Below are 115343 nucleotides of genomic sequence, written 5' to 3' on the forward strand. Positions count from 1 at the left end.
GTCATGCTGAAGGAAAAGGATTTAGCCAACTTGAACTGGATGCAGCAAGTTTTAATTTAGTACCGGACATTTCAATTGACTATGCTTTGATGGAAAAATCGTCAGAAATCTCTGTAGTTCCCTGTGATATCAACTGGACAGATGTAGGTTCATGGGCCACATTAGGTGATCTGGTTGAAGCAGATAATCAAGGGAACCGAATTGAAGGTGAAGCTTTTTTGCATGATGTTGCTAACTGTTATATTCAAAGTGATGAGCGCCTTGTAGGTGCGGTTGGAGTTGAAAACCTCATTATCATTGATACACCCGATGCATTGTTGGTGGCTGATAAATCCCGCGCACAGGATGTCAAACACATTTATACACAACTCAAAATGCAAGGACATGAAGCACATAAGTTGCATCGTACTGTTCATCGCCCATGGGGTACTTACACGGTGTTGGAAGAAAGCCATCGTTTCAAAATTAAACGTATTGAAGTCAAACCAGGAGCGAGTCTAAGCCTGCAAATGCATCATCACCGCAACGAACATTGGGTAGTGGTAAGTGGTATGGCCAAGGTAATAAATGGTGAGGAGACTTTTTTTGTCAATACCAACGAATCTACTTACATTCCAGCAGGTCATCAACATCGTTTAGAAAATCCAGGTGTGATTGATTTAGTAATGATTGAAATACAAAGCGGTGAATATCTAGGGGAAGATGATATTGTTCGCTTTCAAGATAATTATGGACGTGCTTAAAATTACAAAAGGCAATGGAATATAACTTACTTTAAGAAAAGTATTTCGTAAGGGAAAAAATGAAAAAAGCATTAATTACTGGAATTACAGGACAAGATGGAACCTACTTGGCAGAGCTTTTACTTCATAAAGGCTACGAAGTTCATGGAATAAAACGTCGCTCCTCTTTATTCAATACCGATAGGATTGATCATCTCTACCAAGATGTTCATCTAGAGAATCGAAGATTTATTTTGCATCATGGGGATCTCACCGATTCTACGAATTTGATTCGCATTATTCAGGAGATTCAGCCAGATGAAATTTATAATCTTGCTGCAATGAGTCATGTTGCGGTCAGTTTTGAAACACCAGAATACACAGCTAATGCGGATGGTATTGGCACATTAAGAATCCTAGAGGCCATTCGTTTGCTTAAACTGAATGACAAAACTCGTTTCTATCAAGCATCTACATCAGAACTTTATGGTTTGGTGCAAGAAGTGCCACAAAAAGAAAGCACCCCCTTTTATCCGCGCAGCCCCTATGCTGTTGCCAAACTTTATGCTTATTGGATCACTGTTAATTACCGGGAAGCCTACGGTATCTATGCGTGCAATGGAATTTTATTTAATCATGAAAGTCCAATCCGCGGCGAAACTTTTGTAACTCGCAAAATTACACGGGCTCTGGCAAGAATTAAGCTGGGTTTACAAAAATGTCTCTATTTAGGAAATTTAGATGCCATGCGGGATTGGGGACATGCACGGGATTATGTGGAAATGCAATGGCTCATGCTGCAGCAAGAACAACCGGAAGATTTCGTAATTGCTACGGGCCAACAATTTAGTGTCAGAGAGTTTGTAGAGGCAGCCGCACAAGTAGTCAATATTAACATTACTTGGCACGGTGAAAATGATAAAGAAATTGGTTGTGACGAAAATGGTAACAAGATTATATGCGTTGATCCGCGTTATTTCCGTCCTTCAGAAGTAGATAATTTGTTAGGCGATGCTACTAAAGCAAGAGAAAAATTAGGTTGGATCCCCAAAACCAGCTTCCAATCATTAGTCTCTGAAATGATGCTCGAAGATCTCAAAATAGCGCAACGCGATGAGTTAGTAAAACAACATGGATTTGCAGCCTATGATTATCACGAATAAAGATGCGACGATAAATACTTCATCAAAAATTTATGTTGCTGGTCACCACGGTATGGTGGGTTCAGCTATAGTTCGACAATTGCAAGAAAAAGGATATAAGAATTTACTGCTTCGTAGCCGTGCTGAATTGGATCTTACGAATCAAGCAGATGTCATGTCATTCTTTAAGAAAGAAAAGCCAGATTATGTTTTTTTAGCAGCTGCAAAAGTCGGTGGAATTCATGCCAATAATTATTATCGTGCTGAATTTATTTATCAAAATTTAATGATACAAACCAACGTAATTCATGCTGCTTGGCGAACTGGTATTCAGCGATTATTGTTTTTGGGCTCCAGTTGCATTTACCCACGAGACTGCCCTCAGCCGATATGTGAAGACTATTTATTAACTGGTTCTTTAGAACAAACAAATGAACCTTATGCCATAGCTAAAATTGCCGGAATAAAGCTCTGCGAAAGTTATAACCGTCAGTATGGGACGCATTATGTATGTACCATGCCAACGAACCTCTATGGTCCCAATGATAATTATGATTTGCATAATAGCCACGTGTTACCCGCCTTAATCCGCAAAACACATGAAGCAAAATTGCGAAATGATGCACATCTTTTTATTTGGGGTACAGGTAGGCCTAAACGAGAATTCCTTTATGTAGATGATATGGCGGATGCTTGTGTTTTTCTTATGGAGCATCCTGCTGCTCAGGGTATCTTTAATATTGGTAGTGGGATGGATGTGAGTATACACATGTTGGCTGAACTCATCATGGATGTGATCGGATTTACTGGAACTATCGCATTTGATCCGGAGAAACCTGATGGCACACCACGGAAACTATTAAATATTGATCGCATGAAAGAGCTTGGCTGGGTGGCGCAGACTCCTTTACGAGAAGGAATTGTAAAAACGTACCAGGATTTTTTGAGTAATGAAAAGTATCACACATGTCACAACACAATTCCCGCGTAAATTTTTAGATAGTAGTCTCTGTTATATTTCTACTATCTTGGTCAAACTATACTAATTTTCTGCCTTCCGATGCTCACATACTGGTGTATGCCCCGCTTCGGGGCCCAGGCTATTATGGCTCAATCTAGCGAAATGTAAGCAAGGCCTAAAGTAATTATTTGAAAATTTGGCTCCCTTAAAAAAAGCCCTTCTCTACACTATCAATTAAATAAAGGATGATTTCAGTCTACAATACATCTGCAAAACCATCTTTTGTTTTCTGAAATCCGAGAAATCCTATATAGGCAACACCCATACTAATTACAAAAAAGACACTCAGAGTGCTCCATTGGGGAAATTTTCCAAAAATAACAAGACTTCGAGCTTGTTCAATTATAAAAGTTAATGGGTTGAGGAGTAAAATCTTTTGAAACATCTCAGGTAACATACTAATTGAATAGAAAACAGGCGAAAGATACATCACGATTTGTAAAAGAAATGCCATCAGATGAGCAATATCTCTTATATATACCCCTGCCGAACAAAGAAACCAACTCAGACCTAAAGTAAAGAAAATTAGAGGGAGAAACAAAAAAGGCAGCAATAAAATCGTTAGGTTAATTTTGCCTAATAAAAAGAAAGAAAAGGCTACTAATATTAACGTATTAATTATTGCGTGAAAAAGAGTTGTTCCGACGATCACCCATGGAAAAATTTCAATAGGAAAAACCACTTTTTTTACAAAATTTGCATTACTTACAATCATAATAGGGGAACGATTCATACATTCAGAAAAAAAATTCAAAATAATTAAACCAACATAGATCAGTAATGAATACATCAGGTTATTAGTAACACCGGGCCATTGGATACGCATAAAAACACTAAATACGAGCGTATAAAGTCCTAGCATGAGTAAAGGAGCGAGTATTAGCCATAATACTCCTGCAAAAGAACCACGATATCTCATTAAGATATCTCGCTTAATGAGTTGAAAAATAAGATTATGGTGACGCCATAACATTAAAAACATCTGTGCAGGGTGATTTTTTGATAAAGACCGACCCATTTCATTCCCTAACAAGTACACATCCAGATTGAGACTATACAACAACATTCGACAAAAATACATACAACACCTAAGTCATCGTATGAATAAATTATGTTAACTGGTTGTATAATATATATTTATGAAAAGGACCTCATTAAATATTTCAAATAGCTTGTACTATCTAAAGGGTATGTTTAAACTACTTAGTGCTGTTATGGTTAAGGATAAACATATTAGGGTTGCCTCAGAGCACCAAGTTTAGAGAAATGATTCGTAAAATAGCTCACTCATTATTTAATGTAACACATATCAATTTGTTTTCAGTCGCTTTTAAAATGCTCGTGAACAGTAAACGCAAGTTTATTGGCATGGTGGTCGGCGCGACATTTTCTGCCTTCATTATCATGCAACAACCGGCTATTTACCAAGGAGTGACCGACCGTGTTGTAGCACCAATTCGAGCGATCACTGGAGTGGATTTATGGGTTATGAATGACACCTCGTTTACATTTGCTGATCCTGTTCGTTTTGGACCTATAGATGTCTATCGTGTTCGTAGTATTCCAGGAGTACTCTGGGCGAAACAAATATATCGAACTTGGCAAACGATGATTCACCCTAAAACTTCGAAAACTACCACATGGGAGCTAATTGGTGTAGATCCTGATACTCTTTTTGGCTTGCCAGAAACCATGATTGCGGGTACTCGCTCCACAATCCACCGTGCTAACTCAATGATCATTGATGGTTATGCGTTAAAACAGTTTGAAACATCAAATAAAAAATCACTTCAGCTTGGTGATAAATTGCTTGAAGGACGAAATAAGTGGGTAATAACAGGAATTACAAAACCGCTACGTACTTATATGTACGAGCCTAAAGCCTATATCACGAGCAATCATATTCCCAATATTTCTAATAAGCCTTCTTTTATTTTAGTGAAAATAAAACCTTCATATAATCTCTATCAAGTCGCCTATGCCATACGCAATGCAACGGGTTTCCTGCCATTAACCCCATCACAATTCGTCGATCGCGCCAATAAATTTTTTCGTGAAAAAACTCCTATTATTATTGCATTTATTGCCATAGCCATTGTTGGGTTTGTTATTGGACTTGTTATGATGTGGCAGATTTTCACTAATTTTGTTTTAACCAATCTTCACCAATTTGGCATGTTGAAAATGTTAGGAGTTTCCAGTTCATCATTAATCAACATGGTATTATTCCAAGCCTCTATTATAGGTGGATTGGGTTATATTCTTGGGCTAACATTAACATCCCTATTTGGATTTATTTTTCATGATACTACTGTTGCATTCCATCTAACCTGGCAGATCATTTTATTAGGTGCATTAGGATCGACAATAATCATTGTTTTTTCATCTTATTTTGCTATCTTAAAAGTCTTACGTTTGGATACGGTAGAATTATGTCGCGACTCAAATTAATGGACACCAGGGAATCTCCTGTCTTACATTGCATGGGCATTGGCAAAACCTACAAGACAGGTACCACAACGCTTTCTGTATTAGATAATTTTTCATTAGCACTTCAACCAGGTGAAATAGGCATGTTAATGGGTGCATCTGGATGTGGAAAAACAACGTTGCTCATGATCGCTGGAGGGATTCTTTCTCCTGATCAGGGAACTTGTTCAGTATCCGGGAATGACCTTAATAAAATGTCACCGAAAAAAAAAGTTGCTTTTCGTGCCGCCCATATCAGCTTCCTTTTTCAACATCTTCATTTATTTCCAGCCTTGTCTGCCCTTGAAAATATAGCATTGCCATTGTTGATTGATGGAGAGTCACCTGAGAAAGCCCATCAGAAAGCAAAACAACTGATGATTCGTTTAGGGCTTGAAATCCATATTCATTCTAAATTAGATACTCTATCTGGTGGACAAAAACAAAGAATAGCGATGGGACGTGCTTTAATTCGCGCCCCCCGTTTAATTCTTTGTGATGAACCCACAAGCAATTTGGATCGGGATAGTACTGACTTGGTTTTTTCGTTGATACGGGAATACGCTCAAATGTACGGATGTACTTTTTTAATTTCTACTCATGATTATCGTATTATGTCACATGCGGACACAATACTTGAGTTTAAAGGATTAAATGATTATCAAGTAATTTATCGAAAGGAAACAGTATGAAAAGAAAAATTATGTGTGCCAGTTTTCTGTTACTTTTGATCATTGGCTTATGCTTATCGTTTTTATTAAGTCGAAAAATGATAATGCCTCAAAATATATCGGCTCCAGTTGCTGCAAAAGAAGAAATAATTGCACCAGCGATTCTTGACTCCGGAAACGACATGACTCATGTTCCTAGCATTCAAAGTGGAATTGTAAAAAAGATAAATGTTACAGTGGGTCAGATGGTAAAAAAGGGAGATATTTTATTTTCACTCGATGACACCATAGGGCTACATAATGTAACCGTCAGTCAGATTGCGCTTCAACAAGCAAAAAATAATTTCATGATTCAAACAAAAAACTTAAAACATCTCCAATCTCAATTAAGACGCTTAAAGAGTATTGATAAGCGAGCTATTAATCCAGCTGAATTACGAGAAAAAGAATATGATGTGAAAATGGGTAGAATTCAAATCAAACAATTACAACACAGTTTAGATGCTGCAAAAGCGAATCTTAGAAATGCAGAATTAGCACTCAATCAATTTAACATTGCCTCGCCCAAAGATGGAATTGTTTTACAAGTTAATGCGCATGTTGATGAGTTTGTAGGAGCAGGAAGCCAGGTCATACTCTTAGGAGATGATCAAAAAGTGATTGTTCGAATTTCTATAGAGGAACGCGATGCTAAAAAATACTCTCCTGAGGCCTCCGTTTATTTAACAGAGAATAAGCTTAAGATTCCTTTAACCTTTATTCAACTTGAGCGCTACATTATTACTAATGATCGTCTCAACGCGCGAGTACAAGAAGCTTTATACTTTTTTAATCGAAAGGATCACCCTGATCTTGCTGCAGGTCGACAACTTGATGCCCATATTACTGTTAAAAAGAAGACTTGACCTGCCGATGAAATATTATACTTCTTATTTTACATTAATTGTTACTTTATTTCTAAATGGATGTTCCATAGGTCCAAAATATGTTCCGCCTAGTACCCCTATGCCATCCAGCTGGGGGCACAATATGCAGCGTGCCAGTTTAGTAAAAAATGAAGAGGCTTGGTGGCGTAATTTTCACGACCCCGTGCTAAACGATCTGATTGAACAAAAAGCAGTCTATAGTTTAAATTTAAAAATGGCACAAGCAAGAGTAAATGTAGCAAGAGCCCAACACGCTGTAGCTGTAGCACAATTATTGCCATCATTAGCTCTTACTGCCTCTCCCCCCACTGGGACAGGATTTAATATCAACCAACTGATCGCGTTAAGTGGTTCTTTAGATCCTGATTTGTTTGGAAAACACCGCCAAATGAACCAAATGGCGAAAGCAAATTTACAAGCTGAACAAGCAGACCTAGATTTTTCCTTGATTAATTTATACTCAGAAATTGCTTCCTCCTACTTGGAGTTACGCGAAGCGCAGGCAAAAAGCAGAGTATTACTCAATAATATTTCAAGCAACAAACAAACACTCCAATTTATTAAGTCCCGCTATAAAGCAGGATATGCTAGTTACTTGAATCTATCGCAACAAGATGGATTAATTGAAACGCAATCAGCTGAATTAGAACTGAATAAAGCATACATCACCGCCCTACTGCACAAAATAGAATTATTAACTGGAAATAATCCAGGGGTTCTGGCAAAAAAATTATTACCACCTAAACCGATTCCTCAAATCACTCAAAATATTAATCTGGGAATCCCTGCTGATCTTTTGCGTCGACGACCAGATATTAGAGCAGCGGAACGACGGATAGCGACTTCTCATGCTAATATTCGCATTGCCATGACGAATTTATTACCTCAAATTACTGTAGGATGGTTATTAGGATGGCAAACTCAAACTATTGCGGGCAGTATTATTACTGCCCGTAATTTTTTCACTGTACAAAATCCCGAGTCGAGGCTCTATGGGACTTTCGGAGCACCCTTGTTCAATATCAATTTATTCAACAGCATTGAGTTACGAAAACGTGAAAAAATTATTGCAGTCATCCAGTATCAAATTACTGTAATGCGTGCATTGCATGAAGTTGAAACGCAATATGATTTTTTTCAGCATTATAAAAAAGGGCTCAGCCATCTCAAGCGTGCAGTAAAACAAAAACGTCTTGCTTCAAAATTAGCTCGAGCTGCTTATCACAAAGGCTCTTCTGATTTTAATACAGTACTTCGTGCAGAAGAAGAATTGAATTCCATAGAGTTTGCTTACTTACAAAATATGGTTCGACTTCAAGTAACTCAAATTAATCTTTATAAAGCTTTAGGAGGAAATCTAACCTCCTCAAAAACAAAGGTGGTTTTACAGCATAAGGAAGTAATTGGTAGAGGATGAACGCCGAAATAATCAGCGTTAGACTCTTATTTAAATAGCGCGTATTTGTTAAATATCAGAACATCATTATGCCAATGTTCTGAAAAAAGCACAAAGTGTGCCTTTTGGAGAAGCAAAAAATGCATCAACCAATAGATGCAGTATATACTTGGGTAAACTGTAATGATCCCCAATGGGTCGAGGAGTTTAATCGATACAAAAACATATCAAATTTATCAGATTCCATTCATAGTGCTCGTTTCCGAGATTATGGGGAACTATTTTATAGTCTATTAAGCCTAGAAAAATTTGCTCCTTGGATAGAAAAAATCTTTATTATAAAAAAACGCTATCAAATTCCTAAAGTTGATGGTTTATCTCAAATCATTAAAAAAAAAATTATTTGGATCGATGAGATTGATATTTGCCCTCCGGAAATACGTATTGAGCAGTTCTCCCCAACATTTAATAGTCTTGCTATCGAAGCAAACTTACATAGAATTCCGACACTTAATGAACAATTTATTTACTTTAATAATGACATGTTTCTTGGTCGGCAGGCACCAGAGAATTATTTCTTTGATAAAAATCAAGCTCGATTCGCTGTAAATACTAAAATCATACCTCATATTTTACCTAAGAGCGTCATAACAGGTCATGATCGTCATTATTTTAATTCGTATCAAATTTTTAAAAAAGAATATATGTCTCCTAAAAGCTTAGGCTATTCTTTTTATCGATTTCCAATACATCAATGCACCCCTGTATTTAAAAGCAGCTATCAACACATGTGGGAAAATCATGCAATCAAAGAAAAACTTTTAGCAACAAGCCAATCTCGTTTTAGAACTGATGACAACATACATGCTATCTTTTTATCTTGCTTCATAAGCTTGTATTTTAAAAAAGCTTACCTCATCCCAGAGAAAGATTATTTTTTTCGTCTAGATAGCCGCAACCTGGAGAAAAGTCTACAAAAAATAAAAAAAGATAAACCAACCAGGTTCTGTATTAACGACGGTATGGTTGTTAATAATAAAAATGTAGATACATTTCATCGTGTAATGCAGGATTTATATTTAAACTAAAAAATCTCTCTTTATTAATCTAAAATTAGTGATTTTTTATATACTTATAAGCAAGTTATCTCATTGACAGAAATAGAATAAAAGGTTATTTTAAAACCGCTCGCTATTATTATACTGTTAGTTCAATCTGAAATATCAATTGATAATAAGGTCGCCACCTTTTTTAGATTGTTTTACTAATCAGTGATGGTTTTTTAATATAAGTCTTGTCTATTTTATAAAATATGAATCTACTCAAATGAGAATAGCCTTTGTATCCACTTGTGACTACGCTACCCCTAGCGGTGTTAAAAATCATGTCTGCGACCTAGCAAATGAATTAACAAATCAGGGAAACTCAGTTTATATTATAGGACCATCTTCGCAGCCATCAATAACCTCACATATACCGAATTTTATGCAGATTGCTTCTTTTCCTTCGGCAGCAAAAACAGGAAGATATATCCCTCCACATATTTTGCTCAATCCCAAAGCAATCTCCTATTTACATAACGTTTTAAACTCTGAGAACTTTGATATAGTCCATATCCAAGAGCCTTTAATACCGCCATTATGTATCTCCGCATTGTTCCACAAGAAAACTCCTTTATTTGCGACTTTTCATACGTATTATGAAGAAGGACAACCGCTTTATCGAATGTTTCGTCCTATATTAAACACATGGTTAAACCGGCTACATGGACGAATCACTGTTTCCCAACCAGCAACAAAATATATCGAACAATATTTTCCTTATGATTATAAGATTATTCCTAATGGAGTTAACTTAGATAAGTTTTCTTCCTCTGTTCCATCCATTCCCCAGTTAAATGATTCAGATTACATTAATTTATTATTTGTCGGCCATGCACAATATAAACGAAAAGGCTTACAATATTTATTGGAAGCGTATCAACTTTTAAAAGTAAAATACCCTAAACTACGACTGATAGTAGCTGGAACAAGATGGACGGGAGCCTCTATCCCCACTGAATTAAAGCATTTTGCGCTCCAAGACATCCTCTATTTAGGAACAGTAAGTGATGAAGAGTTAATTGCCCTTTACCAGACAGCAGATATTTTTTGTGCCCCCTCAATTGGTAATGAAAGTTTTGGTATTGTATTAATTGAAGCAATGGCAGCAGGAATCCCTATTATTACTACCAAAATTGACGGTTATATGAGTGTTGTACGTGATAATCATGATGCTTTGCTCGTTCCCCCCAAAGACAGTAATGCATTAGCACAAGCCATAAAACGACTTATTGATGAACCGGTTTTGCGTCAGAGATTAGTTGAACAGGCGAAAATAGGTGTACAGCGTTATTCATGGAAAAATTTAGCAAAAGAAACCTTGGAGTATTATAATGAAAAATTAAGTCAATAATTAAAAGGTATTGACAATTTATTCCTTAATTCTTAATTCAAAGGTTCTCTTTTTTGTAAACTATCCATAAAAGCATCTACCTTTATAAAATGATCTGCCCATGTAGGAAGGCTGTAATTCGATAATCTTTCGACCTGAGATGCTCGCTGTTCGCTCTTGTTGTCAGTATAGGCTTCTATCATTGCTAACCAGGATAATCCATCAAGTGGATCAATATATTCTGGAATATCCGCAGCAATTTCTTTAAAGACAGGTAAATTACTAGCAATGACGGGTACTCGTAAAGATAAAGCTTCCGCTAACGGCAGCCCATAACCCTCTGCAAAAGTTGGAAATAATAAAGCCTGGGCATGACTTAAATAATTCACTAACTCACCATCATTTACAAAAAGCTCTATAACTAATTCTCGTAAAATCTCACATCGCTCTAAAAAATCAACAATATTTTCTAACTCCCAGCCCCTTTTACCAATTATGACCAATTGAGGCGTTTTTTCTTTCATTCGTTCCGCCAAACGACGCCACACTTGGAACAGCAGTAAATGATTTTTTCTAGGTTCAATAGTCCCCAGTATTACAAAATAAGGTTTAGAGAGCGGCCGCTTTGTCATCGCCGTTGAAGGTTGGAGAAAAGTATTACTACCTAATAATGCAACCTCTGCCGGGGGTAGTTGTTTATGCCGAGATAAGATAAAAGCATGTAGTTCTTCTAATGTTGATCTCGAGTTTGTCAAGATACCATGTCCATACGTTACTACATGATCAACCATCGTTAAAAATTTTTTAGGCCTTTTGGGAGGACAATATTCAGGATATTTTAAAGGAATTAAATCATGTACCATAAAAAGAGCCATAACTCCTGCTTGTTTGCTTATTTGAGGATAACCATCAAATCGAGTAGGTTCAATATTCAACAAAAAACTTCCCGCCAAGCGGTGTTTATCTTGTTGACTGAAAACCGCCTTAATCAACAACAATATCACTCTGAACCTGTAATACCTTGATTTGCAATCTATCAACTGCGCTATCTGGTTTGTAGCATTATGAGATAAAATGAAATTAAATCGCCAATGGGCGAACTTAAGTTGGAATACTCCCTGCACATTTTTATTATAATACTGTAAATAGGAGAGAATCACTCGATCAATTCCTGTTGGACGACGCCCTAAAATCCCATGTAATAATAATCGAGACATTCCTAACAATATTTGTTTCATTCTCCATTCCAAGTAATCGCTTAAAAAGCGTAGATTTTTACTTTTCTCTGTTCACAATTTTCTGAAAAAAATATAATCATACGTTTTAAAATTTCTTTCACAAGACAGAAATATAGTTCTGATGTAGTAAAAAATTTAGGAGGCATTGACTAAGCTTTTCTCAAAAACTCTATAGGTTTTATAGTGTGTTGCATTAATTAACTCAAGTCCTGCTTGCATGGCATGATTGTCTTCCAATATCCATGATAACTCTCCCTGTCGATAGTCGAGCTGATTTATTTTTCGAAAGTATTCATAATAAAGCAAGCCTCCTATTGGAAGATGCTGATATTTTTGAAGTACACCCAATAATGGAACACGGCCCTGATTAATTACTTTTTTAACTTTGAATTGCCAAAGTAATTTTAAGAAATTGAAAGGAAATAATTTACCGTTCCTTGCATGAATTAATAACTGATTCAGATTCGGAAGTCCCACTGAAAATCCGCATGGCTCTCCTTCTACCTCAGCAATAAATATTAAATTAGGCAAAATTGAAGATTTTAACTCTGAAGCTAAATAATAAAACTCCTCGACATCTAAGGGCAAGTAACCCCAGTTTTTTGCCCAGGCATCATTATAAATTTTAACAATCAATTGTAATTCATTTTTAAAATCCTTCATATTGATTGTTCTAATTGTAATATGATATTTGTCACATATTTTTTTAATGATTTGAATTTTTTTAGGGTCAAATGCAATCTCATCCATACCCACAGTCCACGCCTGAAGATCTTTGACTTTTTTATACCCTTCTTGTTCTACTAAATTTATATAATACTCAGGATTTTGAGGCATCATAATATAAGGTTTCGTATCAAAAGCAGAAATTTGTAACCCGCATTCATAATTTATTGAAGGATTCATTGGTCCACGAATGCCCTGCATGCCCTGTTCAACAACCCAGCGTTCTGCATGCTTAAAAAGTGCACTCGCTAGTTCATGCGAGTTTTCGCACTCAAAAAAACCCCAAAATGCAATTTTTTCATCATGTATTTTGTGATGTAATTTATTAATGATGGCCGATATTCTACCAACAGCCTTATTTCTATGATATGCAACCCAATTGTTAATTTCCGCCTCTTTAAAAAATGGATTTTTTTTATCTAGAATACGTTTTATAGTGTGGTGTAATGGTGGAACCCAGTTCTCATTGTACTTATGCAATTGGAAGGGGACGTGTAAAAAATCATTAAAGTGTTTCGATTTTTCGCATAAAACCACATCAATTGACATAAAATCTCCCTTTTAAAACATTGTAGCTCTCATTAAATTGCAGGTTTGAGTATGCGTTTTTTGCCTATTTTATGCAACCTGTTACTTGCATAAAAAAGCAGAAGTTGTAAGATCCCTATTAATCAGTATTGCTAAGTTTTTCAATTAAAATTATTCACACTAAATCTAAGTTTTGAAAAGCATTATGTGATCAGATAGCTAATACAGTTTAAATTTGATTATCTAAATAAGGATTTTTATGAATCAGCAAGTACAAGAACGTGTTTTACAAGTTATAGCAAATGTTCTTACACTTCCACCTGAAAGTATACAGATAACTCAAGCCATTAATGAGATTTGTGATGACTCTCTAGATATGGTTAATTTAGTATTCACTTTAGAAGAGGAATTTAACCTCGATATTGCAGATAAAGCAAAAGAAGCTAAAACCGTTTATGACATTATTGCAAGCATTGATGCTTTAATGCAACAAGCTACCGAGAACAATACCGTATGATCCCTAATCGTGTCGATATTACTGGCTGAGGGTCTGTTTTAGTAAATAAGATAATCCATAAAGACTTTTGGAGAACTCTTTGCCATAGTGAATAGGAAGCAACCTAAATATTGTAGTCAGGTTCAAACCCCAAGTGTTTTTTATAGTTCCACTTGGCAAAACAGCTATGTTAACAAATATTTACTTTTAACGCCTATTCAACTTATCATAGGCTGTGAATACCTAATCAAGGAACGAATTAAATGATTTATAAAGGAACACCACTCAAATTAAAACCTGCCTTTTTAAGTACATTTGAATTGTAAACGTGTTCGAATCACATAAAGTAGGAACTAGTATTTATCAACCAAGCAAAAATATACTAGATGTAATGCAGTTTATAAAATGGATAAAACTCAATGCAAGATTTTATTTCTATCGTTGATGCTCTCCAAGGACATGTAAAAAAATATCCTGATTGTATCGCTATTAAATTTTTAACACAAAAAAACTATGAGACATTGACTTACCAGGAACTTGATCAACAAGCACGTCGATTAGCTTATATATTGCAACAACATGAATCTTATTATGATGAGCGTGCTGTCATTCTGTTACCACCTGGTTTAGATTACGTTGTTGCTTTTTTTGCTTGCCTTTACTCAGGAATAATTGCTGTTCCAGTATATCCACCCAGACGAAATCAGCATAAAAATCGTGTCTTTTCTATTCTTGATGATTCACAGGCAAAATTTGTGATTACAAATCAAACTCTTGCCGCTGAGTTTAGGGATTATACGGTAATAAACATTGATTCCATAGGTAAAGAAGTTGTTGACAAATGCCACTTTTTTCCTATTGAACAAAACAAAATTGCTTTTTTGCAGTATACCTCCGGATCTACAAGCACACCCAAAGGTGTACTAATTAGTCATTTAAATCTCGTTGCCAATATTAAAGGAATTCTCAGCTTTACACCATCTAAAGAAACTGAGCGAGACAAAGTGTGCTCCTGGCTACCTCCTTATCATGATATGGGTTTAATTGGATGCGTACTTACATCCATATATAAAAGATTTGAGCTTATCTTAATGCCGCCAGCTTACTTTTTACATTCGCCCATACGCTGGTTAGAAATTATTTCTCAAGAACGAGTTACACTCACGTGCGTCCCTAACTTTGCTTTTGATTTCTGTGTAAAGAAAATTACCCCTGCTCAAATAAAACAATTAGATTTAAGTTCTTTGCGTTGTATTTACAATGGGTCTGAACCGATTCAATTTGAATCCGTTCAGCAATTTATTAATACATTTGCCATTACAGGCCTATCGCCACAAACAATTTATCCCTGTTATGGTCTTGCTGAAGCAACCTTAATGCTCACAGCAAAACGATATAATGTACCAAATACTTCACTAAAATTAATTAAATCGAATTTCGAATCAGGAATAATATCCATTGCACCAGAATCATTCAATGATCCCACTATGAATATAGTAAATTGTGGCCATTGTCTCTCGGATCATAGCATTCGCATTGTTGAACCTAATACATTAAATGAATTGCCAGAAGGTAGTATAGGTGAAATATGGGCAAGCGGGCCAAGTATAGCTAAAGGCTATTGGAATAAAACAGACCTCTCTAAAACCACTTTTGAAAACCAGCTACCGAATACTCCCGCTCTATTCTATTTAAGAACCGGAGATCTTGGATTCGTCCACAAAGGAAATTTATACGTGACAGGACGAATCAAAGATTTAATTATTATTCAAGGTAAAAACTATTATCCACAGGATATCGAGCAAGCCATTACTCAGAATCAGGAAGCCTTTGAACCTCAGGGAGCCGCTGCCTTTACTATAGAAGTAGATGGAAGACAAGAGTTAATTGTGGTACAAGAGCTCAAACGGGTTGCACTAAATCGTATAGAATTTGATTTATTATTTTCTAAAATTCGCGCCATTCTTTTGGATCAATTTGGATTAGTGCCCTATTCTATTGTTTTAATAAAACCTTATACCCTCCCTAAAACTTCAAGTGGGAAAATCCAACGTTGGCTTGCCCGTAAATCATTCCTAAATAAGACTTTAACAAATGTCGCGTTCTGGGATAAAGAAGATAAAAATCATACCGATACCTTTTCTCCAACCTTATCAGTCAATGAGGTCAAAAAATGGTTAACCGATTGGTTAATGCGTCGTCTTGATATGGTTTTGTGCGAACAAGATTATAATAAATCGATTACTAGCTTAGGTATAAATTCTATTGCAGCAGTAGAATTATCCAATGATTTACAGACTAAAATAGGAAAACAAATTGAATTACTGCCTTTATTTGACCAATGCTCTTTAAATCAACTCATCGCTTTTTTGGCGGAGAACATTCCTTCCTATGATTTAAAACAAATTACACCGGTAATTCAATCCTTAGTAGAAAAACAATTCATAAACAAATCATCAGTCTATGGAGAGTCATCTAGGCTTGTGGATTCTCCGGCATCGTTTGGATTAGGAAGTTTGATACAAAATTCTGAGGCAAATTTAAATAATCATCTTATCAGTGATATAAAAAAAATTTATTTCAATATTAATGAAGGCATATCCAGCAATACAACTATAATCGATGGAAAACATTACATTAATTATTCAGGTTATAATTACTTAGGCTTATCTGGTGAACCCCGTGTTACTGAGGCGGTAATTGCTGCAGTAAAAAAAATGGGTACTTCTGTTTCTGCCAGCCGCCTGGTTTCAGGTGAAAAATCGCTTCATGGGGAATTAGAAAAGGCGATCGCTAATTTAATCGGTACAGAGGATTGTCTCGTATTCCCTGCTGGATACTCAACCAACATTACTGTAATCACTCATTTTTTTGGCAAAAATGATCTCATCATTCATGATGAGCTCGCTCATAATAGTATTATACAAGCTGCTTTGTTTTCTGGAGCTGAACGTATTTCCTTTCCACATAATAAGCATCAATACCTCATAGATTTTCTCGAAAAATATCGCGATCAGTATAGGAAAGTATTAATTGTCACGGAAGGAATTTTTAGCATGGATGGAGATATCGCTAACGTTCCAGATCTTATTACCATTAAAAAGCAATTCAACGCTTTTTTAATGGTAGACGAAGCACATTCCATAGGTGTGTTGGGAGAAACCGGCAGAGGTATTCGTGAGTATTATAACTTGGATTCCAAAGATATAGATATCTGGATGGGGACACTGAGTAAAGCATTTGCAAGTTGTGGCGGTTACATAGCAGGGACTCATGAATTAATTGAAAATCTCAGATATACTGCAGCAGGTTTTGTTTATTCAGCAGGCATATCACCTGCAAATACTGCCGCTGCACTAGCAGCGATTGAAGTAATGAAGAAAGAACCTCAACGGGTGAGCATGTTGCGTGATAGGCATACGCTATTATTGTCTTTATTAAAAGAGCAAAATATCCCAACAGGCTTAAGCAATAACACACCAATTATTCCAATTGTGGTCGGTGAAGACTCAACAGCAATTCAACTTAGCCATTATTTAAAAGAAAATCACATTTTAGCTTTGCCTATTATTTATCCTGCGGTAGAAAAAAATTTAGCAAGAGTAAGATTATTTATGAATTGCTTGCATACAAAAGAACAAATCTACAGTATTGTTAATTTATTGAGTAATAATGCCCTTTTTGAGAAAAAAATTAAACGAGAACTCTATATAAATAGTAACAGCCACATACCTAGTTTGGAAAAACAAGATTCATGAGTTTTAATAAGAACGGATCGATATTACACAATGCTTATGAGTGGCACTTATGTAAATCGACTGAATTTATTTATGCAATAAATTGGGCTGTTAGAAATTTTTCATGGAATTAATAGGATGGTTATAGAAAAAGCAATTAGTGCATACAAAAAACCAAATATCATATCAATCACATAATGGAATCTTCCATAAATAGTACTAATTATCAGACCTATCCCAAAAGGTAAGATGTAATAAAATAATGGAGTATGCAAATGCCACGTCGTTAATAAAACAGCAGAGGATACGCCTGTATGCCCACTGGGAAATGCAGTACCTGGAGTAGAGCCATCTTGTAATAATTTATGAGTAAATCGAAAGAAAAAACCATGGCTACGATGATCTCCAATCTTCTCAAAAATATTACGAGGCCCATAAGCTGGAATAATACTATGAGTAATGTAGCATGAAAATAGTAACAATAAGATAACAAATTGACACTCATAGAATGGTATGAACTCTTGCCTCAGATAAAAAAATAACGGTATTCCATAAATGAGTATAAAAAAACTTAAATAACACAAATGCAGAAACTCGGAAAGAAAAAATGAATTTGCACGATTGTTATGATGAAAATTTAGTACCCACTTAAAATATTTTTTCTCCAAACCTATGAGTTTTTCATCATAATAATTTTTATTAAATGCAGATGCCAGTATCTCAGTTTCTCTATGGAACAGAGGTAAAAATAATAAAGGAGACCAATCATATAAGACTTGTAAAGTGGTTGAATGAATAGGTTTAAAAAATGGAAAAGCTTCCCACAATATAGCGACGCAATTAATGAAAATAAAAACAAGACGTAGCTTTTGTTTAGGGTTAGACATCCCTAAGATAAAACTCGAAATAATGAGATAAATAATAACTAATAAAGCTACTGTTAGCATAAATTCAACCTAAGTAAATAATCTCTAATTTTTAGTATTTTACTTATGACCACTCAGGCAGATGTATGTTTACTCGCATGATAAATAGTCAAAAAAATTGTCTGTAGTATCGTGAATATTGAGAGAGAAATTAAAAGCATTAGTAAAACTCCTGCCCAATAAGAGCTAAATAAGGAGATAATTAATATTCCTATCATGAAAAAAAGCATTTCTCCACGATTCATAACACGCCAAATTAATGTTTCATTATCATCGGATACTGCCCCACGATGATTGGCATAAGCTACTATAAATGATGGTAAAATAACCACAAAAGAAGCAATACAGATTAATTGATCCAAGCTTAAATAAAAGGCTTTAATTTCACAGAAGAAATAGGAAAAAATAATAGCAAAATCAACAAACCTATCAATAGTTCCATCAACAAATGCCCCTAAATTTGATGCTTTATTTCGAGCCCGAGCAACAGAACCATCAATAACATCAAAAATACCTGCTAAAAGAAAAAGAAAAATGGCAGTAACATAGTAATGAAAATAAGAGCAAAAAACAGCAATCGTTGCCAAGACTAAAGAGTTTATTGTATAAAATCCCGCAGGAAAAGGACTATATTTAGCAAAAAAATTACCGAGAAGCATGGAAGTTTTTTGCCAGGTCCGTGATTTTTCTTTTATCATGATTAAATCCAATTAAACATATATAAAAACTCGATAGATTTTTATAACAATAAAAGTTGCAACATCCTAGATTGTCATTTAATTAATTTTGAAGATAATACCAAACAATTACAAGACCGTCATCTTACTAACGTACTTTAACAGCTTTATCTAACTATTATAAGGTATAAATTCCCACATCTATTTCGTTGATTTCTTTCCTTACATTTGTAACAATTTTGGAATCATTTGTCTTGGCTAAAAATAAACCAGATAAATTTAACAGGGGAATGTAAGAATATTATTCATAAAAGAAGAACATTGATTTTAAAGTCTTGGGAGTATAAGGATTAAGATGCAATATTATAAAAGGATAAGATTATTTAAATCGGACTTTCTAAAGCATTTCTCAGTTGTTCATTACTTGCGTAGCAATCATGCAATACATCATCATATCCTGCTTAGACACTTTGGAGTAACAAGTCCTTATGGAATTTTATGATTAATACCCATAAGTCTTAAAATAATAATTAAATAATGCGTGTCCTGCCCGCAATAGAATACGCGAATGAACAGAGTAAACCGCATGAATAAAAGAACAATATTAGTTACAGGTGCAAGTCGTGGCATCGGCGAGCAATTAGCAAAACAATATGCCGCACCTGATATAAATTTAGTTTTAATTGCACGAGATCTCAATAAACTGAACAATATTGCCCAAATTTGTCAAGCACAAGGAGCAAATACAATTTATGCAAGTATTGATGTCCAAAATGGAGCTCATCTAAAAAAATTTATTGTTGATATTGATAATAAAATGCCTATTGATTTAGTAATCGCTAATGCGGGAGTCTCGTCCACGTTACAACCTAATTGGCAACCAGAAAAGGAAGAAGATATTAACCAAATTTTTGCTGTTAATTTACAAGGGACTATGAATACCATTATCCCATTGATTCCTAGAATGATAGCAAGAAGGCAAGGACAAATAGCTATGGTGAGCTCTATTGCTGGATTACGCGGATTACCCCAATCTCCAAGTTACTGCGCCAGTAAAGCGGCACTTCATATATATGGTCAGTCCTTACGTGCTTGGCTTACTCGATATCAAATTCGCGTTAATGTGATTTGTCCCGGTTATGTCCAAACGGAAATGTCTGCTCGACTTAGTGGGCTTAAGCCTTTTTTAATGTCAAGCGAGGAAGCGGCAAAAAAAATTCAAAAAGGATTAATAAAAAATAAAGCATCTATTATCTTTCCATGGCCTTTGCATATGCTAATCAAATTAGCTTATTTACTTCCTTCAAGACCAGTAGATGCAATTTTAAATCGCTTTGAATCTTACATTAGCTAGCTTATATTATGTATGGATAATTTAAAAATGCTTGATTTTTTCTATTGCTTTTAGTCGATATAATTTTAAAAAGCTCACAGTAAGATTTGCTATGATTTGCTTTTAAGGACCTGCACAGAAATCAAATCACAAAAAACAAGCAATTTTTTTGGTATAAACTGAAACAATTAAAAATAGAAAAAGGACTTGTCAATCCATGTCAAATAAGAATGACTCATCATTTATCTTCGTGAATGAACCTGATTTTCATAGACAGCGTCGTAAGGAAATATTATTAAAATATCCCGAAGTTAAAAGTTTATTCGGTCATGAATCTAAAACCATATATATTAGTTTGGCTCTATTATCATTTCAGCTAACACTTGCCTATTTGTGCAGGACAACAACTCTATTTTGGTGGCTATTTATTTTATATTTTTTGGGAGCCACAATAAATCATGCTATTTTTACAGCAATCCATGAAATAACGCATAATTTGGCATTTAAATCAAAAAGGGCGAACCGCTATTTTGCCCTCTTGATTAATCTGCCATTAGGGATTCCTGCAGCAATCAGTTTTGAAAAATATCATCAGTTACATCATCGGCATCTAGGCGATAAGAAAAAAGATGGTGATATTCCTTTAACAAAGGAAGCAAAAATATTCAACTCCACAAAGGGCAAAGTATTCTGGTTACTTATTCAACCGCTTACATATAGTCTTCGTCCAATAATTAAATGGCCACAAAAAATGTCCTCCTGGGAAATAAGTAATATTACATTGCAATTACTATTTAATGTTTTAGTGATTTATTTATTTGGCTGGGATTTTTTAAGTTTTTTAATTTTTTCTACTTTGGTTGGAATGAGTTTTCATCCCCTGGCTACCCATTTTATTGCCGAACATTATGTAGCTCACAAACAACAAGAAACATATTCATATTATGGACTATTGAATTATCTTACTTTTAATTTCGGACATCATGTTGAGCATCATGATTTTCCAGGCATTCCCTGGACCAGAACAGCTCAATTAAGACAAATAGCTCCAGAATATTATAACGGCCTATACGTGCATAGCTCATGGGTGGGCTTTATGAAAGAATTTATATGTTCAAAAAAAATAAATTTATTTTCCAGAGTGGTTCGAGAATTAGGTGGTTGAAGCTATGAAAAGTTGAATAATTAAAATTTTATAACTTCAATCCATCTTTGCAAAGTGCTCAGCCAAAAGACTAGTCAGTGAAGTAAATGATTAAGGTTTGTTGACAACCCAATTAGCCTTCTTACATTACCTTTAATTTAGGATGTTCGAACAAAAGTTTAATATTACTTTCGTTCTTCTCATAAAATTGTGTGTATTTTTTTTGGCTTAAGTCCCCAAGCCGTTTAAGCTCAGCAATAGGATTTTCACTGATAGCAAATAAGGAATTAACTAAAGCATCAATGTCCTCATGATTATGCATCTCATCATCCAAATCTATTCCTCTACCACCATGTGCAGTGGTTAACAATGGCATTCCATATGCCATTGCCTCAACGGTCTTAATATTGATTCCGGTGCCACACGTCATAGGGGATATGATCAAATCCATTTGACTATAGAATTCAGCAATATCCGTGACATACCCATGCATGTTTACCCAAGGTTTTTTGAATATTTTCATTTCAGAAACGGAACTCTTTTTAGTGACAGCTTCTTTAACTTCTCCAGCAATATGGACTGCAAAGGGTAAGTTATCTTTTCCTCGTAAATACCGATTTATACTTTCCAAAAACTTCCGCACCATGGCTAAATTAAATGAATTGTTACTGGCAACAACACCAACATCATTTAATGAAGAAAAATTATTTTTTAAGAATTTGGGTTTTTCAACATGTGAAATTGCTACTGCATTTTTCTGACCAGAAATCATCTCAAAGTATCCAGCCTCTTCCTCAGTTATTCCAATAACTAGATCTGCTCTTCTTAGATAAGCTCCTTCCTCCTCAAGAGTACATGAAAAGCTTCTTGTTGGTAATTTATTCAGACGCAACATTTCGGAACGATTTGCCATTTTATCGTGGGTATCGATTACTTTTAAAATGTAATGAGGTACAAACTCAAGCAGTTTTGATTGATATATATAAGAACATACAACAAGATCAATGTCGTAATATTTACACAAAAAGTGAATATGCTCTCCTACCCCATTCACGTACCATCCATCATAGGGGACAGCTCCTGCACTAAATAAAGATTTTTTGCACGGTATAACATCTAACGTACTGAATTGATTTTTCATTGCCTGTAAAATCCCTTGATCACATTCAGGATTTTCTAACATAACAAAGTGGACTATATGCCCCATTTCCTCAAATTTCTTAATAAGGTTACATATCCGAGCACGATTACCATGATTAGTGGGGTAAGTTGGAATAGGAGAATAATATAATATATTTAAACGATTATTTGCTCGGCGTTGCCGAGCTTCCAGGGACGGTCTTTGCTCAGCTCGAGCCATCGCTACATGCCAAGAAGAACCAAACTTAGAATAATTTTTTAACACATCTCCCCACTTCTCTATAAATAATTTTTTATTTTGCGCTAAAAGATTTTGACGTGTGTGTACATAGGTTTTATGAAGAAAATGCACAACTTCAGAATTGGGTTGGTAAATTACTCTCATCCCTTGTGCATGGGCAGTCATTGCCAAGTCTGTATCTTCATAATATGCATTTTTATAACGAGGATCAAATCCTCCTACAGAATCCCAAAATGATTTTCGAATTAGAATAGAACAACCTGAAATATAATCAGTATCACGTTGTGTATTAAAAAAAAACCACTCACAACTGCTGTCTGGCCCAACATTTAAAGTAGCTCCATTATGAAATATTACTGAGCCAGCCTCCTGAATCAGGCCAGTAGGATATAAAATCTTAGAACCAACGATTGCAATATGTTTATCAGATTCAATAGTCTTATATAAATTTTCCAACCAATTAGGTAGTACTATGGTGTCATTATTAAGTAATAGAATATAACGTCCTCGAGCTTTTTGTGCTGCATGATTGCAATTTTGTAAAAAACCCTTATTTTTTTCGGTCTTAATTACAATTAAGCCTGGATATTCTGTAGTTGCATTCGTTGTATCATCTGTTGAGCAATCATCAGCCAAAATTATTTCATAATTAACATTACCTTTGCATGTATTCAAAATAGAGTTTAAACATGCACAAGTTAATTTCCATTGATTGTAGACAGGTATAATAATAGAGACATCGATATCTTTATGAGTATTCGGGAACAATATTGGTTGTGCGGACTGTTGTTGGCAATATCGAATAAAAGATTTTAATGTACGGCGATAAGAGCGACCATGAGGTACAGAAAATAATTCATTGGTTAATGCCCACCCTAATTTTTTTTTGAATAAATAAAATTGATTGATGATATAAGCGGTGCAATCTCCAAAAAAATTGATTAAATTCCAAATAAGATAGCTTTCTTTAATTTTGACATAAACATTAGACATTTAACCTTTCCTTTGCATTGAGCAAGCTTTTGTTTTTTATAACCAACTAATTGTAAAAAGTACCACGAATTGATAACGGATGAAATGTAAAATCCCATCTACTTGCGTCATGTTACGCTATACGTTTTCTTCCTTCGTCAATATTATCTTTATCAATATGATCAAACTGGTTTGCACCATATGGATCGTACTCCAAAGAAGTTTCAGCTTTTGGTTGATCGTCATTCGTTGAGGTTTGATTTTCTAAATCTTTATTCGTCTTTGATAACATAATTATCCCCCCTAAAAATATGATTAAAAATTCACAAAATGCTTAAATATTTCTCTACAGGGGAAAGCTATGATTTATTTTTAACCTACAGATAAATTCCAAGACAACTTGTGCAAAAGTTATTTTAAAAAAGGAAAATTAAGAATTTATTAGTGCTTTGCATAAAATTTATGCGGACCCATATAAAAAAAACACGCAGTAAATACATTCAAATAGAACAATATTTGATCTTTAGAAAGGTAACTGAATTGGCTTTCACACAAGCAAATTGCAAATTCTTAAGAAAAACAAAAAGAAGATAAAAAAGGATGTTTGTGGTCACATATCTAAAACATGAAAAAATAAATGAGAAAATCAGAAATTACGCAGGAATTTTCGGTCTGTAATTATTAAACTACTTTATAAATAACCTCATCCCCTTTTCATTTAATCTAAATTGAAAGTAGAGGTTCAGTCGCCTAAAGAAGCCATTGCCATGAAGAGGGATTATAAAATCAGTTCCCTGATTTTCCCGATACGAAAAAAGATCTGAGAAATTCTATTTGCATCTTTAATTTGATTGGGTATAGTCTAACTCATTTGTAAAATTCAACAGACTACTTACTCTGCATCACGATACACTGACAGAATTCTTGTTCAGGCAAGTAGTTATAACAACAGGAAGCCAGCTATGTACACAGGACCGAACTATCAACTCGGGGAAACTTACGACATGTTGCGCGACAGTGTCCACCAATTTGCTCGTGCTGAAATTGCTCCACTTGCTGCTCAAATCGATGAAAGCAATAGTTTTCCTAATCATTTATGGACAAAACTAGGAGAAATGGGTTTACTAGGAATTACAGTAAGTGAAGAGTATGGCGGCGCCAATATGGGTTACCTTGCTCATGTCATTGCCATGGAAGAAATTTCTCGAGCATCTGCATCTATAGGCCTAAGTTATGGAGCTCACTCCAATTTATGCGTCAACCAAATTTATTTAAATGGTACGCATTCGCAAAAACAAAAATATCTGCCTAAACTTATCAGTGGAGAATATATTGGGGCTCTGGCTATGAGTGAGTCCAATTCAGGATCCGATGTAGTCAGCATGCAATTAAATGCTCGTCCAGAAGGCAACAAATTTATTCTCAACGGCACCAAAATGTGGATCACCAATGGACCTGATGCAGATGTCCTGGTTGTTTATGCCAAAACTGACAAACACGCTGCAAGCAAGGGAATTACTGCCTTTCTAATTGAAAAAGGAATGCCAGGCTTCAAGACAGCTCAAAAACTCGACAAGCTAGGAATGCGTGGATCAAATACCTGCGAATTGGTATTTGAACAATGTGAAGTTCCTGCAGAACAGGTTTTGGGAGAAGTTAATCGAGGTGTTAAAGTATTAATGAGTGGACTGGATTATGAACGTACCATTCTGGCGTCAGGCCCAGTAGGAATTATGCAAGCATGTATGGATGTTGTTTTACCTTACGTACATGAGCGAAAACAATTTGAGCAACCCATAGGTGAATTTCAATTCATCCAAGGTAAATTAGCAGATATGTACACTGATCTGGGAGCTTCAAGAGCATACTTATACGCTATTGCCAGAGCTTGTGATCAAGGTATAGTCAGTCGCAAGGATGCTGCAAGCGTGATTTTATATACAGCTGAAAGAGCAACACAAATGGCGTTACAGGCAATTCAAATTCTTGGTGGTAATGGATATATTAATGAGTATCCCACAGGGCGTTTACTGCGTGATGCAAAATTATATGAAATAGGGGCTGGTACTTCTGAAATCAGAAGAATGCTTATTGGACGAGAACTTTTTAAAGAAACAGCATAAGGAAAAAATGAAAATGGAACAGAATGACATAGTAATCGTTGCGGCTAAAAGAACTCCTATGGGAGCAATGTTAGGGAGTTTATCAGCTCTTTCAGCTCCAGAATTAGGGGCAATTGCACATATGGCTGCCCTATCTCAAGCAGGAATTAGCCCAGCAGAAATAGATGAAGTAATTAGTGGTTGTGTCTTACAAGCCGGAATAGGTCAAGCTCCAGCACGCCAAGCAGCAATTAAGGCAGGATTGCCCAACTCATCAGGAGCAACCACAATAAATAAAATGTGTGGTTCAGGAATGAAAGCGGTCATGTTAGCTCATGACTTAATTCGCGCAGGCACTGCAAATATTATTCTTGCCAGTGGGATGGAGAGCATGAGTAATGCACCTTATCTATTGAGCAAAGCACGCTCAGGATACCGACTAGGACATGGTGAATTGAAAGATCATATGTTCCTCGACGGATTGGAAGATGCCTATGATAGAGGAAAATTAATGGGTGTTTTCGCAGAAGCCACAGCGAATCACTTTAATTTTAGCAGAGATCAGCAGGATGAATTTGCTACTCGCTCCATGAGCAGAGCACTTGAAGCAATAGAAAATGGGGCATTTAAAGAAGAAATTACTCCAGTAATGATTAATACACGAAAAGGTGATATTACGGTAGATGTCGATGAAGGTCCTGATGCTGCAAAAATCTCTAAAATACCCCAATTAAAACCCGCTTTTAAAGCAGATGGAACCGTTACCGCAGCCAATTCAAGCTCTATATCTGATGGCGCAGCAAGTCTGATATTAATGAGTGCTGGACAAGCTGAAAAACGCGGTATTCAACCTATTGCCCGCATCGTTGCCCATGCAAGTCATTCGCAAGCACCTGAATGGTTTACTACAGCTCCAGTAGATGCCATTCGCAAAGTCATGAATAGAGCATCATGGAAACAAAATGATGTGGATCTTTATGAAATAAATGAAGCATTTGCTGTAGTAACAATGGCAGCAATGACACAACTTGAATTAAATCCAGAACAAGTTAATATTCACGGCGGAGCTTGTGCTTTAGGTCATCCAATTGGTGCATCCGGTGCGCGTATTTTAGTAACTTTAATACACGCTCTAAAACATCAAGGAAAAAAACGCGGTGTCGCCTCATTGTGTATTGGTGGTGGTGAAGCAACTGCTATGGCAATTGAATTAATTTAAAACAAAAAGCCCCCCTTTCCATAAATGAGATAGGGGATTTTCTTATAAATATAGGTAATAGCTCAGGCTCCCAATATGGAACAGTTGCGCTCAAATACAATCGTTCTATGATAGGAAGGAGCTGGGCACTTACAAAAAAGGATGTTCATGCTACGACACAGTCTTATCTACCTGTTACTGAGTATTCTGGTAGTACTATTTGCAAAATACGCGCATCTTGTTATTGTCTATGTTGATATGTTTTTCACCTATGTTAATTTAAAATTGACCCCTATATTCAGCCAAACTGGCTGGGGACTCGTAGTTCGCAAAATTTTGGTTCTTGTCATATTACCTGTAGTGATTACTGCCGTTCCAGCGCTTATTTACAAGTTCATCAAAGGGGGCAATATGCCTCACTTTATTGCAATTACTTGGATTATTTGGACAATCATTGTTTTAAGCGATATTTTAGTACTACGATAAGGAAACAGGCATGGCAAAATTAATTAGTCAAATCAACACAAATAGCCAAGAATTCAAAGAAAACCAAGCAGCCATGCAAGCCTTAGTAGATGAGTTACACAATCGAATTCAATCCATTGCTTTAGGTGGCGATGAAAAAGCACGTGCCCGTCATTTGAAACATGGTAAATTATTACCAAGAGAACGATTACAGCAATTACTTGATCCTGGAAGTCCTTTTCTTGAACTATCACAACTTGCAGCATATCAAGTCTATGATGATGTTGTCCCTGCTGCAGGAATTATCACAGGGGTTGGCTGGGTTTCAGGTATTGAGTGTGTTGTTGTTGTAAATGACGCTACGGTAAAAGGCGGTACTTATTATCCATTAACCGTAAAAAAACACCTAAGAGCGCAAGAAATTGCGCTTAGGAATCATTTGCCCTGTATTTACCTGGTAGACTCGGGAGGCGCCTATTTGCCTCTTCAGGATGAAGTATTTCCTGATCGCGAGCACTTCGGTCGAGTTTTTTTCAATCAAGCACAACTTTCTGCGCAAAATATTCCACAAATCGCAGTAGTTATGGGGTCTTGTACTGCTGGTGGTGCTTATGTTCCTGCAATGGCCGACGAATCCATTATGGTTAAAAATCAAGCAACGATTTTTCTTGGTGGACCACCTCTTGTCAAAGCAGCTACAGGTGAAGTCATCAGTGCTGAAGAACTAGGCGGTGCTGAAGTCCATTGTCGGCATTCAGGGGTAGCTGATCACTATGCCGAAAACGATGCTCATGCACTCCATCTCGCACGAACCACTATTAGCAATTTAAATCGTAAAAAACCACAGCAATTAACTCGGATAGACACCGTAGAGCCACTCTATGACAGTAAAGAACTAAATGGCATAGTACCTATGGACCACCGAAAACCCTTTGATATTCGAGAAATTATTGCACGAATCGTTGATGGTTCTGAATTTGATGAATTTAAAGCACTCTTCGGCACAACATTGGTTTGCGGCTTCGCACGCTTATATGGTTACCCCATAGGAATTATTGCAAATAATGGCATTCTATTTAGTGACAGTGCCTTGAAAGGAACTCACTTTATAGAACTTTGTTGCCAGCGTAAAATTCCTCTATTATTTCTGCAAAATATTACTGGTTTTATGGTTGGTTCTAAATATGAAGCCTCCGGTATTGCTAAACATGGCGCCAAAATGGTAACCGCAGTTGCAAATGCCAATGTTCCTAAATTTACAGTGATAGTTGGTGGCAGTTTTGGCGCAGGTAATTATGCCATGTGCGGGCGCGCATATAGTCCTAACTTTCTCTGGTCTTGGCCTAATTCACGCATTTCCGTCATGGGAGGAGAACAGGCGGCTCATGTTTTGGCACAAGTTAATCGTGAGAAATTAGCAAGGCATGGAAACGATTGGCCTTTGGAAGAGGAAGAGCTTTTTAAAGCCCAATTGCGCTCCCAATATGAAGCGCAAGGAAATCCTTATTATACTAGTGCCCGCTTGTGGGATGATGGAGTTATTGCACCTCAGGATACGCGTAAAGTATTAGGATTAGGATTATCAGCCGCATTAAATGCCCCTATTGAATCAACACGTTTTGGCGTATTTCGCATGTAAGGAGCACAAAAGTGAGCGACTTGTTGTATGAAATTCAGGATCGCTTGTGCTTACTCACTTTAAATCGTGTGAGTAAGCACAATGCTTTTGATAATGAGCTTTTAAGTGAGATGCAACATCACCTTGATGCTGCTATTGCCAATTCTAATGTTCGCGTTATAGTGCTCAAAGCAAATGGAAAACATTTTTCTGCAGGCGCAGATTTAGCCTGGATGCAAAATATGGCACATTACAATGAAGAAGAAAATCTAAAGGATGCCATGGTACTTGGTAATCTGATGTACACTTTAAATAAAAGCCCTAAACCTACTTTAGCTATGGTACATGGCTCTGCTTTTGGTGGAGGAGCAGGACTTGCGGCAGCATGTGATATGACTATAGCGTCCCAATCAGCACGTTTTTGTTTTTCAGAGGTGAAATTGGGTCTAATACCTGCAGTAATTAGTCCATACGTCGTGCAAGCCATTGGTGAACACAACGCTAAAGCATTATTCATGAGTGCTGAGGTTTTTGATGCAGCCAAAGCATTGTCATTACATTTAGTACAACACTGTGTTCCTGAGGAAAGCTTGCTGGAGTTTACACTGAATTACGCAAAACAAATCAGCAACAATGCACCCGACGCAGTCAGAGCATCAAAACAACTGGCAAGCTATGTAGCAGATAAAAAAATAAATGAAGAGCTTGTATATTACACTGCTTCCTTGATCGCTCAAAAAAGAGTATCAGCTGAAGGACAACAAGGGCTTAATGCATTTTTAAAGAAAGAAACGCCAAACTGGGACTAGAGATCTTGAATTATTTTGGAAGCCTGGGAGTCGTGTAACCCGGGATCTATCATAAATATTACGGTTATAACCTCTTCCCGGGCTGTAAATCTCTCAAGCTAGAAGATAATGCATGGGTAGTTATAAAGTAACAATTTAATGAGGCACTAATGTTTAATAAAATTCTTATTGCCAACCGCGGTGAAATTGCGTGCAGAATTATCAAAACTGCTCGATCTATGGGCATACACACAGTAGCTATTTATTCCTCGGTTGATAAAGACAGTCTTCATGTCCGAAGTGCTGACAGTGCATATTTTGTAGGCGATGCTCCAGCTAAGGACAGCTATCTGAATATCGCTAACATTATTCATATTGCAAAGGAGTGTGGGGCACAAGCCATTCATCCCGGTTATGGATTTTTATCTGAAAACCCTGAGTTTGCCAAAGCATGTACAGAGGCTGACATTGTTTTTATTGGCCCCTCGGTCGAAGCAATGGAAGCAATGGCCTCCAAACAATTAGCCAAACAATTACTGGAAAAAACCAAAGTTCCCTTAACCCCAGGCTATCACGGCAGTGAACAAGCTGAAGACAAATTACTGGCTGAAGCCAAAAAAATAGGATTTCCAGTCCTACTTAAAGCGGCTAATGGCGGTGGTGGTAAAGGGATGCGTGCTGTTCATCACGAATCAGAGTTTAGTGCCGCCCTAGCAGGAGCAAAACGTGAATCAATGGCAAGTTTTGCCGATGATACAATGATTATAGAAAAACTGGTGCTTCATCCTCGTCATGTTGAATTACAAATTATGGCCGACAATCATGGCAATGTAGTTCATTTATTTGAACGGGACTGCTCTATTCAACGGCGACACCAAAAAATTATTGAAGAAGCTCCAGCGCCCAATTTACCTGTTTCTTTACGACAAAAACTTTCTGAGGCTGCTTGTGAAGTGGCTCGATCTATAAAATACAGCGGCGCAGGTACTGTTGAGTTTTTAGTAGATGGTTTAGAACACTTCTATTTTATGGAAATGAATACACGATTGCAGGTAGAACACCCTGTAACTGAAATGATTACCGGACTTGATTTAGTTGCCTGGCAGTTGAAAATTGCTGCTAATGAAGCGTTGCCCTTGTCACAAGATAGAATTCAAGCCCATGGTCACGCAATTGAATGCCGTATCTATGCAGAAGATCCTCATCATGACTTTATTCCTTCAATAGGACAAATCCTCTTTTTGCAGGAACCTTCCGGAGATGGAATACGTATTGATACAGGGGTGCAACTCTCATCACAAATAACTATGTACTATGACCCTATGATTGCCAAGCTTATCGTGTGGGGGGCTGATCGCGAGGAAGCATTATCCAGATTAGGAGATGCTTTATCTCATTATTTTATTGGCGGAGTCAAAACGAACGTTCCGTTTTTACAAGCTATTTGTCACCATCCTAAATTCAGGCAGGCAAAACTCAGTACCGATTTTTTAACCCTGGAAGAAATCAAACTTCCCACAATAGACCCAAAAACAACCTTACTTATGGCAGTAAGTTTTGATTATTTAAACAACATCAATACATTTCGGGACCCCTTGCTGCAAGAGACCTTTTCCTGGCAATCTCAAATCTCAACCCATTGGATATGGCGCTATAAAGATCAAAATGAACCGGTTGAAGCATTTATCACTCCAATTGATAAAAATCATTTTAAAGTTCGATTCAGCACAGAGGAACATCTGATTCATACTCATTTAACTGGCGATAAAATCTATGTTGAAACAGAGTTACAAAAACATCACGCCACTGTTGATAATAGAAAAAAATCGTTAACCTTGTATACGAATCAAGGGCAAATTACTATTGAACGTTTTGACTGGGGAACCATTGGAGCGCAAACAAACGTTCATAAAGGACAGCTAACAGCACCTATGCCAGCCACTGTAGTCGCAATTTTAAAAAATATCGGTGAAAAGGTAAAAGCGGGTGAGCGCTTGATCGTTTTAGAAGCAATGAAAATGGAACATACCATTCATGCCCCCGCTGACGGCACTTTATTGGATATATTCTATACTGTGGGTGCACAAGTGAATGAAGGAGAGGAATTACTGTCATTAAGTGAAGAAGATTCTTAAAATATAGGTTTGGTCATTAGAATATATTGCTGGTGAAGCGAAATTAACCTAGAAAAAGACATGATTTCATTTTCACTTGACCAGCACCGTATGACCACCTTGGAAAATTAAAAGAGATAATTATGGACTATCCGCAAAACGTAACCATTATAGAAGTAGGCCCGCGTGATGGCTTGCAAAATGAGTCTTCTTTTGTATCCAGCAAACACAAAATTGAATTAATCAATTTACTCAGTGAATCTGGCTTGCGATATATCGAAGTAACGAGTTTTGTATCTGCAAAGGCAATTCCACAACTTGCAGACCATAATGAAGTTTTTCGTGCTATAGATAAAGCCCCATCCATACACTATTCTGCATTAGTTCCTAATGAGCACGGTATGCTTAAAGCATTGGAAGCTGGAGTTAAAGAAATTGCCGTATTTACTGCAGCAAGCGAACAATTTAATCAACGAAACATAAATTGCTCCATCGACGAAAGTATTTCTCGTTTTAAACCCGTTCTCATTTTAGCAAAAGAAAAAAACATCAAGGTGCGAGGATATGTTTCCTGTGTCCTTGGGTGTCCTTATGAAGGAAGTGTAGCTCCCGAAAAAGTGGTTGAAGTAACTAAGAAACTATTAGACTTGGGTGTAGATGAAATTTCATTAGGAGATACTATAGGTGTTGGAACCCCATATCAAACTCACCTATTACTCGAACAAGTACTAAAACTATTGCCACTGAACCAATTAGCAATGCATTTTCATGACACTTATGGTCAGGCCATAGCAAATATTTATACTTCCTTGCAACACGGCGTACACCGCTTTGATAGTTCAGTTGCTGGACTTGGTGGTTGCCCTTATGCACGTGGAGCAAGCGGTAATGTAGCTACTGAAGACGTTCTATACTTAATGCATGGTTTAGGAATCAATACAGGTATAGATATATTTAAAATTGTGACGGCCGGGGACATGATCTGTAAAATATTAGGGCGTAAGAATCAATCAAAGGTCGCAAATGCTATGTTAGCAAATCCCTGTAATTAGATTATTTTTCACGTTTTAGCCCACTTTTCCCAGAGTGTCTCTATGCTACATAGAGTCTGGCTGAAATAAAGTAATAAATAAGAGAGAATGAAATGAATGACATCTTATGGAAGCCCAAACATCCTAAAAAAAGTAGAATGTGGCAATTTATGGAGTTCGCAGCCAAACAAAATGGTCAGATTTTTGAAAACTATCACGAGCTGCATACCTGGTCCATTAAACATCCTGACTCATTTTGGCCCACACTTTGCGATTTCTTTCATATCCAGTTTGATACTGCACCATACCAAATCCTGAATCACTATCATAACGATGAAATGATAAATGCACATTGGTTTGCTGGAGCGCAATTTAATTTTGCCGAAAAACTGTTATCACGAAAAGATAAGCATCCAGCTTTAATTAGTCTAAATGAAGACAACCAAAAACAAGTAATGAGTTACGAACAATTACATGATTTGGTCGCACAATGCGCAGCAGGTTTAAAAGCAATTGGAGTAACTGCCGGGGATAGAGTAGCAGCTTTAATGCCAAATACCGCACATACAATTATCGCCATGCTTGCCACTACCTCATTAGGAGGAATTTGGTCCTCTTGCTCACCTGACTTTGGCGCTCAAGCTGCAATCGATCGATTGGGACAGATTGACCCCAAAGTATTGTTTATCTGTGATGGACATCAATATCAAGGAAAAAAACATAGTGGGAGAGAAAAAATCAAACTACTGAATGATGCCATTAGCTCGCTCATTCAAATTGTAATTTGTCCTAATATAAACGAGTCCATAGATATCTCTGCACTGCCTAAAGCACAACATTGGAAGGATTTTCTTCGTCCGGCGAATCATTGCGAATTTGTTGCCATGCCTTTTGAGCATCCAGTTTACATTATGTTCTCATCGGGAACTACTGGAAAGCCTAAATGCATTGTTCATGGAGCAGGTGGAACCCTATTACAGCACATTAAAGAATTGGGATTACATACCGATCTGCATGCTGAGGACAACTTATGCTTTTATACTACCTGCGGATGGATGATGTGGAACTGGACTGTTTCTGCACTTGCCTTAGGAGCGACGCTCACTTTATATGAAGGGTCCCCGACTTACCCTGAAAGCAATCGTTTATTCACATTAATTGCAGAAGAACAAGTCACTGTTTTTGGTACAAGTGCCAAATTTATCTCCTCAGTAGAAAAAGCAGGAGTTAAACCCAAAGAGGAGTTTGATTTAACTCACTTACGCTGCATTCTTTCTACAGGCTCACCACTTCTTCCTAAAAACTATGATTACGTGTACGAAGAAATCAAAGAAGATATACAACTTTGTTCTATTTCAGGTGGTACAGACATCATTTCTTGTTTTGCCTTAGGCAATCCGATGCTTCCAATTTACAGAGGCGAATTGCAATGCCTTGGTCTTGGTATGGCTGTTGATGTATTTGATGAGGAAGGACACCCTGTTCGTGAAGAACGTGGGGAATTAGTCTGTACAGCCCCCTTCCCGTCCATGCCTGTAGGCTTTTGGAATGATCCCGAAAGAACCGCATATCAACGCGCTTATTTTCAACGTTTTCCCGGAATATGGGCTCATGGGGATTTTGCAGAGATTACCGCTCACAAAGGATTAATCATTTATGGACGCTCCGACGCTGTTTTAAATCCTGGAGGTGTGCGTATTGGTACGGCTGAAATTTATAGACAAGTTGAAAAAATAGATGAAGTAGTCGACAGTATTGTAATTGGTCAAGATTGGCAAGATGATGTACGTATCATTTTATTTGTTAAATTGCGTGACAGCATGATACTCACGGAAGAATTAATAAACAAAATACGTTTAACGATTCGTCAGAATGCCTCACCAAGGCACGTACCAGCGAAAATACTGCAAGTTGAAGATATTCCAAGAACAATTAGCGGTAAAATAGTAGAGGTAGCTGTCAGACAAATTGTTCATGGTTTACCTGTAAATAATTTGCAATCTCTGGCAAACCCTAACGCATTAGATTATTTTAAAAATCGCGAAGAATTACAACAATAAAAAGTAGCCTGGGTAACCAGGTTACTTTATCCCTTAAAAAAACCAAAATATCACTAAAATTAGAAAGCGTTACATTGTTTATACCAACAATTTGTGTATAATGCTGCAATGGCGTCGATTTGAAATTCAGCTTGCGGACGCTCAAAAAGGGGCTCTTTTTGAAAATACGGCTAAAGCGGATATGATTACATTCCCCTAAGTCTCCGCCCGCACGCATAATCTCAGGTTATAATAATGATTGAATTAAGTGGATTGTCCAAATCCTTTTCGGGTAAATCTGTTCTGCGTGGCATTAATCTATTTATCCAGGAAGGTGAAATTTTCGGAATCATTGGTAAAAGTGGTGCAGGTAAATCAACCTTATTAAGATGTATTAATCTTCTAGAACGGCCTGATGAAGGTCATGTCATCATTGATAACCAATATTTGACAAGTCTTTCAAGAAAAGATTTGGCTTTAGCTCGCCACAAAATGGCAATGATTTTTCAACAATTCAATTTGCTTTACTCAAAAAATGTTTATGACAACATTGCCCTCCCCATGCGCATTCAAGGAATTGAGGAAGAGGTCATTCGTAATAAAATTGAAGAGTTACTGCCAATTGTCGAATTAACCGATAAAAAACAGGCATACCCCGCACAACTCAGCGGGGGTCAGAAACAAAGGGTGGCGATCGCGCGCGCCTTAAGCTGCTCCCCTAAAATTCTGCTTTGCGATGAGGCAACTTCAGCATTAGACCCCGAAACAACCGATTCTATTTTAGCACTGCTAAAAAAAATTAATGCGCTTTATGGGATCACTATAATCCTTATCACTCATGAAATGGATGTAGTCAAACGAATTTGTAACCGGTTAGCGGTAATGGTTAATGGCGAGTTGGTTGAAACCACCGCCCTTGCTAATGTATTTAATAAGAAAGACAGTCTGGCTCGGAGTATGCTTTATGCACAGCTCAGTCCACAATTGCCTGAATGCCTTACTAAAAAACTCGCAAATTATGTAACCGAAAAACCTTTGCTGCGCTTATTCTTCCAGGGTGAAGAAGCAACAGTACCTTTTATCAGTCAAACAAGTCGTGAGTTAAATTTAGACATTAACATCTTGCTCGCCAATATAGATCGTTATGATACAGTAACTTGTGGCGTTGTAGTTGTTGAATTAACTGCACATCAATTTTTACTTGAAGCATTCATTGAACGCTGTGAACAAGCCAATTTAACTGTGGAGGTTTTAGGTTATGTCCTTCCTGATGGCATATGATTTATTCATTGCAACATGCGAAACACTGTATATGGTAGCCCTCAGTACTTTATTTGCGATTATACTCGGCTTACCTCTGGGAACATGGCTTTATTCGTCCAGCCATATAAAACCAATGCCTAAAGTGTATAAGGCATTATCTGCCTTCATTAACATGGCACGCTCTATACCTTTTATTATTTTATTAGTAGCAATTATTCCATTTACCCGCCTCATAGTAGGAACTTCAATTGGAATGAATGCAGCGATAGTACCCCTTACCCTCGGTGCAACACCCTTTTTTGCCAGATTGGTAGATAATGTTTATCGGAGCTTGCCTTCAGGCCTTATCGAAACAGGTTATGCAATGGGTGCAAACACCCAACAAATTATCATGCATATTTTATTACCTGAAGCAAAACCCGCGTTAATTCATGCTATTACTGTTACAGCGATTACTTTAATCAATTATTCAGCAATGGCAGGAACCGTCGGCGCTGGTGGTTTGGGTACTTTGGCAATTAATTACGGTTACCAACGTTTTGATGCTGGAGTCATGATATCAACTGTAATCATTTTGATTGTGATGGTACAACTGATTCAAATGGCTGGTGATTATTTGGCAAAACGTTTTTTACATAACTAGTATTGCGTCAAAATGGCCTGGATTCGTGTACCAAACGCAGAAAATTTGATAGTTTGGCCATGATAGTAAAAATGGAAAAACACTAATTTGTATTATTTTTTGGAGTATTAAATGCGGATTGTAGCTTATTGCGTTTTATTATTAAGTCTTGTTGCATGTAACAAACCCTCACCCAACACTTTAGTAATAGGAACTATTGCCGGACCAGAAACTGATCTGGTTGAAACAGCAAAAGAAGTAGCCAAGAACAAATATGACTTAAACATAAGAATTGTAACCTTCAATGATTACAATTTACCCAATGAAGCATTACAAGACGGGAGTTTGGATGCTAATGTCTACCAACACTTTCCTTATCTTAATGCTGCGGTTAAAGCCCATGGATATACTTTAGAGGCAATTGGTAGAACGTTTGTTTATCCTATGGGAATTTATTCCAAAAAATACACTTCATTACAACAACTGCCGGAAAAGGCAGTAATCGCCCTCCCCAATGACCCAAGCAATGAAATGCGAGCGCTGCAATTATTGGAAAAAGCACAATTGATTACTTTAAAACCGAGTGAAAATACTGGCCTAAAAGATATTGCAACAAATCCACATAACCTGCAGTTCAAAGAAATGGATGCGGCACAATTACCAAGGGTTTTACCCGATGTTGATGCAGCAGTAATCAATACAACCTTTGCCTTACCAGCAGGTCTTAATCCTTCACGTGATGCTTTATTTACTGAAGATAAGAGCTCACCTTATGCTAATATCATCGTCATTCACAGCAACTCTCCTAAAAAAGAACAACTGGAGCTTTTTGTGAAGGCGTTAAACTCTGAAGAGGTCAAAGAAAAAGCTAAAACTTTATTTGGAGACTCAGCTATTCCTGCCTGGTAGAATTTATTTAGACTTTATAACCTGGGTGAAGCCTCACCCAGGATTTCTTCCAATCACCGTCGCCACTGCCCTAGCGAACATCGACAAATATGGGTATAAAACACATAATCTAAAGGCGAAACAAAAAACGAGTGTTGTCATCCCGCGGATGCAGGAATTCATACCTAATTATAAGCACAATGCCAGTATGGAAATGGAGTCTTCAGCTTGTCTACGCGGGTAAATGAGGCTTAGCTATAGTGTTCATACTATGTATAAAACACAACTAATAGTAAAAAACAGCGATTTGTTTACCTTATCTTAACAATCCATGGTATTTAGACCTAATCCTATCTTAATGAATAAGTGTTATACTTCATAAAAGTGTTATACTTTATAAAAAAGTGAGCTCCCGAGGTACCATTATATGCCTTCATTAAGACAAGCAATTCATAATATATTAAAATCCAGAAGATTTTTGGATCAATTTAGTGCCGAAGAACAAGAAAGAATTAAGCAAAAATACCGCGACTCTATTGGGTTAACCCAAGACGTGGCAAAAGACATGGGAGCAGGTGCTTTTAAGGCTCATGCTGATAAGCGGATCCAAGATTCCTCAGGTTTTACAACCCAAGTAGGCCCCGAGAAGGAAGATACTTTTGCAAAATTAATCCAAGGAGATGATCCTGTTGATAAAAAAGAAGTTAGAACAAGACTCGAAGAGCTATTGAAACCTCAAAAGTTTTATACAGACGCTCAAGAAACATATAAAGATTCAATGGAATTTTTTAAAAAACGGATCAACCAAATTCCTGAGCTTTCAGTAGAGCAAATCCGAGGCTACCTTGAACAAATTAATCAGAGAGGTAGAAAAGCGATAGAAGCCCAGCAAAAAAAAGAACTAGAAGATTTTAAAGCAGAACTTAATAAACCTGAATTCTCACAAAAAATCGAAATAGCCTTAGGCAAAACTCCTGAAGAAGTAGAAAAAATAAAAAAAGATTTAATTGCAGGAATGGAAAAAAGCCATTCAGATCAACTTACGGCATTTAACGACTCGGCTAAAGCAAACATGACCGTACTCGATAAAGCCTCCGCACTTGAAAATAAACGTCTTCTCTTCACCGGCCAGTTGGAAAGCTGGAAAGAGCAACTCAGCTCCTCCCAAAGGGATGAAATGGAGCATGAAATGGCGCTGGCAAGAGAGGAGAATCTTAAAAGACGAGGTATGGAGGCACCAGCAAGAAATACAACTGCTTATGTAGATTTTGAAAAAAATACCGTCTCTGCCATAAATCCAGAAGATTTAAATTTTATCATTTCCTTATCAGGAAATAAGCTAAAGCATAAGAAAGCACAAGATGGCAAACCCGGTCTTTGGACTGCAACTATGCCAGCCCGCATCTTATCTCCCTTTTACTATTTAAGTAATAAGGAGTTGCCTAAAGTAGACATGTTGACTATGGCTCAAGCAGTAAGAGCCTCTGGGTTTGACTCAATCACAATGACTATTAATTTCGAGGATGAGAAGACTCGAACACAAAGAGCAAGACAAGCTTATGAAGCGGCACTCGAAGCTGGTTTTCCCCCAGGTCCACTTCCTGGAGAAGAGGAGAAAGAGGAAAAAGAGCAAGTAAGAGGTATTCATCTAAAAGATGGATCTGGAAAGGAAATCAAGCCCGAAGAAATCTTCTCTGCTAGCGAATTGACGTTACTTCATGAGAGGGCAGCGAAGAAACGTGAAAAACTCGATAAATTAGTCAAAGATGCACCTCGACAAGAACCTTCAGAAGAACTTACTAAGCAATATCGCAAAGAAATCGATGATGGCAGGGTTCTCGCAAGAATGACAGGTAAAGCGAAGGACGAAATAGAAGCGGAACAAGAAAAAGTACGTAGACAAGAATCTGATAACGAACAGGTGGTAAAGGGTATTACCGGTTAACTACGATCCTGGTTTTTTGATTTTTTTAAATTAAAACCAGGCTTTTTCCCGCTCTAATAACTTCTCCCAAGCATGGTCAAAAAATTCCACTATTCCCCCAACTTAATTTCTGTTATTTTATAAAATTAACTACGGGTTAGGCTAAGGAGATAGCTATGGATACTCGTGAATTTGAAGAAGAAGTGAACGACATGGATGAGTTTGGTGTGGATACACCACTCCTGCCTTCGGAAACAAATCCTTCGACTAAATTGGAACGGAGAAGAAGAATAGAAGACTTATTTGAAGAAAAACGTCTCCGAGAAGAACTCGCGGAATTTGGTTAGTATTCTATTATCGTAACCCTGGGATTAGGCAGTGCATTCATATCCAAACCCTGGGTTGCGTAGTCTTTATTCGACATGCGTTACCGAAAATTAGAAAAATAAATATCAAACCGTACTGTTTTTCCCACTACAGCTGCATTTGCAGGCAATAATGGTTTTGTTTTTTGCGGCCATTTTACTACTACTTTTTGTTTTGTCCGACCTATCGCCAATTGAATAAGTTTGAGCGCGTCTTCATCAGCACCGATTATTTGTTGTAAGGCTTGCATTTCTTTTTTCACCAATGCAGATTTACTACGTTCTGGGTGCATGGGATCAATGTAAATCACGTCAGGGTAGTCTTGCTCTGCTAGGGAACTCAAATAGGTATAAGCATCGCCAGCATGAAGTATCAAGTGCAGCGGATGTGGTTCTGACTCATTTCTGCGAATTAAAGCATCTGACAATAAAGAAGCCATAACGGGATGACGTTCAAGCATTAATACTTCCGCACCAAAACTGGCTAAAATGGCAGAATCACGTCCCCAACCTGCAGTTGCATCGATAATTTTTAGCCCTGGCGAGGGCTTGCAGGCACGGACTAATCCTTGTTTTTTTCCCTCAGACTTTCTTTTGCTCCAAAAAGAAGCACTGAATTCAGCAAAAATTGGGGAAAAACCAGGTATTTTTAATGACAATTTATCTTCAGTAACAAAGAGACAAAGATTAGCATTTTTGTCTAAAACAAAATTCAATTGTTTAGCAATTGCTTTTGCTTTATCGTGCAGTTCCTCGTGCTCATAACCTACTGCTGAAATATCGATCATTTTTATAACCAACGATTATTCAATTATATCTTCGGGGACCTACAACTTCTCTGCCAATCAGTTAAAGAGCTTTGTCATCCCTGCGTAGGGGGAACCCATGTCTGAATTGGTTTTGATGTTCGATTAGGGTAGATCCCCGCCCGCATAGGGATGGCAAATTTATCACATTGCTTAATTTAATTGCAGTACCAACAGAATACTGCATTACCCAATTTGTAACAATGAAATATCCGCAACACCTTGGAATAATTCTTGTAATCGCTCCAGAATTGCTAAGCGATTAGCTTTTATTGCGGGATCCTCCACCATTACCATTACTTTATCAAAGAAAAGATCTACCGGCTCCTTAAGGCTGGCAAGTAATTTAAGTAATGGTCCATAATCAGCAGAACGATACAAGGGTTCTACCGCTCGTACAATTTGATTGATATGAACATACAAAAATTTCTCTGCTTCTTCTTCAAAAAGTTGTTCATTAACAGCCGACAAAGTTTGTCCTCCTGCTTGGGAAAGCAGATTATTTACACGCTTACATGCAGCAGAAAGAGAAGCAGCTTCGGGCAGTTTTACAAACAACTGCAGTGCACTCAAACGCTTGTCCAAATCATACAGCCAGTCATCCTGGCGAGCTCGTACCGCATGTACCAAATCAACACTCAGTCCTTGGCCTTGATAATGAGATTGTAAACGTTCCAGGATAAAAGATTTCAACTCACTCAGTAAATTCTGCCCAGTGGTTATCAAGTTGCCATAATGAATCATAGATTGCTCAATTAATGTACTTAAATTGAGTTGTGCTGGTGTTGCGATTAGTAAACGGACAACAGCCAAGGCATGACGGCGTAACTTGAATGGATCTTTTACCCCTGAAGGCTTTTGTCCTATACCAAAAATACCAACTAAAGTATCAATCCGGTCTGCTAAAGATAAAGCCAAACCCAAATCAGACTCAGGTAAACTATCCGCAGCAAAGCGTGGCATATACTGTTCATTTAAAGCTTGGGCAACACTTTGATCTTCACCATCATTGAGGGCGTAATAATATCCCATTAGTCCCTGCAACTCAGGAAACTCACCAACCATTCCTGTCAACAAATCACATTTGCTCAACTGTGCTGCACGTTGTGCCTGTTGTAAGTTCAAATGCATAGCGGGACTCAAATAGGTCATCAGCGCTTCCATACGTAACGCTTTATCCTGTAAACTTCCCAACTTTGCTTGGAAAACAACGTGTTTTGTGCCCGAAATACGCTGATTTAAAGGCAGCTTTTTATCTTGCCGGAAAAAGAATGCTGCGTCACTTAAACGCGCTCGCATCACTTTTTCATTCCCTAAAATAACTTGTTGCGGATTAGTACTGGCAATGTTGGAAACCGTAATAAAATGGGGTAACAACTTCCCTCGGTTATCCTTTAAGGCAAAGCATTTTTGATGTGATTGCATTGACGCAATTAAAGATTCAGCAGGTACTTCGAGAAATTCCTTTTCAAAATCAGCCATTAAGGCCTGTGGCCATTCAACAATTGAAGTCACCTCATCAAGCAAATCTTCGGGCATGATTACTGTAGCCTGAATGGATGCTGCTAGCCCCTCAACTTGTTTTTTAATCATTTGCTTTCTAGTTGCAAAATCAGCAATGACAAAGACTTCCTTCATTTGTGATTCGTAACTTTGTGCTGAGTTAATTACAATTTGTTGTGGATGATGGAAACGGTGTCCTCTACTGTTGCGACCACATTGAACTCCCAAAAGAGTACTCTCAATTACCTTGTCACCATACAACATCACAGCCCAATGTACAGGTCGAGCAAACTCTTCATCTCCTGCCCCCCAACGCATGGGTTTAGCAATCGGCAAAGCAGCTAAAGACTGGCTAATTAAAACAGGCAGCAAAGCTTTGGTTTTATTTCCTTGGCTTTGAGTTTCATAGACAATCCATTCCCCTTTTTCTGTTTCTATTTGGGAAAGTTGCTCTACCTCTACACCACATGATTTGGCAAAGCCAAGTAAAGCAGGCGTTGGTTTGCCCTCTTTATCGTAAGCAGCAGCAAATGCGGGGCCTCGACGGGTAACACTTTGGCTTTTTTGCTCTTCTTGCAAATCAAAAATAGTAATCGCAATACGTCTTGGTGTAGCAAAACATTTTACTTGTCCATAGCTTAATTGTGCTTTATCCAATGCAGACAATAACTGATTAGCAAACTCATCAGCCAAAGGCCAAACTGAACCAGAAGGTAACTCTTCACAACCCAATTCAAAAATAAAATCATTGACCATCACACACCTTTTGGTTAAGCATAGGAAAGCCCAAAACTTCGCGCGCTTGGTAATAAGCCTGCGCTACTGCTCTTGATAGATGCCTTACGCGTAAAATATAACGCTGTCTTTCAGTAACGGATATCGCTTTGCGAGCATCGAGCAAGTTAAATGAGTGGGATGCTTTAATTACCATTTCATAAGCGGGAAGTGGTAATTGTAACGCGATCAGTTTTTCTGCCTCACTCTCATAATAATCAAATTGTTTAAACAATTCGTCTACATTGGCATGTTCAAAGTTATATGCGGACATTTCCACTTCATTTTGATGGAACACATTACCATAAGTTATTGTGCCATTAGCAGTATTACTCCAGGGCAGATCAAATAAATTATCCACTCCTAATATATACATTGCTAAGCGTTCCAAACCATAAGTCAATTCACCAGTGACCGGTGCACACACCAAACCACCTGCTTGTTGGAAATAGGTAAATTGGGATACTTCCATGCCGTTTTGCCAAACCTCCCATCCTAAGCCCCATGCACCTAAAGTAGGTGATTCCCAGTTGTCTTCAACAAAACGAATATCATCTGCTAAAGGATCCACTCCCAGTGCACATAAGGAATCCAAGTATTTATCTTGTATGTCTATAGGAGAAGGCTTGAGTACTACTTGAAATTGGTAATAATGTTGAACACGATTTGGGTTGTCCCCATAACGACCATCAGTAGGTCTTCGAGAAGGCTGTACATAAGCAGCCGACCAAGGCTCAGGTCCTATGGCCCGCAAGAAAGTTGCCGGATGGAAAGTACCTGCGCCAACCTCCATATCAAAGGGTTGTAAAATTACACATCCTTGAGCAGCCCAATATTGCTGCAACGTGAGAATAATGTCCTGAAATGTAGATGGTTTTGTCATGAAGATCTCAACATATTCTAGGTAAAAGCCGAAACCCGAATCTCGGGGATTGTTTGCAGAGAAGAGGTATTCCTGGGTTATAGATTCCCCATAACCCAGGTTGCTATAATACTTATGAATTACCTGCTGCTTTCTTAATTAATTCTTGTAGCGACTCTTCACTGGCAGCACCAGGTATAAATGAGGGCTCAGAACCTTCTTTAAATTGGCCTTTTGGAGTTGAGGCAATTATAAACGCAGGAGTCCCCATCAAATGTAATTTTTCTGCTAATTCACGGTTTGCGTCTAAAATAGCAGTTACTTCTTTGCTTTGCATATCTGTCTTAAATTTTTTCATATCTAAGCCTAAAGACTTTGCAGTAGACATGATAATTTGATCATTTAAGCGTTTGTCAATAGAAATCAATGCATTATGCATAGCTTGATATTTGCCTTGCATACCAGCAGCTAAAGCAGCTCTAGAAGCTAACTCAGAGCTCTTACCAAAAATTGGGAACTCTTTATAAATGACACGCAAATCACTGTCTTTCTTGATCAGGCTGTCAATAATTGGCGACATTTTTTTGCAATGAATGCATTGATAATCAAAAAATTCTACTATAGTCACATTCCCTTTGGGATTACCTACAATCGTCGTTTTGCCTAGGAATAATTGATCTGTATTTTCTTTGATTGCAGATTGAGCTTGCTGCTGCATATTTTGTTGTTGTTTTTGTTGCAGGGCTTGTGAAGCTTCCAAAAGTACTTCTGGATTCGCTACTAAATAGTCATGCACTACTTTTTCGATTTCTTTTTTTTGTGTATCAGACATAGGAGTTGTATTATTGGTATCTGCTGCCATAATTGCAGGTGATACTAAAGATGCTGTCAGCACTCCTACTGTTAATAAATTTGTAAATTTCACACAGTTCCCCTTTTATTTAATAGTTAACATAATACCAACAACTTTCCAATCGGCACCCTAGCATCCGCTTCAAGAAAATTCAATAGTTAGAGTATTATCGCATTAATTTTTATATCAAAAGAAATTAACTGATTCATAATGGATTACTGCAACCAGGATGTAGTATCTAAGCTCAGGAATTATACTCTAGTTTAACTTGAGTTTCATCCCGGCATTTCATTTAGGAATAATTCGGGAGAAATCCACCCTCTAAGAAGCCAGAACAACCAATCCCCTCCTGAAACTATCAAAAACTATCAATTTTTCAAAGAAATGAAATAAAGTTTTGCTTTTTTATTTACAGAGCTTCAAAGACGAACATGAAAGGAAGTTTACATTTCATAAAAAATGCTATGGCATGGCTTATTACCTGTACTGGGATAAGCAGCATACATTCAGGTATTGAATGGGTGATAGAAGGTGGACCCAGCTTGGTGAGGGATGGTCACGTTTACGCTATCACGACTTTCCAGATGAAGAAGAACTTGGTGGGGGCTTATCCTTACCTTAAAAGAATACAGCACAACTTGTTGCTAATCTAGGTACTGGTATTCACTTTCATTATACAGATCAGCAGTACTGATTTAGCGGATCTTGTTGAGTTTGTACAACGATTCAGTAACCAATTTTTACTCGACTCAAACAATAATCCTTGGCCACCCTATCCCTGTTATTCCAGTATTCAGTATCAAGGAATAGCGGCAACTCAGGTTGGAACCAATTGGAACATTAGTTTCCCAAAACTCCTTACTTAAATAGTTGGCCATTATTAAATAGAGTGCCTGTATTGTTTATCCCAGATAATGCAACTCCAAGTAATCCTAGTGAAACCACATTTCTAATTCCGGTCACACTGATTCAAAAAAGTGGTAGTGTAGATGGCTATCTTAGTGTCCTGCTGAATCAGCAAAATCAATTTGAAGTCGTTGGCTTCCAAAACGCTATTGGCAGCAGCAATACTGTGGTGAAACTCGCGGCTTTAGATCAAAGAAGTTCTGTCAGTATTCGCAGTTATGCACAAGTAAATTCGGTTTGGGGATTAACACAAACAACAAATAGGGTTAATTATCCATTCACTATTTCCTTTGGCGGCGTCTCATCCGATCTCAATGCCTTTCGCTTCCTGGCAGGAGACACTACGGGCGTGTTGATTATTAGCCCTACATTTAAATCGTACCAAGCCGTTGTAATAACGGCTTGGGTGTCAGTTCTTTTACTTATTTTTGAATTCAGTGACCTGGATGCAAGCAGCGGAGCTCTGGACTATGAGATTCACTCATCTCGATTCCGGGTTAAAAGCCCAAACCCAACTTTGCTGCAAGTTATTAGATCTCAACAGCTAAATTTGCATAAGCTAAAACAAGCCATTTTACACCATGCTCACTAAACTTCACTTGAACACGTGTGTGGGCTCCACTACCTTCTACTGCCAGGACAACTCCTTGACCAAACTTTGCATGTGTCACACTTTGGCCCAATGATAATCCCGAAGTTTCGGGAACAATAGAAGGTTTGTTTCGTGATATAGCTGGTGCTTGAAATTTCGCCTTGACACGAATCTCATCAAGTAATTCCTGAGGTAATTCCCTTAAGAACCGTGAGGGTCGATGATATTCTTCTCGCCCGTATTGTCGCCTTATTTCAGCATACGATAAAACTAGCTTGCGCATGGCACGTGTCATGCCCACATAACATAACCGACGCTCTTCCTCCAAACGTCCAGGCTCTTCTAATGACTGTTTTCCTGGAAATATCCCCTCTTCCATACCTACTAAAAATACGATGGGGAACTCAAGACCCTTAGCAGCATGTAGGGTCATCAAGTGTACGTAACGCTCATGTTCTCCTGCCTGCATTTCTCCAGCTTCCAAAGAGGCATGTGCTAAAAATGCATTCACTAAAGGGATTTCCTCTTCTTCCTCTTGCTCATAGCGGAATTGTTTTGCCGCATTAATTAATTCTTGTAAGTTATCAAGACGAGATTCTGACTTGTCCCCTTTGATTTTGCTGAAATGAGCATACAAGCCACTCAACTGAATCACTAGCGATAATTGCTCGTCCAGTTCCATTGCTGCTGTACCATGTTGCAGCTGTTCGATTAACTCTATGAATTTTGATAGTGCAGTACCTGCCCGTTGCGCCATTTCTCCTGATTGTAATAATGTTTTGGCGGCATGCCATAATGAGCATTGTTCTGATTTGGCATAATGGCGCAGATCATCAAGCGTTTTTTCACCAATACCTCGAGTGGGAAAATTAACGATGCGATCAAAAGCAGTATCATCATCGGGATTTACTAATAAGCGTAAATAAGCCAAAGCATCTTTTACTTCCGCACGGTCAAAGAAACGTACACCACCATAAATACGATAAGCAATTCCCGCGCGTAACAACGCTTCCTCTAAAACCCTGGATTGAGCATTGGATCGATATAAAATAGCAATTTCATCAGCACTTATGCCCTGATTGATTTCCATCATAATTCGTTCACAAACAAAACGCGCTTCATCAAGCTCGTTAAAAGCACTGTAGACCAGAATTTTTTCTCCGGTGGCTCCATCTGTCCACAAGTCTTTCCCCATCCGTGAATTATTATGCGTAATTAATGCATTTGCTGCGTCGAGTATCGTTGCTGTTGAACGATAATTTTGTTCCAATCGAATAATTTGTGTATTTGTAAAGTCTTGAGAAAATTGCTGAATATTCTCCACCTTGGCTCCACGCCAACCATAAATGGATTGATCATCATCGCCTACCGCCAAAACAGCAGCGTTCTCACCAGCAAGGAGACGTATCCATGCATACTGAATGGTATTGGTATCCTGAAATTCATCGACCAATATTGCTTGAAAACGTTGACGATAATGGGCAAGAATCTCTGGGTTATCTCGCAATAACTCGTGGGTTCGCAATAATAATTCCGCAAAATCAATCACTCCCGCTGTCTGACAAGCTTGCTCATACGCACTATAAATGTTGAGCAATGTTTTACCTGGTCCATAAGGCAATGTATGAACGTGATGAGGTCGTATCCCTTCATCCTTGCGTCCATTAATAAAGGATTGGGCCTGTTTTACTGGCCATTGCTCTGCATCAAGATTTAATGAGCCAATTACTCGCTTGATCAAACGTGCTTGATCCTCAGAATCTAGAATATGAAATAGTTCAGGTAAATTAGCTTCCCTATAATGTCTGCGAAGTAAGCGATGACACAGTCCATGAAAAGTTCCAACCCATAATCCCAAAACAGGAGTACTTAAGATACTGTTCAATCGTGCCCTCATTTCACCAGCAGCCTTATTAGTAAAAGTAACTGCAAGTATTCCATGCGGCGACATATGCTCTTCTTCAATTAGCCAGGCTATCCGACTGACTAAAACTTTCGTTTTACCACTACCAGCCCCAGCGAGGACCAGCGTATTACCGAGCGGTGAAGTAACTGCTTCACGTTGTCGTTCATTCAATCCTTTAAGAATTGCAGCAAGAGTCATAAATAAATTCCAGGAAAAATAGATGCTGTATTCTATTAATAGATCCCACTCTCCCGCAAGCAAAAGAAAATTGGGGCTATACTCACTATAAGTATAAACCTTGTTTTAAAAACGAATACTTATTGCTTTCGAACGCTTCCCAGCGCAAAATAACACAATATGCTAAAAACATAACTTCCTAAAAGGACTAAAATGCACTCGCTCTATCCATCAATTAAACCTTATGCGCAGCATGAATTAAAAGTCAGTGAACTGCATACACTCTATATTGAGGAAACAGGAAATCCAGAGGGGCTTCCTGTTATGGTATTACATTCAGGCCCAGGATCCTCTTCTGGGGATGGTTACCTTAGACGTTTTTTTGACCCACAGCATTATCGGATTATACTCTTTGATCAACGCGGATGCGGGCGCTCTACTCCTCATCTGGAAATTCGCGAAAATACCACCAGTTTATTATTGGATGATATCGATGCCATCAGAGATTTTTTAGGGTTATCTGAGTTTGTATTGTCTGGAGGAGGCTGGGGTTCTTTGCTTGCATTACTTTATGCTCAGAAATTCCCTCAACAAATTAAGGCCTTACAACTGCATCAAATTTTTTTAGGAAGACAACAAGATTTTGATTGGTTTTATAAGCATGGTGCCAGCCTGGTTTATCCTGATTATTGGCAAGAATTTATTTGTAATGTCCCTGAAAACATGCTGGATCAAATTCCCAAATATTATGCCAATTGCCTGCAAGGCCCTAATGAAGTGGCGCGCATGAGTGCAGCAAAATCATGGGCATTATGGGAAGCGCGTTGCAGCAGTTTGCAACCTCATTTATACGTAATTGATCAATTCAGTGACCCTCATTTTGCTCTCGCTCTTGCAACATTGGAGTCTTATTACATCAACAATCATTTTTTCATTGAAGAAAATCAAGTAATAGCTAATGTCAATAAAATAAGACACATCCCGACTTATATCGTACACGGCCGTTTTGATTTAATTTCTCCACTAGCTGGTGCATTTGAGCTTCATCAAGCAATACCGGCCTCCAATTTAAGAATAGTTCGTGATGCGGGGCATTCGGATAGAGAGTCGGGTATCATTGATGCCCTTATTTATGCGAGTAAAGAAATTTCCAAACAGGGACTTGATGCATGTTGATTGTAATTCAAAGAGTAACAGAAGCCCGAGTAGATATTGATGGTGAAACAGTTGGAAAAATAGATCAGGGGCTTTTGGTACTCTGTGGATTTGAACCAGATGATACAGAACATAATATCAATAAAATGTTGGATAAGTGCGTCAATTATCGTATTTTTGGCGACAGTCAAGGTAAAATGAATTTAAGTCTTAAAGAAGTTCAAGGTGGTTTATTATTAGTACCCCAATTTACTTTAATGGCCGAAACTCAAAAGGGATTGCGCCCCAGTTTTTCAAATGCGGCACCACCCGAATTGGGTCGACAATTATTTGACAAACTCCTGACGCGAGCTGGTCAATTATATCCCCAGACTCAAAGTGGATGTTTTGGTGCCGATATGCAGGTTCATTTGTGCAATGATGGCCCCGTGACTTTTTTGTTAAAATTCTGATATTAAACCTTGCAAGATGTATTGAGCCATCATTCAATTGCTTACTTAAAACCCCTCGTAGGAAAAAAATTTTTAAGCCCTTCCAGGGACACCTCGCGAGCAAGTCATGAGTAAGGCAGCATGAATAAAGAATAATGAAAAAGTGACGCCCTCTCCATGATTGTTTGCAAGAACACCAAACTCGTGTAACATCTTTCATTAAGTTAAATAATAAAAAAAATCATGCGATTAATTTCAATAGTTATTAGTTTTACCAGTAGTATCGCTTTAACTGGTTGTGTTAGTAAGGGAACTAATCCCATCGATCCTTTTGAACCTTTTAACCGAAAAGTATATAAATTTAATACTGCCTTAGATAATGTAATTTTAAGACCCTCCGCAAAAGTATATCGAGCCGTCTTACCAGCGCCTGTTCGTAAAAGTATCAATAATTTTTATTACAACTTAGATCTTATTCCAACTGTAGGAAATGATCTTCTACAAGCTGAAGGAAAGTGGGCAATTCGCGACTCATGGCGATTCATTATTAACTCCTCTTTAGGTGTAGGCGGCTTATTTGATGTAGCCAAAACCTTTGGTTTGCCTCCTCATTCTAATGATTTAGGACTTACATTAGCCAAATGGGGCGATAAAAACTCTCCCTACTTGGTTCTTCCGTTGTTGGGTCCAAGTACTCTTCGAGATGGAGCAGGATGGTTATTCCAATTTGCATTGTACAGTCCCTATGTTTACATTAAGGAAGATGCTGTAGTTTACAGCCTACTCGCTGTGCGTGCGGTAGATTTACGTGCTCAATTGTTAGATACTGATCGCATAATGGATGAGGCTTTGGATAAATATGCCTTTATGAGAGATGCATACCTACAATATCGTAATCATCTTATCACCGGTACCCAACCAGATACTGGATCTTTGTATGTTGATGATAAAAAAGCGGATCAGGAAGCTGCTGCAGAAACTGGTAGTGATTATGTTGATGAGTAAAATGTAGATAGTCTCCTGGGTTCAAGCAGACAAGCTGCTTGAACTTCTACGACTTTGATCCAATATTTGTTAATGAAGTTCGTTTTAATTAATAGCTTTTTTATGGTGATTAATGGAATTAATCAAATATGAAAAGATGAGAAAAAAGAACCCATTATCTCTATAAATTCTTCGCGCTCTTGTTGGTTTTTTCCAAAAAAAACTTCTTTATTCTCCGTTATTTTATGAAAAAATCCATATAAATATTCTTTCTTAATGGGTTCATTAATCCGTTCAACTCCATTTTGAAGCTCCACTCTGATGACCTTATAATCCTCATCTAATAAAAGTGAATACTCCTCAAGTAAGATAATATCTTTCCCTGAACTCTTATATTCATAATAAAGTTTTTCAAGTATTCCCCAATTACTACATAAAAATAACGTAACATCTTTGTATTTCTCAAGATAGTTCAGCATCGGCTTTAAATTACCTTGAGTTAACTTCATAAAGGCTTCAAGGTATAATGCAAAGCGTGTTGTTAGATGATTATTAGCATCTGTATCAAAAATTGGATGAGTCCTTGTTAACAAGAATCTGAAATGGCTGGAAAAGGCCAAGATTAACTTTTTATCTTGATAGCTTTGTATGAAAGAAAAAAGCTCACTCCGTGGATTAAAACTTTCTTGTATGATGTCTTTCATTAAATACATTTTTTTTAACACATCGAGTATCGTCATCAATTTTAACTCCATTAAAATTTTATAAGTGGATTATGTACTATTTTTTCTACCTTAGACGATACATTATTGATACAGAACTATGGTTAGAATTCGGATGAAGCCTTGTGGTATTAAAAACATCCACTCTCTGAGGCATAAGTATCTCTTCGCCATCACGGGAATTGCTATCGCTTCAGAATAAAATGTACGACGATTACAATGTTATACATGTTTGGTTCAAAAATTAAGCATGCATTTCTTGTTTAAGAAACTTGCTTTACAGATGAGAGAAAATTTATTGATCTACCTTAGATTGCTTTAATTATTTAATGATGCAATGTGCTAAGCTCTCCCTGCACCGGTATCATAGTTGCATTATGTGTAGGCTCAGGACTCTTTGAAACATTTGTTGCACCAAAGAACAAAACAATTTCTGCTCGTCTTGTTCCCATATGACGACCCACTTCCCGAAAGTTTGCCTTCTTCTTAGCAACCTTCCACCTTCTACGCCTACTTCAAGATAATTCACCTCGCTTGATGAATCGAGCCAAGCAGGTAAATTTAATTTAACGGTGCCGTTTGCAGACTGAACGTAATGAACGTTTTGTGATGAATCTTGTTATTACTTCTTTAATTTCCTATAAAAAGTATTTTAAGTTAAGCACGACGTATTTTCTCAAGACAATGTAAAAAATCACCAGCAATATCAAGTTGCGTTTCTGCCTCTATTTCTCGAAGACACGTTGGACTTGTCACATTAATTTCCGTTAAATAATCGCCAATCACATCAATACCAACAAAATATAAACCTTTTGCCTTGAGAGTTGGTGCTATTTGTTCGCAAATCCATCGGTCTCTTTCGGTGATGGGTACCACTTCACCCCGTGCACCTGCGGATAAATTACCTCGCAAATCTCCTTCTGCAGGAATGCGTGCCAATGCATAAGGGACTGGCTCACCGTTAATTAATAAAATACGTTTATCACCGGATTTTTTTATTTCATGTATATACCGCTGAGCAATAATGGTTTGCGTCTGATTTTTAGTTAGGACCTCCAAAATAACCGCCAAGTTTTTCCCTTGTTCCTCAACATGAAATATAGAGTTTCCACCCATTCCTTCCATTGGCTTAAAAATTACTTGTTTGTGCTCTTCCCAAAAAAACCTCAGTCGCTTTATATTTCGCGAAACCAGTGTTGTTGGGCAGCACTGAGGAAAATTTAAAGTAAAAAATTTCTCATTGGCATCCCGTAAACTTTGGGGCTTGTTCGCTACGAGAACCCCTTCACGCTCTGCAAGTTCCAGAAAATATGTGGTATAAATGTACTCTGTATTAAAAGGGGGGTCCTTACGCATCAGAATGATGTCAAACTCACCTAAAGGTTTTTCAGATAAGTCTTTAACTGTCGCCCAATCCTTACTGTGTAGATCGCCTATGCTTAAATCATAAACTTGTGCAAAAGCGCGCCCTTCCCTGCAGAATAAATCCTCTTGGGTAAAGACAACACAAGACCAACCGAGTTCTTGTGCTCTCTTAATCATAGCCAGAGTTGTATCTTTGTAGGGCTTCAGTTGGTGTAAAGGGTCCAGCAACACTGCAAGTTTCATTATTCACCCCCAATAGCTGCAATTTCCCTTGCCGCGGCAAGCGCAGCCAATCGAGCAATAACGCCATAAACATAAAATCGATTAGACTCATCCAATTCAGTTAAATCATCACAAGGCATATTACACGCCTGAGCAAAGGCTAAAGGTTCAAAGTGCATACCTGGCGCATTCAGATTTTCATCAATGCCCCGCTCTTGGTGGACTCTATAAAATCCACCTACTACAAATTGGCCAATCATATAAACTACGGGCTCAGCAACAGAACCATTTGGCATCGTTTCAAAAGTATATACACCCTCCTGGATAATTACCCTATCTACTTTGCGGCCGCCTTTACTGGCTGACATTTTAGTACGTTGCTTTCTATTTAACTGGCGTACTTCTTCAGCCTCATGTACCATCATTACGCTCATGCCATAAGTGCCATTATCGGCTTTAATAACTACAAATGGCTTCTCCTTGATTCCATAGGTCGCATATTTATCGTTCATTAAAGTGAGAATTTTCTCTACTTCGACTGCTAACCTGTCTATACCCTCCTGAGCCATAAAATCCAACCCCTCCAGGGCACTAAAATAAGGATTGATCATCCAAGAATCCATTCCAACCAACTCAGAAAACTCTGTAGCGATCTCATCATAAAAATTAAAATGGTTGGATTTTAATCGCGAAAACCAACCCAACTGGGCAGTAGGTCTTATTTTTTGCTGTATTCCTTGTAAAATTTCAGGAACCCCATGGGACAAGTCATTATTCAGCATAAGGAAGCATGGATTGAAATTAGCCAGACCTACTCTATCTCCCTGCCGTTGTATAGGCTCTAATAAGAGCACCTCCCCACCGTCAAGAACAATTTCGGTAGGTTCTTTAAGCTCAGGATCTAAGCTACCGATACGAACTACAAATCCAGCTCTTGTAAAAATAGTTCTTAGTACGTTAAGACTTTTTAGATAAAACTTATTTCTGGTATGGCTTTCGGGAATCAGTAGAATTCTGGTACAGTCAGGAACATAATCAATTAATACCGATTGTGCGGCTTGAATACATAATGGAAGAAACTCCGGATTCAAATTATTAAATCCAGCTGGAAATAGATTAGTATCTACAGGCGCTAGCTTAAATCCAGCATGCCGCAAATCAACCGAAGAAGTTAATGGCGGAGGAGTTTCTTTCCATTGGTGCCTGAACCAGGCCTCAATAGCTGCTATCTGATTTAAAACAATTTTTTCCACATGAAATAATGGTCCAGAATGTGCTGTGGTCAAATGAGGAACAGGGATCTCATGAACATTCATGCTTACTCTCTTTTTTATTCTTTTCGACGATGTTACCGAGGTTAACACAGAAATAAAAGATCTTATTGATTTTCTGTTATTATATTGCAGGTTAGATTTTTATGCTCAATATAATCTTTAATTGCATGATATTGCTAACGGAATAAGTTTTGTTGAGCTTAAATGTTCAACTAACATTGATTAGACCTCTCCGGAAAACCCTCTTCTGCAGAAGAGTTTCCGAAGAAGTCCATTAACAAAACTGAAGGAACTTTATTCATGATCAATGAGCTAGTACAACAATTTTCAACGCAAATACAAACTTTTTTGTATATCATGATGCTCATCAATGGTATTTTACATTTGATTTTTGCTGGTGCTGTCGCCCATGATGCAGGAAATATGAATCGAATGGGACAAAAACCAGTTTTAGTTTCTGCTGCTACCTGGGCATTTGCAACGTTAATAGGCGGTGTGATCACGGCAACAATTTATTGGCTGCTCCACCACTCCACCCTTACAAGACCGACAATCAGAGAGGTTCGCTATGATCAATCCTAATATTAAAACCATCGATGTGCATCAACTAAAAGAAAAGATGGATAATAATCCCAATCTTTGTTTAATTGACGTTCGTGAATTGGACGAGTGGCAAGATTTTCATATACCTGGAGCGCTCCATATTCCTAAAGATAACATTGCCTCATCTATTGCAGAAACAATCCCCAATAAAAATCAACCCATTTATTTACACTGCAAAGGTGGAGTGCGATCTTTGTTTGCTGCACAGTCTTTGATGGATTTGGGGTATCAAGAAGTTTATTCGGTTGATGGTGGTATTATCGATTGGACAATGTCAGGCTACCCGATAGAGCAACAGAAAGCATCTGAACTCCAATTATAATTCTAAACTTTTGTAACATGAGCACAGCAACTGCCTGCCATAGTCAGTTAAGAATCTTGGCGAAAAATCAGCAAGCAGAACTCGGATGTTTGATGCTGTAACAAATAATCTTGATCCTGCTTTTTGCTGCGCTCAGACTGCACATTTCGTATGTCTAATTATGGTGATGTATTAGCTGATCCCTGCTCTACAACAACCTCAGAGGGGGGGGTAGAAACAATTTTATCTGAAAACAAACCTATGCGGTTTTTTGTTTTTTTATCAGATTCTTTCAACTGGGTCTGTTCAATTTGCTCCAACTTGAAATCTGCTACTTTTTTAACCAAGTCCTTAAGCACTTTTTCTACCTTATAATTCTTAATTTTTTGACTTGAAAAAAGCTGTTTACTTAAATCCAGATACCCTTTACTTGGATCTGAATCTACATAAACATGGCCATGCATAAATTTGCTCAGAGCATCATACATATCGAGCAAATTTTTGGAGTCAGGGAAATTTTCTAGAGTAAGATTGAGTGAAGTAGTTAATGCATTATATAAAGTACTGTTCTCGGGAGACAAAAAAAATGAAGTTACAGTCCCTTGATAACTATCAAAAATTTGCTCACGAATATAAAAAGCGGCGGCATTAAGTATACATGTTTTTTCTGGGCTAATGGATTTATCAAGGCTGTTAAGGACCGCAAGTAAATACCTACACTGGATTGCTCGATCAGGATGTCTAACAGAAAGAGTCCGTAATGCTTTTGGTAAATTTCTTGCATCGAGCTTATGACTTTTTAATTCAGTTGCAATACTCTCCCTGATATACTTCGATAATGTATCATAGTCAACATACTGAAAACCCATTTCTGCTCTCCTTAAACTCCATGAATCGGGATTAGTAAAATTTACTCCAAACGGGAAGTGTAAACTAATTCGCAAAGCCAGTCATGCATTTTCTTTTTACTGCTTAATTAATTTTTAATCTTTAAAGTCAATAACATAGAGAGCAATTCCTAAACATATCCGCAAGTGATCGGATACTGTTTTTCTATTTTTAGTCAATGCAAAAGATTGTAGAAATGGGAAATTAAACTTTAGATTTACCTTTTTTGATTGCTTTTTACTGCTCTGTTGATTAATTTACACATTTGTCCCGCAGGGTAAGTTATGAAAAAATACATCTACTTCATTCTTTTTCTAAGCTGTTTGAACGCCAACGCACAAATCAATCAACCAAAATTGGTTATTCAACTGGTTATTGATCAATTACGTGGCGATTTAATCCAACAGCATCAGCAGCAATTTGGTAATGACGGATTTAATTATTTATTAAGTCATGCCATTGATTATCATAATACCCATCATCCACATGCTAACACAACAACGTGTGCAGGGCATGCGACTCTAGCAACAGGAAGTTTTCCAGCCTTACATGGCGTCATAAATAATGACTGGTACGACCGAAAATCACAACAACTAGTCTATTGTATGGAAGATTTAAAAACCAATATATTAAATACCCCTCACACACGCATTAGAATCCCAGGACGTTCTCCTAAGAACTTATATACTTCAACATTAAGCGACGAGGTCATACTCTCCCAAAAAGGACGTGCCTTTGGGGTGTCATTGAAAGATCGTTCAGCAATAACCCTTGCAGGTCATGCGGGCAAAGCTTTTTGGTTCGATACCACTAATGGTGGTTTTATTACCAGTTCTTATTACTACACTCAATATCCTCAATGGGTTAAAAATTGGAATGAAAACTATCATCCGAAAAACTATGATTGGATTCTTGGTCGAGCCAAAGAGGAATATCAAAATGCCAACTCACCTGTTTTCCATCATGAAGATGAGCTTTTTGGTCAAACTTTTCCACATCATGTAACACAAGCTCCAAGCCCTGAGTTTTTTAAATCCTTGTCTAGAACTCCTAAGGCCGACCAATTAACTGCAGATTTTGCAGAGCATCTTTTAACAGAAGAACGATTAGGACAATCTCCCGAAAAAACTGATTATTTAGGTATTAGTTTCTCAGGAGTTGATGCGATAGGTCATCAATTTGGTCCAAATAGCCTTGAGTCCGAAGACAATTTATTAGAATTGGATAAAACTTTAGCACATCTTTTTACAGTCATTGACAAGCAAGTCGGACTCAAAAACACCCTTATTGTTCTTACTGCAGATCATGGTGTTAATGATGGTCCAACTTATCTCAAGGCGCATCATATGCATGAAATCAAGCCCGTTAATATCCTTCATGTGGAACAATACATTCGTACTGCATTAAAAAACCAATTTGCACTTCCAGAGCAAACTCTGATGTCGATAACCCCTCCTTATATATATCTCGATCATCACGTTATAAATCAACATAAGGTGAAACTTAATGAAGTGAAAAATTATCTTGCCTATGCTTTAACACGACAACCAGGAATATTCAAAGCATATGCATTACCAATTACTGAAATAGAAAAAGACTGGCTTAGCGCTAAAGTCAACAAAATGTATTTTCCAGAGCGATCTGGGGATATATATATTATTCAACCTCCCAATCAATCATATGGTACTAAAAGTAAAGATCGTGTCGCTCATGGCAGTCCGTGGCAATACGACAGCTATGTCCCCCTACTCTTCGTCCATCCGGACTTTAAAGCACGACGCATTTTCCGACCGACTTACACACCAGATATTGCGCCCACTTTATCCGCTGTTCTTATGATAAAGAATCCATCTGGTGCCGTGGGTCAACCTTTGCAAGAAGTAGTACAAGCGTTTAATTAAAATGCCTTTAGGTAAAAAATCCATATCCTTCCACCGACCTCCCGCCCCCCACAGCTTGTTCGTGGGGTACATCTGCGGGACGTTAAATAAGGCGTTTAGTTCCCTCTTGATGGCAATGAAACACAGTTCTGAAAAATACAACTGTGTTTTATGGATCTACTCAGTCCTAGCTTATCAAATCGACTAAACTTATATTAAAAGAATAGGTGGTTTTATTACTCTAAAAATGAGCTGTTTTGCAAGTAAAGCCTAATATAAAGATTGAATTTAACACAAAAAAGCTTTAGTATCTGCACGAAATTTCTAACGATATCATCATGAACAAGCAAGCGATAATTATTGGGATTTCTGGCCCCTCTGCATCAGGAAAAAGTCTTTTAGCGAATACTATTGTTAATGAGCTCGGCTCAGAACAAGTGGTGGTTATTTCTGAGGATGCTTACTATAAAGATAATGGCCATTTGCCTTTCCCTGAAAGAGAAAAAATTAACTACGATCACCCTGATTCTTTTGATCATGCATTGCTTTGCGAACATTTACGTCAATTAAGAGATGGAAAACCTGTTGAAATCCCAATTTATTCTCACTCCAAGCACATGCGTCTGCCCGAAACTAGAACAGTTGGCCAACATGCCATTATCATTCTTGAAGGTATTTTGCTTTTTAGCGATAAAGAATTACGTGAAATAATGGATATTCGAATTTTTATGTCTACGCCTCTAGACGTATGTTTAACCCGACGTTTAAAAAGAGATGTGGTTGAAAGGCATAGAACCTTTGAATCGGTAGTACATCAGTATGAAACAACAGTACGTCCGATGTACTTGCAGTTTATTGAACCATCCAGTCGTTACGCTGACATCATTATTCCTCGTGGAGGAGAAAACAGGATTGCTATTGAAATGATTCAGGCTAAGATGCGTGAACTGTTAGCGTCACACACTAATTAATTTGAGGAGAGAATGGTGGGATTTTTAGCCGGTAAAAAAGCACTAATTATTGGTCTGGCGAGCAATAGATCGATTGCTTATGGTATTGCCAAAGCACTTCATGAGCAAGGAGCCGAATTAGCATTTACTTATCAAAATGTACGGCTGCAAGAGCGCGTGGAAACAATGGCTGCAGAATTCAATTCCTCACTAACCTTTCCCTGCGATGTAGCCTATGATGAAGAAATCAAAGCTCTTTTTTCCAATCTCCGCAAGCATTGGGATCATTTGGATATCTTAATCCATTCCGTTGCTTATGCTCCGGCAGATCAAATCAGTGGAGACTTCGTAGAGTCCTGCACTCGTGAAGGTTTTAGAATTGCTCATGACATTAGCGCATACAGTCTGATAGGTCTTGCACAAGCTGCCTTACCTATGATGGAAGGCACTGCAGGATCCCTTTTAACTTTATCATATTATGGTGCAGAAAAAGCAGTACCTAACTATAATGTTATGGGTGTTGCCAAGGCAAGTCTAGAAGCCTCTGTACGTTATTTAGCATCAAGCCTTGGCTCTAAAGGCATCCGTATCAATGCTATATCTGCAGGCCCCATCAAAACACTTGCCGCCGCCGGAATTAAAGATTTTCGTAAAATTCAAAATGCCTATGCCAGTATAACTCCCCTCCACAGAAACGTTACCATTGAGGAAGTAGGTAATACTGCTGCATTCTTATGTTCTAATCTTGCATCAGGCATCACCGGTGAAGTAGTACATGTAGATGCAGGTTATCATGCTGTATCCACTATGGTTGAACTGAGTTAACAGTCTTGCATCTCCTCTCCCTGTAATGGGAGAGGCTGCTTATGTAACAATGCTAAGATACACTACAAACATATTTTCCTAGTCTAAATTTGTTTTTAGCTATTTCATATTTCTAAGCTATTCTTTAGATACATCTTCCAAACCAGTCACATCATGAATCGAATCAGCAAACCCATTTTATTTCTTGGGACTTTCATTATGATGAGCTCAATAGCAACAGGAGCTCCATTTTCTTTAGACAATTTAGTTAAAGTAACCCCGGAAAGTGATACTCAGTGTGTACAATACTACCTCTATAAAGGGGTTCTTTATTGTGATGCAACGAAAACTGATACGCAGACTGTAGATCCGAAAGTAAAAAACTCTGAAAAACTAAAAATTGTATTTGATGATCGTCCTTGGCTAATGGCTTGGGGAAATAAAAATACAATTGGAACAACAATTGAATACATTCCTGCGGGTGATGATATTAATCATTGGAATGAATTAGTTACAAGTCAGTTTTTCCCTGGCCTACAGAAAAAAATGACTTTGAAACAATTTGCAAATACCATGGTAGAAAATATAAAGTCTTTAGGATATGAACCTATCGTGAATTATCTTGAAGATACGCAAGACAGGGTGATCCTCGAAATAAGGATTGAAAAACCTCAAAACCAGGTTCAAGATGAATTGGAAATGTTCCTAAAAGATGAACAGGGAATTTATATTTTGCACTATGTGACTAAGAAAGCCGATATGGAAAAAGAAAATAGAGATAAATGGCTGCAAAACTTAAAAAATAGCGGGAAATTAAAAACAGGCCAAAATAAGAATAAACAATGATTAAGGTATTTTCGGGGATTCGGGAGCAGGATCATCAATTTCGAAAGCTGTATTGTTATCCCCTAAATTATTTTCTTGGTCTGAGATTTGTGCTGGCAGCCTTACAGGAGCACCAACTAAAGTGTTACGAAGAGATCGCATTTCATCCATAGTATTGTTTGGATCATGATTTATTCGCTCAATTTCATCCAATTCTTTTTGAGTATCTATAGGATCATATGATAATTCTTTATCGATATTTAGTTCTTCTTTTTCTGCCGTTGCTTTAATCTGCTCCCATTTTCTATTAGACTTTCCCATAATAACACTCTCGAAAAAATTTTACCTTAACAATATTATAGCTCATAATGCCTATGTCATGGTAGATTAAGAGAAATTGATTACTCAATTTCTCCTGTAGATTTATATACTGCATCCAGCCCTTTTAATGACTCCAGTAAAGGCTTCATTTTAGCTAAAGGCCAGCTGTTTGGACCATCACTCAAAGCATTATCCGGATCAGGGTGTGTTTCCATAAACAATCCTGAAATACCTGCAGCTACTGCAGCACGCGCAAGGACAGGAACGAATTCACGTTGTCCTCCTGATACACCGTTATTTCCTCCAGGCAATTGTACGGAATGCGTCGCGTCATAAACAACCGGACATCCAGTTTCACGCATAATAGCTAAAGAACGCATGTCTGAAACCAAATTGTTATACCCAAAACTGACACCTCGCTCACAAGCCATAATCTGCTCATTACCACATGCTTTTGCCTTGGCAATCACATGTTTCATTTCCCAAGGAGCGAGAAACTGCCCTTTTTTGATATTAACAGGCTTATTCATTGATGCAACTTTCTGAATAAAATTAGTCTGTCTGCATAAAAAAGCCGGAGTTTGCAAAACATCAACAACACTGGAAACCTCCAGCAAGGGAGTGTCTTCATGAACATCAGTTAAAACTGGCACACCCACCTGGTTTTTTACCTTTTCCAAAATGGACAATCCTTTTTCAAAACCAGGGCCTCTATAACTGGATATAGAAGAGCGGTTTGCTTTATCAAACGAGGATTTATAGATAAAAGGAATTTGCAATTGACTGCATATTTCTTTTAAATAACCAGCTGTTTCCAAGGCCAGTTCTTCACTTTCAATGACACACGGTCCCGCTATTAAAAATAAAGGTTTATCTAAACCTACTTCAAACCCGCATAAATTCATTCTTGATTCTTCCCTTGATGTTTCGTTCGAGCAGCAAGTACAAATTGTTTAAAAAGTGGGTGACTTGCTCTTGGAGTTGATGTAAATTCTGGATGAAATTGGCATGCCAAGAACCAGGGATGATCAGATAGTTCGACCATTTCAACTAAAGAATTATCTGCTGAACGTCCAGAGATAATTAATCCATGTTCAACCAGGCTTTCAACATATTTATTATTGACTTCATAGCGGTGCCGATGACGCTCAATAATTTGTGGCTTCTCGTAGACCTCCCTCGCTAACGTCCCTTCTTCCAATTGACACAATTGTGCTCCCAACCGCATTGTACCACCTAAATCACCATTTTCTTCGCGAAGCTGCTTGGAGCCATCAACATCCATCCACTCGCTAATTAATCCAAGTACAGGATATGGAGTATCTTTATTAAATTCAGTGGAGTTCGCCTCTTTTAAACCAACTACATTTCTGGCAAATTCAATAACAGCAGTTTGCATTCCCAAACAAATTCCCAAGAAAGGAACTTTATGTTCTCGGGCATATTGGATTGCTTTAATCTTGCCTTCAACACCACGCTCCCCAAAACCACCAGGGACAAGAATGGCATCGATACCTTCTAAAAGTGAAGCTCCATGTTTTTCAATTAATTCGGCATCCAAATAAACAATTTCAACTTTAGTTTGAGTATGAAGTCCGGCATGCAGCAAAGCCTCATTAATGGATTTATATGCATCATTCAATTCAATATACTTACCTACCATAGCAATTTTTACAGTCATGGTTTGAACAGCTCGCATTGCCACCACGCGATCCCATTCACTCAAATCGGCAGGTTTTACCTCAAGACCTAATTTCTTGACAACAATTTCATCAAGTCCGTGCTCATGTAAAACTCTTGGAATCTGATAAATACTCGGCGCATCTTCCAGTGGAATAACCCCTTCTTTCTCCACATTGGTAAACAATGCAATTTTAGCGCGATCAGACATAGGCAATGCTTTTTCCGAACGACAAATCAAAATATCAGGTTGGATACCTATGGAGCGTAATTCTTTCACAGAGTGCTGGGTTGGTTTTGTTTTTGTCTCACCTGAAGTAGCGATATAAGGGACTAAAGTCAGATGAATAAATAAGGTTCTTTGTGAACCTAATTCAATGCGCATTTGGCGAATTGCCTCAAGAAAAGGTAATGATTCGATATCCCCTACAGTTCCACCAATTTCAACCATTGCTACATCAAAACCATCGGCACCTAGTTTGATGCATCGCTTGATCTCATTGGTAATATGGGGAATTACCTGAACTGTGCCCCCTAAATAATCGCCTCTTCTTTCTTTTTTAATGACATTCTCATAAATTTTTCCTGAGGTAAAATTATTACGCTTTGTCATTGTTGTATTTACAAAACGCTCATAATGTCCCAAGTCCAGATCTGTTTCTGCGCCATCATTGGTCACAAAAACCTCACCATGCTGAAATGGGCTCATAGTTCCAGGATCAACGTTAATATAGGGATCAAGCTTAATCAATGTTACTTTAAGGCCACGCGCCTCAAGCACTGCAGCAAGCGAAGCAGCTGCAATACCCTTTCCTAAGGAAGATACCACACCACCTGTAATAAAAATAAAATTTGTCATAATTGACCTTGTATCCTGCTAATTAAGTACTGTTCATAGAAAAATAGAAAATCAGTTATATTGAAAGCCCTGGTGTAACGAGGCGAAGCCCAGGGAGCTCTATAAGCTGTGTTACGACTTCGCATAGTCCAGGCTACAATACTTGGGTTACAATAAATCAGGATTAGCCCTAATTTATCGCTAGTAAATGTCCTAATTTCTCTTTTTTAGTTTTTAAATATCTGTGACTTTCCTTAGTAGGCTCTATTTCTAAAGGCACTCTCTCCATAACCTTTATTCCATAACGATCCACAGCAGCAATTTTTGAAGGATTATTGGTTAATAACCTTATTGCATCAATACCAAAATATTTGAGTATTTGATAGGCAATAGCATAATTTCTACTGTCCACAGGAAGACCTAATTGATGATTGGCATCAACGGTATCCCAGCCCTGCTCCTGCAAAGCATATGCTTTTAGCTTATTCGCCAAGCCAATTCCTCGTCCTTCCTGGCGTAAATAAATTAAAACACCACCTTCAGCAGCAATCAATGCCAAAGATTTTTCCAATTGGTTGCCGCAATCGCATTTACAGGAACCCAAAATATCACCGGTAATACATTCTGAATGAATGCGCACTAAAGGCACGCGATTCGCAAAGATAGGCGGCTTTACCAAAGCAAAATGTTCTGCATTATCAAGTTCGTTCGCAAAAACGGTCATATTAAAATCACCTTTATTTTGCAAAGGAATTCGTGTTGAAGCAGCAGCGCTGACCAAAACCTCGTGGCGAATTCGGTATTCTATCAAATCTTTAATCGTTACCAGAGGAATATTATGTTTTTGGGAAAATGAAACCAATTCATCACGGCGACTCATGGTACCATCTTCATTAATAATTTCACAAATCACTGCAGCAGGGGCTAAACCAGCAAGCTTTGCCAAGTCAACACTACCCTCTGTTTGACCTTGTCGCTCTAAAACACCTTTTTTTCTAGCGCGTAAGGGAAAAATATGCCCCGGAGATATGATATCACTCGGTCCACTCTCAGGATTAATTGCGACTTTAATTGTTTGAGCCCTATCTTTAGCAGAAATCCCCGTTGAGACACCTTCCGCTGCTTCTATGGATACAGTAAATGCTGTACCATAAGGCGATTTATTATTTTGTGCCATCATTGGCAATTGTAATTTATCAATCAATTCATCAGCCATAGACAAGCAGATTAATCCACAACCATGACGAGACATAAAATTAATTGTTTCTGGCGTAGCATATTCTGCAGCCACAACCAGATCGCCCTCATTTTCCCTATCTTCATCATCCATTAAAATAACCATTTTACCGGCTTTAAGTGTTTCCACTGCGTGTTCTATTGTAGCTAATGAATACTTCATAACGCGACCTCATTTGATCCAGTGTTCATTTAATCCTCCTGCCAATCCAGACATGCTATCATATTGTCACCCATAGCATGCCAAGAAATAGTATGCGCTCGGTCAAATATCCCACTCTGCTGGTAGGCTGAAATTGCATCGTGCTCCAAAATACTTGGAACGATATATAAATAAGTTCGATGAACTAACTTTTCCTGGTGCAGCGCACTAAAAAGAGCGCCTCCCGCTTCAACCCAAACATCATGATATCCCAATTCTCCAAGATGGTAGATCACAGCACCTAAATCCATTGCTCCATTTTTCATAGGCATTAAATGCAAGGTACTGTTAGGATAAGAAGTTTCCTGCTCATTACAATGATATACATGACAATGAGCTGCTGTTGAAAAAATTATGGATTGTTGATTAAGACTCAACTGCCTATCAATAATTGCAACCGGCTTTCCCTGTTCTTTTAGGCCTAAACGCACATTCATCTTAGGGTTATCCAGTTGTATTGTTCTTGCCGTAGTAAGAATTATATCTGTTGCAGCGCGCATTTGATGCGTAAATTCCCCACATTGGGTATTTGACAAAATAACCCGCTCTCCTACTGCGCGGCCAATTTTACCATTCAATGTTTGTGCTATTTTCACCGTTACCCTTGGCATTTTTCTTAAAGTCCAGTAGGAGTAACTTTTATAAAATTCTGTAATTTCATCCACTGGGTAATGCGTTACCTTTATGCCATGGGCACGTAACTTATCTGAAGAATTATTTTTAGCTACGACTGGATTGGGATCTAAATAAGCAAAAACAACCTCTTCCACTCCATGATTAATAATTGCATCAACGCACGGGGGCGTTCTTCCCCAATGATTACAGGGCTCGAGAGAAATATATAGAGTAACCCCTGGCATTTTAGGAGGAATCTGTGTTAACAATAATTGTTCTGCATGCGGGGTTCCTGCACCACTATGGCATGCTTGTGCTATAATAGTTTCATTTTGCACAGCAACAGCGCCAACGCAGGGATTTGGGGCGCAATGGCCTTGTCCAAGTCGGGCCTGATCAAGTGCTGCGAGCAAAAACTTTTTGTGCATTGTTTTAGTACCTTTCTAAGATGCATGGTAATTGCTCATGTGCTAAATAGGCGTGCTCCTAAGGATAAACCTCGGGATTACGAGAGGGGATGAGCAGTTACAATGCGTGAATGATAACAAATTATTCAATTTTTGAGTAGCCTAATGATTAAATTGAAAATTAAGAAAAACATCTATTTGATACTGTTAGCAACTTTTCTTGCGCAGTCTTCTTTCTCTCAAGGGCTGTCCCCGTATTCAACAGGTGAGCTGGAGCAATTAGAAAAAGAATTCGTGCAGCAAATTAATCAGTCCGAAAGTGTCGAGCGAAACCCTTTGGCAAGCCAATACATTAATCGTATTGGGAAAAATCTTGCTCATGCGGGTCATATTAAAAAACCGGATTTCTTTATAGTAAAATCAAATGAAATCAATGCCTTTGCTGGTCCTGGTGGACATATAGGTATTAATTCACAACTTATTTTAATCACGACTAGTGAAAGTGAGCTTGCTGGAGTCATGGCCCATGAGATCGCGCATGTGCGTTTGCATCATCTCTACAGAATGATTGAGCATCAAAAACAAATGCGCATTCCCATGCTTGCTTCCATACTGGCATCTGCTGCTTTAGGTATAATCAATCCTACAGTTGGGATGGCGGGAATGATGGGTGCCATGACAGGATTTTCCCAGGATAACATCAATTTTACCCGCTCTAAAGAAAAAGAAGCGGATCGAATTGGAATCGATATGCTGATTAAAGCAGGATATAACCCCCACAGTATGGCCGCTTTTTTTAAAAAAATGCAGGAAAACTCTCGTTATTATTACACTGCAAATGTACCTGCCATTCTACGTACCCACCCTCTAGACGGAGATAGAATCGCTGAAGCAGAAAACAGAACCTCGCAATTTGCGCACAAAAATTATATGGACTCTCTCGAATATCCGTTAGTTAAAGAATTAATTCGCACTTCAGTCATTCGCGATCCTAAAATGTTACTTGATTATTATGCGCATCAATGTAACCAAAAAACTCCCGCATATGCTTGCCAATATGGTCATGCCCTAGCTTTAATCAACAATAATAGTTATGCAAAAGCAGCTGCAATTTTGACTCCTTTATTAGCACAAAATAATAATCTATACTTTCAAATTGCTATGGCACAAACTGAAACAGGATTGTCCCAACATAAAGCAGCACTCTCCCGATTGGAAGAAATACAAAAAAACTATCCAGACAACTATGCGGCTCTTATGGCATATGCCCAAGGTTTATTGGCCGCAAATCAACATGAAAAAGCGACAAGTATCCTGCTTAAGGGCAGCAGGAAATATAAACAGGATCTTGTTTTATGTCGTGAGTTAGCTCGAGCACAAGCGCAATCACATCAAAAAGGGTATGCTTATTTTACCCAGGCTCAGTGTTTACTTCTTGAAGGACAAAAAAGAGCAGCCGTAGCTCAACTTAAAGTGGCCCGTAGTCTTGCAAAAAAAGACCCTTATTTATTAGCAAGGATCTCTGCCAAAATTGATGAAATTGTGAATTAACATGATATTCGCGGCGTAACTCGATGCTTAATTGGTAGCCTGTTTGCATGGAAACAGGCTAATCAAATCAATGGGATACAATTACCAAAACCCATGCACTAGTGATTAATCTCGAAAATTCTCATACTGCAATGGCAACTTGATATCTGAGTTCTTTAAAAGCGCGATTGTTTCTTGCAAATCATCACGTTTTTTACCAGTAACCCGAATTTTATCTCCTTGAATAGAGGCTTGAACTTTGACTTTGGAATCTTTAATACATTTCACGATGTCTTTGGCTGTTGGCTGATCAATTCCTTGTTTAAACGTCATATTCAAGGAATAAAATTTTCCACTGTGCACTGGCTCGTCTTCTATATCCACTCCAGAAGCATCAAGGTTACGTTTACTGCAGTGATTACGGAATAAATCCTCTAATTGTCTGACCTGAAAGTCAGATTCGGTTCGTAATGTCACTGTCAGATCTTTAAGTTCTATGCTTGACTCTACTCCCCGAAAATCAAAGCGAGTACCCATCTCACGCAAAGCGTTATCCACAGCATTACGTAATTCAACCATATTTGTTTCAGAGACAATATCAAAAGAAGGCATAAGTTACTCGTTCAAGTTAAAAATGTAATTTAACAAAAAACAGAATGCTGCACCATATTTCTAAATGTCAATTTCTCCTAATGTTGCATATTTTCATAAAGAATGTTATCAAATTATTTGGTTCAAAAATATTCTATTTAGTTACCAACCGTACAATGGTTTTCTGGTTATTCTATCTCAAGGAGTGAGAAGTATGGCAAAGGAAAAAAGAGAGTACTACACATCATATCAACCGCAACAGCATCAATCTCGCTTTTGGGTCCATTCGGAATCCTGTTATACTGAGGAAGAATTAGAGCAAAGAACATGGATTCTTAAGACGCGCAGTAACTCAGGAATTCATCCTGATTATTTATCAAACCCCTGTTCCTGGTTTGCTGATGACTCCCAGGCTTTAATCAATGTTTATGAGCGTTCCTGGTTTTACTCTAATGCATTCAAGACTCGTCACGCTTTAACCAGAGATGACTTTCACGTCCAACCTATTGATAGCCAGCGCCTTCAATGGACCGCTTTATATGACTTAATGCAAAAAACTGGAGATTATTTACTATTAAGAAATCAGGCATTGCCCCAAACTCATTTAAATCAGCCCATGAATTTTTTCCTATTGGATCTGAATCATATTCTGAAAGGAATAAGTCAAAATCCAAATATCAAACAAACAAGAGATCAATTGGAACATGTCACCCGTTACGTACGGACTATTGAAAAAAACATTTCTCCGTTTGCAGGTTCAGATCGACTCTTTTTAGCTAATTTCCGCAGCACGATTGATGATAATATCCACCCGCAATTAACACAGAAGATTGAATCACAATTATTAAGAGATCGTCTTGGTGAATTATCAAAAAGTATTGAACAATTATCCACCGAGCGCAACAGAATATTACATTTTGCCCTGAATGCGAATCAGGTTAATCCCCACCCTTACACGTTCGCAATTGATAAACCTGCTGATTTAAAAGCCTACCCTACTCAAGCAGTAAAAGAATGTGGGAAAAGTTCGACTGCTGTCATAGAACGACCTATATCAGTTTTGCAGTTATCAGGCGAAGAGCTTAGAGATTGCTCCAATTTCCAGTTAATAAACATGCAAGAAAAAGTATTAGATCATTATGCCAAAGCCATAACCGATTTAAATGAGCTCGATCAGTTTCAAAAAGTCATTACTCAAACAATAGACTTATTAGGACAAGCAGGAGAAGTATATACAATTTTTCAATTTAAGGAGCAATTATCTTTGCTATTGAAACAAATTGAAAATTTTATTGATGAATCATCCATTCATATTGAAGAAATTATTCATGCCAACACGCTTGCTTATCATAAAGCGATTCATGAAGAACAAAACTTATCCTTTCTAAAAAAATGGTTAACATCTGAGCAAGAAAAATTAAACACATTTATAGGAAATCAAGACACTTTAGCCCAATTTCCATCAACCACAGCAGATCTTGCAAAAACCAATCAGGCACTAAAACAGCAAGTAAATTATGTTATTGGCCATTTAAATGGCCCTAAAGTAAAAAGTACCGACTTCGCCACACTAGCCGGACAAGCTCAAGAATTAAATGCATTGATGGATTCGATGCATCGCTGGATCACATTCCAACACAAAATCAAAGGCTTGGCGCCACCCAAAGAACCTGAAAAACTGGAATTATTATCACAACCAAGATCACAACAAAAATCCCACAGCCAACCAAAACTACGTCCATCCTTCTTTGAGGCGAACAGACAAATCTCCGGAACCAGTGATTGTTTACCCAACTTGACTTATGAACCGGCAGTATGCCCTGTACTTCCAGAACAACCACAAGCGCTAGCAATAACAAACTGCGGGGATCGGGATATGGATGTATGTCCAGCATCAGAACAAGAACCATCTTATGCCGGCGTTTATTTGGGCTTAATTGTTTTAATTCCTGTTGGATTAATAGCACTCTATCTACTGTATCAAGCACTCACTAATAAACCGACCTCCAAAGTGAAAGTTTTAGGAAATAAAGATGAATATGAAGGAATAAAAACGGAATTAGATGATTTTATTGTAACAATTCAAAGAGATTCATTCATGGATGATTCCGATATAAAAAGTCTATTCGAAGAGTACATTGAAAAATATGATGCATTAAACAAACTGGCTCAAAAAGAAATTTATGATATAGAAGAGTTAACAGAATTATATGAAGACATAAAATCCTTCTATGATGATTACTGTCCTAACCCACCACCATCAACTTCTCTTACTTGTTAGGTTCACTGCTCTAATCACATTAAAAAATTTACATTCCGCGTCGCCTTATGCGCGGAATAGAGCCGCGATCGTCAGCTGAGTAGCATGAGTAAAGTACGGAAACCAGGACAAAAAGATCTGTTGTATGGTTAAAATTTAGATATATTTACCCCTATTTATTAACATAAGTATCTCAGCCAGTGCTCAAATCGGCTAGGATTTTGATGCAATTCCCTAGATCGGTTGATTCACAAATATGCTCATTATTGAATGTAACAACTATAATTAGGTTATTTAACATATTAATTAATTTCTTCTCGAATAATGAGAAGGATAAACTATGGTAGTAAAGAGTTGTGGAAGCTTTTAAAAATAATTTTCAATCCTTATTACGATTAGCTATTCCACTAATTCTTACCGGATTATTACAATCTTCTGTTTACTTTTTTATAACTATATTCCTAGCTCGTGTCAGCCAAGATGAATTAGCAGCAGGCTCACTGGTTGCCTGGCTATTTGGGACATTTAACATCATTGTTATCGGTATATTAAATGCGATTAATGTCTTGGTAGCTCATCGACATGGTGCTCAAGATGAGCATGGAATTGCTTTAGTGTTTCGAGATGGGTTTTGGCTAGCCTGTATTTTGACCGTCCCTACGTGTTATTTTTTTTGGCATATTGCTCCTATTCTCTTATATCTTGGCCAAAACCAGGCTTTAGTGAAACTCACTGAATCATATTTACATGCACTTACCTGGGGATTATTAGCGAATTTTATTACTGTGGTACTCATGGAGTTTGTAATAGGACTTGGCAAAACTCGAGTTGCACTATTCTTTAGTGCATTGAATGTCTCTTTGAACATTTTATTTAGTTTCGCTCTGATTTTTGGAAAATTTGGCTTGCCAGCCATGGGTGTTGCTGGTGCAGGTTGGGGTACGACTATAGGTTTGTGGATTACAGTACTATTTTTCTCTTTGCATATTTTTACGAATAAAAACTATAAACAGTATACTCGCCTACTCTTTACTTACGTCAAACCATTTTATTTGATTGAGCTACTCAAAATTGGAACTCCTTTAGGAATAATGTATTGTGTTGAAATTGGTTTTTTCTTTGTTCTGATTTTAATTATAGGTTCACTGGGTAATCAATTGTTAGCAGCCAATCAAATCACATTACAATATTTATGTATTTTAACGTCTATTATTTTTTCAATGGCCCAGGCAATCACTGTGCGCATGGGCCATTTATTAGGAGAAGGCGATGTAATTACTGCAAAACATGTAGGTTATATCGGTACTATTACCTCAGTTACCTTTATGTTTGGTGCTGCACTCATTTATTGGTTTTTTCCTAAATTACTTATTGCTATTGATGTTGATATTCATGAGCCTGGCAACCAGGAAATATTACATTTTGCAATCCAACTTCTGGCAGTTAGTGCAGTATTTCAAATATTCGAATCAGCCCGCATCTCACTATTTGGTGCATTACGTGCTTTAAAAGATACGCGTTATACTCTAATTATTTCAATGATCAGCTTTTGGGGAGTTGCGTTACCTATAGGTTACTTTTTTGCAATTCCTCTGCAATGGGGAGGCATTGGCCTCTGGTGGGGTATGTCATTAGGCGCTGTCATCAGTGCTTTATTGCTCTATTGGCGGTTTCATTTTAAAATGCGGCATTATCAAACAGAGATTGGATAAATCGTGGAAAGACCCGCCTTCTTTTTTCTTTTTCTAATCGCGTCTTATTCAGCGTTTGCTTTAAATAATCCAGAGCTAAAATCCTATAAATATACTTTCTCCAAAAAAGAAAATTTTAAAGTCTCTTTTGCTGATTACCCTAAAGACGAAGAAAAATTCTTTGAACTCCAATTTAAGAGCGGCGCTAAATTGCCTCATGAAATTAATACTTCTCTTCATGGATTAAAAATATCAGGCAATAATCATAGTGATGATTTATTCATGTATGCTTATAAAAAAGTAAAGGATTTAAAACCCAATACAACCTATCACGTCAGTTTTTCTTTGGAATTTGCTTCCAACGCTCCTGAGGGTTCTATGGGTGTAGGAGGAGCACCTGGTGATTCAGTCTATGTAAAAATTGGGACTGTATCCCATAAACCGCAACGATATGTGGATGACTCTAATCATTACAAAATTAATTTGGATAAAGGAAATCAAGCTCTTGATGGAAAAGATATGATCACTATCGGTTCCATTGGGGTAGACACTGCAAACTCCATCTACAGATTAAAAACATTACCTTACTTACCCACCGAAGAAATGCAAGAAAAACTCACTAGCTATTTAACCAGAAGCAATGATAAGGGTGAGGTATGGTTAGTTCTCGGTACAGACTCTGGATTTGAAAGCACAACTACAATTTTTTATACCAGTTTATCTGTAACATTCAAAGAACTGATTGAGGAATCAAAATAAATTCTTTTTAACCCGCATTAAAATGCCCCCCAATATATAGGTATAAGTTCGACCCGCACCTAAGTATTTTGGCACATTTCATCAACCAAAATAAACTTTATACAATAAAAATAGGCCAATGATTAATGTAATTACTCCACTTGTAATAAACACTTCCGATTTATTTATCATTTTATTCCAAACTTTATACACGGTATCTGGACAATAGAGCCTAAACAAGGCTCCAATTAGTATTAGCCAGGAAAAAATTGTCACAATGACTGGCCAACCCATTATCCATACATTATGGCTCAAAACCATTAATAATCCGATAATTAATGTTATTATGCCAAGAACCAACATGACAGCGCGTTGCCCCATCAATTCTTTCATAGCAGTGACTACAACCTCACGTCTTATAAGTAAAAGCAGACTCACAATTACCAAATACCAACCGAGTACTGAAGCTAAAAAAATGGTACTCATAACAAACTCCCGAAACATTTCCTCCTATATAAATTATAGTGCAATATATCCCTTAACAACGTGGTGAATTAGATAAAAAAAGCTAAACTAATATATATGATGTTTGGATCAAAGGATTCTTAAAATGAGCGAGCAATTTACTGCAAATGTCTACTGTAAAGAAGAAAGAATCGCGACCCAAACAGGAAACGATATCGATAGGCTTTATACCTGGATGTTAATCCAAGTCAATGGACACTTCGATGATATCCGCGGTGAAATTATCGACAATCAGACAAATAACACAGTCAGAACATTTCGCAAAACATCTATAGAGTAATGCCAACTCACTTTATTTTAAATCATCTGAATGAGCTGATTGTCGTCGGTTTTTGTTGATAACAAAGATTGTTCTATTGAGTCATTTTCAATTACTTCCTCTACGTTCCACGGACAAGCCACGGAACATAGAGGAAGTAATGATAATAAAAAGCTGACGCTGACGATTCCTCAGGCTAAATGAGAATAACTCATTGACTTAAAAATAGAAGTACTTACAATGAATCCCTTAATTTAAGGGTACATTGAGGACAGTCATGAGTGCAACAGAAAAAACATCATCATTTAAACTGTTTTGGTTACTCAACTACATTTCTATTGCATCAGTTTCAGCGGCTATTATCACCCCCGCTTTACCAAAAATCCAAACTGAATATGCTTTGGGATCAGGTATTATTGAGTGGATAGTGTCGGCATTTTTAATTGGTTACGTAGTGGGTCAATTGATTTATGGGCCACTTGCTAATCGATTTGGCCGTTTAAAAGCATTACGCATAGGTTTAGTGATTAACCTGATCGGGCTTGTTGTATGTTTGCTCGCATTGCTGCAGCAAAGCTATTGGTTACTCGTAGGCGGACGGCTTATAACTGCTTTGGGTGCTGCCAGTGGACTTGCCTGTACCTTTATGTTAATCAATGAATGGTTACCCGAAGTACAGCGCAAAACGGCCATGGCCTATTCTGTGTTGTCCTTTGCACTGGGTATCGGTATTGCTGTAGTAATAGGTGGGATAATTACGGACTTTCTTCATTGGCAAGGATGTTTTTGGATTTTACTCGTACATGGTTTAATAATGCTGTGGGGAACTTGTATATTCAGCGAAACATTGATTCATCCTAAATCAATATATGTTCTGACTATTATCCGCGATTATTATACTGCACTTGCTTCTGCGAAATTGGTGATTTTTTCATTAGTAGTGGGTTGCTGCTCTGCAATATCTTACTGCTTTTCTGCTGCCGGGCCTCAAATTTCAGAAAAAATATTGAAACTCTCGGCAGCTGAGTATGGATATTGGAATATCCTTAACATTATAGGCATGCTCTTAGGGGGATTATTAGCCAAACGATTACTCGGTCGTTTTTCAGCAATCCAACTCATTACCATTGGCTTTATTGGTGTTGCGGCAGGAATAATCAATTTATTAATCATGTGGTATTTTGGGAATCAGTCCTCATTATGGTTTTTTCTTATTACGGCCAGTTTATATTTATTTAGCAGTTTTCTATTTTCGGGAGGCTCTTTTGTTGCTTCGAATGCACTTAAAGACAAAGCCAGTGCTGCAGCAATGATGAGTTTTGTTAACATGTGTTTTGCAACAATCAGTGTCATCGTGATGGGTTATTTGATGGTCAATCCTTTATTAAGCTTTATTATTATCTTAAGCTTTGTTTGGTTACTTGTTGTGACACTATTATTAATAAAAGTCCCGAAGACCAATAATACAATAGACCTCCTCCAAACTCGTTAAAGGAGTGCGAGAGAAGTGTAACCACAGTCACACGAGGATTCAGTTACCGCTTCGTCGAAGCAATTCCCCTCCCCATTAAAGTTTGGAAAGAGGCCTATTGATGTGATTGAATATAGATTAACTATTAATTCTATAATTGGAGCAGGAGGCAACAATGTCGCATGGACGGATACCACAATCACTCCAAAGTTTTTTGGATTTGACCAATACAAGACCAGCTGTTTTTATACCCGAGGAAGTACGTGATCTCGCTGAAAAAACAGCAGAGGCTTTTGCTCTACCTAAAGTATTTGTCCCCCTAATCGGCAACCCTGTGCTTCGGCTTGCTGAGCATGAAATAACGACACGAATTTATCATCCTGACCCACAAGAAAAATTACCCTTAATTATTTATTTACATGGTGGTGGTCATTTATCAGGAAGCTTAGAAACTCATGATGCGCTTTGTCGGCGAATTGCTGTTGCCAGTAACGCCGTGGTTCTTTCTGTCGAATATCGTTTAGCTCCAGAGTTTCCATATCCAACAGGATTACTCGATTGTATGGCAGTTTTTGAGCAAAAAAATGAGTTACTCAAAGACTTTGAAGTGAATATGAATCATGTTTTTTTAGCAGGTGATAGCGCTGGAGGAAATTTAGCACTTTCTGTTTGTCATCAAATGAAAGAACTTGGTGATTCGACAATTAAAGGATTAGTATTAATTTATCCTTCCGTTGATTTCTCTATGAACTATGAATCATATCAACGTAATGGAGAGGGGTTTTTACTCACCCGAGAGAAAATTAAATGGTATTTTGACAATTATTTCAAAAATGGTGGCGATCGACATCAAGCATCACCAATGTATTTTAAACATTTGGAATTATTACCTCCCTGCTATATTGCAGCTGCTGAATACGATCCTTTATTTGACGAAGCAATCGCTTTTGCAAAAAAAATAAAAGCGTTAGGAGTTTCCGTTGAATTAGAAGAGTTTAAGGGAATGATTCATGTTTTTGCACAACTTGAAATATTTGTGCCTGAGCAGGTGTCTCAATTAATTGGATCGATAGAACATTTTATCAAAACGTACTCTGTGTAGCCTGGGGGCAGCATTGCGAAACCGGGTTACAGCTTTGCGTCCACCAGGCTACAATTGAAATCTACTTAAAAAGTATCAAATCCTTCATATTCTTGCCAACTGAGCTCTTCATAAGTACACTGTTCTACAACAGCAAGTTGTGGACCTTCCTGCAACCATGCATAAAATAATTTCAAATTATCCACTTCCCCGCACGCAAGTACTTCAACGCGTCCGTCATCCAGATTTTGCGCCCACCCTGAGATACCCAGTTTCTTTGCTTCTCTTTGTGCTGAAGCGCGATACCATACCCCTTGCACCTTTCCCGAGATAAAACATCTCATACATGCTTGACTCATCATAAAACTTCTTATTGGTTTTTGGATAAATAAAGTTTATCTTATTTTAGGTCTATTTACATTTCGCTAGCTTGAACTCAAATGATTGAGTGTCGAGTACCGAAGCGCGGCATACATGAAGTATATGAGCATCGGAACGCATAAAATCATATCATTTTATCCAAGATAGTAGAAATGTAAATAGACCCCACTAAAAAGGAGATAAAAATGGCAATATGGTTTAAAGAAATTACTTTAGAAGATCTCAATCAATTTGGGAAAAATACTATGTCTGAATTCCTTGGCATCAAGTTTATTGAAATTGGTGATGATTTTTTAAAAGCAACCATGCCCGTAACTGCGCGTACTAGACAGCCAGTAGGGATTCTTCATGGTGGAGCCAATGTCGCATTATCCGAAACAGTAGCCAGTACTGCAGCAAATTCAGTTATTGATCTGAACCAATTTTTTTGTGTCGGCTTGGAAATCAATGCCAATCATATTCATTCAGTTAAAGAGGGGAATGTTACAGCAATCGCCTCGCCTCTTCATCTGGGACGTTCTACCCATGTTTGGCAAGTTAAGATTTTTAATGAACAGGGGAAACTAACCTGTATTTCAAGAATGACTGCCTCGGTAATAAACCACCCCAAAGAGTAAAAAGGCTGTGTATCTTTTTCATTCTGAACATTATGATACAATAAAGTGCATTTGATTTATTCTACGCAGTTATGAAACCCAATCAAACACTTAAAAATCGGGGCGCCCTTAGCAATCCAGATGGCCGATTTGAGCCGCAGACCCGCGAGCATTTTGCTGATGGGTGGAACATCGAAGAAGATATACTCCCTGCTTTGGAAACTTTTTTATTACCTGAGTATTCTAAATCAGTAATTAGCAGTAACGATTCTCCTGATCTTGGTTTTGAACAATCAATTAACCCCTATCGAGGATGTGAGCATGGATGCATTTATTGCTATGCAAGACCCAGCCATTCCTATGTCAATCTATCACCTGGAATCGATTTTGAAACTAAAATCTTCTATAAAGTGAATGCAGCCAGACTTTTGGAAAAAGAAATTAATAAATCGAGTTATGTATGTAAACCTATTGTCTTAGGGGCAAATACCGATCCTTATCAACCTGCAGAAACAAAACTTGCCATTACCCGTAGCCTTTTAGAAGTTTTAGCTTATCACCGTCACCCTGTCATTATTATTACTAAAAATGCGCTTATAGAACGAGATCTAGATATTTTATCCGATATGGCAAAACACAATTTGATCAAAGTTGCTATAAGTATTACTTCTCTTTCAATAGATTTGAAACGGATTATGGAACCTAGAACGACAGCGCCATCAGGCCGGCTGAGAGTAATAGAACACTTAACTGAAAACAAAATACCCACTCGCGTTATGGTTGCGCCTATTATTCCCATGATCAATGACATTGAAATGGAAAAAATATTGCAAGCTGCTGCACACGCTGGTGCCAAACATGCCAGTTATGTTTTAATAAGACTACCTCATGAAGTCAAAGAATTATTTAAAGAATGGCTCGGAGCACACTTCCCTCAAAGGGCCGAACATGTGATGAGTCTTATTCGCCAAATGCGTGGTGGTAAAGAATACGATGCACGGTTTGGTCTTCGTATGCGTGGCGAAGGAGAATATGCCAATCTCTTAAAGAGTCGATTTCATCTTGCTTGTAAACGATTTCAGCTCAATGTCGAACCTGCTCCTCATTTGGAAATAAATAAATTTTATAAAAAAGAAGATTTATTATATAAACAATTAAGTCTCTGGGAGGATGAATAATAAAGGGACTTGAAACATGTCATTGGAAACGATAATTAGTGCATTTTACGCTCGCCTAGGTTCTCAATAAGAATGATTAAAATTTATGCAAAATAAAAAATAAATTCTATACTTAATCTGAGTGAAAAAAAGCAAAACCAAGGAGGATGTAATGAATACAAGTTCAAGCATTTCTAAAATGCTACGTACAGGTATCATAATCAGCTCATTATTCTTCGTAGTAGGTTATACGTCCATTGCCAGTGCAGCTCAGGGATGTGGCCATGGATATCATAGGAATATGTATGGTGCGTGTGTATTAAATGCTCCCGGACCCAATTCATCACCAGCTCCATATCATCCAGGCTGCTGGCGAAATGCTTGGGGTCAATTACGTTGTTATAGGTAATTACTTCCATGGCCTTAACTTTATTAAAAGGTAAGGCCAGTATTCCTCAATCCAATTTTACTTAACAGCAATCTTATTTCTTTTTATGAGAATGGGGTTCTAATTTAGACTTTTCTTGAGGATGCTTTATTTTATCAGGATGAGTAGAATGCTGTTGATCGTGACGGCGCGCATCTTGCGACTCATTCTTAAATTTATTATGTTTTGACATGTGGACACTCCTTGTGATCAAAATTTCCATAGAATTTAAACTTAGTAGGACTTACTTAAAAAAGCAAATCACTCTTTTCGATCGCATTCACTAGGATTTTGCGGCAAATGAGTAGCACTTAATTCGTAAATTCAGTGGTTGTAATTTAAAAAGTGCGTTAAAGTAATTTTAAAATTGAAATTATTTTAAAATGGACTTTTCATGACACCGGAAGTAAATGAAGCCTTAAGGAAAATAAGACAGCAAAAACCATTTATATTAGCCATCACCAATTATTTTCCTATGGGTTATGTGGGAAGTGGAATACGTAGCATTGGCGGTTTCCCCTTAATGTGTGGCGCAGAAGAGGAAGTTGAAGAATTACTAGGTATTTCTAAAGCAGTAATAATCAATCTCGGCAAATTAGATAGTGCTTTTGTTAAAATGAGTAATCTCATCTGCGATGTAGCAAATAAAAAAAACATTCCCATTATTTTAGATCCGGTAGGGGTAGGCGCAAGCAGATATCGAACAGATGTTGCAACAAGCTTAATAAAAAAACATCAAATTTCCATTGTTCGCGGCTACCCTAATGAAATTGCGAGTTTACTGACTGGAGAACTGGTAATTCAGGATAACAACCATCTTATGGAAGATAAAACAATAATAGAAAACGCTCAGTCATTATCAACAAAGCATACGCTAACTGTCGTTGTTAGCGGGAAAAGACATATTGTTGTCAATTCAAATCAAATAGACCAATTTAATTTTGATTCTGTCCTAGTGCAAAAAGTAGCTGGGATAGGTAATTTACTTTCAGCAATGATTAGTGTTTTTCATTCAGTGGTTAAAGATCAATTTCTAGCCGCTAAAAACGCCGTACGATTTTATGCTGAATGCGTTGGACCAACTTCAAGTGGTGCTTCAGGTCCGGCTTCATTGATTATAGGAGTAATAGATCAAATCTATATTAATGCAAAAAAAGCCCAGTTATTTACATAAAATTAAGGCATTAGATTTACGTTAGCATACTTTTATAATCAGATATTGTTCACATTGCAGCCTGGATGCAGGCGAAGCCGTAATCTGGGTTTCTAAACCCGGATTCCGCAACGCCTCACCCAAGCTACGTTGAACTGCAGACCAGAAAAACTATTTAGTAAATACCATAAAAGCAAATACCCCTTTGTCTACAAGAACTTGGAAGTTCTTCCATGATTGCTGACGAGCAATTTGGGCAAATGTATCAATTTTTTCGGGATAATCATCAGCACGCGGATGCTCCATCCGTGCGATAACTTCATCATTCGCTATATCGGGGTCGCTTTCCTGCATCCGTGATTTTAAAGCATCCAGCCATTCGTCACGTGTTTGATGCGGCTCAAGAACACCATCAACCATTAATAAAAAACCATTTGGGCTTAATTTTTGTTTGCATAGAGCAATAAAACTGCTTTTATCGTGCAGAGATAAATGGTGAACTGCATAGCAGGTAAAAATCACATCGACAGGAGCGGATACACGAGGGAGTGCAGTAATCATATGATCCGCAATGAACTCCTTTTCACAATTGAGTACTGCAAGCGTATTTTCTGCCATTTTTAAAACATCTGATGCTGCATCAATACCAATATATTTTTTTATTGATGTTGCAGCAAGTACAGAAACAACAGTACTGCTATCCCCGCAACCAATATCTGCAAAAGAAAACGGCCGGTTTTCCATATGAGTTATGAGAAATTGTTGCAACGCCTGCAACATTTCACGATGATATAATGTATTATTTTTAATAGCACTCTGATACCGTTGCCAATTTTTATTGAAGTACTCACTCGCGGTAGTCATAGTTTATACCTTATAGTATTTAGTTATATAAAAGAGGAATCATAGCAACTCCCATCATCCAGGTACACTACGCCAGAAAAGATAAAATAAGATTCAGATTGCACAAAACAGAGCCAAGTGATAGAATTTGTTTCATTTGGCAAATATATGGGCCACAAATGAACTATTTTTATACATTACTTACTGCTTTATTTCTTTCAACGAGCTGTCTCGCGGGTGTTGCACCTGAGGCGAGTTTGCGCGATAAAATTGGCCAAATGCTCCTTGTTGGTTTTGATGGAAAAAAAATTAATGGACAATCTGCAATAGTAAAAACGATTGAAGAAAATAATATTGGTGGCGTCATTTTATTTGACTACAATTATCGCACAAAAACGTTTGACAAGAATATTGAAAGCCCAGAACAGGTAAAGAAACTTAATCATGAACTACACTATTTTGCCAAACAAGGTAATTTGAAACATCATCGTCTGCAATTACCTCTATTAATTTCAGTAGATTATGAAGGAGGACAAGTAAATCGTTTAGGAGAACAATATGGGTTTCCTCCAGCCTTATCTGCTGCCGAAGTTGGCAAAAGAGAAACGAAAGAAGCTGAGTCCACCGCCGACTCTATGGCTCAAACTTTAAAAAAAGCTGAATTTAATTTGGATTTTGCTCCGGAACTGGATGTAAACGTCAACCCCGACAATCCTGTAATTGGAAAAAAAGAGCGAAGCTTTTCCAGTGATCCCAAGCAAGTCATACGCTATGCAAGAATTTATGCACATCATTTCCTAAATCAAAAAATTCAATGTGCTTATAAACACTTTCCTGGCCATGGGAGTTCTACCCAAGACTCACATTTGGGTTTTGTAGATGTTACCGATACTTGGCAACCTTATGAATTAAATCCTTTTGAACAACTACTGAACTCTCCTTCGACTTGTGGCATGGTGATGACAGCACATATCGTGAATCGTCAATTAGATCCATCTGGACTACCAGCGACTCTATCCCACAAAATACTAACAGATCTCCTACGAAATCGACTGCACTTTAAAGGCATCATTATCACTGATGATATGCAAATGAAGGCAATTAGCGACAATTATCGGCTTAAACAAGCTTTAGTTATGGCGATTAATGCTGGCGCAGACATGCTCACGTTCGGTAACAACTTATCTGTTCCAGCACAAGATCCAGTTCAAATCATCAATATAATTGAAGCTAAAGTCCAATCTGGAGAAATCAGCCAAGAACGAATCAATGAAGCATATCAGCATATTGTGACTTTTAAAAAATCATTAAATTAGGGTTTGTTGTTCATTAATTAATGTTTATTCGAACGGTTGGATTAAGTGCTGGTTCGCAAGATGCGCCAAATACAGCCGTTCCCTGGTTTATTAATCTACACGGTTAAATTGAATCGCCACGTCAACATTCACACCCGGAGAAACATTTAGCTTTCCTTTTGCACTGCCTGAATTTTTTGTGAAAATACCATTTAAGTTACCATATTCTGTTTTGATAGTGACCGTTCCATTAACACATACCCCCATCAGCTTTGTAGTATGATGGTCAGGGCACAAAATACTTCCAGAACGTTTGTCTGCAATGACCTCAATATTAAAATTCCCAGCACTATCCAGAGTACTAACTGTTCCCGCTCCATTATAGACGCACTCGATTAACCAATTAGAGGCCTTACCTGATCCTGTCCAATTTCCAGGAACATCTTCACACCTATTTGCATTAGAATAAAATGTAAAATCTGCATGCGATATGGTTGCAAAAGACAGTGCGACAACAGTAAATCCAATGAGTAATTTTTGTTTCATTTTTCTTCCTTAAAGAAATAAAGCCTAATGCAAAACACCATCTGCTGTGAGGGTGCATGCGAGATTTATTATTACGTTATAAAACTACAAGTGCAATTGAAAGGAACCAGGATGAGAAAATAAACTCCAAACCCAAGATGCATTGAGGTTAAACGATAGTGAGAATCTATACATTAGAAGCTCGTGCACGGGGTGACGAACATTCATAAACATACAAATACATAGGTTTTGTCAATTTATGGATTACCGGAATCATCTTATGATGAGACACTGTCGCTACTGATTGGCAATGATTAAAAAATCGTTCTGCACATTGCTTTGTATCTCTAAAATCAATATAAGAAATTTTGTCAATTTTACCTTTAGATAAAGCCTCTAAAAAAACTTCTCCCCAATATTGATATTGATTAATATCACCACATGGAATTGCATAGACAGGCTCGCTGGGCATAAAGAAATTCAATGCTGCAGCATTTGCAAAATAACCTGTAACAACTGGTTGTCCTTTTTTTATGATTTCTGGCGTATTAATCGCCTTTTTTAGTACCGTATAGGCCCTGCCCTTTTTCAGATAGGTTGCTATTGGCCATGAATTAGCAATGATCACAACGATACTAAAAGACAAAAAGAATGGATAAACGATCATAAAAAAGCGTTGATAATGGTATCGAGCAACATGAAACCCGGTGATTAAAGCAAGATTCATCCCAAGCGGGGTTAAGTACACCGATCGGGCATCACCACCTAATAAAGTTGCAATGATCCAGAATAATAGTCCTACAAGAAATACCGCATAAGTCAGTTCCAAAACCGGGTTATTGGATGAGTTTTTAGTTTGCCGATATTTGAACCAACCGAATGCAGCAAATAATAGAAAAACTGAATAATTAACAAACAATGAGCCCAAAAGGACTAAGAGACTATGAGCGGCCGTTGTATTATTTTGAGTTTGGCTGTGAAAATTTAATAAATATGTAATTGATATCCAATCGTGATTAACATTCCAATAAATAACAGGAACAGCCATGAGTATAATGACAAGGCTGGCAAGATAAAAATGTATACTTCTAAACAATTGTCTCTGTTTAGAAAATACAACATACAGCAACAGCCCCATCACACTAATTACAGCTGTATATTTAGATAGAAGCATGGCGCCAATAAACAAAGCACAAAGATATAAATCAAGAATTCGCTTGGATGAAATATAACGAGCAAAATAATAAAAGGACATAATAGTAAATAAATTCAATGGTGCATCATATAAAACACGAACAAAAATACTTTCTGTAGTAGTAGGCAAAGCAACCCATATCAACGCACTAATTAATCCTGTTTGCTGATCGTGCAACAAGCAACCTATCCTATATATATAATAGGCACCTGCAATCAAACACAAGAACCCGATAATATTAATTGAAAAAAATGTCTCACCAAAAATTGTTCGAGAAATATTGAAAAAATAAGCAATCATGGGAGGTCCATCAAAATAGGACCAGGCCAAGTGTTTTCCCCAGGCGTAATAATAAAAACTAGTGATGGTTGGAACAATAAAAAAAGTTGCGAGAAATAAAAAGCCAATATAAACAATGAGGAAGGGTTTTGTTACTTTTTGATTCCACATAAATCACCAAGTTCCTTTTGCTATTTTTATATGATAAAGATCTTATTTAGATCTGGAGCATTCTGAAATATCAAGGGTTTAATGTAATAACTTATTGGCCTGAATAATATCACAATTAACATTTAATGCACACTAAAACAAAACGTTATTTAACATTTTTTTTGCCCTATTTTTGTGACGTTGCTGTACTAGGATTCGGTAAAATCTCCACAACATGTGCTAACCATTTTTTATTATCTGCTCTAATAATGGTATTGGTACGTCCGTAAATAAAATTGTTTAAATTGCAATGAATTAAAGACTTCAACTTGCTGTCGCACCTGATCTTATAATAATTTCGGTCTTGAGTAATTACTTGCATATGATGCTTGAGTAACAGTTTGCCATAAGGAGTATTCGTATGTAGTACTTCTTCTATAACGCTCTTTGGGAGTTCATTAAAGTTCATCTTGATAAAGGCAAGTTCAACCGCCATCACTTCATTTTTTGTTTGCGCAACATTCGGTTTATTTCGTGTTTTGTTCCTATCAACAAACATGATGATGGAACGTCTATAAGTATTACTCAATTGATCTTTATTTGTGCATATTGTTTTTATAATAGCGTTACGCGCATAATATTTTTCGATACTTTTTGTCATTAAAGGTTGAGTTAATAACTTATTGTAAGGCTCAGGCAATTGAGTAGAGCTTACTTGGGTTCCTATTTTATCGATTTCAGCCAATTTATTAATCTCTAACTTAATTTTTTTAGACTCAGATGCGCCATTCACTGAAATGGCTATGAAGAAAATTATTATTATGAATGGAAAAAAAAGAAGTTTTTTAATCATCTTTATTAATAGTCTCATTTATTCTCACTTTAATATCGTGCTAGTACTGATTTGAAAACGAATCATTGAGATTTAATCAGTCAATTTATTCATTCTAAAATCCTCTCTGTCTGGAAAAAAAGATAAAGCTGGGTTCTGGTAAACAATTTCTGTATAAGAAAAACCTGAAACCTCTTGTTGATTGTAGCTCCCAGAGATCTCGCAATATCCTTCCCAATAACCATGCTTTTCCTGCTCAGAAAAAGCTGCAATATTAGTAAATGACAGGCCGATACTGGGTATATTAATCCGATATGTCGTGGGATAAAGAATTGATAAGTCCGGATCAAGCCAATAATTCTCACGAATCACATCTATCTCCTGATAAGAAATAAATCGTTTTTCTCCAGAAGGAAGAATTATATTGGCTAAACCACCGATTACATTGTTACTGTTAAAATTAAAAATGAGGAAAATATTAGCGACCATTCCATTATTCAGGCGGACCCCCAACCATTCCCAACCATTCGCATCAAGATTGAAATCTCCCCACTGATGATCCATCCAAGAATCACCGGGGTTATGGTTAATTTGATAAGTCTTGTCATTGAGTTTAAGAGTACCCGTTGTTTTAAAATGGGGTATGGAATAATAATAGGAGTTGGTGCCATCAGCCATTGGCAGTAGTCCATGTTCATTGATCAAAAAAAACGGCGAATTGGGTTCCAAAATTAAATTGAATTTTAAAACCGTATCATTTTGGCGACCCTCAGCTTTCAACAAATAAACCTCTTTTCCTTGCCGAACCTTCTTTTGTAAGCTGTAATCATTTTTTAAGGTAATGTTTAATATATCCGTAGCAAATTTACCTTCATTAAGGAAATAGTCTTTAGCAACCCCATAGCCTATTTTGTTGTCCAAATCAGCAAGCTGCATATGCAGCATGGGTTGCGTATAAACACGCCCTTTTACATTAATCGCCGAATTAAACAAAGCAACATCAAAACTCAAATTCCTTCCCTCATCAGTCACCAGCTTGCCATTGAAATACCACCATTCAATGAGGTGATCAAATGAATAAGGTACATTTTGATAATGGGCTGCTTCATCTCTGGAAAAATCGAGAGGAAAATAAGGTAAATTGGCACGGGCCATTGAAACAGAAGTAAAAAATCCAATTAACATCCATTTTATACCACGCATTATTATTCCTTTTTAAATTTCAAATCGCTTTTTTAGGTGCGACGATATTATAGGAAGTTAATATCGATTAGCAATCGTGGATATTCTGGAGAATAAGAAAAGTTTAGAGATAGTATATAGTCAGATTAGGCTTAAGTGATTCCGCAGCCAAGGCTGCGGAATCAGATATTACATTTGATAGCAGCGAACTGATTCGTTATATTCTTCGTCTGACTCTTCATCGGACTCTTCATTTTTTGATTCACTAACTTCTTCTTTCTGATCAACTGATTCTTCTTGCTTTTCTTCAGCTTGAGCCTCTTGACCAACAGTCTCTTTCAACTCGTTTTCATCATCTAAAGCACCTATAGCGTTTAGGAGTGATGCAAGTTCAAGAATAGGCAGCATCTCTGCGGGTAACATATGCATATGTCCTTGTGGACAAACAAAAAGAACCATCCGTTGAACTCTAGGAGCAAAACCGAATAATGTATTGGGATTTCTTGGGGATTGTGGGCTTTGTTGTTCTTGTGCGGCTTGCTGTTCTGCAGCCTCCTCTTCACTGGATTGAGAAGACTCTTCTTCACTGTATTGAGAAGACTCTTCTTCGCTATGTTGAGAATCATCTTCCAGGCGTTCTTCCACGCTTTCCTGCGAACTTGATAAGCTTTTTTCTTCTTCAGTTTTTCTTTCAACTTTAGGTGAGCCTGGTGGTGTTTGAGGCATAATCAATTGCTCCTTAAAAATTAAAATTAATTAAAATCCAATAATAAAGTACCTCTCGAAAAGAGTCTGTTTTGTTTCGACTATGTCTTTTCAAGGAGCAAGTTTACAGTTAATTTACAAATTTTGGTAGAGCAACTGTACAATTTAATTTGTTTTTTCATCATTTTTAAAATGCCCCTTTTGATTATGATAAAACATACAATGCATTGATTTTTAGAATAAAAATTTTGAAATAGTTCATGACTTACTTTGACCCAACTATCCTTTTAAACTATAAATTTAAAGAAGTTGATGTTAGAGGAAGGCTCTATAATCTACTGGTATATTTTTAAATTTACGCTCTGAATTAAATCACCATGATCAAAAAATATCTGGATAAATTTGTAGCCGTACAAGCAGGCATTAGTTTAGCAATCCTCGTGCTTACACCTATTGCGCGACTCCATAGTTTCGTATTACAAACTGTTGGTTTTTTATTGCTCGTTATTGGATTTTTGATTTTTATAATTGCGGTGAAGCAATTAGGAACTGCGTTTACACCAGTTGTCACTCCGATAAAAAACGCTCAGTTAATTACCTCAGGAATTTATAGAGTTGTTCGCCACCCTATTTATACAGGATTAGTCACCCTTGCTATTGGCTGGTCAATCTTTTGGGGCTCGCCGTTCTCTTTTCTCGCATCACTTGGATTGATCATTTTTTTTCATTTCAAAACAAAAAAAGAGGAAATGCTATTAAGTGAAAAATATCCGGAATATGCAAAGTACAAAGCAAAGGTTAAGAACAAAATAATTCCCTTTATTTATTAGGTTTGTTTCTATTTTGCTAGCTTGAGTCATAATGGTCTGATTTTTCGATTACCGACGCTGCATACATGCAGCATGAAAGCATAGAGCGCAGAAAATCAGAACAGTTTGGCCAATCTTGTAGAAATGAGAGCAAAATCAATCAAAGCATAAATTTATTTTAATTGATATGAATAAGGATATATATTTAAAATTGCGCCATGCAAAACACAACAATGAGAGCCATTCATGAACACATACAAACAATTAGAACAGCATTTTAAAAAATATTATGATTTTGAAAATTTAGCAGCAATTGTTTCCTGGGATGAGGCATCTATGATGCCAGTTGGCGGAGGCAAAGCGCGCGCAGACGCTTTGGCTACATTAAGTGCAGTCCAACATGATTGGTTGACCAATAAAAAAGTAGGCGACTTGCTAAACAAAGCAAAAGATAGTGCAGGCTTATCATTATGGCAGCGAAAAAATTTGTACTGGATGGAGAAAAAATATCTGCAGGCAACTTGTATTCCCGTAAATTTAGTTGAAGAATTTACTAATGAATCTTTAATTTGTGGTCAGGTATGGCGAGAATTACGCGCAAAAAATGATTGGAAATCGTTTAAGCCTTACCTGGAAAAATTATTCCAGAAAGTAAAAACAATTGCGGAGATTAAATCACAAGCATTTGGTAAGTCCCCTCTGGATGTTTTAATTGATGAGTACTCTCCCGATTTAGATTGCAAGACGATTACTCCAATTTTTAATTCTTTAAAAGATGAATTACCAAGTTTGATCCCCAGGATTATTGAAAAGCAAAAAACACGGCAAACAAAAAAAATTACAGGAGTGTTTCCTGTAGAAATGCAAAAACAACTGGGTATGGAAATAATGACGCGTCTGGGTTTTGATTTTAATCATGGCCGGCTGGATGAGAGCCATCACCCCTTCTGTGGCGGCATTTCAAGTGATGTACGCATTACAACACGTTACAACGAACATGAATTTTTATCTTCCTTAATGGCAATCACCCATGAAACTGGTCATGCCTTGTATGAACAAGGCTTATCAAAAGAATGGAGTACACAACCGGTGGGTCATTCCTTAGGCATGACCGTTCATGAGAGCCAGTCCTTATTTATTGAAATGCAGATTTGCAGAAGTCTGGAATACCTCCATTTTCTGGCCCCTATTGCCCAAAAATATTTCAAAGATGTAGAAAATATAACTGAAGAAAATATTTTTTATCACTCCACCAAAGTCCAGCCCGGATTAATTCGTGTTGATGCCGACGAAGTAACTTATCCTTTACATGTGATACTCCGTTACGAAATAGAGCAGAAGCTTTTTTCCTCCGAGATTAGTATTGCTGACTTACCCGAAATCTGGGATTCATCCATGCAAAAATATTTAGGCTTATCAACAAAAGGTGATGATAAAAATGGAGTGATGCAAGATGTGCATTGGCCATCAGGAGTTTTTGGATACTTTCCTGCCTATACCTTTGGAGCATTAATCGCTGCCCAATTATTCTCGGCAGTAAAAAAATCAATTCCTAATATTAAAGAGCAGTTGAAGCAAGGTGAATTTAAACCTTTGTTACTTTGGTTAAGGGAAAATATTCATCAAAAAGGAAGCTTATTACCTTATTCTGAACTATTACATATGGCAACTGGTGAAACATTGAATCCCGACTACTATTTTGCACATATAAAAGAACGGTATTTATAAAAATCCAAAGATTGAATCACCAACATAAATAAACGTAAGATACAAAATCCTGCCATTTGTCCAGCTGCTGCAGGCAAAGTTGTTTTTGGAGACCTCGGTAAGGCTGACCGACTTGGATATACAATGATTGGATAAACCGCAAACCTGGCTGCTAAATTGGAAAAGCACGATAAAAGGCGCTTTCAAAATGCATTAACGGACACCTCCACTTTGACAGAAGCACTGAAACAAAATTATAAAAATGAAACACCAAAAACCGAACGTAAATCCAGACTTATGGAGGGAGTGGAGAGTCCTATGGATTTACTGGTTTCAGGGGAGTGATAAACTCTTGCTTAAATGGATTAAATAACAGTATCCCCATGCTCAGATGAGTTATTGATCACTTCAGCTCGCAGGTTTGCACCAGAGTGAGCAAAAATTTCCTGATTTCTGGAACTATTCACCAGTTTTATAAATTGCTGCAACTCACAGGTAACCCCACCACATGCCGGAACTGAAACAGGATTTCCATTGTAAGTGATTTTTACCAGATAATAATTTGCATCACGCTCATAAAGCGAGAAATTTAGATTTGACGCATAAGGTGGTGGTATCTCCAAAGGAGCGCCCAAAAAGCTCAGCGCACTAGCTATAGTCGTATCATGTGCCGATAGCAAAACATATTTAAGCTTGGATTTTTTTTGACTACCACTATTGAGATAATGAGCAATATTTGTCATGAGCTTGGTGCTATAAGCCGTTGCTACAGGATGTGGTCTTTCTTGCGCCATAAAAGCCCAATTACTGGCACTGATAATTGTTTCCACATCTTGGGTTTCCATTCCAACTGGCATCGGTGCTTTATGTATTTGATGAATGTATAAAGCATCACCAAGTAATTCAAGATCAACTAAACTCTTAATTTGAACACCTGTCAAGGCACTCCAAAGAGGATACTTGTCCTTGAGTGCATTATTTTTTTCTTGCCATTCTTTAGTTGAATATACATACTGTTCCATTAATTTTGCCCGTTCTGCAGCGCTTACTTGTTGAATAATCACCTCATCATGTTTAGATGGCGCGCTAAAAATAGGGATGGGTTGAAAAGCATGGGGTAATGCCGGTAGAGACGACCCTGAAGTATTTGGTCCTGTACCAGGCGGATATAGTCCCATTAACAATGACTCAGCACTCATAAGAGTACGCTCATAATCTGTAGAACGTACATACATTGTCCCCTGTTCGTAATGTTCAGCCAATAAATGCGCCTGTTCAATGTATTTTTTACGGAACTCCATGCCCATTTTATATTCTTGCCGCATTCCCTCAGCGGTTAACTGGCCATTCCCCTCCTGCCAATGATAATTTACAGCTGAAAGTGGAACAATAGGTGTTCTGTCTCCATGCCGAATGATATCAACAGCAAAAATAAGGGTATCATCTGCAAATAAGAGTGATGGCACGCTCAATAGAAACGCAGAACTTAAGCAAAATTTGTAGCCCATTTTCGTACTCCTTGCTAAGAATGTATTAATTATAAGTTCTTCGTAAACCCCATCAAAAGTCGACTCCGCACTATGATGAGTATGAGTGGAAAAATCAAGATACCAGACTCGATTTATAAGTTTTTAAATCGGCTTTGATAACCTTTAAAGAAATAACAATAAATAAGTTGGAACACTCCTGTTTTATTTTTTCTGGAAAAATTCTTATATCTATGTAACAGTAAATTGGTTGTATTTAAATAAATACAACTTTAAAAGCCAGGAGTTAAAGTGAAAGGACTGAAATATATTTTTTTATTGGTCAGTATCTGCATAATATGGGAAACTGCTTTTTCCAGAACCGAATCATCAAATACCTCACTCCAGATTATTACTCCGAAACAATCATTCACTCTAACCAACCCGGAGTTGTTGTCTCATCCCTATCTGACCCAAGTAACAATTAACAATGATCGAGCCTATCCAAACAAAATTATGCCCCATAAAGTGATCCCTTTATGCAAACTGCTCGCCCCTTTTCAAATTAGACAACACGATATCATCGAGCTCATAGCGAAAGATAATTTTCATGTCTACGTACCGGCAGTTAAAATCATGGATTGCAGTAAAAATGCATCTATCGCAATGTTGGCTATAGAGCCTGTATCTAAATGGCCAATAATTGATAATAATACAGGCCTTACTGCCGGGCCTTATGAAATTATTTGGCTTTATCCGGAGCGCTCTTATATATCAAATGAATATTGGGCATGGAGCATCACTACTATAAAAATTATTCGAAAACTCAATTATCAACATGTTCTCGCCCCCCCCCAAACAACAAACTCCGCTATTGCTAATGGTTATAAAATTTACATTAGTCATTGTGAAGGATGTCACATGATAAATCACATTGGGAAAAGTAAAATTGGTCCGGATTTGAATTGTCCGAAAAATCCGTTAGATTATTATCCGAACATAACCCAATTAAAAAAATTTATTCGCGATCCTAAATCAGTCCGCTCGCGTCCACGAGGACGTATGAGTGGCTCAGATAAACAATCTTTATCTGACAATGATCTCGATGATTTGGTTCAGTTCTTTGCTTACATGAATATAAAAAAACAATGCTAATTGACAACCCGTTTCTAACAAACTAGAGTTTGAATATACAAAGGATGGATAAATGGCATGAAGCTTATCAGGCATATTGTTTTTATAGCCCTCTTGTTCAACAGTCTCTTCGCCTACTGCGATAAACTTGTTGTAGGTGTTTTAAACTTCGCCCCCCCTTTTTCATCAGCGGATACGGACAATCACTTTTTCGGTTTCAGTATCGACCTGGTTAATGAAATATGTAAACGCATTAATGCAACTTGTACCTTTAAAGGAACAGATTTAAACTCACAGTTCAAAGATTTAAATGATGGTGTTATAGACATTACTACATTACCAAGCCCTATTGTCTCGACTGAATCAGAAGACTATGTATTCAGCCTGCCCTATATAACCAGTAAAGGACAATTTGTCGCATTAAAAGGTTCGGATATCAATTCAATAGAGGATATTAAAGACAAAAAAATTGGTGCACTTCAAGTCACTTCGTTCCAATATAATATTCTCCCTAATTATACGTCCAAAGAAAATATTAAAACATATTCTCAAGTTACCTCATTAATACAAGCTGTAATCAATCATGATGTTGATGCCGCTTTAATGAATGAAAATGTAGCCAAATATCTATTACTCAACAAAACCATAGATGGTTTTCAACTTGTTGGAAAACCTATTATAACAGGAAATGGATATGGAATAATTGCGCTTAAAAAGAACGCTCCTATAATAGATAAAATTAATAAAGCTTTGCTGCAAATAGAAGCTGATGGAACATATTTAACTCTTTATAATAAATATTTTGGGAAATAGTTTAGTGAAAAATATAGCTTGTAAACCAATTCTAGTGACTATTTGATTGTCAGAGTAATAATAAACTCACTTCTTTTTCCTTTGACACTTTTAATCGAAATTGTTCCATGATGTTCTTGAACAATACTGTATGAAATGGACAAACCCAAGCCAGTCCCTTTGCCAACGAGTTTAGTAGTAAAAAAGGTTCAAAATCCTTGCTATTGTTTCCTTAGCTACCAAAACTGCCACGTTTTTAGGAAATCACGCTTCATGCTTTTTTCCAAGTACTCTATAAAGCTTGATTTTTCCTTCTTTCCCTTTGATTTCTTGGGGCCCTAAATCTTCTACCAGCATTTCATTAGCAATAGGTTTATAATATAAACTACAATTGCCTGGAGTTATTTATTAATTAGTCTTTTAAGATATAAATCCATCCAATCTTTAAATCGTTGCAAGCGGTCTATTTGAAAATCTGGTCTATCAAGCGTATGGTATTGCTCGGGATAAATGATCAATTGTGTAGGTATATTCAGTGATTTTAAGGCCTGATATAACTGTTCAGAACCAATGCATGGCATGTTAAAATCCAAACTGGCACACATAAATAAAGTAGGCGTATTAATCTTATTCGCCTTCATTAATGGGTAACTAAGCTTCAGGTAAATTTCAGTGTTTAACCAAGGTTTTCCCAACTCAGTCTCATAATCTAAAATATATTGATCCTCACCATAGTTTCCCAAAATGCTACCTGTTCCAGCTCCACTAATCGCAGCCTTAAAACGTTGTGTGCTTGCAATAATGTAATTAGTCAGCATACCACCATAACTCCAACCTCCTACAGCCAATTGATTGGGATCAACAATACCTTTCTTGATTACATAATCCACAGAGGCAAGGGCATCTTTGACATCAAGGTTTCCCCAGTCCGCGTTAATGGCATTGGAAAACTCATATCCTTTTCCAGAGCTTCCTCGCGGGTTAGGAGCAATAATGGTATATCCCTCTGCTGCGAGCCACTGCCAATCAAAATTAAACTCATGACTGGATTGATAAACAGGCCCTCCATGTAAATTTAAAAATGCTGGATATTGCTTTCCAAGTTTATAATGTGCAGGTTTGAGTAATAATCCTTCAATTAAAGTTCCATCAAAACTTTTAAATTCAATGTCTTCTAAGGGACGAAAAATCACTTCATCTAAAAGTTTTTGATTATGGTGTGTCAATGGCCTTAAGGTATTTTCTACTGCAAATAATTCTGGTGGGTGTTGATCATCAGAGGAAACAACTACTATTCGTTCCTGACCTATTGAAAATTCACTATCAACTCGTTCACCTTTAGTTAATGGTCTGACCATACCGCTAGCGACATCAACTTCACTAAGATGGGTATTTCTGCTCGTCTCAATCAGTGCATATATTTTTTTACCATCTTCAGACCATTTAGGTTTCGTAAACCAGCGATCTATAGGGGCAATAATCTGCTCCTTATGATTGGTCAAGCCAACAACCGCTAATTGAGTGGGAGCATAGATAGGTGACTTATTATTAAAGCTTAGATAAGCTATTTGTGCGTTATTATGGCTCCATGCGGGAGTAGACTCCCAATCCGGATCCATTGCACCTCCTGGAAAACGGGTCAATTGGATCGGCTTACTTCCAGGTTTGTTACTTATCGCATACACATCAGAATTGTAATTTCTATCAGGATCAACCCCTCTTTTAGAAATAAATGCAATGTAATCTCCATTAGGGGACCAGGCTGGAGCCCATTCGTCATAGGGCCCCGGAGTCAATAACTCAATTTGTTTGTTTTGGAGCACTATGCGATAAAGATGCGTTCTTTTTTCGCCAAGATACCCCTCTGTATCCTTTTTAAAAAAATATCTTGTGATGACTATGGGTTTATTTTTGGAATCCTTATCATTTGCTTCACTGGCGATAAAAGCGATATTTTGGGAATCGGGGGACCAGGCAAAATCACTAACATCATACATACTATTAGTTAATTTAATAATTTGTCCGCTTTTTCTGTTTAATAAGTGAAGACTTATCGCCTCATCATTGTCCAATAAAAAAGCAATCCATTGACCATTAGGACTCCATTTGGGTAAAAAACTGCTATTTTTCTTATCATTCGTAAGTTGCTTTGATATGTTACCATCGTAGGAGACTACCCATAGATTACTTACTGCATCTATTTTGCTAATATTTTCTTCTACTGTATAAACTACCCAGTTTCCATCTCGCGATATATCAGGCTCACTGACAGTCTTAATTCGCATAAAATCGCTTAAGAGCGGCAGTCTTTGAGAAGACCACCCATTCAAGCAAAAAAAGGAAAAGAACAACACTGGAATAAACTGAAAACAGGAACAATTTTTTTTCAAAATAATTTCCCTTTAAGAAAATTGGAGCCTTTTCTATTACTTAACTCAGCAGAGGTACTTTAAAATTAGAAGTAGCCCCAAAGTTCATATAATCATTTTATATATTTTAGTCCAAATTCTATTTTATAAAAATGCTCCTTTAGTACTGGTTATAACGCGAATAAAAGTATCTTTTACACTAAAAAGCTAGAATGAATCCCAGCAGGGAGCAACATGTTGTTTATTTTTTTATCACTTGATTTAAATCTAAGCTAAAATTAACACACGAATCATTAAAAAGGAGTTTTTTATGATTAAGATACTCAATATGTTCTTAATAGGATTATTCATGAGTATAAATTCGATAGCTTTGGCACATAATGGCTATCATCATGGACATTATAAGCATAAGTACTATAAGCATCATCACTGGTACTATAATGGTCATCCCATTAAATACCACCACCATAAATATAAATATAAGCACAAATATCCATATAAGTATTATAAATATCATAAATATCCCCATCACCATGGATATTATTATACATGGTGATGCATTCAAGAAATTTATTGGGACTTTTAAAACATAATAACGTTAGGGGCTGGAAACAGCCCCTACTTTGCGAAATATTTTAAACACAAAGAACAACATTCCTTATTTTCTCGCCACTCCTAATACAATCAAAGATTTTATTGACCAGATAGAGCAATATATGAGATAACGGCAATGGTATAAAAAGAACAATAATGCAAAATATGGATCATTGCTGGTGAATTTATACCAAAATTTCAGGATCCGTTTCGTAAATATCTGCATGAGACCAAATATAAGGGAGTTACATATGAGAGCACTAAGAGAATTACGTCACAGCGCTAAGCCCCGCCATTTTTCAAAAATCAAGGACGTTCATCTCTCCCACAAACCTAGCTTATTATGGGGTACTCTTTCTGGCGATCGTTGGCGGCATAAAAGCATGGGGCTCACATTAGAACATATTACAGACCCAGAAATGTTTGATACATTGCAATCGCACGCATTTAATAATTTAAAGTCGTGGAAAAAAGAAAAAGTAGATCCCCCAAAAAAAGTAGAAGTGGTTCAGCAGGATTTTGGCGTCACCGCGTTGGAATTGACTAAAAAACATGGAAAAGTATATCCTGTTCTTAATATGGCTAATTCTTTATTTCCTGGAGGGGCTGCTCTTGAAGGAGGAAGTGCTCAGGAAGAAAATATGTGGCATCGCTCATCTTGTGCCCGCTCATTACTGTCAAAAGGCATTTATTATGATGAGGAACGAAAATGTTTTCTTTATGATGACCATACCAGGAGACTCTTGAGTGGTCAGGTAAAAATGAGTCCTGATGAATTACACTCATTAAGTGTACGACGTGGAATAAAAATTCCTGAAGCCTATAAAGTGTTTATGGATGAGCACCCGCAGATTTTCTTTAGAGGACCGGAAATTTTAGTTCCAACGTATTCGGATGAGTTCACATCAAAAATACAATTTATTGCCGACAATGTATTGAGCTATCCCTTGCTCTCAAAAGAAAAAATATTTCCTTTTTATGAAATCAGAGCCTCTGCCCCTGAGCTTGTTGGTAAAGAAATTGACCTGGAAAATAAAGATTTTGCAGGTCAATATACCGGTGACTTAAGACACCGTATAAGTGCTCTGCTGGATACATTAATACTTAAAGGACAAACTGATGCGATACTGGGAGCCTGGGGATGTGGAAGTTTTAAAAATAAGCCAGAGATCGTTGCGGAAATATTCCGTGAAGAAATTGAAAAACGAGCCAAACACTTTCAACATATTGTATTTCCAATAATAGATACACAACAGGAAACAAATTACCCTGTATTTAAAAAATACTTAGATGGATTAAAACTCGGTAATTTAGCAGGGAAATCACGTTTCAATACTAAAGCGCTCACCTTGCTTAATCCATATAGTCTCTATGCTCTTGGAGATAAGAAACCAGAAACAACATCAAAAGATGAACCCAAAATTCCGACTTGTGGCCCCTTATAATTTTACAGAGCAGTACTCCGCTGATTCAAAAGCTGAGTAATGCTTTAATTCCCCAGTTAGCTCATTCATTTATAAAAGGGTGGGCTATCTGTCTAAAAAATACCGCACAGCCGTCTTAAAGAACCATTCTTCTTGTAAGCTGCTCAAAACAAATACTTAAAAAACTCTTTTTCTATTCAACAAAATAAAATTTATTTGATATGATCCATTTTCAATCACCAAGGCCATTAATTGAATTTGGTGTCGATTAATTGTCTTTTGTATGGAGGTATTGGTGTGCGAACAAAAGTAACACAAATAAGCAGACCACTTTTTAATAATAAAGTATTGGCCTCTTTAACGGAGGCAACCCATAAATTTTTTTGGGATAAGCTGGATGTGAAATATGCTTCGCTCTCATCCAGAGAAATAAATTTGGGAGCTGAGCAATTACATCAGAGCCTCCCCTCATCAAGCGACTTACTTTTTAGAGGGACGGAAGGAACTAAAGAGGTTTATGAGGCAATGACTACTGATTATCTCGGTTTTTCTTCAGTACAAAGAAAAAAAACAGCAAATCATGATCTCGTCAGCTATCTGGTAGACAATGACAGTAAATATTTTTTTTCTACTTCCCCCTGCAAATACACTGCAAAGCCTTATGCTGGAGGGATATCCATCATTCCATGTCGAGGGTTTATCTGGGTAACAGGACTACCTAAAGTGTATACAATTCCTCAAAAGCATTTATTTTTAAATGAAGAAATGTTTGATAATTACACAAAAATGATAATTAAGAAATTGGAAGAAGGAGAAAAATATTATCCTATAAAGGAGACTACAGCCCAGAATAATGAAGTAACTGTTATTGTTGGCGCTAGAAAAGATGATAATTGGGCATTCAAAGTTTCTGAAGATGTCATGAAAATAATTCAAGTAAGGAGTCCAGGTCGCGTACTAGGAAAATTTACACCTTCGAATGAAAGTGTGCATGTTGATGATATAGAAAATCCTTGTTTCAAAAAAAGAGTATGGTCTCTTGAAGTAGTGCTTTCCGATGGGATACTTATGAAAGACTTTGACAGAATGAACGAGAGAGCCAGGGCATTAGGCTTAATAGGAAAAGATGAACGTTTGTTAACTATTCATGATGCGGAAAGGATAGTAGATTCCGAAGAATTAGACCAGTTAAATACCTACTACAGAACTCCGTACACCCATAGGATTTTGAAAGTTCATAAAGATATTCCCTTGGGCTTTAAAGACCCTCTTATTCAATGTATCGTAGCTCAAATTAGAGGTACAAATACCTTAGAGGAAATTGCACGAAAAAGCTTATCTCATAGCTTATAAGTCCATTATTCTGTTACAGGCTCTTCTTGAATCAAATTTAACGAAGAGCCACACAGGAACTTATGACCTTTTTAACATATAGCCAAACAAGCAATACGTTTACTGATAATTTTTTACTTTGTGATGAGAAGTCGGATGGCCTGACACTACTCCGACTCCAGTATCAACTACCTTACCCACTCCCTGCCCTACAGCTGCACCAGTATCGGCAACATAACCTACACCTTTACCTACCACGTTAGCACCATATTTTACACCGGCACCTACAGTTTGGTTGCTGTATTGACTAGCTTCATTCATTGTATTACAACCAACCAAACTTAATGACATGATTAATGCTGAAGATGCAATTATCACTTTCATTATGTCTCTCCTTAAATCACATACAAATGACCATAATATATACATATAGCTCATTAATTGCTCTTTTACAGGTTTTTTTGAGAAAATATTTATAATCTTGTAGCAATAAAATAGGGATTAAGGTAGTAAAATTTTGATTTTTGCCTGATTCTTAAACAAGAAAGAGTTTATACATGCCAAATGAAATCTCAAATATTTGATCTGAGCGTTGGGAAAAAACATAAGTAAGTAGTGCAGCGCTTTAATATATAGCCCAGAAAATCGATGAGGACATTGTTCAACTGAATGCACTACTTCTATTCTAATGCCTTTTGCTTAGAACTCTTCTTGATATGGGGCAGGATTATTTTCTTGGAAATTTCTAAAATTTTCGTCCGCTTCATTTTTCTTTTCAATATTAAAGCAATCTTTTTTCTCCGCTGGATCCTGTATGCTTTTACAATCATTATTTACATATAAGTTTGAATTGACGGGATCAACAGCAAATGCATTCAGTGGAAGTAATGCTATAATAAAAACTAATTTTTTCATCATTGACTCATTATTTATTTTAGTAATAGGGCTATCATACCTAATTCAAGCAATAAAATACACGCCAAAAGGAATATAAAACATCTTACAAAAAAACACCTGATCCCCAACTTTTATATAGTAAAAACAATTCGCTCAAGTGAGTCAATCTTATGAAATAGGAATGTATTTTTATTAATCCGCCTTTGTAGTTCTGAATTTAGCATTTATAGTTAAGTCGCAAAAATGAAAGATGTAAATTTAAAAAATCGAGACTTTTTCATCATATTTAAATTGGGTATCGATTTATTAACCAATCCAATGAGTCTAATCGAAACGTCAATTGCTATAAGGAACTTCAGTAGGCACTAGCTTTTTAGGAAGTACAATAACTCAATCGGGTCATCGTTTTGTACGCGATACTTTTTTTCAGGAGTATAAAAGATGAAGATTCTAAAGAAAATGAACCAGAAACTATAGCTCAGCTACCTTAGTTCATTAATAACTTGCTTGCTTTTGCAAGCAAGTTATTAATGAAGCACCTATTTAAATGGAAAAAGGAATAAATACCCTATCCAGGGTTTCACGATACTCTTTTAATGTTTTCTGTTGAGACTGATTAAACATTAATTGCTCTCCTGCAGTAACTACTGCATAAGGTAAAGGCTTAACTGCTGCAGCATAAAAGGAAACTGAATTTTTATCACCTAATAAACTACCTTGCAGTGGCCCCATAGTATCAAATACCTGCTGCATTTGAGTTTCCAATTGCTCTGCTTGAGCTATTCCTTTAGTCGCAAAATGATAGACTCCATACGCACCTCCCAGTACGAGCGGTAAACCAATAATTAGAGGTATAATAGAGGCGATAGAAGCTAAAACCAGGACAAATCCTGTAGTAACCGCCAATAGGGATAATGCGGTATTGCTACCATCATCAGCTACAGATAGTAATTGACGATTAAAAGTGGAAACTTGTTGAATAAAATCAATTAATCCTTTTTTTTTCTTTTCAAAACTGATGTATTCATAAATATCTTGATTGTGGCTTTGCTGGCCATGTATCGACATTAGATGAGAGAGCATTTGATCAATAATATAAGCAAGGTCAGTGATTTTCCCCCTACGAATATATGCCATCACAATATTATGCAGAGTTTTCGACCAGTGAGGTTGTGAATTAATAAATTCACGCGCGTACGAATCGAGTTGTTGAGTGAATCCGATAGGTATTTCTCCAATGTCCAAATGATTTTTTCTCCAAAACATCGAACCCGTAGCATATTTAGGTAAACCGTCAGCGAAAGTTTTATTTCGAGCAGTCAACGTATTTAACAAGCTCACATACATATAAAACTTACCAAAGTGATCAGTTTTTTGCTTTTCAATTTGTTGACATAATAGAGCTAATTGATGTGAAGGCATTATTATTGTTCTCACGCTGCAAAAATTGGCAACTATATCATAAGAAAATGAGAAAGATAAATTATTAATTAGTTAATTTTCAATCAATCAAATCGAAAAATTTGTTAAATAATTAGTTAAGTATTAAAACCTCTAATTAACTTTCATACCCCGAACATTCCTCTGTACAAATGTTGACCTCATGACCCGTGTCGACTTGAAAACTTCGTCATTTAGTAGTCATTTTGAGTTTTATTTTGTCTTTTTGGAACGAATTTAAATAATATAGCAATCCTTTATTATGCATGATAATACCTGGTTTAACTGACATTTAAAATCCAATCTGCTTTTTTTTGACTCATTTGGGTTATACTATTATTAACCATAATGAAACGAAAAACGTATCATGTCTAACGAACCCTTTGATAAAAACGTAAGTCGACCTCTGAGTATTTTACTTTTGGGAGACACGGGATCTGGTAAAACACGACTTCGTATGGCACTCGAAGGTAAAAAATACTCTCCAGGGTATTACCCTTCTAATGCTATGGAGTTTTCAAGATTCAAATCTGAACTGGATTTTGAAATTACTGTTCTTCCGGGAGGCGAGCGATTTAGATACGAGATGGGACCTAACAAAAGTTTTATACAAGGCATACTATCTGGATCCTTAAAAAGATCAGATATCAATATTCTCTGTATCGATCCATCTGATAGGGAATCATTTAAGCGGGCTGCATATTATGCTCAAGAGATCCGTAAGATTGATCAGCAAGCCCCGATTATTATTGCATTTACTCAATTAGATAAACAATTACCGTGGAAAATATCTGATCAAGAAATTCAGAACTTCAAAAAACATTTTGGGATTACAGCTTATACTATTGGAACTAGTGCACTTCAAGGGGAAGAAGGTATTAAAGAATTGCGCGCAGTCACCCATGCGCTAAAAAGACAAATTAGTGGTGAAAAAGCCGAATTGGAAACAACACTATCTATAAATGATCTTAAACTGAATACAGAAAATTTTTACCAACTGGCTATAAACGGTTTAGCAGAACTAGAGAATCACAATAAGAAATACCTTAAGGAGAATAATTTAGATTCTAATCAACTCCCCCCCAAGCTACAAGAACCGCTTAATGCCGTAAAAGAATTAGTAGAGCAATTGGAAAAGGCAAGAGACATTTCGAAAAATGGTCAAGTTTCAGAAACTGCTATATTAAATGCATATAAACAAGCAGCTGATCATTTTGTTCATAAGGTAAGTAAGGACGTATTAAAAGTAAATCCCCCGCAGAATATCCTGAATGTTCTACTGCGGATACTTCGCGCGCCGTTTATTGGATTTCATATGTATAATAATACGGAGCTCAAAGAATTACTCCGTGTTGATCAACAATCTAATCTTAAAGAAGAACTACAAAGAATGAAAGGTCAAGAACTTGACGAACCTAAACTCGACCGCTCTATTGATTAAGCACACGTAGATTGAGAAACAGTGGAGATATTTCATGATGGAGATATCTTGCCCAGATCCAGATATGCCGGGATGACAGAGTTACTTGCGAATTGAGTAAAATGAAGCACTGAATACTCTTAGCTTGACAGCCAGAACCTCCACCCAAAATTACTACTTTTCACCTAATTATTTTTATCATATAGATTAGCTATTGGGTATTACCCAATAGCTAAGTTACAATAAAATTTAAAAAACTCACGAAATGAAAATAATTCTAAAACGAATAATCTGTTTATATTGCTGCTTTTTTTTAAATCTTTATGCTGCTACTTTCCCACAAAAATCAATCAGTTACTCCATAGGGCTGGGCACCCCAATAACTACCTCAACCGCCGATACTCTGGATAAAGACGAAATAGGCATTAGCCACCGCGCAGAATACTACCCCAATACCCTACTTTCTGATCAGGCGCTGCTAGAACATCCTTCAGCCGAAAACCAAAAGTTCGCACTAACTAATTACCTTAGCGTATATTATGGACTTAGAAACAATATAACCATTGGAGCAAGCCTTCCGTATGTACTTAACTCTTCCTTCACTGCTGCAAGCTTTGATGAAGAAACACAAGTTGGTCACATAACTCTTTTAGGAAACAGTTATGGATTAAGCGACACGAATTTCTTTTCTCTGTGGCGATTGGTTGACGAGACCAAGCATCCTGTTTCATTAGCATTGATCTCTGGAGTTAATGCCCCCACAGGTAAAACCACAACAAGAGATAACAACGGCATTCTATTTTCCGCATCAGATCAGCCTGGAAGTGGTGCTTGGACTCCATTTGCAGGAATTATTATTTCCAAACAATTTAAGAGGTTTTCATTAAGTTCGAATTTAATTTATACCCAAAGCACCCAAGGAACGCAGGAAACAACGCTAGGATCCGTACTTGATTATAATTTTGCGGCCGTTTTAGAACTAAATGAACAGAGTAAATTTCACATTGATGGCATCATAGAGTTTAATGGTGAGTATATTGCAAAGGATGATATTGCCGGTGTTACAGATCAGAATAGCGGCGGACATAGTATTTTTTTATTACCCGGGTTAAGAGTCAATATGCACATCATTTCCTGTTATTTTGGGGTGAATATTCCACTAAAACAAAGCTACTATGGCACACAAGTGAAAAGCAAATATGGCCTCACAGGAGGCATTGATATCAACATCTAAAAAACCTACTTACAAAGAGCTGGGTATCAATGAATAAAAGGCTGTAAGAGTCAATACCCATATGAGCCTATAATAGCAAACAAAACATAAATACACGCTAAAAAATAAAAAATTTATTTTCGAAAATATAATGAGTACGCAAGTTATTGGAAAATAATATATCCTTTAAAAATTAGTTTTCTCTTTTAAAGCAAAACATAATGAAAAGGTTTGATGTTCTATATTCGGTGAGGCATATAATTGCTTTTTTGTGCACCCTACTCGGTTTTTTTATTATTAAGCATGTTACGTTGTTGTTACATATAGAGCCCTATCAAGCGCTGGGTACTGTAAAACTAGTTCACATATTATGGAATTCAAACAGCGTGTTTTTACAGTTAATTGTGATATTTAATTTTTTTATTAAACCCCTGTTTATTTATTTCTTTGTGATTTTTTTGTTTTATTATTTTAAGAATGAATAAAGAAGTTATTTTCGACCATCCCTAACTACTTTTGCTCCGGTGTAAACCCTTGAAACAGCGTTTTCTTAGCCATTGGATTAGGAATTAACTAGTATTCTGCGATTTTTAGCTTGGAGATTTGCGAAAACTCACTGCCATACGATTCCAACTATTAATCGTGATAATAGCCATAGTAAGATCAATGACTTCCTTTTCATTGAAGCATGTGAGGAGTTCATTATACAGTTCATCAGGAGCATGGGTCTCTGATAATAAAGTAACCGCTTCAGTCCAAGCCAAAGCTGCTCGTTCACGAGGAGTAAAAAAAGGAGTTTCTCTCCATACGACTACAGCATGGAGACGGCGATCTGACTCACCTTCTTTTTTTGCGTCCGCAGTATGCATGTCAACGCAATAAGAACAGCCATTAATTTGTGACGCACGCAGCTTAACCAGCTCAAGAAGAGATTTTTCCAAGCCACTGCTATTCACATACTTTTCCAGACCAAATATTGCCTGAATTGCACCAGGAAATTTATTAAAATCAATTCGTGTATTGTTCATTATACTGCTCCCTGCTATGAAAACTTCAGATTTATTTAGTGAATATTATGAATATAAGCTTTTCCATACATTTTGCCCGCGCTGAAGTCAATCGCAGTACAAGGCTCCTTACCAATTACCCATGCATCATGCCCAAACGGAATAACAGAAATAACGCCGGTGCCCATTTCTTTTTTGTTCGCCAATATCCATTGCGATTCGCGCACAGATAATGTAATTAACATGAGATGCTTCACAACTTTTGGTTCCAACTTTTAGCTTGAGACATTCAGATCCTTTCCTGGCTGAAAAGTGACACGCATAACTGTATCCTCTTCAAAATTCCTAACTTCAATTTTTGTTTTGGGTAATTTATGCAGTTCATCAGGAGTATCTAAACTCTTTAATTTCATATGAGTCATTTATAACTCCCTTTATGGAACATTAATAGTCCATTAGCTCTAATATAGCACATATATTTATCATTAATGCGCGAATGAGCTCTTCACCTAGCCTAGTCACCAAGGCTTTTAATTTTTTACTCATCAGCAATAATTATGAGTTGATCGTGTATAATTTTCTCCTACCGCTAGCATTACGACTTCAGCGAATCAAGTCTATACTTGTTATGAAAATGTTAGATTGATGAAAGATTATGAGAAAATTCCATTTAGCAGCAGATGCCTCGCCAACACATGCTAATTTAGCACGCTTTTTGAAAGCCGATGGATGGAAGCCAAGCAGGTTTTCTACTCTGGCGTCGGTCAATGAAGCCTGGCTTCAGTTTCCACCAGTTGTTGGCGAAACCTTGGAATACAAACATCTGCTGGCCGCGTTTCTACAAGCAAATAAACTCGAATATTTGATGCCTGAAACTTTTTTTATCGATGATCAGATTTGGCCTTCTGTATTAGCTAAAATTGATAATTCACAATTTGCTAACACGCCTTGGATCTTAAAACCCTCCATGTTAAATAACGGCCAACATATTCATATATTTCATGATTTAAACGATCTTGAGGCACATTTTCTCTCGCATCAACGTATGGGAGGCCCCCAGGTTCTACAACGTTATATTGCCAGGCCGTTACTAATCCAGGGACCAGTATCAGGTCATAAATTTTCCATTAGGCAATTATTGGTTATATCTACTCATGCAGGAGCAGCACTCTTTCCCAACGGCTATTTAAATATTGCCTTAAAACCTTATCAAGAAAACAATTTCAGCGAAATGGAGTCTCATCTTACCAACGAACATCTAAGTGATGAGCGATTTAATGTCGTTCAACGCTTAAGTGATGAGATGGCAATTTTCCAACCCTATAAATCAAGCATTATTTCTATTTGTCAGCTCATAATAAAGACCTTGAAAGATCAATTTGCAACGATTTGGCAAGATAGCCAGCCTCGGATTGCCTGTTTTGGTTTTGATTTTATGATTGAAGAAAATTGTAAGCTTTGGTTACTGGAAGTGAATCATGGTCCCTGTTTTCCCGTTGATGATTTACATCCTCTATTTAATGCTTTGTATCGCCCTTTTTGGCAACAGTTGATAAAACAGTTTATTGACAGGGCACCCTCAGATTTCATTACATTGGATTAGGGTAATCATTATCGAGGGCTCTGGAACATTTTATAAGCAAAAGCCGTAGAGTTGATCTTGGCTTTTTACTGCATCATTCACCTCTTCAGTAAGTATTCTATGCTGAATAGTAACAATATTATTATAAAAATCAGATGTTTCAGGCTGGCGGTGATTAAACAAAGTATGTCCTTGATAAGCATTTGCAATGGCTGCCTGTGCAATAATTGCCTCTAAGGTTTCAACTGCAGAAGGAATCTCCCCCCTTTTATGTTTTTTATACAGGTCAAAAATAGCAGCCACACCTTTGGGTATTTTAATTTGCTGTTCTTTATTTAGTTTACGTACTTCACCACCGAAGACTCCGACTTTACCATCGAGTCTAATGAGATCTGCTAAAATTTTCGTTAGTGTTTTTTCTGCATTTCTCTCAATAATATTTGCTTTAAAATTTATTGGATTACTAAGCCATCTTCTCTTGAGTTTATTAAAAATAAATTCAGCTTCATTCTCATTCACATGAAGCTCTAATTTGAGATGTCTTTTTGTTTCTTGTTTTCGGAGAAATGAATCCATTGCGGCTGCTTGATAGTCATACGCATTGACATCCTGATCAGGCTTATAATAGGTTTCAAAAAGCTCAACAGTCATTTCTGAAGCTTCTATTTGTTCTGATGCTTGCTCAACAAGAATATCAAATTTATTTGCTATATCCTCAAGATCCAGGCGCAAAGGGCTATCTTCATTATGGTCAGTATTATATTCCCTAAACTCACCAATGATCTGATCTTTTAAATCAGGATTTTCGATAAGAAAATTTAAAAATTTTTTGTTTTTTATAAGTTCTTCTTTTAGAAGTGCACTACGTCGGGTTTTGTGGGTTACCAATTCTTCTCGTAATTTGGGACTCCCTATTGTTTCATTAGCAATGGCTCGATATATTTGTTCGTCGAATAAAGCTCTTTTAAGAAAAACCGAAAAAACATCTTTGATAAAATCAGGATTATTCTCAATCCCAGTCAGATTTAAAATGCCGCTATCCGCCTTATCGGGAAAATTACGAGGTTTCGCATCGTTTAAATGCGGAAAGTTTGTAATATCTCTTTGAGTTATGGGAAAAGCATCTTTAGGTTTTATGCCGTAGGCTCTTTCACCATTCTTGTAAAGCGGCTTACTAGGGTTTTTGTTTCGGTATTTTGATGTGATTGGCCAAGTTGCCTGATCATGATCAATTTTAGAAGATATTAAACTGATTGGATCATAGCCAATATTACCGCCATGCAGATCATTTTCTTCCTCAGTATAGGCAGCACTTAGTATTCTGCCAATACCTGACTTAACTAGATCTAACTGAGGCGGCGAACGCAGATAACCAATTTGTTTTTTCTGTTTTAGATAGTAATCATGTAAGGATTGAAAATTATCAATCGCTCTGGAAATAACCCCAACTCGATTACCTTGATTATCGTGTACACTTCTAACTCTGGGGGTGCGGTCATTTAATAAAAGGCGATAACACATACCATTGAAGGCTTCAATCTCAGTAATTCTTCTTCCAGATTCGTCTGTTTTTAGAATTTCTATAGTGGATTTATCAACTTTTTTAACTTTCTCAGCATGATGAGAAGGTTTTGGCGCATTCGTCTCTGTTATAATTTCATCAGGGACAGAATGATATTGGGCACGCTCTTTACTTTTATAAGGTGGATAAGACTTTTTTGCTGTTTTAGTCAGTTCTTGTTGCAACAGCATTAGGCTACGGAGTAACTCATCGTTTTTTTCATGATTATAATCAGGGCTTGATAGAATTGCGTTAATAACAATTCCAACTTTTCTTTTGCTGGTAATCGTTAAAACCTGTTTCTGATCTGTGACCTCGTAGTACCCCAGTTTTTTAAATAGAGGAAAATTCTGAATTAGATAATCAATATTGCAGAAATCATTAGGTAAGCTTAAGATAATAAAAGGTTTTTTCTCAGGTCTCTCTATATCCTCCGGGAGAACATCTTCATGAGTATAAACCTCTTGAAACCCTAACTCTTGTTTACTATAAATTTTCATAGCTGTAGTTCAGCACATTGTATGTTGGCATTCTAAGTTAAAAAAATTAACGAAATATTAACTAGTTTGAATCTTATGATGCGCGAATGGATAATTATAAAGCAATTTTCTATTTTTATGATCAGAATATTAAAAAGAAAGTCTCTTTTTTTAATAAATCCAGCTTGAAAGCAATAGGCTACATTTATCTTAGTAGAAAGACGGATCCTTAGCCTAAGCAATGTACACTGTGGAAAATAGATGAACTGACCTTTAAAAATGATGATACAAACTGAGTTTTCAAAAGAGGTACTAAGGTTAATTAGATCAATACCTCAAGGTAGGGTTGTAACCTATGGGGATATTGCCAGACTGGCAGGACATTCACGAGGAGCACGTGGCGTGGGATGGATTCTTCATTCCTGCACAATGAGTCATAACCTTCCCTGGCATCGCGTGCTAAAATCTGGAGGCGTACTTTCTTTTCCTGCCGGGAGCCCGCACTATTTGCAGCAGAGAGCACTATTAGAAAAAGAAAGTATTGTTATTACCAATAACCGTGTTGATTTGAAAAAATACTCTTGGAACGGTCAATCATAGCGAGATCATTTTTTTTTCAATTATCCGAATAGATTAATCACTTACATCCTGTCTACACTCTGTAGCTTATAATGATCCAATATTAACTGCCTGAGTAATTTTTATAATGCCCTATGCCGATATAGAATAAAGATAATTTAAGTCAATATTATGATTTTAAATATTACAACAGCACAATTTACAGATTTGACGCTTAGTGATATTGAATACAGTCGCAATATCTATCGAAGCATTGATTTTAATTTTGGTAATGATGCAGATTCGCCAATAAATAAAACCAGCTTAGAGAAATTTGTCTGGAACCTGAAAAAGTTGCCTCGCCAGAAAAGATCATCTCATACTTCCACAAGTATCAACTGAATGTTGACAGTATTGAAAGTAAAGAATTATCTAAAGATGCACTGCATAAGTACTCTAGAGACCCGGTGATTAATTCACTTTACTCACTATTCAAGAAAGATACGAACACAAGAAAAAATTAACACTGACTGAATTAAGTGAAGCTGATTTTCCTGAGGGAACAACCCCGCTTATTGTTATAAATGTTGGCGTGCTTCATGCGTTGCCTTATATAAACCATCGAAGTATTTTCTCCAGGGTTATTTTAACCATAGGCGTTAATCACACTTTGTGAAACTACTGTGTCAAATAGAGAGTCTAAAGTATTTAGCTCATCTTTTAATGCCCCTTGCAACTCACATTTAAGGAACTCTTTATGTTGTATATAAAGTTGTCGAAGTTCTTTCACGAGGGATATATCTTCCTGCCTTTCTTTGATCAAGTTTATTGCATCTACCCCTCCTTTCATCACGCTAAATAGTATTTTTTTCTTCGTTTCAATGGGTAAAGTTGGAATTTTTAAAACTTCATTCGCAAATGGAATTCCCTCTGGGAGTCGATTTGTTTTACGATAAATTACCATCATGCTGGCACATAAATTTCCTGCCCATTCTATGCTGGAAGGATAGTTTGATAAACGATGCATGAGTAAGGCATCTTGATAGATATTAAGAGCTAGCTCGAATTTTCCTTGTTCAGCAAGTACATCCCCTTGCTCTCTTAGAGAATCACCGGATCCAAGAATGGATATCATTTCCAAGCGTTCTGCATTTAAATCTTGTCCCAAGTGATGTTGAATAAACTCTTGATACTGACAATAGAACTTAGCAATCATTCGTATAGACTGTTTTGCTGCTATTGGGTTCTCTTCTTTATTGGATAACAGTCCTTCCATAGCCGCTTTAATTGCATTAAAAATAATTTCTTTCTGGATCTCTGTTCCAAGCGAGCACGTTTCTAATGCCTCTCTAGCCTGTAATAAAGCCTTATCGCCCAAGTGTAGTTTTCGATAACATGAAATCATCATTGTGTGGAGAATCACACCTGTCGTCTCATCTCTGGGCACTTGTATACGAGATAAATTTAAAGCCTCTTGATAAGCTTTCAATGCTAAACAAAAATTATCTTCCTGATATAATTTTTTTCCAACATCTTCGAACATGGGGAGTAGCAGATTTAATTTCTGATTTGTGTCCTCTCGCTCCTTAGAAACACTAGGTAATTTTTGCTGGGCAAGCATCAAACACTCTTTCGCCTCAATTAAATCTGATAATTTAGGCGTAACCAAAATATTTTCCCGAACTATTTTTAATGCATTATGATAAGCTATCCGGCCTTCAATTTCTTTTATGCGTTCAGCGAAAAGCAACTTTTCCTCTGGTAACTTTGTCCTATCTATAGCTACTTCATAATAACCCTTGGCTTTTTGCAGCCAAACGATAAAATATTCTTTTCTTTCTTTATAATGTGTAATCAGCGCCTCACGATGTTTTTCTAAATCGTGCTGAACATCATGTTCATAATCTTGCTGCTGAAAATAAATTATTTTACCGCCCGAAATTTTCATTCCTTTAATCATCTGGTCAATCCGATCGAAAGAATCGATGATCCCGTGTGCTAAAAAATAGTTGGGGTCAATTTGAGTATCTCCTTGAGTAATTACGGTAGGTAACCCGTGCTCTTGATGAGAAAATGGACTCAGCTCCATTGGATTTACAGAAAATGTAGTAAGTCTTGGTTTATTTTTATATTTTTTTGAATCGGACAATAATTGAAAGCTGATTCCATCATCCCCTGTCCTGGTTTCCAAGACTGCTTGAAGCCATGTTTCTTTCTGATCGGGGGTAAGATCATCAGGTGTCTCTACATAAAAACAAGCCTTATCTTTCCCAAAAGGCATGTTATAACATCGCGGCAAAGCGAATTCATGCCAACCAAATTGACGAAGACGTTCCATCCCTCGAGCAAACTCTAAGGACGAAATTCCACTAATACTCATAGGGGTTGGCTGTACATGATTACTCACTTTTAAAGATCGTTCATCTATTTTCACATAAGCCAGCAGGTGATTTCGAACAGTAACATCTTCTGTCACCAAAGAAGTTTTAAAGGGTTTTATGGGAGCCTGACTAAACTCATTCACTGCATTTACAACGAGGCGCTTACTTCCGGTGCAATCCATCACATAATCACATGCAATTTTTTCTTCTTTACCCTCTTTATCAACAACAATGACTCCCTTGGGATCAGGGCTAAAACCAACAAATATTTTTTGCTCTACAGGAATACCCAAAGATAAAGCATGTTTCCATAAAAGACGTTCTACATCCTTGATATGGGCCGTTTTATCAGTGGGAAAATTAAATTTGACGCCCACACCAATTTCGGCACGCTCTAACACTGTGGAATTTATATGACCAGGTCTAACATATTCTCCTGCTCGTGGATCATAAACTATAACGTCTTCAACCCCAGCTTTTTTAAGTTGAATTGCTGTATAAAGACCACTAGGACCTGCTCCAATAATAACCATGTTCTATCACTCATATTTTAATGAGTATATTGTATATTATTTACATTAATGGATTATTAATTAATCTTAAATAAGTAAAAGATGAAAAGCACTGTCATGCACATGAAGAAATACCATGACAATCAATCCATAAAGATTGGGGATGCAGTTGCATTCTTCACTAATTCCTTTTATGAAATAATTACAATCAGACAGTAGGTTCGAGCATTTTGACCTGAGGTATCATCACCTTCTTTGAACCTTTATAGATTCTATAATGCACGCACTGTTTATATAGAGTGCAATTCCTGCATAACGGGAATTACAGAAATTTATCTCAAATTTATTATTACTTAATAGTGATCATTAAAAAATTTTTTGAATAAAAAAATGACGATACCTTGAGGTCATTTTGACTCAACAGTAGGCAGATATGGAGCCAGCTTAGCTTCAAAATAGTTACAAAACGGCTCCTTTCCCCCTAAGTTAATCCGTATTTATTTCCTTAATCTCTTCTTTTTCCGCATTCTTTCTAAAACCTAAAATGCTAAGTAAGCGGTGCCAATAAATTCTTAGCATTACTGCACCAGCAGTAATAGCACCTATAATACCCTGTAAAATCACACTTCCAGTCCCTGGATCCAAATAAGCATAGGCGGGCGAACTATTTAACAACAAAAATGTTAGTGCAGATGTAGTCAATATACTTAATATTGAAGTATTTCTCATGTTGTATCCTCCTTAATTCGGCTTGATTTCTTTGTTTTTTGTCATTAAATAAAGTATTCGTTCGGATCCCGATACTTCATTAATACAGCTTATTGAAAAATAAGCACTAAAGGCCTTTTCAAAATATTCTTTTGTATAGTTTGCAAAAATATCTTTTCTAGATTGTAGCAACCGTTTAACCTGGCTATCTGATTTTGGTACGAACTCAATAATTAATTGCTCACCTATTTCTGCAAAAAAAGCAGCGATACGATCCAAGGGCACATTGTTTGATATTGCCAGATGATGAATCAATGCCAGTGCCATAATGCAATCCGCCGGTCCACGATCAATTAAAGAATCTCGTTCCTTATTAGACCAACCCAAATTTGGGGTTGGATTCGTTAACTCGAGCAAGAGTGGTAGCGGTGAATGATGTCCTTGCTCTTTGATCCTGCGATAATTTATTTCCACTGCTGCTGGATCAACGTCAAACGCAAGCGTTGTTGTTGCCCCCATTTCATTAGCCAAACGGCTGAAATGTCCTGTATTTGCGCCAAGATCCCACACTACTTTCGGCTTGGACAATTGCAAATACTGCTTCACAACCCTATTCTTTTCTGCAAATGACGAATCTGAATAATTTGTTGCCTGATAGTAGTCTGCCCATTCTGTTCCTACAGGTTTCCAGTCAAGTTTTTGGATCGTGTGCCGCAAAGAGTGCAAGAGCCCAATAAATCCCTTTTTACTGAGTTGAGCTGCTCGTTGGTTACCTGAGCGTCGCTTCGCTTTACTGGTTTGAGAATAAAACTGCTGCATTCTCGCATGCAGATGAAGATGCATTAACAGTCCAGGATTCGTCCAGGAACGCTTTGGCAGTAAAGAGCTTGCCAGATCAAGAGGGATACCATCAATATAAACTCGCAAGAGCTGCCCCAGCCTTATATCTTTTTTTGCCATTAAAACTAGAGGTGCCAGGAAGTGCTGGCAAAATTGTCTGTAAGCCTCCCAAGGTTGACCTTCCTCATAGAGTGCAAAAGAAAGTGTGTCAATGAATACCACCCGCCCCTGATCAAACTGCAGATTGTATGCAGAGGCATCCTTGATAGTCATACCATACTCAAGTGAGAGCTCTTGTAAATCAAGCGTGAGTAGCGCTGCATCCTTGAGTTGACTAAATGACCACTCATAGGGATAAGAAATGAACTGAAGCGGCGTAGGCCGTAAAATCTTGTAAGCGTCTTCGGAAAATGGATCTGGCTCCATTTCTGTATGTGGAACAAGCCAATTTTTATCAGTTAGTTTCTTGTATAACCCTGAGTTCATCAAATGATCATAATGAGGGCGATAAATTAAATTTACCTGTCTGTGAATGTTGCCTTGATGAGTAAAAATAAATCCTGAAGGATCACGAAATGATGCTTGATGGGGAGTATAATTGTAAACTTCTGCACTGTGGTTCATATGTTAAGCTCTTCTTATTTCATCAATAATTATCTCTTGAGCGAAAATTCCCAGTTTCCGATGGTCCTGAGATTCACTTATTTCGCTGGGGGCAGTGGGATCGGAGATAACAAACGTAATATCCAATAATCCATTGCTTATTATTTTTGTTGGAATAGTCGCGTCGAACCAATCCTGTTCGAGCATTCTCCAGGAAGCAACTTGATGCCCGTTGACTACAACTTTGATTTGTTGTGGCTTTCCATCTTTGGTCGGAAACGCTCTCGCATGGAGTCGTAATGATAAGGACTGAGATTTTGATTGTTTCACATATAGGCCTAACCGGCTTTTAGAACCATTAGTCCATCGATGCTCCCTCTCTTGCCCAGACCAACCTTGCTTTAAAAATTTCGCTACATTGCCTCCCTGTGCAAAACTTAAGGGCACACCTAGCTTATACTCAGCAAATTTAATTACTTGCTTTACCGAACCGGCAGCATATTCTCGATTAAGATTCTTCCATGATGCTATATTTCTTACATCGCCATAGATAACATATTCTGCCATTGGTGGAAGATACGCTTTTTTCCAATATGGATGGCTCCATTTATAGAATAGAAAAGTACGTTTTTTCTTTTCATCTAATTTTGATAAACGATCAGTTCCACATGCAAACTTATCATCATTCCCGGAGAGGATACATACAATATCAGCTAAATGAAGCGGTTTATTGGAATAAGTAAGTTGAGCGATCGACACGCTTGGTTTATATAAAAAAAGCGGGCGCGCTGCACCGAGTGCCTCCAAAGTTATATTGTCATCTAACGTATCTGTAGAACCATGACCATCCACAGGCCAAAATCCCCTGCCGTGATCACCAATAACCAAAATCTCAGCAGAATCATAAATACCTAATTTGCGAAGCAGTTCAAGGTTGCTGCGCAAAAATCGCAATACTCCTCGTGCATGACGCACATAAGACTCTCTTGTGTGAGGCATGTTTTTTTCATATTTAAACAATTCATTTACCTGAGAAGGGGCATGTGTACCCGCATAATGATACAATTTGAACTCACCCTGCTTATCAGAATTAATTTTGGCATTTTTTTCAAGGGCGTTCAAAAAGCGCAAATCATCACCATTCCGACCTTGAGGTAATGTCTCATCAGTGGTTAGCTTCAGGAAGAGCCAGTTGTCTTTATTATAAAGTTT

At 37.2% G+C, this 115343-nt stretch carries 103 protein-coding genes (2 of these 103 cut by a window edge); 58 read left to right on the forward strand and 45 right to left on the reverse strand.

All coding sequences use genetic code 11. The features are described from left to right. The 3 genes in view from Lpar_RS15130 to fcl are tightly spaced (at most 59 nt apart) and all read left to right on the forward strand, a layout consistent with a single transcriptional unit that may run on beyond the window. Positions 1 to 743: the 3' portion of a mannose-1-phosphate guanylyltransferase/mannose-6-phosphate isomerase gene (locus tag Lpar_RS15130; RefSeq protein ID WP_058518706.1), read on the forward strand. Its footprint begins 673 nt before the window's first position; the window shows 743 of its 1416 coding nt (coding positions 674-1416); its start codon lies beyond the left edge, outside the window; it ends in the stop codon at positions 741 to 743. 59 nt (positions 744 to 802) lie between these two features. Next, positions 803 to 1885 carry a GDP-mannose 4,6-dehydratase gene (gmd, locus tag Lpar_RS15135; RefSeq protein WP_058518707.1) on the forward strand — a complete coding sequence of 361 codons (1083 nt, stop codon included), beginning with the start codon at positions 803 to 805 and terminating at the stop codon, positions 1883 to 1885. After that, the gene (fcl, locus tag Lpar_RS15140; protein WP_165482422.1) at positions 1869 to 2855 is read left to right on the forward strand and encodes a GDP-L-fucose synthase; all 987 of its coding nucleotides are present in this window, start codon (positions 1869 to 1871) and stop codon (positions 2853 to 2855) included. The genes gmd and fcl overlap by 17 nt, the downstream gene beginning before the upstream one ends. Before the next feature lie 226 nt (positions 2856 to 3081). Here the strand turns inward: fcl and Lpar_RS15145 are convergent, their stop codons facing one another. Then, a complete protein-coding gene (locus Lpar_RS15145) occupies positions 3082 to 3966 on the reverse strand; it encodes an ABC transporter permease (protein WP_237759425.1) in 885 nt (294 codons plus the stop codon). A gap of 185 nt (positions 3967 to 4151) precedes the next feature. Between Lpar_RS15145 and Lpar_RS15150 the strand changes: the two genes are divergently transcribed. The 6 genes from Lpar_RS15150 (at position 4152) to Lpar_RS15175 (ending at position 10801) form a co-directional block, all read left to right on the forward strand. Then, entirely contained in the window at positions 4152 to 5336 is a 1185-nt protein-coding gene (locus Lpar_RS15150; RefSeq protein WP_058518708.1) for an ABC transporter permease, read from the forward strand. Then, on the forward strand, positions 5318 to 6046 hold the full coding sequence (locus Lpar_RS15155) for an ABC transporter ATP-binding protein (protein ID WP_082650401.1): 729 nt from the start codon (positions 5318 to 5320) through the stop codon (positions 6044 to 6046). The genes Lpar_RS15150 and Lpar_RS15155 overlap by 19 nt, the downstream gene beginning before the upstream one ends. Further along, positions 6043 to 6930, forward strand: a complete 888-nt coding sequence (locus Lpar_RS15160) for an efflux RND transporter periplasmic adaptor subunit (protein ID WP_058518710.1) — start codon at positions 6043 to 6045, stop codon at positions 6928 to 6930. Before Lpar_RS15155 ends, Lpar_RS15160 begins: the two co-directional genes overlap by 4 nt. A 7-nt stretch (positions 6931 to 6937) precedes the next feature. Then, the gene (locus tag Lpar_RS15165) at positions 6938 to 8368 is read left to right on the forward strand and encodes an efflux transporter outer membrane subunit (RefSeq protein ID WP_162264349.1); all 1431 of its coding nucleotides are present in this window, start codon (positions 6938 to 6940) and stop codon (positions 8366 to 8368) included. 119 nt (positions 8369 to 8487) lie between these two features. Further along, positions 8488 to 9435, forward strand: a complete 948-nt coding sequence (locus Lpar_RS15170) for a Stealth CR1 domain-containing protein (RefSeq protein WP_058518712.1) — start codon at positions 8488 to 8490, stop codon at positions 9433 to 9435. Between the two features lie 238 nt (positions 9436 to 9673). Beyond that, complete coding sequence (locus Lpar_RS15175; protein WP_058518713.1) at positions 9674 to 10801, forward strand: glycosyltransferase family 4 protein; 1128 nt, start codon at positions 9674 to 9676, stop codon at positions 10799 to 10801. Between the two features lie 32 nt (positions 10802 to 10833). Here the strand turns inward: Lpar_RS15175 and Lpar_RS15180 are convergent, their stop codons facing one another. Together Lpar_RS15180 and Lpar_RS15185 are read right to left on the reverse strand one after the other, a co-directional pair. Beyond that, on the reverse strand, positions 10834 to 12018 hold the full coding sequence (locus tag Lpar_RS15180) for a glycosyltransferase family 4 protein (RefSeq protein ID WP_058518714.1): 1185 nt from the start codon (positions 12016 to 12018) through the stop codon (positions 10834 to 10836). A gap of 135 nt (positions 12019 to 12153) precedes the next feature. Further along, positions 12154 to 13293, reverse strand: coding sequence for a GNAT family N-acetyltransferase (locus Lpar_RS15185; protein WP_058518715.1), 1140 nt, complete (start codon positions 13291 to 13293; stop codon positions 12154 to 12156). Between the two features lie 238 nt (positions 13294 to 13531). Here Lpar_RS15185 and Lpar_RS15190 point away from each other — a divergent pair, with 238 nt between their 5' ends. Continuing rightward, positions 13532 to 13789, forward strand: coding sequence for an acyl carrier protein (locus Lpar_RS15190; RefSeq protein WP_058518716.1), 258 nt, complete (start codon positions 13532 to 13534; stop codon positions 13787 to 13789). 398 nt (positions 13790 to 14187) lie between these two features. Beyond that, on the forward strand, positions 14188 to 17526 hold the full coding sequence (locus tag Lpar_RS15195) for an aminotransferase class I/II-fold pyridoxal phosphate-dependent enzyme (protein ID WP_058518717.1): 3339 nt from the start codon (positions 14188 to 14190) through the stop codon (positions 17524 to 17526). Between the two features lie 101 nt (positions 17527 to 17627). Here Lpar_RS15195 and Lpar_RS15200 read toward each other — a convergent pair whose 3' ends face one another. Then, complete coding sequence (locus tag Lpar_RS15200) at positions 17628 to 18452, reverse strand: phosphatase PAP2 family protein (protein WP_058518718.1); 825 nt, start codon at positions 18450 to 18452, stop codon at positions 17628 to 17630. A 53-nt stretch (positions 18453 to 18505) separates the two neighbouring features. Then, positions 18506 to 19129, reverse strand: a complete 624-nt coding sequence (locus Lpar_RS15205) for a CDP-alcohol phosphatidyltransferase family protein (RefSeq protein ID WP_058518719.1) — start codon at positions 19127 to 19129, stop codon at positions 18506 to 18508. A gap of 547 nt (positions 19130 to 19676) precedes the next feature. Here Lpar_RS15205 and Lpar_RS15210 point away from each other — a divergent pair. Both Lpar_RS15210 and Lpar_RS15215 read left to right on the forward strand, forming a co-directional pair. Then, positions 19677 to 20462, forward strand: coding sequence for an SDR family NAD(P)-dependent oxidoreductase (locus Lpar_RS15210; protein WP_082650403.1), 786 nt, complete (start codon positions 19677 to 19679; stop codon positions 20460 to 20462). Positions 20463 to 20658: 196 nt separating this feature from the next. Beyond that, positions 20659 to 21606 (forward strand): fatty acid desaturase, encoded by a 948-nt coding sequence (locus Lpar_RS15215; protein WP_058518721.1) that lies wholly within the window; start codon positions 20659 to 20661, stop codon positions 21604 to 21606. Positions 21607 to 21727: 121 nt separating this feature from the next. On the opposite strand, the gene Lpar_RS15220 is transcribed toward Lpar_RS15215, so the two are convergent. Both Lpar_RS15220 and Lpar_RS18935 read right to left on the reverse strand, forming a co-directional pair. Then, a complete protein-coding gene (locus tag Lpar_RS15220; RefSeq protein ID WP_058518722.1) occupies positions 21728 to 23959 on the reverse strand; it encodes a glycosyltransferase in 2232 nt (743 codons plus the stop codon). A 112-nt stretch (positions 23960 to 24071) separates the two neighbouring features. Next, complete coding sequence (locus Lpar_RS18935; protein ID WP_156416214.1) at positions 24072 to 24230, reverse strand: hypothetical protein; 159 nt, start codon at positions 24228 to 24230, stop codon at positions 24072 to 24074. A gap of 670 nt (positions 24231 to 24900) precedes the next feature. Between Lpar_RS18935 and Lpar_RS15225 the strand changes: the two genes are divergently transcribed. The 13 genes from Lpar_RS15225 to Lpar_RS19125 all read left to right on the forward strand — a co-directional run bounded on the left by Lpar_RS15225 (position 24901) and on the right by Lpar_RS19125 (position 40337). Further along, a complete protein-coding gene (locus Lpar_RS15225; protein WP_058518723.1) occupies positions 24901 to 26061 on the forward strand; it encodes an isovaleryl-CoA dehydrogenase in 1161 nt (386 codons plus the stop codon). Positions 26062 to 26074: 13 nt separating this feature from the next. Then, positions 26075 to 27259: an acetyl-CoA C-acyltransferase gene (locus Lpar_RS15230; protein WP_058518724.1), complete on the forward strand. Its 1185-nt coding sequence runs from the start codon at positions 26075 to 26077 to the stop codon at positions 27257 to 27259. 147 nt (positions 27260 to 27406) lie between these two features. After that, complete coding sequence (locus Lpar_RS15235; RefSeq protein WP_058519298.1) at positions 27407 to 27724, forward strand: hypothetical protein; 318 nt, start codon at positions 27407 to 27409, stop codon at positions 27722 to 27724. Between the two features lie 10 nt (positions 27725 to 27734). Next, positions 27735 to 29342 carry a carboxyl transferase domain-containing protein gene (locus Lpar_RS15240; protein WP_058518725.1) on the forward strand — a complete coding sequence of 536 codons (1608 nt, stop codon included), beginning with the start codon at positions 27735 to 27737 and terminating at the stop codon, positions 29340 to 29342. 11 nt (positions 29343 to 29353) lie between these two features. Then, on the forward strand, positions 29354 to 30130 hold the full coding sequence (locus tag Lpar_RS15245) for an enoyl-CoA hydratase-related protein (protein WP_058518726.1): 777 nt from the start codon (positions 29354 to 29356) through the stop codon (positions 30128 to 30130). Between the two features lie 149 nt (positions 30131 to 30279). Further along, on the forward strand, positions 30280 to 32244 hold the full coding sequence (locus Lpar_RS15250; protein WP_058518727.1) for an acetyl/propionyl/methylcrotonyl-CoA carboxylase subunit alpha: 1965 nt from the start codon (positions 30280 to 30282) through the stop codon (positions 32242 to 32244). Positions 32245 to 32366: 122 nt separating this feature from the next. Beyond that, positions 32367 to 33275, forward strand: coding sequence for a hydroxymethylglutaryl-CoA lyase (locus Lpar_RS15255; RefSeq protein ID WP_058518728.1), 909 nt, complete (start codon positions 32367 to 32369; stop codon positions 33273 to 33275). A 92-nt stretch (positions 33276 to 33367) separates the two neighbouring features. Beyond that, a complete protein-coding gene (locus Lpar_RS15260) occupies positions 33368 to 35314 on the forward strand; it encodes an acetoacetate--CoA ligase (protein ID WP_058518729.1) in 1947 nt (648 codons plus the stop codon). A 234-nt stretch (positions 35315 to 35548) separates the two neighbouring features. Next, positions 35549 to 36574 (forward strand): methionine ABC transporter ATP-binding protein, encoded by a 1026-nt coding sequence (locus tag Lpar_RS15265; RefSeq protein WP_058518730.1) that lies wholly within the window; start codon positions 35549 to 35551, stop codon positions 36572 to 36574. Beyond that, on the forward strand, positions 36552 to 37199 hold the full coding sequence (locus Lpar_RS15270) for a methionine ABC transporter permease (RefSeq protein WP_058518731.1): 648 nt from the start codon (positions 36552 to 36554) through the stop codon (positions 37197 to 37199). The genes Lpar_RS15265 and Lpar_RS15270 overlap by 23 nt, the downstream gene beginning before the upstream one ends. A 111-nt stretch (positions 37200 to 37310) precedes the next feature. Further along, a complete protein-coding gene (locus Lpar_RS15275) occupies positions 37311 to 38087 on the forward strand; it encodes a MetQ/NlpA family ABC transporter substrate-binding protein (RefSeq protein WP_058518732.1) in 777 nt (258 codons plus the stop codon). Positions 38088 to 38493: 406 nt separating this feature from the next. Beyond that, positions 38494 to 40011 (forward strand): hypothetical protein, encoded by a 1518-nt coding sequence (locus Lpar_RS15280; RefSeq protein ID WP_058518733.1) that lies wholly within the window; start codon positions 38494 to 38496, stop codon positions 40009 to 40011. Positions 40012 to 40166: 155 nt separating this feature from the next. Next, positions 40167 to 40337 (forward strand): PA3496 family putative envelope integrity protein, encoded by a 171-nt coding sequence (locus Lpar_RS19125; protein ID WP_165482423.1) that lies wholly within the window; start codon positions 40167 to 40169, stop codon positions 40335 to 40337. Positions 40338 to 40417: 80 nt separating this feature from the next. Here Lpar_RS19125 and Lpar_RS15285 read toward each other — a convergent pair whose 3' ends face one another. From Lpar_RS15285 to Lpar_RS15300, 4 genes are all read right to left on the reverse strand, one after another. Next, complete coding sequence (locus tag Lpar_RS15285) at positions 40418 to 41143, reverse strand: class I SAM-dependent methyltransferase (protein ID WP_058518734.1); 726 nt, start codon at positions 41141 to 41143, stop codon at positions 40418 to 40420. A gap of 204 nt (positions 41144 to 41347) precedes the next feature. Beyond that, positions 41348 to 43420 carry a glycine--tRNA ligase subunit beta gene (glyS, locus tag Lpar_RS15290; protein ID WP_058518735.1) on the reverse strand — a complete coding sequence of 691 codons (2073 nt, stop codon included), beginning with the start codon at positions 43418 to 43420 and terminating at the stop codon, positions 41348 to 41350. Continuing rightward, complete coding sequence (gene glyQ, locus Lpar_RS15295) at positions 43410 to 44321, reverse strand: glycine--tRNA ligase subunit alpha (RefSeq protein ID WP_058518736.1); 912 nt, start codon at positions 44319 to 44321, stop codon at positions 43410 to 43412. The genes glyS and glyQ overlap by 11 nt, the downstream gene beginning before the upstream one ends. A 112-nt stretch (positions 44322 to 44433) precedes the next feature. Continuing rightward, positions 44434 to 45225, reverse strand: a complete 792-nt coding sequence (locus tag Lpar_RS15300) for a DsbA family protein (protein WP_058518737.1) — start codon at positions 45223 to 45225, stop codon at positions 44434 to 44436. A gap of 826 nt (positions 45226 to 46051) precedes the next feature. On the opposite strand from Lpar_RS15300, the gene Lpar_RS15310 reads away from it, so the two are divergent. Next, positions 46052 to 46651 carry a hypothetical protein gene (locus Lpar_RS15310; protein ID WP_058518739.1) on the forward strand — a complete coding sequence of 200 codons (600 nt, stop codon included), beginning with the start codon at positions 46052 to 46054 and terminating at the stop codon, positions 46649 to 46651. Here Lpar_RS15310 and uvrD read toward each other — a convergent pair. Continuing rightward, positions 46590 to 48755: a DNA helicase II gene (uvrD, locus tag Lpar_RS15315; RefSeq protein ID WP_058518740.1), complete on the reverse strand. Its 2166-nt coding sequence runs from the start codon at positions 48753 to 48755 to the stop codon at positions 46590 to 46592. The two genes, Lpar_RS15310 and uvrD, sit on opposite strands and share 62 nt — an antisense overlap. Positions 48756 to 48947: 192 nt before the next feature. Between uvrD and pip the strand changes: the two genes are divergently transcribed. The 3 genes from pip to Lpar_RS15330 all read left to right on the forward strand — a co-directional run bounded on the left by pip (position 48948) and on the right by Lpar_RS15330 (position 51325). Then, positions 48948 to 49910 (forward strand): prolyl aminopeptidase, encoded by a 963-nt coding sequence (pip, locus tag Lpar_RS15320; protein ID WP_058518741.1) that lies wholly within the window; start codon positions 48948 to 48950, stop codon positions 49908 to 49910. Continuing rightward, the gene (gene dtd / locus Lpar_RS15325) at positions 49904 to 50341 is read left to right on the forward strand and encodes a D-aminoacyl-tRNA deacylase (protein WP_058518742.1); all 438 of its coding nucleotides are present in this window, start codon (positions 49904 to 49906) and stop codon (positions 50339 to 50341) included. The genes pip and dtd overlap by 7 nt, the downstream gene beginning before the upstream one ends. A 222-nt stretch (positions 50342 to 50563) precedes the next feature. Then, positions 50564 to 51325, forward strand: a complete 762-nt coding sequence (locus Lpar_RS15330) for an MlaA family lipoprotein (protein WP_058518743.1) — start codon at positions 50564 to 50566, stop codon at positions 51323 to 51325. A 122-nt stretch (positions 51326 to 51447) separates the two neighbouring features. Here the strand turns inward: Lpar_RS15330 and Lpar_RS15335 are convergent, their stop codons facing one another. From Lpar_RS15335 to gshA, 3 genes are all read right to left on the reverse strand, one after another. Further along, entirely contained in the window at positions 51448 to 52008 is a 561-nt protein-coding gene (locus tag Lpar_RS15335; protein WP_133133916.1) for a hypothetical protein, read from the reverse strand. Positions 52009 to 52683: 675 nt separating this feature from the next. Next, the gene (gshB, locus tag Lpar_RS15340; protein ID WP_058518745.1) at positions 52684 to 53634 is read right to left on the reverse strand and encodes a glutathione synthase; all 951 of its coding nucleotides are present in this window, start codon (positions 53632 to 53634) and stop codon (positions 52684 to 52686) included. Next, on the reverse strand, positions 53634 to 54929 hold the full coding sequence (gene gshA, locus Lpar_RS15345) for a glutamate--cysteine ligase (RefSeq protein WP_058518746.1): 1296 nt from the start codon (positions 54927 to 54929) through the stop codon (positions 53634 to 53636). Before gshA ends, gshB begins: the two co-directional genes overlap by 1 nt. 258 nt (positions 54930 to 55187) lie before the next feature. Between gshA and Lpar_RS15350 the strand changes: the two genes are divergently transcribed. Together Lpar_RS15350 and Lpar_RS15355 are read left to right on the forward strand one after the other, a co-directional pair. Further along, complete coding sequence (locus Lpar_RS15350) at positions 55188 to 55469, forward strand: hypothetical protein (protein WP_058518747.1); 282 nt, start codon at positions 55188 to 55190, stop codon at positions 55467 to 55469. Beyond that, on the forward strand, positions 55456 to 55812 hold the full coding sequence (locus Lpar_RS15355; RefSeq protein WP_058518748.1) for a rhodanese-like domain-containing protein: 357 nt from the start codon (positions 55456 to 55458) through the stop codon (positions 55810 to 55812). Before Lpar_RS15350 ends, Lpar_RS15355 begins: the two co-directional genes overlap by 14 nt. Before the next feature lie 158 nt (positions 55813 to 55970). Here Lpar_RS15355 and Lpar_RS15360 read toward each other — a convergent pair whose 3' ends face one another. Continuing rightward, positions 55971 to 56660, reverse strand: coding sequence for a hypothetical protein (locus tag Lpar_RS15360; RefSeq protein WP_058518749.1), 690 nt, complete (start codon positions 56658 to 56660; stop codon positions 55971 to 55973). A gap of 303 nt (positions 56661 to 56963) precedes the next feature. Here Lpar_RS15360 and Lpar_RS15365 point away from each other — a divergent pair, with 303 nt between their 5' ends. The 4 genes from Lpar_RS15365 to Lpar_RS15380 all read left to right on the forward strand — a co-directional run bounded on the left by Lpar_RS15365 (position 56964) and on the right by Lpar_RS15380 (position 61159). Next, positions 56964 to 58580 (forward strand): alkaline phosphatase family protein, encoded by a 1617-nt coding sequence (locus Lpar_RS15365; RefSeq protein WP_058518750.1) that lies wholly within the window; start codon positions 56964 to 56966, stop codon positions 58578 to 58580. Between the two features lie 317 nt (positions 58581 to 58897). Beyond that, positions 58898 to 59530 carry a uridine kinase gene (gene udk / locus Lpar_RS15370; RefSeq protein ID WP_058518751.1) on the forward strand — a complete coding sequence of 211 codons (633 nt, stop codon included), beginning with the start codon at positions 58898 to 58900 and terminating at the stop codon, positions 59528 to 59530. Positions 59531 to 59542: 12 nt separating this feature from the next. Then, positions 59543 to 60334 (forward strand): enoyl-ACP reductase FabI, encoded by a 792-nt coding sequence (locus Lpar_RS15375; RefSeq protein ID WP_115341226.1) that lies wholly within the window; start codon positions 59543 to 59545, stop codon positions 60332 to 60334. A 198-nt stretch (positions 60335 to 60532) separates the two neighbouring features. Continuing rightward, positions 60533 to 61159 carry a hypothetical protein gene (locus Lpar_RS15380; protein ID WP_058518752.1) on the forward strand — a complete coding sequence of 209 codons (627 nt, stop codon included), beginning with the start codon at positions 60533 to 60535 and terminating at the stop codon, positions 61157 to 61159. Here Lpar_RS15380 and Lpar_RS15385 read toward each other — a convergent pair whose 3' ends face one another. The 5 genes from Lpar_RS15385 to ribD form a co-directional block, all read right to left on the reverse strand. After that, positions 61160 to 61459, reverse strand: coding sequence for a hypothetical protein (locus Lpar_RS15385; RefSeq protein WP_058518753.1), 300 nt, complete (start codon positions 61457 to 61459; stop codon positions 61160 to 61162). It lies immediately after the preceding gene. Between the two features lie 80 nt (positions 61460 to 61539). Beyond that, positions 61540 to 62364, reverse strand: a complete 825-nt coding sequence (kdsA, locus tag Lpar_RS15390) for a 3-deoxy-8-phosphooctulonate synthase (protein ID WP_058518754.1) — start codon at positions 62362 to 62364, stop codon at positions 61540 to 61542. After that, positions 62361 to 63998, reverse strand: coding sequence for a CTP synthase (locus Lpar_RS15395; protein WP_058518755.1), 1638 nt, complete (start codon positions 63996 to 63998; stop codon positions 62361 to 62363). The genes kdsA and Lpar_RS15395 overlap by 4 nt, the downstream gene beginning before the upstream one ends. 169 nt (positions 63999 to 64167) lie before the next feature. Continuing rightward, on the reverse strand, positions 64168 to 65376 hold the full coding sequence (locus Lpar_RS15400) for a bifunctional 3,4-dihydroxy-2-butanone-4-phosphate synthase/GTP cyclohydrolase II (protein WP_058518756.1): 1209 nt from the start codon (positions 65374 to 65376) through the stop codon (positions 64168 to 64170). Positions 65377 to 65405: 29 nt separating this feature from the next. After that, positions 65406 to 66458: a bifunctional diaminohydroxyphosphoribosylaminopyrimidine deaminase/5-amino-6-(5-phosphoribosylamino)uracil reductase RibD gene (gene ribD, locus Lpar_RS15405; protein ID WP_058518757.1), complete on the reverse strand. Its 1053-nt coding sequence runs from the start codon at positions 66456 to 66458 to the stop codon at positions 65406 to 65408. Between the two features lie 144 nt (positions 66459 to 66602). Between ribD and Lpar_RS15410 the strand changes: the two genes are divergently transcribed. Beyond that, entirely contained in the window at positions 66603 to 67988 is a 1386-nt protein-coding gene (locus tag Lpar_RS15410) for a M48 family metalloprotease (protein ID WP_058518758.1), read from the forward strand. Positions 67989 to 68093: 105 nt separating this feature from the next. Here the strand turns inward: Lpar_RS15410 and Lpar_RS15415 are convergent, their stop codons facing one another. Beyond that, positions 68094 to 68579, reverse strand: a complete 486-nt coding sequence (locus tag Lpar_RS15415; RefSeq protein WP_058518759.1) for a YajQ family cyclic di-GMP-binding protein — start codon at positions 68577 to 68579, stop codon at positions 68094 to 68096. 193 nt (positions 68580 to 68772) lie between these two features. Between Lpar_RS15415 and Lpar_RS15420 the strand changes: the two genes are divergently transcribed. The 3 genes from Lpar_RS15420 (at position 68773) to Lpar_RS15430 (ending at position 73268) form a co-directional block, all read left to right on the forward strand. Beyond that, positions 68773 to 70839 carry a hypothetical protein gene (locus tag Lpar_RS15420; protein ID WP_058518760.1) on the forward strand — a complete coding sequence of 689 codons (2067 nt, stop codon included), beginning with the start codon at positions 68773 to 68775 and terminating at the stop codon, positions 70837 to 70839. Between the two features lie 335 nt (positions 70840 to 71174). Then, positions 71175 to 72530 (forward strand): MATE family efflux transporter, encoded by a 1356-nt coding sequence (locus Lpar_RS15425; protein WP_058518761.1) that lies wholly within the window; start codon positions 71175 to 71177, stop codon positions 72528 to 72530. Between the two features lie 3 nt (positions 72531 to 72533). Next, positions 72534 to 73268 (forward strand): hypothetical protein, encoded by a 735-nt coding sequence (locus Lpar_RS15430; protein ID WP_237759426.1) that lies wholly within the window; start codon positions 72534 to 72536, stop codon positions 73266 to 73268. A gap of 81 nt (positions 73269 to 73349) precedes the next feature. Here Lpar_RS15430 and Lpar_RS15435 read toward each other — a convergent pair whose 3' ends face one another. Continuing rightward, positions 73350 to 73733 (reverse strand): hypothetical protein, encoded by a 384-nt coding sequence (locus Lpar_RS15435; protein WP_058519300.1) that lies wholly within the window; start codon positions 73731 to 73733, stop codon positions 73350 to 73352. A 124-nt stretch (positions 73734 to 73857) separates the two neighbouring features. Between Lpar_RS15435 and Lpar_RS15440 the strand changes: the two genes are divergently transcribed. From Lpar_RS15440 to Lpar_RS15450, 3 genes are all read left to right on the forward strand, one after another. Beyond that, a complete protein-coding gene (locus Lpar_RS15440; protein ID WP_058518763.1) occupies positions 73858 to 74052 on the forward strand; it encodes a hypothetical protein in 195 nt (64 codons plus the stop codon). Between the two features lie 256 nt (positions 74053 to 74308). Beyond that, positions 74309 to 75523 carry an MFS transporter gene (locus tag Lpar_RS15445; protein WP_058518764.1) on the forward strand — a complete coding sequence of 405 codons (1215 nt, stop codon included), beginning with the start codon at positions 74309 to 74311 and terminating at the stop codon, positions 75521 to 75523. 154 nt (positions 75524 to 75677) lie between these two features. Continuing rightward, complete coding sequence (locus tag Lpar_RS15450; protein WP_058518765.1) at positions 75678 to 76604, forward strand: alpha/beta hydrolase; 927 nt, start codon at positions 75678 to 75680, stop codon at positions 76602 to 76604. A 65-nt stretch (positions 76605 to 76669) separates the two neighbouring features. On the opposite strand, the gene Lpar_RS15455 is transcribed toward Lpar_RS15450, so the two are convergent. Continuing rightward, complete coding sequence (locus Lpar_RS15455; protein WP_058518766.1) at positions 76670 to 76945, reverse strand: acylphosphatase; 276 nt, start codon at positions 76943 to 76945, stop codon at positions 76670 to 76672. Between the two features lie 204 nt (positions 76946 to 77149). On the opposite strand from Lpar_RS15455, the gene Lpar_RS15460 reads away from it, so the two are divergent. The 3 genes from Lpar_RS15460 to Lpar_RS15470 all read left to right on the forward strand — a co-directional run bounded on the left by Lpar_RS15460 (position 77150) and on the right by Lpar_RS15470 (position 79126). Beyond that, entirely contained in the window at positions 77150 to 77581 is a 432-nt protein-coding gene (locus Lpar_RS15460; protein WP_058518767.1) for a hotdog fold thioesterase, read from the forward strand. Positions 77582 to 77652: 71 nt separating this feature from the next. Beyond that, complete coding sequence (locus Lpar_RS15465) at positions 77653 to 78738, forward strand: PA0069 family radical SAM protein (RefSeq protein ID WP_058518768.1); 1086 nt, start codon at positions 77653 to 77655, stop codon at positions 78736 to 78738. 151 nt (positions 78739 to 78889) lie between these two features. Next, positions 78890 to 79126: a GCG_CRPN prefix-to-repeats domain-containing protein gene (locus tag Lpar_RS15470; protein ID WP_058518769.1), complete on the forward strand. Its 237-nt coding sequence runs from the start codon at positions 78890 to 78892 to the stop codon at positions 79124 to 79126. 73 nt (positions 79127 to 79199) lie between these two features. Here the strand turns inward: Lpar_RS15470 and Lpar_RS19130 are convergent, their stop codons facing one another. Beyond that, positions 79200 to 79337: a hypothetical protein gene (locus Lpar_RS19130; protein ID WP_165482424.1), complete on the reverse strand. Its 138-nt coding sequence runs from the start codon at positions 79335 to 79337 to the stop codon at positions 79200 to 79202. A 201-nt stretch (positions 79338 to 79538) separates the two neighbouring features. Between Lpar_RS19130 and thiM the strand changes: the two genes are divergently transcribed. Further along, positions 79539 to 80318 (forward strand): hydroxyethylthiazole kinase, encoded by a 780-nt coding sequence (gene thiM, locus Lpar_RS15475; RefSeq protein ID WP_058518770.1) that lies wholly within the window; start codon positions 79539 to 79541, stop codon positions 80316 to 80318. Positions 80319 to 80468: 150 nt separating this feature from the next. Here the strand turns inward: thiM and Lpar_RS15480 are convergent, their stop codons facing one another. After that, the gene (locus Lpar_RS15480; RefSeq protein WP_058518771.1) at positions 80469 to 81161 is read right to left on the reverse strand and encodes a class I SAM-dependent methyltransferase; all 693 of its coding nucleotides are present in this window, start codon (positions 81159 to 81161) and stop codon (positions 80469 to 80471) included. Between the two features lie 158 nt (positions 81162 to 81319). Between Lpar_RS15480 and Lpar_RS15485 the strand changes: the two genes are divergently transcribed. Beyond that, positions 81320 to 82456 (forward strand): glycoside hydrolase family 3 N-terminal domain-containing protein, encoded by a 1137-nt coding sequence (locus tag Lpar_RS15485; RefSeq protein WP_058518772.1) that lies wholly within the window; start codon positions 81320 to 81322, stop codon positions 82454 to 82456. 90 nt (positions 82457 to 82546) lie between these two features. Here the strand turns inward: Lpar_RS15485 and Lpar_RS15490 are convergent, their stop codons facing one another. The 5 genes from Lpar_RS15490 to Lpar_RS15510 form a co-directional block, all read right to left on the reverse strand. Then, complete coding sequence (locus Lpar_RS15490; RefSeq protein WP_058518773.1) at positions 82547 to 82981, reverse strand: hypothetical protein; 435 nt, start codon at positions 82979 to 82981, stop codon at positions 82547 to 82549. Positions 82982 to 83147: 166 nt separating this feature from the next. Next, on the reverse strand, positions 83148 to 84605 hold the full coding sequence (locus tag Lpar_RS15495; protein ID WP_058518774.1) for an ArnT family glycosyltransferase: 1458 nt from the start codon (positions 84603 to 84605) through the stop codon (positions 83148 to 83150). Between the two features lie 166 nt (positions 84606 to 84771). Then, positions 84772 to 85455: a hypothetical protein gene (locus Lpar_RS15500; RefSeq protein WP_058518775.1), complete on the reverse strand. Its 684-nt coding sequence runs from the start codon at positions 85453 to 85455 to the stop codon at positions 84772 to 84774. Positions 85456 to 85509: 54 nt separating this feature from the next. Next, positions 85510 to 86619, reverse strand: coding sequence for a lipocalin-like domain-containing protein (locus Lpar_RS15505; RefSeq protein ID WP_058518776.1), 1110 nt, complete (start codon positions 86617 to 86619; stop codon positions 85510 to 85512). A gap of 168 nt (positions 86620 to 86787) precedes the next feature. Beyond that, positions 86788 to 87324 (reverse strand): hypothetical protein, encoded by a 537-nt coding sequence (locus Lpar_RS15510; RefSeq protein WP_058518777.1) that lies wholly within the window; start codon positions 87322 to 87324, stop codon positions 86788 to 86790. Between the two features lie 356 nt (positions 87325 to 87680). Here Lpar_RS15510 and Lpar_RS15515 point away from each other — a divergent pair, with 356 nt between their 5' ends. Beyond that, complete coding sequence (locus Lpar_RS15515) at positions 87681 to 88133, forward strand: methyltransferase family protein (protein ID WP_058518778.1); 453 nt, start codon at positions 87681 to 87683, stop codon at positions 88131 to 88133. 225 nt (positions 88134 to 88358) lie between these two features. Next, entirely contained in the window at positions 88359 to 89840 is a 1482-nt protein-coding gene (locus Lpar_RS15520) for a carboxypeptidase M32 (RefSeq protein ID WP_058518779.1), read from the forward strand. 344 nt (positions 89841 to 90184) lie between these two features. Here the strand turns inward: Lpar_RS15520 and Lpar_RS15525 are convergent, their stop codons facing one another. After that, a complete protein-coding gene (locus Lpar_RS15525; RefSeq protein ID WP_237759427.1) occupies positions 90185 to 91327 on the reverse strand; it encodes a histidine phosphatase family protein in 1143 nt (380 codons plus the stop codon). Positions 91328 to 91597: 270 nt separating this feature from the next. On the opposite strand from Lpar_RS15525, the gene Lpar_RS15530 reads away from it, so the two are divergent. Together Lpar_RS15530 and Lpar_RS15535 are read left to right on the forward strand one after the other, a co-directional pair. Then, complete coding sequence (locus Lpar_RS15530; RefSeq protein WP_058518780.1) at positions 91598 to 92440, forward strand: c-type cytochrome; 843 nt, start codon at positions 91598 to 91600, stop codon at positions 92438 to 92440. Positions 92441 to 92497: 57 nt separating this feature from the next. Beyond that, positions 92498 to 93232 (forward strand): transporter substrate-binding domain-containing protein, encoded by a 735-nt coding sequence (locus Lpar_RS15535; RefSeq protein WP_058518781.1) that lies wholly within the window; start codon positions 92498 to 92500, stop codon positions 93230 to 93232. Between the two features lie 38 nt (positions 93233 to 93270). Here the strand turns inward: Lpar_RS15535 and Lpar_RS19620 are convergent, their stop codons facing one another. Further along, the gene (locus tag Lpar_RS19620) at positions 93271 to 93381 is read right to left on the reverse strand and encodes a hypothetical protein (RefSeq protein WP_172465763.1); all 111 of its coding nucleotides are present in this window, start codon (positions 93379 to 93381) and stop codon (positions 93271 to 93273) included. Between the two features lie 231 nt (positions 93382 to 93612). Beyond that, positions 93613 to 95496 (reverse strand): S9 family peptidase, encoded by a 1884-nt coding sequence (locus Lpar_RS15540; RefSeq protein ID WP_115341225.1) that lies wholly within the window; start codon positions 95494 to 95496, stop codon positions 93613 to 93615. 929 nt (positions 95497 to 96425) lie between these two features. On the opposite strand from Lpar_RS15540, the gene Lpar_RS15545 reads away from it, so the two are divergent. Together Lpar_RS15545 and Lpar_RS15550 are read left to right on the forward strand one after the other, a co-directional pair. Then, entirely contained in the window at positions 96426 to 97619 is a 1194-nt protein-coding gene (locus Lpar_RS15545) for a poly(ADP-ribose) glycohydrolase domain-containing protein (protein WP_058518782.1), read from the forward strand. 276 nt (positions 97620 to 97895) lie between these two features. After that, positions 97896 to 98951, forward strand: a complete 1056-nt coding sequence (locus Lpar_RS15550; RefSeq protein ID WP_237759428.1) for a hypothetical protein — start codon at positions 97896 to 97898, stop codon at positions 98949 to 98951. A 99-nt stretch (positions 98952 to 99050) separates the two neighbouring features. On the opposite strand, the gene Lpar_RS15555 is transcribed toward Lpar_RS15550, so the two are convergent. The 3 genes from Lpar_RS15555 to Lpar_RS15565 all read right to left on the reverse strand — a co-directional run bounded on the left by Lpar_RS15555 (position 99051) and on the right by Lpar_RS15565 (position 101249). Further along, the gene (locus tag Lpar_RS15555) at positions 99051 to 99314 is read right to left on the reverse strand and encodes a hypothetical protein (protein ID WP_082650405.1); all 264 of its coding nucleotides are present in this window, start codon (positions 99312 to 99314) and stop codon (positions 99051 to 99053) included. Positions 99315 to 99629: 315 nt separating this feature from the next. Beyond that, positions 99630 to 99848, reverse strand: coding sequence for a hypothetical protein (locus Lpar_RS15560; protein WP_237759429.1), 219 nt, complete (start codon positions 99846 to 99848; stop codon positions 99630 to 99632). A gap of 522 nt (positions 99849 to 100370) precedes the next feature. After that, complete coding sequence (locus Lpar_RS15565; protein ID WP_058518784.1) at positions 100371 to 101249, reverse strand: hypothetical protein; 879 nt, start codon at positions 101247 to 101249, stop codon at positions 100371 to 100373. 385 nt (positions 101250 to 101634) lie between these two features. Between Lpar_RS15565 and Lpar_RS15570 the strand changes: the two genes are divergently transcribed. Further along, positions 101635 to 102708 carry a P-loop NTPase family protein gene (locus Lpar_RS15570; protein ID WP_058518785.1) on the forward strand — a complete coding sequence of 358 codons (1074 nt, stop codon included), beginning with the start codon at positions 101635 to 101637 and terminating at the stop codon, positions 102706 to 102708. Between the two features lie 244 nt (positions 102709 to 102952). Beyond that, positions 102953 to 103921 carry a hypothetical protein gene (locus Lpar_RS15575; RefSeq protein ID WP_058518786.1) on the forward strand — a complete coding sequence of 323 codons (969 nt, stop codon included), beginning with the start codon at positions 102953 to 102955 and terminating at the stop codon, positions 103919 to 103921. Positions 103922 to 104490: 569 nt separating this feature from the next. Here the strand turns inward: Lpar_RS15575 and Lpar_RS15580 are convergent. Genes Lpar_RS15580 through Lpar_RS18940 form a run of 3 tightly spaced genes read right to left on the reverse strand, consistent with a single transcriptional unit; the run spans position 104491 to position 105329 of the window. After that, positions 104491 to 104928, reverse strand: coding sequence for a carboxymuconolactone decarboxylase family protein (locus Lpar_RS15580; RefSeq protein WP_058518787.1), 438 nt, complete (start codon positions 104926 to 104928; stop codon positions 104491 to 104493). A 35-nt stretch (positions 104929 to 104963) separates the two neighbouring features. Continuing rightward, positions 104964 to 105152 (reverse strand): cupin domain-containing protein, encoded by a 189-nt coding sequence (locus Lpar_RS18635; RefSeq protein WP_058518788.1) that lies wholly within the window; start codon positions 105150 to 105152, stop codon positions 104964 to 104966. Positions 105153 to 105182: 30 nt separating this feature from the next. Continuing rightward, positions 105183 to 105329, reverse strand: coding sequence for a cupin domain-containing protein (locus Lpar_RS18940; RefSeq protein WP_156416216.1), 147 nt, complete (start codon positions 105327 to 105329; stop codon positions 105183 to 105185). 233 nt (positions 105330 to 105562) lie between these two features. Here Lpar_RS18940 and Lpar_RS15590 point away from each other — a divergent pair, with 233 nt between their 5' ends. Further along, positions 105563 to 106510, forward strand: coding sequence for an ATP-grasp domain-containing protein (locus tag Lpar_RS15590; protein ID WP_058518789.1), 948 nt, complete (start codon positions 105563 to 105565; stop codon positions 106508 to 106510). Positions 106511 to 106540: 30 nt separating this feature from the next. On the opposite strand, the gene Lpar_RS15595 is transcribed toward Lpar_RS15590, so the two are convergent. Then, on the reverse strand, positions 106541 to 108550 hold the full coding sequence (locus Lpar_RS15595) for a hypothetical protein (protein WP_058518790.1): 2010 nt from the start codon (positions 108548 to 108550) through the stop codon (positions 106541 to 106543). Between the two features lie 258 nt (positions 108551 to 108808). On the opposite strand from Lpar_RS15595, the gene Lpar_RS15600 reads away from it, so the two are divergent. Continuing rightward, positions 108809 to 109129 carry an MGMT family protein gene (locus tag Lpar_RS15600; protein ID WP_082650407.1) on the forward strand — a complete coding sequence of 107 codons (321 nt, stop codon included), beginning with the start codon at positions 108809 to 108811 and terminating at the stop codon, positions 109127 to 109129. Positions 109130 to 109733: 604 nt separating this feature from the next. Here Lpar_RS15600 and Lpar_RS15610 read toward each other — a convergent pair. The 4 genes from Lpar_RS15610 to Lpar_RS15625 form a co-directional block, all read right to left on the reverse strand. Continuing rightward, positions 109734 to 112001, reverse strand: a complete 2268-nt coding sequence (locus Lpar_RS15610; RefSeq protein WP_058518792.1) for an FAD-dependent oxidoreductase — start codon at positions 111999 to 112001, stop codon at positions 109734 to 109736. 465 nt (positions 112002 to 112466) lie between these two features. After that, positions 112467 to 112709, reverse strand: a complete 243-nt coding sequence (locus Lpar_RS15615) for a hypothetical protein (RefSeq protein ID WP_058518793.1) — start codon at positions 112707 to 112709, stop codon at positions 112467 to 112469. 12 nt (positions 112710 to 112721) lie between these two features. Beyond that, positions 112722 to 114152: a class I SAM-dependent methyltransferase gene (locus Lpar_RS15620; protein ID WP_058518794.1), complete on the reverse strand. Its 1431-nt coding sequence runs from the start codon at positions 114150 to 114152 to the stop codon at positions 112722 to 112724. Positions 114153 to 114155: 3 nt separating this feature from the next. Then, positions 114156 to 115343: the 3' portion of a sulfatase-like hydrolase/transferase gene (locus Lpar_RS15625; RefSeq protein ID WP_058518795.1), read on the reverse strand. Its footprint extends 969 nt past the window's final position; the window shows 1188 of its 2157 coding nt (coding positions 970-2157); its start codon lies beyond the right edge, outside the window; it ends in the stop codon at positions 114156 to 114158.

Source organism: Legionella parisiensis (genome assembly GCF_001467945.1).
GTDB lineage: Bacteria > Pseudomonadota > Gammaproteobacteria > Legionellales > Legionellaceae > Legionella > Legionella parisiensis.

Coding starts and splice junctions, on each gene's coding strand:
- Lpar_RS15460 (WP_058518767.1), top strand. CDS start 77,150: ATGGCAATATGGTTTAAAGAAATTACTTTAGAAGATCTCAATCAATTT.
- Lpar_RS15375 (WP_115341226.1), top strand. CDS start 59,543: ATGGTGGGATTTTTAGCCGGTAAAAAAGCACTAATTATTGGTCTGGCG.
- Lpar_RS15500 (WP_058518775.1), bottom strand. CDS start 85,455: ATGAGACTATTAATAAAGATGATTAAAAAACTTCTTTTTTTTCCATTC.
- Lpar_RS15160 (WP_058518710.1), top strand. CDS start 6,043: ATGAAAAGAAAAATTATGTGTGCCAGTTTTCTGTTACTTTTGATCATT.
- Lpar_RS15335 (WP_133133916.1), bottom strand. CDS start 52,008: ATGAAAGACATCATACAAGAAAGTTTTAATCCACGGAGTGAGCTTTTT.
- Lpar_RS15505 (WP_058518776.1), bottom strand. CDS start 86,619: ATGCGTGGTATAAAATGGATGTTAATTGGATTTTTTACTTCTGTTTCA.
- Lpar_RS15285 (WP_058518734.1), bottom strand. CDS start 41,143: ATGATCGATATTTCAGCAGTAGGTTATGAGCACGAGGAACTGCACGAT.
- Lpar_RS15175 (WP_058518713.1), top strand. CDS start 9,674: ATGAGAATAGCCTTTGTATCCACTTGTGACTACGCTACCCCTAGCGGT.
- Lpar_RS15270 (WP_058518731.1), top strand. CDS start 36,552: ATGTCCTTCCTGATGGCATATGATTTATTCATTGCAACATGCGAAACA.
- gmd (WP_058518707.1), top strand. CDS start 803: ATGAAAAAAGCATTAATTACTGGAATTACAGGACAAGATGGAACCTAC.
- udk (WP_058518751.1), top strand. CDS start 58,898: ATGAACAAGCAAGCGATAATTATTGGGATTTCTGGCCCCTCTGCATCA.
- Lpar_RS15455 (WP_058518766.1), bottom strand. CDS start 76,945: ATGATGAGTCAAGCATGTATGAGATGTTTTATCTCGGGAAAGGTGCAA.
- Lpar_RS15200 (WP_058518718.1), bottom strand. CDS start 18,452: ATGCTAACAGTAGCTTTATTAGTTATTATTTATCTCATTATTTCGAGT.
- Lpar_RS19130 (WP_165482424.1), bottom strand. CDS start 79,337: ATGTCAAAACATAATAAATTTAAGAATGAGTCGCAAGATGCGCGCCGT.
- Lpar_RS15580 (WP_058518787.1), bottom strand. CDS start 104,928: ATGAACAATACACGAATTGATTTTAATAAATTTCCTGGTGCAATTCAG.
- Lpar_RS15450 (WP_058518765.1), top strand. CDS start 75,678: ATGTCGCATGGACGGATACCACAATCACTCCAAAGTTTTTTGGATTTG.
- Lpar_RS15415 (WP_058518759.1), bottom strand. CDS start 68,579: ATGCCTTCTTTTGATATTGTCTCTGAAACAAATATGGTTGAATTACGT.
- ribD (WP_058518757.1), bottom strand. CDS start 66,458: ATGCACAAAAAGTTTTTGCTCGCAGCACTTGATCAGGCCCGACTTGGA.
- Lpar_RS15555 (WP_082650405.1), bottom strand. CDS start 99,314: ATGAAAGTGATAATTGCATCTTCAGCATTAATCATGTCATTAAGTTTG.
- Lpar_RS15280 (WP_058518733.1), top strand. CDS start 38,494: ATGCCTTCATTAAGACAAGCAATTCATAATATATTAAAATCCAGAAGA.
- Lpar_RS15165 (WP_162264349.1), top strand. CDS start 6,938: ATGAAATATTATACTTCTTATTTTACATTAATTGTTACTTTATTTCTA.
- Lpar_RS15485 (WP_058518772.1), top strand. CDS start 81,320: ATGAACTATTTTTATACATTACTTACTGCTTTATTTCTTTCAACGAGC.
- gshA (WP_058518746.1), bottom strand. CDS start 54,929: ATGAATGTTCATGAGATCCCTGTTCCTCATTTGACCACAGCACATTCT.
- Lpar_RS15620 (WP_058518794.1), bottom strand. CDS start 114,152: ATGAACCACAGTGCAGAAGTTTACAATTATACTCCCCATCAAGCATCA.
- glyQ (WP_058518736.1), bottom strand. CDS start 44,321: ATGACAAAACCATCTACATTTCAGGACATTATTCTCACGTTGCAGCAA.
- Lpar_RS15255 (WP_058518728.1), top strand. CDS start 32,367: ATGGACTATCCGCAAAACGTAACCATTATAGAAGTAGGCCCGCGTGAT.
- pip (WP_058518741.1), top strand. CDS start 48,948: ATGCACTCGCTCTATCCATCAATTAAACCTTATGCGCAGCATGAATTA.
- Lpar_RS15395 (WP_058518755.1), bottom strand. CDS start 63,998: ATGACAAATTTTATTTTTATTACAGGTGGTGTGGTATCTTCCTTAGGA.
- Lpar_RS15275 (WP_058518732.1), top strand. CDS start 37,311: ATGCGGATTGTAGCTTATTGCGTTTTATTATTAAGTCTTGTTGCATGT.
- Lpar_RS15510 (WP_058518777.1), bottom strand. CDS start 87,324: ATGCCTCAAACACCACCAGGCTCACCTAAAGTTGAAAGAAAAACTGAA.
- Lpar_RS15265 (WP_058518730.1), top strand. CDS start 35,549: ATGATTGAATTAAGTGGATTGTCCAAATCCTTTTCGGGTAAATCTGTT.
- Lpar_RS15575 (WP_058518786.1), top strand. CDS start 102,953: ATGAAAATAATTCTAAAACGAATAATCTGTTTATATTGCTGCTTTTTT.
- Lpar_RS15240 (WP_058518725.1), top strand. CDS start 27,735: ATGGCAAAATTAATTAGTCAAATCAACACAAATAGCCAAGAATTCAAA.
- Lpar_RS15525 (WP_237759427.1), bottom strand. CDS start 91,327: ATGGGCTACAAATTTTGCTTAAGTTCTGCGTTTCTATTGAGCGTGCCA.
- Lpar_RS15515 (WP_058518778.1), top strand. CDS start 87,681: ATGATCAAAAAATATCTGGATAAATTTGTAGCCGTACAAGCAGGCATT.
- Lpar_RS15330 (WP_058518743.1), top strand. CDS start 50,564: ATGCGATTAATTTCAATAGTTATTAGTTTTACCAGTAGTATCGCTTTA.
- thiM (WP_058518770.1), top strand. CDS start 79,539: ATGACACCGGAAGTAAATGAAGCCTTAAGGAAAATAAGACAGCAAAAA.
- Lpar_RS15365 (WP_058518750.1), top strand. CDS start 56,964: ATGAAAAAATACATCTACTTCATTCTTTTTCTAAGCTGTTTGAACGCC.
- Lpar_RS15185 (WP_058518715.1), bottom strand. CDS start 13,293: ATGTCAATTGATGTGGTTTTATGCGAAAAATCGAAACACTTTAATGAT.
- gshB (WP_058518745.1), bottom strand. CDS start 53,634: ATGAAACTTGCAGTGTTGCTGGACCCTTTACACCAACTGAAGCCCTAC.
- Lpar_RS15610 (WP_058518792.1), bottom strand. CDS start 112,001: ATGGTTATTATTGGAGCAGGTCCTAGTGGTCTTTATACAGCAATTCAA.
- Lpar_RS18635 (WP_058518788.1), bottom strand. CDS start 105,152: ATGTTAATTACATTATCTGTGCGCGAATCGCAATGGATATTGGCGAAC.
- Lpar_RS15465 (WP_058518768.1), top strand. CDS start 77,653: ATGAAACCCAATCAAACACTTAAAAATCGGGGCGCCCTTAGCAATCCA.
- Lpar_RS15520 (WP_058518779.1), top strand. CDS start 88,359: ATGAACACATACAAACAATTAGAACAGCATTTTAAAAAATATTATGAT.
- Lpar_RS15355 (WP_058518748.1), top strand. CDS start 55,456: ATGATCAATCCTAATATTAAAACCATCGATGTGCATCAACTAAAAGAA.
- Lpar_RS15440 (WP_058518763.1), top strand. CDS start 73,858: ATGAGCGAGCAATTTACTGCAAATGTCTACTGTAAAGAAGAAAGAATC.
- Lpar_RS15250 (WP_058518727.1), top strand. CDS start 30,280: ATGTTTAATAAAATTCTTATTGCCAACCGCGGTGAAATTGCGTGCAGA.
- Lpar_RS15350 (WP_058518747.1), top strand. CDS start 55,188: ATGATCAATGAGCTAGTACAACAATTTTCAACGCAAATACAAACTTTT.
- Lpar_RS15260 (WP_058518729.1), top strand. CDS start 33,368: ATGAATGACATCTTATGGAAGCCCAAACATCCTAAAAAAAGTAGAATG.
- Lpar_RS15220 (WP_058518722.1), bottom strand. CDS start 23,959: ATGTCTAATGTTTATGTCAAAATTAAAGAAAGCTATCTTATTTGGAAT.
- Lpar_RS15540 (WP_115341225.1), bottom strand. CDS start 95,496: ATGCGAATTAAGACTGTCAGTGAGCCTGATATATCGCGAGATGGAAAC.
- fcl (WP_165482422.1), top strand. CDS start 1,869: ATGATTATCACGAATAAAGATGCGACGATAAATACTTCATCAAAAATT.
- Lpar_RS15210 (WP_082650403.1), top strand. CDS start 19,677: ATGAACAGAGTAAACCGCATGAATAAAAGAACAATATTAGTTACAGGT.
- Lpar_RS15180 (WP_058518714.1), bottom strand. CDS start 12,018: ATGAAACAAATATTGTTAGGAATGTCTCGATTATTATTACATGGGATT.
- Lpar_RS15380 (WP_058518752.1), top strand. CDS start 60,533: ATGATGAGCTCAATAGCAACAGGAGCTCCATTTTCTTTAGACAATTTA.
- Lpar_RS15410 (WP_058518758.1), top strand. CDS start 66,603: ATGATTAAATTGAAAATTAAGAAAAACATCTATTTGATACTGTTAGCA.
- Lpar_RS15480 (WP_058518771.1), bottom strand. CDS start 81,161: ATGACTACCGCGAGTGAGTACTTCAATAAAAATTGGCAACGGTATCAG.
- glyS (WP_058518735.1), bottom strand. CDS start 43,420: ATGGTCAATGATTTTATTTTTGAATTGGGTTGTGAAGAGTTACCTTCT.
- Lpar_RS18935 (WP_156416214.1), bottom strand. CDS start 24,230: ATGTTATCAAAGACGAATAAAGATTTAGAAAATCAAACCTCAACGAAT.
- Lpar_RS15560 (WP_237759429.1), bottom strand. CDS start 99,848: ATGATGAAAAAATTAGTTTTTATTATAGCATTACTTCCACTGAATGCA.
- Lpar_RS15590 (WP_058518789.1), top strand. CDS start 105,563: ATGAGAAAATTCCATTTAGCAGCAGATGCCTCGCCAACACATGCTAAT.
- Lpar_RS15600 (WP_082650407.1), top strand. CDS start 108,809: ATGATGATACAAACTGAGTTTTCAAAAGAGGTACTAAGGTTAATTAGA.
- kdsA (WP_058518754.1), bottom strand. CDS start 62,364: ATGAATTTATGCGGGTTTGAAGTAGGTTTAGATAAACCTTTATTTTTA.
- Lpar_RS15490 (WP_058518773.1), bottom strand. CDS start 82,981: ATGAAACAAAAATTACTCATTGGATTTACTGTTGTCGCACTGTCTTTT.
- Lpar_RS15150 (WP_058518708.1), top strand. CDS start 4,152: ATGATTCGTAAAATAGCTCACTCATTATTTAATGTAACACATATCAAT.
- Lpar_RS15535 (WP_058518781.1), top strand. CDS start 92,498: ATGAAGCTTATCAGGCATATTGTTTTTATAGCCCTCTTGTTCAACAGT.
- Lpar_RS15495 (WP_058518774.1), bottom strand. CDS start 84,605: ATGTGGAATCAAAAAGTAACAAAACCCTTCCTCATTGTTTATATTGGC.
- Lpar_RS15145 (WP_237759425.1), bottom strand. CDS start 3,966: ATGTATTTTTGTCGAATGTTGTTGTATAGTCTCAATCTGGATGTGTAC.
- Lpar_RS19125 (WP_165482423.1), top strand. CDS start 40,167: ATGGATACTCGTGAATTTGAAGAAGAAGTGAACGACATGGATGAGTTT.
- Lpar_RS15205 (WP_058518719.1), bottom strand. CDS start 19,129: ATGATAAAAGAAAAATCACGGACCTGGCAAAAAACTTCCATGCTTCTC.
- Lpar_RS15360 (WP_058518749.1), bottom strand. CDS start 56,660: ATGGGTTTTCAGTATGTTGACTATGATACATTATCGAAGTATATCAGG.
- Lpar_RS15190 (WP_058518716.1), top strand. CDS start 13,532: ATGAATCAGCAAGTACAAGAACGTGTTTTACAAGTTATAGCAAATGTT.
- Lpar_RS15470 (WP_058518769.1), top strand. CDS start 78,890: ATGAATACAAGTTCAAGCATTTCTAAAATGCTACGTACAGGTATCATA.
- Lpar_RS15225 (WP_058518723.1), top strand. CDS start 24,901: ATGTACACAGGACCGAACTATCAACTCGGGGAAACTTACGACATGTTG.
- Lpar_RS15170 (WP_058518712.1), top strand. CDS start 8,488: ATGCATCAACCAATAGATGCAGTATATACTTGGGTAAACTGTAATGAT.
- Lpar_RS15445 (WP_058518764.1), top strand. CDS start 74,309: ATGAGTGCAACAGAAAAAACATCATCATTTAAACTGTTTTGGTTACTC.
- Lpar_RS15230 (WP_058518724.1), top strand. CDS start 26,075: ATGGAACAGAATGACATAGTAATCGTTGCGGCTAAAAGAACTCCTATG.
- Lpar_RS15545 (WP_058518782.1), top strand. CDS start 96,426: ATGAGAGCACTAAGAGAATTACGTCACAGCGCTAAGCCCCGCCATTTT.
- Lpar_RS15385 (WP_058518753.1), bottom strand. CDS start 61,459: ATGGGAAAGTCTAATAGAAAATGGGAGCAGATTAAAGCAACGGCAGAA.
- Lpar_RS15435 (WP_058519300.1), bottom strand. CDS start 73,733: ATGAGTACCATTTTTTTAGCTTCAGTACTCGGTTGGTATTTGGTAATT.
- Lpar_RS15400 (WP_058518756.1), bottom strand. CDS start 65,376: ATGAAGTATTCATTAGCTACAATAGAACACGCAGTGGAAACACTTAAA.
- dtd (WP_058518742.1), top strand. CDS start 49,904: ATGTTGATTGTAATTCAAAGAGTAACAGAAGCCCGAGTAGATATTGAT.
- Lpar_RS15420 (WP_058518760.1), top strand. CDS start 68,773: ATGGCAAAGGAAAAAAGAGAGTACTACACATCATATCAACCGCAACAG.
- Lpar_RS15195 (WP_058518717.1), top strand. CDS start 14,188: ATGCAAGATTTTATTTCTATCGTTGATGCTCTCCAAGGACATGTAAAA.
- Lpar_RS15565 (WP_058518784.1), bottom strand. CDS start 101,249: ATGCCTTCACATCAATTAGCTCTATTATGTCAACAAATTGAAAAGCAA.
- uvrD (WP_058518740.1), bottom strand. CDS start 48,755: ATGACTCTTGCTGCAATTCTTAAAGGATTGAATGAACGACAACGTGAA.
- Lpar_RS15235 (WP_058519298.1), top strand. CDS start 27,407: ATGCTACGACACAGTCTTATCTACCTGTTACTGAGTATTCTGGTAGTA.
- Lpar_RS15615 (WP_058518793.1), bottom strand. CDS start 112,709: ATGAGAAATACTTCAATATTAAGTATATTGACTACATCTGCACTAACA.
- Lpar_RS15570 (WP_058518785.1), top strand. CDS start 101,635: ATGTCTAACGAACCCTTTGATAAAAACGTAAGTCGACCTCTGAGTATT.
- Lpar_RS18940 (WP_156416216.1), bottom strand. CDS start 105,329: ATGACTCATATGAAATTAAAGAGTTTAGATACTCCTGATGAACTGCAT.
- Lpar_RS15155 (WP_082650401.1), top strand. CDS start 5,318: ATGTCGCGACTCAAATTAATGGACACCAGGGAATCTCCTGTCTTACAT.
- Lpar_RS15595 (WP_058518790.1), bottom strand. CDS start 108,550: ATGAAAATTTATAGTAAACAAGAGTTAGGGTTTCAAGAGGTTTATACT.
- Lpar_RS15215 (WP_058518721.1), top strand. CDS start 20,659: ATGTCAAATAAGAATGACTCATCATTTATCTTCGTGAATGAACCTGAT.